The following is a 112016-nucleotide window of genomic DNA, read 5'->3' on the forward strand; positions in this document are numbered from 1 at the left end:
GCTCGAACGCCCGCCGGTACTCGATGTTGTCCTCGATGGTCAGTACGGTGTCGACGAACCGCTCGACGGCCTCCCGGCCGACGTCGGGGTCCTCGAGGAACTCCTCGACGCGGTTCGCGTGGCGCTCCAGCATCGCCGCCGCGTTCGGGCCGTCGCCGCCCGCGAACAGTCCGAACCAGCGGTTGTTGCTGAAGAAGTCGGCGTGGGCCTCCACGTGCGTGATGACCGCCTTCTGGTCGGCGAGTTCGTTGCTCACCTGGAGGAAGGCGTTCGACGGGTCGTCGTTGTTCACGATCTCGAAGGCCTTCCCGCCGAGGAACTGCGTCTGCTTGCGTTGCTTCTCGTACTTCATCCCCCACCGCCAGTGCGGGTAGCGGGTCTGGAAGCCGTCGTACGCGATGAGTTCGTTCATCTCGTCGTGGTCCACGACCCAGTACTGGACGTCGTAAGGGTCGAGGCCGAGCTTCCGGGCGAGCGCGTTGGCTTCCCGGGCCGGCTCGGCGAGTTCGCTGGCGGCCGTCTGTTTGCCTGGCTCAGGTCTCGTCATCGGTGTCCTCCTCGGTGCTCAGGATGGTCTCGATGGCGTCCATCACGTCCCCGGGCTCGGTGACCGTGGTGACGGCGACGCCGTCGCCCTCGCCGAAGGCGTCTCGGAGCTTCCCCGCGTGGGTGCCCGTCTGGACGCCGTCGGTGGGCTGGGTCTCGACGTACGCGTGGAGGTTCGCGTTGATCTCCCGCATCAGGGGGATGACGTTCTCCTCGGTGTCGTCGTGGCTGTTCTCGCCGTCGCCGGCCGCGAACACGTAGCGGTTCCACTCCGAGAACGGGTAGTCACCGAGGACCTCCTCGGCGAGTTCGTAGGCCGTCGAGATGCGGGTGCCGCCGCCGGAGCGGATGCCGAAGAAGTCGCCGCGTTCGACCTCCCACGCCTCGGCGTCGTGGGCGATGTAGACGAACTCGGCGTTGTCGTACTTCCCCGTGAGGTACCAGTCCAGCGGCGTGAACGTGCGCTCGACGAGTTCGCGTTTGGCCTCCCGCATCGACCCGGAGACGTCCCGGATGTTCACGACGACGACGTTGCGCTCGCGGCGCTCGACGATCTTCGGGTGGCGGAAGCGCTCGTCGTCCCGCCGCAGCGGCACCTTCCCGGCGCCGCCCCGCCGGATGCGGGTCTTCGTCGGTTCGGCGTCGAGTTCGGCTTCCAGTTCGTCGATGGACGCCCAGCGGTCGGTGTCGCCCGCGAGGGTGCGGGCCTGCTCTTTCAGCCACGCCCGCGAGACGGGGACGTGTTGCTCGCGCGCCCACTCGTAGACCTCGTCGACCCCCCAGCCCTCGACGCGCAGCGCCTCCGTGACGTACTCCTCGTCGAAGTCCATCGCGATCTTGCGCTTCAGCCCCTGCTTGTAGAGGTGCGCGAAGTCCAGCGTGCCCCGGGGGCCGCGCCGGGCGGTGTCGTTGAACGCGCCCTCCGTCTCCTCGACGACTTTCTTCCCCTTGGGGTCGAGGTCGAGGCCGAGGCGGTCGTCGAGTTCCTGCGCGAACTCCTCGGGGTCCATCTCGTAGTACTCGTGGTCGGCGCCCTCCTCGCCGGCCTCGTCGCCGTCCCCGTCGCCCTCCTCGGGGTCGCCGACCTGGTCGCCGGGCTCGACCTCGCCCTGACCGACGCCGCCCTGGTCGAGCTTGTCGTACTGGAACTCCGGGAGGTCGACGAGCTTGATGGGGACGCGGACCGAGTCCGGCCCGCTGCCGCCGAGGTCGCCGTACTGGATGAACTCCGCGAGGTCCTGCCGGCGCTGCTCGCCGACCTCGCGGAACCGCTCGAGGTCCTCTCTCAGCCCCATCCGTCGGCCACCTCCGCGACCACGGTACGGGACGCCAGTTCGGCGCTGGCCGGCGAGTAGTCGCGCTCCTCGACGAGGAACTCGATTGCGCGTTCCTTCACGGCGGCCGTCTCGGTGCCTTCCGGCGGGTCCGGCCACTGTGCGGGGTCGAAGTCCGGGTGGACGCGCTCGACGTCGTCCCAGTCGTTGCCCGCGAGCACGTCCCGCAGCACCGGCACCGTCGACAGGTCGACGTCGTGGGCGTGGAACTCGTCGTCGCGGTGCTCCCACGCGTGCCGCGTGACCGCCGTCATCACGGTGTCCTCGCGGAACTCGCGGACCGACTCGCCGGGCTCGTTCCCGAGGTAGTCGTCGTCGTCGAACCGCCCCAGCGTCTCCGTCTCGAAGAGCCGCATCGCGAGCGCGTCCGGCGCCTCCTGCTCGCCGCGGGCGTTCTCGACGGTGTCGTCGGTCGCCCACGCGTGGACGTTGTCGACGTACTCTTCGACCTCGGACTCGCTTGCGCCCTCCTCGGAGAGGATGGCCTCGAGGACGTCACTCTCCTGTCGCTCGTGGAGGTGTGCCTCCACGCCAGCCAGCCGATCTTCGAACTCTGCGCGCTCGGCGTCCGAGAACACCGGCGCAGTCCTGAGCCCGTCGACCATCGCGTCGAGGACGTCACCGGGCGTGACGACGCGCTCGACGGGGAGGCCGGGGTGGGTGCGGTCGGCGTCGTCGTGCAGGAGGTCCGCGAGCACGTCCCGCGTGTACGTCACGGGGATGCCGTTCGAGCCGTCGACGCCGCCGTCGAAGTCGAACTCGCTGGCCTCCCGCCGGTCCTCGCCGCTGCCGACGTACCCCCTGTCGAACAGCAGCGCCTTCTCGACGAGCGTGAGGTCCTCCGGGCGGTCCTCACCGTCGAGGCGCGTCACGACGCTGTACAGCGCCGCCGCCTCGATCGCGTGGGGTGCGAGCTCGCGCTCGGTGGGCCCGTCCTCGTCGCGGACCGACACCGCGACCGGCTCCCGGGTGCGCTCGGCCAGCACCTCCGGGTCGGTCGCCGTCCAGACCTCGTTGTCGCCCGTCAGCTCCCGGCGGAGCAGCTGGGCCTCGAGGCTGACGGAGGTGAGGTAGCCGAACTCGTGTTTGGACAGCCGGCGTTTGAGCGCCTTCAGGGGGTCGAAGCCCTGCCGGTCGTCGTGTTTGTTCAGGTGGGCCTCCAGGTCGAGGTTCGAGATGACGACCAGCTGGGTATCCAGGTCCATCCCGATGCCCTTGTCGAGTTTCACGCGTCGCTCGTCGGGGACGTTCAGCAGCTTCTGCAGCAGGTCGGCGTGCTGGCTGGCGTCCTCCACGACGGTCAGACAGCCGTTGCCCTGCGATAGCACGCCGTCGTAGCTGAACGCTTGCGGGTTCTTCCGGCCCTTGGAGTCGAGCTGGCCGAGCAGACCGGCGACCCAGGAGCCGACGAGGCGTTCTTTCGGGCTGCCGGCGTCCTCGGAGTGCAGCACGCCGACGCCCTGTCCGCGGTCGACGACGTAGTTCTTGACGCGCAGGTGCTCTGGGTCCGTGACGGCCGCGAACAGGTCCTCGACGCCCTCGCGGCGGTACTTCTCCTCGAGGTACTCGTAGGCCTCCCGGGAGAACGGCGGCAGGTCCGCGTCCGCACGGAGTTCGTCGGTCTCCTCGCGGTGCTCGTTCAGGTCCGCCAGCAGCTCCTTCCGCACGTCGGCGGGAAACACGGACAGCGGCGACGCCTGCACGGGGCTCTCGTACCAGTCGTCCTCCCGGTCGACGGGGTCCTCGCCGTACGTCAGGCCCGGCCCGCGCTCGGCGTCCGAGATGTTCCACTCGACGGTGTAGCGTCGGCCTTCCGGGGTCTTCGAGAACTCCCGGAGGCCGTTGACGAGACACCGCTTCAGCTCGGACTTGCCCGTCGCGGTGGGCCCGGCGAACCAGAGGATGGTCTCGGCCTTCCCCCGGCCCGCGGCGATGGCGCGCAGGTCGTCGACGAACGCGTTCAGCGTCGCCGTGTTCCCGAGGACGGCGTGTTCGCCGTCGTTGTGCGGGTCGTCGAAGAACCGGTAGCGCTGCAACTGCTCGCCGTTCTCTACGACCTCCCGGGTACCCTCGCTCTCGATGGCGGCGAGGAGGTAGCGGCTGGCGTGGGCGGCCGCCAGCGGCTCCTCGAACGCCCGGTCGACGTACTCGGCGAGGCTCATCGGCTCGTCGTAGGCGTCCCGCAGCGTGCGGTCCGCCCGCGCGACGTAGTCGCGGGTCACGACTCCAGTTCCGCCTTCGCCACCTCGGCGCCGGCGAACTCGAGGACCTCGCGGGCGCCGTCCTCGCTGTACCCGCGGTCCACGAGCGCCGCCACCCACTCGTTGTCCTGTTCCTCGTCGACGTCGGCGTTCGACACCAGCGCCGAGAAGTTGATGTTGTGCTTCTTGTCCTCCCAGAGCTTGCGCTCCAGCGCCCGGCGCAGCCGGTCGTTGTCCTGGGGGTCGAAGGGCTCGCCCTCGCGGGCGCGCCGGCTCACCCAGTTCGAGACCTCCTGGCGGAAATCGTCCTTGCGGTCCCGGGGGACGCCGAGTTGCTCCTCGACGGCGCGCAGGAACGTCTCGTCGGGCTCCTGCTCGCGGCCGGTGAGCTCGTCGGCGACGGTGTCGTCGTCGATGTACGCCATCACGTGGTCCATGTACTTCTCGCCCTGCCGCTGGATCTCGTCCAGGTCGTAGGCGAGGGCGTGGCGGACGTCCTCGATGGCGCGCTCCTTGTACTCCTCGCGGACGAGTTCGAGTACGCGCTGGTAGTCGTCGACGTTCTCCTCGAGGATGGAGCCGTGCTGGGGGAGGTTGTCCTCCAGCCGGTTGAAGACCGTCAGCGGCGACAGGAAGCCGCGCTCGCGGTCCATCGACTCCATGATGGCGGCGGCGATCTCGTCGCCGACGAAGCGCGGACTGACGCCCGCCATGCCCTCGCGGTCGCCCGCCGACTCCGCCTCCTCGCGGAGCTTCTCGGGGTCGACGTCCTCGACGTCGTCGAGTTCGCCGTTGTACGCCTTGGCCTTCTCCAGCAGGCCGACGTTGTCGGTATCGGGGTCGCGGATGCGCGTCAGCACGCCGAACAGGCCGGCCATCGTGAGCGTGTGGGGCTCGACGTGGATGTCCGGCACGTCGGCGTTCCCGAGCAGCTTCTCGTAGATCTGGGCCTCCTGCTCGTACTCGAGAACGTACGGGAAGTCCACGCGCTTCGTGCGGTCGTTGAACGCCTCCATCTTCTCGTCGGCGCGCTTGTCCCGGTACTCGGGCATGTTCGTGCGGCCGAGGATGACCTGGTCGATGTCGATTCGGGGGTTGTTCTTCGGCTTGATGGTCTGTTCCTGCGTGGCGTGCAGGAAGTCGTAGAGGAACTCCCGCTGGAGTTTCAGCAGCTCCTCGCCGGAGAAGATGCCGCGGTTGGCGTTGCAGAATGCGCCCGCGTAGTCGAACGCCCGTGGGTCGCTCTCGCCGTAGACGGCGAGCTTCGAGTAGTTGACGTCGCCGGTCAGTTCGGTCTCGTCCTGGTTCTTCTTGTCCTTGGGTTCGAACGTCTCGATGCAGTCCCGGCGGTTCTCGCTGGCGACGAGCCGCACGACCTCGACGTGGTTCTCGAGGACGGCCTGGAGGTCGTCGTCGTAGTGCGCGAGCAGCTCGTCCATGTAGAACTCGCTCTCGGGGTCGAGGCTCTGCTCGTTGCGCAGCGAGTACGGCGCGTCGAGGACCTCGTTCAGTTCGTCGATGACCTGCTGGCGTTGCTTCTGCGGCAGCAACACGAGCGGGTCCTGATGCATCGGGGAGACGACGGTGTCGTCGTTGGGGTCCTGGTCGTCGATGACCGAGCAGAGGTCCGTCCAGCGGAAGGTGTACAGTCGCCCTTCCTCCTGGGTGGTGTAGTCCTCGAAGTACCGCCGGACCTGCCGGTCGACGTCGGACTTCCCCGAGCCGACCGGCCCGAGGAGGAGGATGATGCGCTTCTCCGGGCCGAGTCCGCGAGCCCCGCTTTTGACCTTGTTGACGAACTCGTGGATGGACTCGTGGACTTCCCGGCCGAAGAAGGTGTTCGCACCCTCGCCGAGTGGGTCTTCGGATGCGAGGTGATACTCGACGACCCCGTCCTCGGTGGTTTTGCCGTAGTGGTCGAACATGTCCGCGAGCCGCTGGTGGGCGTTGCGGGCGACCCTGGGGTCGTCGTAGAGGGTATCCAGGTACCACTGGAAGCTCCGTTCGTCGCGGAGGTCCGATGGCACCGACGCCTCGTACTGCTCGCTGAGTCGGTCGAGGGTTTCCGTCATGTTGGTTGTGTGTGTCTCGATGCCACACCCGGGCGAGCTACCGGGTCATCTCGGAGGGACGACTGGGGACGGCCGCCGGGCGGTACACCGGCACTACTATAACTATGGTAATTGCTAACGTATAAGTTCGTCGCCCGTTGGCACACACCACGGACGGCCGAATCGCCCGCTCTCGACCCGTAATCCCGAACCCGTCCGGACATTTCCGGGTCTACCGAGCGGGCGGCGACGCGACCACGCCGACACCGCAGCCCGTGTAGTTCAAGTAAACGAACGCGACTCCGACCAGCCCCGCTGACGCCCGGCTGCCGCAGTGAACGACCATAAATACGGCCGGTCCAAAACCGACGGTATGGACCACGACTCGTATCTCCGGACGATCGGCCTGCCGGAGTTCGCGGACCGGGCCTCCGACGCCGCCCGCCGCGGCGCGTCGCTGGTGTCGCGGCCGCCACACGCCACGGTCACCCGGGAGACCGTCGAGGACCGCTACGTCTACCCCGTCCCCGAGCTCGGCGACGACGGCACCTGCGGCGTTGGCCTCGCCGACGATCCGTACAACCTCGCCCCCATCTGCGGGCTGGACTACGACCCCGAACGGCTCCGTGACCACCCCAACACCGCCCGGCTGGTCGCACTCCACGAGACCGTCGAGGGGCTCGCCGAGGAGACCGGCGCCGACTGGCTCGGCGTCTACCGGCGCGCCACCAACGCCGACGGCGAGGACGTCCTCGTCAAGGAAGCCTACGTCGGCGAACCGTCCCGCGCCGAGTTCCCGCTCACCGAATCGTTCGCCGAACGCTCGAACAACACGACCGTCGGGCTCAGCGGCGAAGCCGTGCTGGTCGACAGCGTCGACGACTACGACGGCCCCTACTACGAGTGCGACGGCAGCGTCGACAGCGAGTTCTGCTGTCCGGTGCTCGCCGGCGACGAGGTCGTCGGCATCGTCGACGCCGAAGCCCACGAACCCGAGTTCTTCACCGAAGACCGGGTGCTCGCCATCGCCGGCGCCTGCGCGGCGCTGGCTGACTCCGACCTCCTTACGCCACCGCGAGTCGACAGCTGACGCCGCCTCACCCCTCCTCTGAACACCCCTCATTTGTGTCTGACGGCAGCACGCTTAATATAGTGGAGTAAAATTACGATAATTAAGACCATGGACGACCTCACTGGATTCCAGCGGGACCTGCTCGTCGTCGCAGCCGGACTCGACGAGCCCAACGGACTGGACGTCAAAGACGAGCTCGAGACGTACTACACGGCCGACATCAACCACGGTCGGCTCTACCCCAACCTCGACACGCTCGTCGAGAAGGGCCTCCTCGAGAAGGCCAAGGCCGACGAGCGAACGAACCGCTACCTCCTCACGGACCGCGGCGAACGCGAACTCCGGTCCCGCCGCGAGTGGGAAGACCGCTACGTCGACGACGTCGGGAGAGACGACGACGACGACGAGGACGACGAGCGCACCGTCCTCGCGAACTGACGCGGGGCCGCCGCTGCCGCCGACTCAGCCACCGAACCGGACGGAAGATTCACCAGTGGGCCGCCCGAACCGGGTGGTATGCCAGCAGAGTCCCTCGCCGCACACATCCGCACGCTGGATGCCGGCGAGCTCCGTTCGGTCGTCCACTACGACGGCGACGACTACGACACCGTCTTCCAGGCCGACCGCGTTCGCGACGAGTTCGCAGAAGTGGAGTACGAGGAAGTCGCGAAACACCTCGTTCTGAAGGGCCTCGACGACGGCTTCGAACAGCCGGAGTTCGCGCGCTTCGGCCACCTCGACGCCACCGTCCGGTGGTTCCACGACGTCGTCGCCTTCCAGGTGCCGCTGGACGACTGGTCCGGCGTCATCGTCACCTTCGACAGGGACTCCATCGAGGACACCAGCGCGCTCGTCGACGAGCTGCTCGCGTTCGTCGACGAGCAGTTCCACGACGACGCCGCCGAGGAGGCGTCCGCCGACGACGTGGCCAGCGAGTTCAGCGAGGAGTTCGGTCAGTAGGACTGCCAGTCCGTCCGCCCCCGTCCGAGTCCCACCACGCGTACCTCTGTCCCGCCCTCGCTGCGTCTCGTCTGCACCATCGCGTCGTACAGCGGCGCCAGCCGGTCGAAGGCCTCCCGGTTGCTCGTGTCGAGCACGCCGAGCCCGAGCCAGCCGAGCCGCTCGACGTGCCCCGCGTACACGTGCAGGAACCGGAAGACGCGCCGCACGTCGGCGTACATCAGCATCGTCGACACCGTCGACACCGCGAACCGCGTTCGGGTGCCCTGCCGTTCGAGGTGCTTGAAGATGCCGCCGAGCCGGATCCCGATCTCCGTGACGTCGCCCGGCGACGGCACGTACTTCACGAGCTCCGAGTCCTCGGTGGTCTCGCCGCTCTGCCGGGTCACGCAGTCGACGATGCCGCCGCGGCCCGCCTCGACGGCGTCCCAGACGGCCGGCGAACGCCGCCGGATTCCCTTCACGGAGTCTCTCGTACCGACAACCACGGCGCCCTCCTCGCGGTCGCAGCCCGACTCCAGCAGCGACCGGGCGAGCTCGCGCTTGTGTGTGAGCGGCGGTCCCGCGACGAGGAGGTTCGTCCCCTCTGGCACAGTGTCCACGGGCAACTGGTCGCCGACGTCGTACTCCGTCACGCCTCCTCGTACTCGGGCCACTGGAAAAAGGATTCCTCCCTCCGGCGCCCGTGGGGTGACCTCTCGAAGCGTCGCTCCCGGAGCGTCACTCGCGCTCGGCCCGGATTTCGGCTGCCAGCCCCCGGGCCGCTTTCTGCACCGACTCGTCGCTGGACGTGGTGGGCTCCCAGCCCAGCGCGGACAGCTTCTCGATGGACAGCCGCATCTTCGGCACGTCCCCGGTCCAGCCGCGGTCGCCGCCCGTGTACTCGTACTCGGGGTCGACGCCGAGCTCCTCGGCGACGATGTCCGCGATGCGGTTGACCGACGTCGTGGTTCGCGTACCGAGGTTGTAGACGTTCAGGTCCTCCTCGGCGTGCTCGACGACGTGGGTCATCGCGTCCACGCAGTCCTCGACGTGCAGGTAGGACTTCTCCTGCCGGCCGTTCCCCAGTATTTCGAGGGTCTCCGGGTCGTCCAGCAGCTTCTCGATGAAGTCCGGGACGACGTTGCCGCGCTGGCGGGGACCGACGATGTTCGCGAACCGGTACACCCACGACTGGATGCCGTGGCTGTGCGCGTACGTCGAGACGATGCCCTCGTCGGCGAGCTTCGACGCGCCGTAGATGGAGATGGGTTCGAGGGGCGCGTAGTCCTCGGGCGTCGGCATCGGCGCCTCGCCGTACACCGTCGACGACGACGTGAACGCGAACTTGTCGACGCCGACCTCGTGCATGCGCTCGAGGACGTTGTACGTCATCTCGCCGTTCTCCTCGAACAGCTGCCGGGAGTCGTCGTAGTTCGTGTCGGTGTACGCCGCGAAGTGGAAGACGATGTCCACCTCCTCCGTGATGGCTTCGGCGACGTCGGCCTCCTCGGTGACGTCGAGTTGCCGGAACTCGACGCCGTCCGGGACCGCCTCTCGGCTCCCCTTCGAGAGGTCGTCGACCGCGAGCACGTCGTTGTCGTCGGCCAGCGCGGCCGCGAGGTGGCTGCCGACCAGCCCGGCCGCGCCCGTGACCACGACCCGTTTGTCCGATAGCTCCATACTCGACGCTCCGGGCGGCCGGCCAAGTGCGTTCTGGTTACCGGCCGGCGACCACGTCCTCGCTGTACGTCCAGAGGCGCGCTGCGAGGTCGTCGTCCCGGGCCTGCTCGCTCGGTGTGACCGGCTCGCAGTCCCGGTAGTACGCGCCGCCATCGACGGCGTCGACAGCGGCGAGGAACGTCGGCGTGACCGCAGCCGACGCCGCGGTGTCGACGCGGCCGAACGTGAGCGGGCGCGGGACAAGCGAGAACACGGTCATCGCGGCCCGGACCGGCAGTGAGCTGTGCCGCCAGAGGCCGCTGGCCGGGACGAACCCGGGGTGACACGCGACCGCCTCGGGGCCGTCCCAGCGACGGTCGAGTTCCCGGGCGAACAGGACGTTCGCGAGCTTCGACCGCCCGTACGCCGCGAAGCCGTCGTAGTCCTCGCTCGTGCGGAGCTCCTCGAACACGAGGTCGCCACGCCGGTGGACCTCGGAGGCGACGGTGACGACCCGGCCGTCGTCGGCGACGTGGTCGCGGAGCCGGGTCGTGAGCGCGAACGGCGCGAGGTGGTTGACGTGGAACGTCGCCTCAACGCCGGCGTCGGTCACCCAGCCCTCGTCGAAGTGGGTGCCGGCGTTGTTCACGAGCACGTCCAGTCCGTCGGTGTGCTCGCGGACCTCGTCGGCGAGGCCCGCGAGGGCGTCGAGGTCGGCGAAGTCGGCGCGCAGGAACAGCGGGTCGGCACCGACGGCCCGGAGTTCGTCGGCGACCGCTTCGCCTCTGTCGCGGTCACGGCCGTGGACGAGCACGCGAGCGCCGAGGCGGCCGAGCGCGAGCGCCACCTCCCGGCCGACGCCGCTCGTCGCACCCGTCACGAGCGCCGTGGTTCCCGTCAGGTCGCGGTGGTGCACGCTCGCTCCGTCTTCTGGTCGCATACACCGGGCTTCGACTCCCAGTCCCTCAATCCCCCGCTCCCGCGGCGGTGGCCGCCGCCCCTCACCTGACGACCGTGACGGGAACCGGCGCGTTCTGCACGACCTTCTTCGCGATGTTCCCGACGAACAGGCGCTCTCGGAGCGTGCTGCTGTGACTGCCTAGCACCACGACGTCGTGGTTCTCGGCGTGTTCGACGATGACGCTCGCGGGCTTCCCGAGCCCGACTTCCGCACCGACCTCGACGCCGTACTCGTCGGCGAGCTCCCGCGCCGGCCCGAACACCTCCTGGGCCTCCTCGGCGATCGCCTGTTCGACGTCCTCCTCGAGCGCGAGGCTGGACGCCGACCCCATCATTCCCGACGGCTCGCCGGCGACGTACAGCAAAGTGATGTCGTCCTGCCCGCCGTGTACGTCGAGCGCGTACTCCAGTGCTCGAGTCGCCAGTTCCGAACCGTCGACCGGCACCAGAACGCGTCGTGTCATACCCCTGCTAGAGACTGGCAGGGGATAACGTCTCGCCCTAGAACCCCCAGATGGGAACGAACCGGAAGGCGAGGTAGGCGCTGGCCGTGCCGACGACGGGCACGAGGTTCTGCATCGCGATGACTCGGACCGTCGTCCCCGGGTCGAAGAGGTCGCCAGCACTCGGGATGTCGGCGGCCTCCTCCTCGCCGATGTCGGGGACCGCCTCGTCGGGGTCGTCGGCCGCCAGGCCGCCGACGGAGACCTGGACGTCCTCTTCACCGGTCATCGCACCCTGCACGCTCACCGGCCGCGTCGCACGTCCCCAGCCGAGCCCGACGATGCTCACCGTCGCGATGACGACGAAGCTCGCGGGAATCCCGATGGCCGAGAGGAAGATGACCAGCGTCGCGCTCACCGACGCGACAACGATGGCCGCCGTCAGCGGCAGCTCCGTGATGTCGCTGCCCATCGTCTCGAGGGTGCGGCGCGCGATGGTGAACGACCCGACGCCGACCGCCGCACACCCCAGCAGGATGGCGGGGTTCATCTCCACGACGCCGCTGCCGACCAGCGGCGCGATGGCGTTCGCGATGTTCGACGTCCCCGAGGAGAACGCCATCAGGCAGCCGATGGTGATGACGGTGACGACGCCGAACAGCTCCCGGCGGTTCGTCGTCTCCTCGGGCCGCGGCACGGGCACCGCGCCCGACCGGTCGAACACCAGCAACGGCCCCCTGCTGCGCTCCATCGCCACCCGCCGGTGGAGGCGCGCGTAGAAGTACCGGCCGATGATGAGCGACACCCAGAACCCGATGACCGGCGCGACCACCCACCAGATGGCGATCTCGCCCATCACGGCGACGTCGAGTGCGTTCCGCGCGAGGCCGAGGCCGGCGATTGAGCCGACCGCCGTCATCGACGTCGACGCGGGGACGCCGGCGTAGTTCCCGACGAACAGCGCGAGCCCGATGAAGAACAGCACGCCGATGCTCGCCTCCAGCGTGAAGATGCCGGGCTGGCTGAGGAGGTCGGTGCCCAGCGTGTCCACGACCCGGCGGCCGAGCGTCCACGCCCCAATGAAGAAGAACAGCGTCATCAGGCCGGCTGCGGCCGGCTTCGACAGCGCCTTGGCGCCGACAGCCGGCCCGAAGGCCGGCCCGGTCGTCGAGCCGCCGACGTTGAAGCCGACGAACGCCGCGACGACGAGCCCGGCGCCGAGCAGGACGCTAACCACGGTCCGGCCCTCCGTGCGTCGGCGTTCCCCCAGTCACGACGCCACCTCGTCTCTCGACTCCGTTTCGTCGTCGTCGTCGCCGTCGTCGTCCGATTCGTCGGTGTCGTCCGTCGAGCTGCCTGCGGCTGCTGCTTCCGCGAGGCGTTCGTCCACGGTCTCTTTGACCGTCTCCTCGACGGTCTCTTCGACCGTCTCCTTGACGGACGTCTCGACCTGCTCCTCGACGGATTCCTTGACGGACTCCTCGACGGTCTCGGAGACGGTTTCGTCGACCTGCTTCTCGACGGACTCCTTGACGGATTCTTCGACGGTCTCGCCGACGGTTTCGTCGACAGTCTGCTCGACGGACTCGCTTACCGTCTCGTCCACCGTCTTCTCAACCGTATCCTCCACGGTCTGTTCGACGGTCTCGCCGACGGTTTCGTCGACTGTCTGCTCGACGGTCTCGCCCACCGTGTCCTCGACGGTCTCGCTGACCGTCTCGTCGACGGTCTGGCTGATCGTCTCGTCGACCGTCTTCTCCACCGTCTCGCCGACCGTCTGCTCGACTGCCTCGTCCATCGACTCCTCGACCGACTCGCTGACCGTCTCGTCGACGGCCCGGGTCATCCACTCGGGGTCGAAGCGCGCCATCTTCCACGCGATGTGAAGGATGTACGCCGCAAGCACTCCGAACCCGAACGCGACACCCGTCTGGGTCCCGACCTGCAGAATCAGGCCGACGGCCGCGAACAGCAACACCCCGTACGCGAGGTCGGTCAGACTGTCGACGCGACTCGGATTCACGATACCACCACCACACGAGCGTCGTGTGGAACTCTGTGCCAGCTACGGCGTGACGTACTCGGCGACAATGTTGTATCCAGATACCGTCCCGAGTGGGATAGTGATTCCGATGGGGTAGGGTGGGGTACGCGAACGCGGCCCACTCTGCGGCGCGCATCCGAAACGCGTACCCCGGCGGGCCGACTGCCGGGACGTATGCAGGGGGAACCCGAGGTCGCCGTGCTCCGGTACGGCCACCGGCCGGGCCGGGACGACCGCATGACGACACACGTCGGGCTGACGGCGCGCGCGCTCGGCGCCGACCGGGTGCTGTTCCCGGACAACGCCTCGCAGTCCGCCGAGACCGTCCGGGACATCACCGGCCGGTTCGGCGGGCCGTTCGACGTCGAACTCACCGAGGAACTGAACGCGACCGTCGAGAACTGGGACGGCGTGGTCGTCCACCTCACGATGTACGGCGAGCGCGTGCAGGACGTCGAGACCGAGGTCCGCGACGCCAACCGGGAGGAGCCGCTGCTGGTCGTCGTCGGCGGCGAGAAGGTGCCGGGGGACGTGTACGAGGCCGCCGACTGGAACGTCGGCGTGACGAACCAGCCCCACAGCGAGGTCGCGGGACTGGCGGTGTTCCTCGACCGGCTGTTCGACGGCCGCGAACTCGAACAGGACTACGAGAACGCGGAGCGCCGCGTGATTCCCGAGGAACTCGGCAAGCACGTCGTCGACGTCGGCGACGAGACGGACGGCGACGGCGAAAGAGCGGCTGCCGGCGACGGTGACGGACAGGCAGCGGGCGGCGACCCCGAGCCCGAGAACTGACTGGACGGCCGTCGGCAGTCCAGCGTACGGGCGTTCACGGCCTCGCAGCGCCCGCGAGCGCCCCCGGAGTGACAAGACTTAATGGCGCTCCGGCCGCCGTTTCCTACAATGGCTTTTGAGGACCTGCTGGACGACCCCGTGGTGCAGAAGTACCTCCACGAGCTGGTCGGACCGAAGGGGATGCCGGTCGCGGCCGCCCCGCCGGACGGCGAGGTGACGGACGAGGAACTCGCCGAGCGGCTCGGTCTGGAGCTCAACGACGTGCGGCGCGCGCTGTTCATCCTCTACGAGAACGACCTCGCGACCTACCGCCGGGTCCGCGACGAGGACTCGGGGTGGCTCACGTACCTCTGGACGTTCCAGTACGAGAACGTCCCCGAGAACCTCCGCGAGGAGATGGAGCGGCTGCTGGAGGCGCTCGTCGAGCGCCGCGAGTACGAGCTCCAGAACGAGTTCTACCTCTGTGAGGTGTGCTCGATCCGGTTCGAGTTCGGGGAGGCGATGGACCTCGGGTTCGAGTGTCCGGAGTGTGGCTCCGCCGTCGAAGCGATGGAGAACACCGACCTCGTGGACGCGATGGACGAACGCATCGAGGAACTGCGCTCGGAACTCGCCGTGGAGGCCTGATGGTCGTACTCGCATCCAAGGTGTACGTGGAGGGCGACGCCCGCGAGCGCGCTCTCGACGGCCTCCGGTCGCTGGTCGACAACGACGTCGGTGGCCTCGACGTCGAGTTCGAGGTCGGCGTCCGCCACGACGACTTCCCGACGGTGACGCTGGAGGGCCCCGACGAGGTGGCGGCGCGGAACGCGCTCGCCGAGACGTGGGGCGAGATCACGCCGGAGTTCGAGGCCGGCGAGACGTACGTCGGGACTCTCGAGTCCTGGGACGCCGACGGCTTCGTGCTGGACGCCGGCGAGGACGTGCGGATTCCCGCCGACGAGTTCGACCTCGGGCCGGGCAGCCCGAGCCAGATCCGGGAGCGATTCGGGCTCTTGCAGCACGTGCCGCTGACGTTCGTGTACGGCGGCGACGGCGAGTCGCCGTCGCTGGCCGACGAGGAACGCGACCGGCTCTACGACTGGACGCGGGGCTCCGGGCGACTGAACGTCAACAGCGCGACCCGCGGCGAAGTGCGGGCGACGGTGAACCGCGCCGGGCACGCCCGCGACATCGTCACCGTCGAACGCCTCGGTCTCCTCGAGCAGAGCGTCGTCTGCAAGGACTCCACCGACCCGCCGGGGCTGCTGTCCGCGGTCGGGAAGCACCTCCCGTCGGAGCTCCTCGCCGTCGTTCCATGAGCAACCGCTGGGTCGTCGCGCTCGCGGTCGCGGCGCTCGCGGTCACCGCCGGCTGTCTCGGAGCTGGTGGCGGCGGCGGGCCGTCGGACGAACAGCTCGCCGAGGACGCGACCTACGAGTGGGACCGCGACGCGGACGTCCGCGTGAACGTCACCGGCGGTCAGTACGCCGTCGTCGCGGACGTCGACAACCGGAGCGAGGTGAAGTTCGCGCAGCGCGGGGGCTTCGGCGGCCGGAACCCGCTGCAGATCTCGGCGGTGCAGTTCCGGTACCCGAACGGCACCACCGTCGACAGCGAGGACATCGAGGTGTCCACCCAGAACTCGCGGACGGTCGTGACGTTCCCCCAGGACAACGGGACGTTCGCGTACAAGGCGCCAGCGGGCAGCCGGCAGGTGTCCGTGCAGGTCGGCTTCGAGGGCTCTCACGAGCTCGTGCTCCCGGCGGGGATGCGCGTCTCCTTCCCGGTGCTCGGGTACGTCGAGCCCGCCGGGTTCGAGAAGTCCGTCGAGGACAACCGCGTGCACGCCAGCTGGGAGTCGATGGACGCCGGTACTATCGACGCACGGTACTACCTCGAGCGCGACCTCCTGCTGTTCGGTGGGGCGACCGGCGTGCTGGCGCTGGCAGCAGTCGGCGGCGTGATCTACTACCGGCTGCGAATCCGGCGGCTGGAGGACGAACGCGAGGAAGCCGGGCTGGACGTCGAGAAGTAGGGCGGAGCTTTTCTCGCGGGAGCCCCAAGCCCGGGGCACATGCAGGTGGCGCTGGTGACCGTCGGTGACGAACTGCTCGCTGGCGACACGGTGAACTCGAACGCCGCGTGGCTCGGCCAGCGGCTCGCGGAGCGCGGCGTCTCGGTCGGCCGCACGGTCGTCGTGCCGGACGACGTCGACGCCATCCGCGAGGAGGTGGGTCGGCTCTCGGAGCGATACGACGCCGTGCTCGTGACGGGCGGCGTCGGGCCGACCCACGACGACGTGACGATGGACGGCGTCGCGGCGGTGTTCGACCGGGGAATAGACGAGCACGAGGACGCCGTGGCGTACTTCCAGCGCCACGACACGTACGCGGCCGAGGATCTGACCGACGGGACGACACACCTCCCGGAGGGCGCGCGACTGCTGGAGAACCCGGAGGGCGTGGCGCCGGGGGCGGTCGTGGAGAACGTCTACGTGCTGCCGGGCGTCCCGGCGGAGATGAAGGGGATGTTCGAGACGGTCGCCGACGAGTTCGCCGGCGAGGGGACGTACGTGGAAGTGGTGTCCGTCGACGCGCCGGAGAGTTCACTCATCGACACCGTCGACGCGCTCCGGGACGCCTACGACGTGACCGTCGGCAGCTACCCGGGCGAGGAAGTGCGCGTGAAGATACAGCACCGGGACGCCGACACGACCCGGGAGGCCGCCGACTGGTTCCGGGAACGCGTACAGGAGAAGTGAGGCGACGACGGTCGTGTGGTCAGCGGAAGAGGTACGCCAGCCAGCCGACCGTCAGTGCGAGCCCCAGAATCGTGACGACCCAGCCCGTGAGGTTCGGTGGGAGCGACGAGCCTGCTTCGAGCAGCGTGAACATACGCGTTCGTTCCGAGGGCTCGGTCTTTAACGCTTGGTTCCGGCGGCGCCGCCAGCGGGTTCACGGGCCCGCGTCGTCGACGCACGACGGCGGACTGTGGGGGTAACCGGGCGGCTTTTCGGCCCGGCCGACGGAGTGTCGGGTATGCGTACTGTCGGCGTCGTCGTCAACCCCATCGCCGGGATGGGCGGCCGGGTCGGCCTGAAGGGAACGGACGGGAAAGTCGAGGAGGCCCGCGAGCGCGGCGCCGAGCCGCGCGCTCCGCAGCGGGCACGGGACGCGCTGGCGGCGCTGCACGGCCGCGCGCCCGACACCGAACTGCTGGCGTTCGGGGCGCCGATGGGCGCCGGCGTGGCGAGCGAGGCGGGCTTCGACCCGGTGGTCGTCGGCCAGCCGGCGAACGAGGACGAGACGACGGCCGCAGACACCCGCGCGGCGGTCGAGGCGTTCGTCGAACGAGGCGCCGACCTGATTCTGTTCGTCGGCGGGGACGGCACGGCGACGGACGTCACCGAGACGCTGGGCGAACTGGAGGCAGACGTGCCGGTGCTGGGGGTGCCGGCGGGCGTGAAAGTCTACTCGTCGGTGTTCGCTGTGCAGCCGGAGGCGGCGGGCCGGGTCGCGGCCACGTTCGAGGAGACCGAGTCTCGCGAGGTCAGCGACATCGACGAGGACGCCTACCGCGACGGCGAGGTCCGGACCCGGTTGCGGGGCGTCGTCGAGGTGCCGGTGGCCGAGGACCTCCAGTCCGCAAAGCAGGTCCACTCCGGCAGCACCGGTGCGCTCGCCGAGGGCGTCGCGGCGAGCGTCGAGGACGGCGTGACGTACGTCCTGGGGCCGGGAGGAACCGTCGGTCGCATCGCCGACGAACTCGGTGTGGACGGCTCGCCGCTGGGCGTCGACGTCTACCGGGACGGCGAACTCGTCGTGCGGGACGGCAGCGAGGACGAGATTCTGTCGGCGCTCGGCGACGAGAACGTCATCTACGTCTCCCCGATCGGCGGCCAGGGGTTCGTGTTCGGCCGGGGGAACCACCAGATATCGCCGGCGGTCATCGAGCGCAGCGAGGTCAGAGTCGTCGCGTCGCCGCGGAAACTCGACGAGACCGGTGTGTTGCGCGTCGACACCGGCGACGACGCGGTCGACGAGTCACTCCGCGGGTGGACGAAAGTGCGAGTCGGTCGCTTCGAAGAACGGATGGTGAAAGTCGTCTGACGCGGCCGCCTACTCGTCGTCTTTCATCGACTGCAGCTGGTCGATGAGTTCGTCGCTGTCGGCCTCGGAGTCGAAGGAGATCTCGCCGTCGTGGTCGTTCTCGTGGACGTTGACGGCGCCGTCTTCGTCGATGTCCGTGTCCTGGTCCCCCTGCTCGGACTCGTCGTAGCTACCAAAACCCATGATACCACTTAGAGGCGGCTCACGGAAAAACACGCCGGATTCAAGCGACCTTCCCCGTGTATAAGGACCAGAGGGAAAAACTAAGGTCTGTGGCTCCTTCGGGTGGGCCATGGAGACACGGAAGGTCCAGCGGCTCGGGCCGTCGACGCTCGCGATGACGCTGCCGGCGGAGTGGGCCCGCAAACAGGACGTCGAGAAGGGCGACGAGGTCACCGTCCGGGAGAGCGGGAAGGGGTCGCTGGCGGTCACCCCGGAGTCCGCCCGCGGCGAGGACACCGAGGCGACCATCCACGCACAGAACTTCGATGCTGACGCTGTCGAGCGTGCCATCGTCGGCCAGTACGTGCTCGGCCGGCGGGTCATCCACGTCGAGAGCGAGGACGCGCTGGAGTCCGCGCACATCAACGCCGTCTACAAGGCCGAGACACAGCTCATGGGCCTCGGCGTCGTCGAGGAGACCCCGAACCGGATCACCATCCGGTGCTCGGTCGACCCCGAGGACTTCGACCTCGACAACCTCCTCGAACGCCTCGAGAACACCGGCTCGACGATGCGCGGCGAGGCGGTGAAGGCGCTTGCTCACGGCAACCCCGACCTCGCACAGCGCGCGCTCAACCGCGAGCGGCAGGCGAACAAGATCTTCGTGCTCATCCTCCGGCTCATCTTCACCGCCTACCACGACCCGAGTCTGGCGCGCGCCGTCGGCCTCGACGAGGGGTTCCCGCTGGTCGGCTACCGGAGCGTCGCGAAGAACCTCGAGCTGGTCGCGGACAACGCCGAGGACATCGCGGACATCGTGATGGAGACCGACGGCCACACGCTGGACGTCGACCAGGCGACGATGCGCCGCATCCGCGAGTTCACCGACAAGGTCGACGACGTCACGGCGAACGCGGTCGCGGCCGCCGTCGACCGCGACTACGACGCGACCATCGAGGTCCGCGAGCAGTTCGCCGAGATCGAGGACCGCGAGGGCGAGATTCTCGACGACCTCCCGGAGATGGACAACGACGACCTGCTGGAGGTCCGGGAGGTGCTGGTGAGCCTCCAGCAGTCCGCCCAGTACTCGATGCGGAACGCCGAGATCGCCGCGAACCTCGCGCTGAACGAGCAGTCCGACCACACCACCATCAACTGAGGTCGGGCTGTTCGACCGTCTGCCGCCAGTACTTGTCGGTCAGGTACTTCTCGTGGACTGCCCGGTGACCGAGCAGTTTCGCGACCCGCCCGGCCGTCGCCCAGAGCGCTCGCTGGACGACTGACGGAGCGACCTGCAGGCGGGTCTCCGCGCTGACGGCCTCGCTGGACACGAGTGCGTGCAGCGCCCCGGGTTCGCCGTACTCGCCGTCGGCGCCGAACGCGCCCTCGTGGTCGAGCCCGGAGACGGTGTACTGCGTGTGGACGGTCTTCGCCCACGGCGGCTCGACGCGGAACGCCACGATGCCCGCTGTCTCGTTCGCGAAGTTGTGCGTGACGCCGGGGTCGACCGTGTGTGAGTCGCCCGGGGAGAGCGTCCGTTCGTCGCCGTCGACGGTGACCGTCAGCTCGCCGCGCAGCGACTCGAAGGTCTCGTCGCGGGTTCGGTGGACGTGCGGCGGGAGGACTGTCGCGTCCGGGGCGAGCCAGACCACCATCTCTGGCCGGTCGGCGTGGGGGTCGTCGAGCAGCACGGACCACAGTCCGCTGCCGGGCGCCGAGGCGAGGGCGTGCGGCGACGCCTCGAGGAGGTCGGCGGCGCGACTGTCGGGGTCCAGTTCCAGCGCGGGACCGTCTGTCGGCTCGCCGCCCTCGTCGAGCGGGCGGCCGGTCGTGTGGAGGGACACGCCCGACGACTACTTCGAGGACGGAAAAGCGTTCGTGGTCCGTCGGCTACGGCGCTTTCTCGACGGTCAGCGGGCGTCGGGCGGCCAGCGTGCACGGGAACGCCGGGTGTTCAGCGAAGTGCCAGACGACCATGTAGCGCCGCGACCCCGTTGTGCAGTCGACGTCGTCGGAGCCGAACCGCTCGGGCAGCGCCTCGAAGACCGTCCGGAGCGACGCGAACGAGTCGAAGACGACGGCGTTGCCGGTGGAGTCGGCGGCGCACCGCTGTACGACGTACTCGCCGTTCGGGCGGTGGACGCCGGCGGTCCGGGCGAACGCCTGGCGCTGTTCGAGCGCGTCCCCGACGGCGGCCCGCAGTTCGACGGCGGCGCTCCGGGAGAGCGCGACCGTCTGGTCGCCAACGGTCAGTTCGACGGTACTGTCGCCAGCCTCGTCGCTCGTCGCGGCAGCCGATACCTCGTCGCTACTGGAGAACGCGACCAGGAGCGGCGGAACTCCGTGGCATACCCGGACTGTGTTACCGCCTCGACAAAAGTGCTTGGCGGGTGTGTCGGTCGACCACGCGCCCCGGCGGCGCGCTGCCGTCAGGAGAGCAAGTCGTCGTCTTCGGTGGTCGTCGTCTCGTTGCCACCGTCGCTCGTAGTGGTGGTGGGTGTGTCGCTGGTCGTCGTCGTTTCGCTCGCCGTCGGCGAGTCGTCACTGTCCTCGCTGGTCGTGGTGGTGGCAGCCGTCGTGGTCGCGGTGGTCGTCTCCGTGTCGTCGCCGCCGTCGGCGGATTCGCTGTCGTCCCCGAAGATGTCCGTTTCGATGGTCTTCTCGTAAGTGAGGCCGTCCAGCGGGACGCGCACGGACTCGTCGGTGCCCGGCGGCTGTATCTCGGCGTAGAAGTCGATGGTGAGGTTCGTCACCTGGTCGTTCTCGAGGTGGCTCACCCACCAGTCGTCCAGCGCCTGCGTCCGGATGGTTGTCGGGAACGACACCGCCCGTGTCTCGCAGCCCGGGATGGTGACGGTCTCCTCGGTCTCGCCGTCGCCGACGTCGACGTCGTTCATCGTGATGTCGTAGCCGACACTGGAGATTGCGACCGGCTGGGCCTTCGGGTTGTGCACCCGGAACGTCAGGTCGATTGGCGTCTCCTGGCTCGTCGCCTCGCCCCAGGACGCGTCGCGCTCCTCGATTATCAGTACCGGGTCAGAGACCAGCGGCGCGTTCGCGTCGATGTCCTGGTCCTCGCTGGAGTTGAACTGCCCGAGGACGTCCGTGTCGATGGCGCGGTTCGCCGGCTGGAACGACACCGACCGGCCGAGCGTACTCGACGTCACGGTCGCGTCGACCGCCAGCTGCGAGGACTCGCCGCCGTTCACGTGCGTCACCCACCACGCCGGAATCTGGTCGTTCTGGAGGTCCGTGGTGAGGTTCACCGTCGAGTTCCCGGAATCGACGCCGACGCCGCGTTTCTCGCCCTCGGCGACGGTGACGTCGTTCATCGCCACCGAGTAGTTCACGCGGACGCCACCCAGACTGGCCCCTACCGGGTTCGGGTTGTTCACGGCGAGGACCGTCTCGATCTCCGTGACGGACTCGTTCACGTCGCCGAACTCGTTGTCGACACCCGCGACGGCCGGCACGCCGAGGAAGCCGGCCGCGAACGCCCCGCCGGCGACGACGACCAGCCCCAGCAGGACCGTCGCGGCGACCCGCAGCTTGCTCCCCAGCAACAGCCCACGCACGTTCATGTTCGGCCGGGGGCGCTTGCCGCGGGAAAGTCTGATGGCCGAGATCGCGGCGGGGTGGCGCCGCCGCCGAGTAGAACCAATTAAGGCCCGGCACCGGTAACGGCGAGGTATGACCACGCAGTCCGCCGACGAGACGGACATGGGCGTCGGTGTCGGCATCGCGTTCGGCCTGCTGACCGCCGCCGCGGCCGTCTACGCCTTCGTATCCCCGGGACAGTTCCAGACGGCAGTCGGGTTCGCCGCTGCCGTAACTCTCGCTGCGCTGTCGGTCGCCGCCATCCACATCTGGGGGTAGGCGGAAAACCGTTAAACCGACGAAGCCCCAAGTACGGACGATGAGCGAGGACTACACCGACGAGGAACGCCGCATCCTCGACTACCTCCGGGAGAGTGTCGACCGGGGCGAGCGGTACTTCCGCTCGAAGAACATCGCGGAACACCTCGGCCTCTCCTCCAAACAGGTCGGTGTGCGACTCCCAGAGCTCGCGGAGAAGACCGAGGACGTCGACATCGAGAAGTGGAGCCGTTCGAAGTCCACGACGTGGCGAGTCGAGCCCGCCTAGACCCCCGCAATCGGCGGCTTTTTGCTGGCGGCCTCGAAAAGGCCGGTATGACAGTTCGGGTCGAGCGCACGTTCGAGTTGACGGTGTCGCCCGAGGACGTCTGGGCGTTCATCTCCGACCCAGAGAAGCGCGCCGACGCGATCAGCGTCGTCGACAGCTACACGAGCGAGGGCGATACGACGACCTGGCACGTGGCGCTGCCGATTCCGGTGGTGCGCAGCACCATCGACGTGGAGACGCGAGACGTGACCGTCGAGGCGCCGACGTTCGTCAAGTTCGTGGGGAAGTCCGGCATCTTCAACGTCACCGGCGAGCACGAGATCCACGAGCTGGATGGTGGCGGGTCGACGCTCACGAACCGGTTCGTGGTCGACGGGAAGGTACCGGGCGTCGAGCAGTTCTTCAAGCGGAACCTCGACGACGAGCTCGACCGCCTCCAGCGGAAGCTCGAGGAGGACGGCGCGACGGGGGCCGACTGAGATGCGGCTCGCGCTCGCCCAGCTGGACGTTGAGGCGGGGGCGGTCGACGCGAATCTCGGCCGCGCCGAGGACGCCATCCGGGAGGCGGCAGGCCGGGACGCGGACCTCGTCGCGCTCCCGGAGCTGTTCGACGTGGGGTTCTTCGCGTTCGACGCCTACCAGCGGGTCGCGGAGGGCCTCGACGGCGAGAAGTTCGCGCGAATCCGGGACGTCGCCGCCGACGAGGACGTCGCCGTGCTCGCGGGCAGCATCGTCGAGGACCTCGCCGAGTCCGAGGGCGGTCCCGCCGACGAGGGGCTGGCGAACACGAGCGTGCTGTTCGACGCGGACGGCGACCGTCGGCTCGTCTACCGCAAACACCACCTGTTCGGGTACGAGTCCGCCGAGGCGGAGCTCCTGGTGCCCGGCGAGCGCGTGCCGACGACGGACCTGCTGGGGTTCACTGTCGCGGCGACGACGTGCTACGACCTCCGGTTCCCGGAGCTCTACCGCGACCTCGCCGAGGACGGCGTCGACCTCGTGCTCGTACCGTCGGCGTGGCCGTACCCGCGCGTGGAGCACTGGAAGCTGCTGCCGCGCGCTCGCGCCGTCGAGAACCTCACGTACGTCGCCGCGGTCAACGGCGCCGCTGACTTCGGCGACGACGCACTCGTGGGCCGGTCGACAGTCTACGACCCGTGGGGGACGACGCTCGCCAGCACTGGCGACCACCCCGACATCGTGTTCGCGGACCTCGACCCCGACCGGCCCGCGGCCGTCCGCGAGGAGTTCCCCGCGCTCCGCGACCGTCGCCGGCACTGACCCGGGAACTGACCCGGCAGGCCCCGCCGCAGATACGTGAATTTAAATACCATCGAGCATTACCGGTGATTGCCGGAAGCGACGCTTTTCTCGTCGTGACGGCAACAACGACGCTCCGCGCCCGCACCCACCGCCACCACCGCGCGGCCGCGACTCCGGGACCCGCGGCCGTGCACTCGGCGTCCACCTCCTCTCCACTCACCGCCACGTACTCGTCCACTGACCAGTCGAGCCCGAGCCACCGGCACGGCGAGGAAACTCTCCGTCAGCGGCTCTGGATGGCGTACGCGCGAGCTCGCCAACAAAAGAATCGGCAATCGAACCGGGTCGACCGCGCTCCGGTCGTCAGTCGTCCTCGGTCTTGATGTCCGCGGAGAGGCCCTGCGCCATCTGGATGTCCTTGGAGTTGTTCAGGGTCCACGCGGTGCGCTCGGTGACCGCCTCGATGACCTCGCGGGCGCTCGGGTAGCCGTTGCCGGACTTCTTCACGCCGCCGAACGGCAGCTGGACCTCCGCGCCGATGCACGGGAGGTTGCCGTAGGCGAGGCCGACCTCGGCGTTGTCACGGTAGTAGTTGATCTGGCGGTAGTCCTCGCTGATGACGGCGCCGGCGAGCCCGTAGGGGGTGTCGTTGTGGATCTCGACGGCGCGCTCGATGTCACCGGAGTACTCGATGAGCGCGACGTGCGGCCCGAAGACTTCCTCCTTGATGGAGCGCAGGTCCGGGCTGTAGTCGACCTCGTAGACGAAGGGCCCGACCCAGTTGCCGTCCTCGTGGCCCTCGGGAATCTCGTCGGCCTCGAACTCCGTGCGGTCGACGAGCACGTTCTTCGCCTCCTCGCGAGCGAGCTCGTTGTACTTCTGGATCTTCTCGACGTGCTCGGGCTCGATGGCCGGCCCCATGAACGTCCCCTCGTCGAGCGGGTCGCCGACCGCGACCTTCTCGGCGACCTCGACGTAGCGCTCCTTGAACTCGTCGTAGACGTCCTCGTGGACGATGAGGCGCTCGCTGGAGACGCAGCGCTGGCCCGTCGTCTTGAATGAGGACATCACGGCGGAGTGGACGGCGATGTCGAGGTCCGCCTCCTCCGTGACGACGATGCCGTTCTTCCCGCCCATCTCGCAGGCCGCGAGCTTGCCGGGGGACTCGGCGACCTTCTGGGCGACCTCCTGGCCGACCTCCGCGGAGCCCGTGAACAGCACGGTGTCGACGCGATCGTCGTCGACGATGCGGGCGCCGGCGTCGCCGAAGCCCTGCACCATGTTGAACACGCCGTCGGGGATGCCGGCGTCCTCGAACATCTCGGCGATGATCTGGCCGCACCACGGCGTCTGCTCGGCGGGCTTCCAGACGACGGTGTTGCCCTCGACCAGCGCGACAGCCATGTGCCAGAACGGGATGGCGACCGGGAAGTTCCACGGCGTGATGCAGCCGACGACGCCCCGCGGCTTGCGCCGCATGTAGGCGTCCTTGTCCGCAATCTCGGACGGTACCACGTCGCCCGACGGGTGGCGGGCGTCGCCCGCGGCCCACTCGACCATGTGCCAGGCCTCGGCGACGTCGGCCTTCCCCTCGGAGATCTCCTTCCCGCACTCCTTGGTGACGACCTCACCGAGCTCCTGGTGGCGGTCTTTCAGCTCGTGGTAGATGTCCCAGAGGTACTCCGCGCGCTCGATGCGGGACAGCGACTGCCACTCGTCCTCGACCGCGTCGGCGGCCGCGACGGCGTCGTCGACGTCGTCGGTGGTGCCGCGCCGGAACTCGCCGAGCGTCTCGCCGGTCGCCGGATTGGTGCTCTCGAAGGTGTCGGCGCCGTGGCCGTCGGTCCACTCGCCGTCGATGTAGTGCTGGTACGTCATCGGCAAGAACTGCGACGTACACGGTGAAAAAGATGGGCCTTCCGCGGGCGGCAGGGCGACGCCTCACCGTGGTACCTGCTAGCTCGGCCTCCGCTACGGGTCGCTGGCGACGGTGTCGATGCGGCCGTTGAGCGCCGCCGCGTCGAAGGCGTGGTCGGGCCGCAACTGGACGAACCCGAGGAAGTCCTGAGCGCGCAGCAGGGCGTCCGCCGGGCCGTTCACGTCGTGGGCGGCCTCGTCGACCTCGTAGTGTTCGAAGGCGGCTTCGACTGCCGTCTGGGCGCCGACGAGCGGTTCGAGCGCGGCGAGCGCGCACGCGAGGTCGTAGGCGCGAGCGTCCCCGATGGCCTCGCCGTCGACGTTCGTCGCGTCGATGAAGTAGAGGTCGCCGCCGGCCACGAGGACGTTCTCGGCGCGGAGGTCGCCGTGCGCCACGCCGCTGGCGTGCATCGTGGACAGCGAGTCGAACAGGGCCGGCGCGTGGCCGGCGACGGCTGCCTCGGGGAGTTCGTCCAGCGGCGTGAACTCCGGGAGGTAGTCGAGGACGAGCACGCCGAAGCCGTCGACCTCGAACGCCTCGACGGGCTCCGGGGCGTTCACGCCGAGCTCCCGGAGCTTTCGCGTCGCCTCGAGTTCGTGTTCGGCCATCTCCACGGGGCCGTCGAACGGCTCGAAGAAGCCCTCGGTGCCACTGGAGAACGCCCCGAGGTTCCGGGCGCCAGTGAACAGGGCGTGGACGAGCGCGTTCTGGCCGGTGATCACTTTCACGAACCAGCGGTCGTTGACGACGCAGGGCGTCGACAGCCAGTTGTCCGCGTCCAGGTAGGAGACCCGGATAGAGTCCTGGTCGTATCGCTCCCCGAGTTCGCGCGCGACGTCCTCAAGTGTCTCCCAGGGAACGGTGCCGCGGACCAGTTGGCGGATGCTCACACGCTGGATTCGTCGCCCCCGGTCAAAGGTCCGGCGGGAGTCGGGCGACAGTGCCAGCCACCGGCGGACCGGACCGCAGCGGCGAGTGCGGGGTTCCGGTGTGTTTATGCAGTCGGTGGCAAATTTTGTCCCATGGACTTCGACCTCCCCGACGAACACCGGATGATTCGGGACACCGTTCGGGAGTTCTGCGAGGAAGAGATCGAGCCGATCGCGTGGGACATCGAGGAGGAACACCGCTTCCCCGCGGAGGTCTTCGACGAGCTCGCCGACCTCGACATGATGGGCGTCCCCGTCAGCGAGGAGTACGGCGGCCTCGGCGGCGACCAGCTCATGTACGCGACCGTCACCGAGGAGCTCGGCCGCGTCTCTGGCTCCATCGGCCTCTCGTACGCCGCACACGTCTCGCTGGCGTCGAAACCCATCGAGCTGTTCGGCACCGAGGAGCAGAAAGAGGAGTGGCTCCGTCCGCTCGCCGAGGGTGACTACATGGGGGCGTGGGCGCTTACCGAGCCCGAAAGCGGCAGCGACGCCAGTGACATGGACACGATGGCCGTCAAGGAGGGCGACGAGTACGTCCTCGACGGCACCAAGCAGTTCATCACGAACGCTTCCGTCGCTGGGAGCGTCATCGTGAAGGCCGTCACCGACCCCGACGCGGGCTACGACGGCATCTCGACGTTCATCGTCGACCCCGAGAGCGACGACGGCTTCGAGGTCACCGCCGAGTGGGACAAGATGGGGCTGAACGCGTCCCCGACCTGCGAGATCAAGTTCGACGACTGCCGGATTCCCGAGGACCGCCTGCTCGGCGAGGAGGGCGACGGCTGGGAGCAGACGAAGAAGACCCTCGACGGCGGTCGCATCTCCATCGCGGCGCTCTCCACCGGGCTCGCGCAGGGCGCCTACGAGTCCGCGAAGTCCTACGCCACCGAACGCGAGCAGTTCGGCCAGCCCATCTCGCGGTTCGACGCCATCCGGAACAAGCTCGTGGACATGCACCGGAAGACCGAGCGCGCCCGCCTGCTCACCCACCGCGCCGCCTCGAAGTACGACGAGGGCGAGTCCGTCACCCGGGAGTCGGCGCTCGCGAAACTCGACGCCAGCGAGGCCGCCCGCGAGGTCGCCGAGGACGCCGTCCAGACGCTCGGCGGCTACGGCTACACCACCGACTTCGCGCCCCAGCGGTTCTTCCGCGACGCGAAGCTCATGGAGATCGGCGAGGGCACCTCCGAGATCCAGCACCTCGTCATCGGCCGCGAACTCGGGCTGTAGGTCTGCTCCCGGCCGCTACCGGACGGCCGTTCGGGCGACGGTGTCGGTAGTCGAGTCGGCTACAGTGCTGGTTTCATTCCTGCGACGGTTTATTGTCGTGCCCGGAGTGTGTCCCCACGTGAATCGACGGAAGCTGCTCGCCGTGCTCGGGTGCCTCACCGCGACGGCCGGGTGTCTGGCCAGTCCGCCGGAGGACCAATCCGAGTCCGCCGACAGATCGGTCCGCGAGCACATCGACGGCGAGGTCTCCCGTCCGGACTGCGAGCGGGAGTCCGAGTCCGTCGAGGTCGGGGTCGGTGAGGACACGCAGACGTTCGAGACTGCGGCGACGGTTCCGTACCCCGACCCGTTCTCCGGGGGCGCCCGGAGTGCTGTCGTCGAATACGTCGAGGCATTCGAGCACGCGTACGTGACCAAGGACGCTCTGTGTGACCGCCACAGCGCGGGGCACGTGTTCCGGGTCCTCTACGACGTACTGGAGCGCGAGACGTTCGACTGGGACGGAACCATCGACATCGTATTCTTGCTCCGGCGAGGCGCGGCCACCCACGGGAGCGACGGCGACGGGGGCGTCTGGGTGGCGGACGTAGTTGCAGAAGGCGTCGTGTACGCTGTCGACGAGACGGGCGTCGCCAGGGTGGCATATCCCGGCGTGACCGCGCGCGACGAGGGGTCGTACGAGTCCGGCGCCCCCGACCCGCTGGAGTCCGGCCGCCTGGTCGCGACGTTCGACTGACCCCGAAGGCACTCGAGCCCGGCTCCGGCTCCAAATCATCCGCCGGCTTAGACGGACGGCCAGACCGCGCTGTCAGTCCTCGCAGCGCTGGTGGAGAATCCGCTCGACGATGTCGCCGGTCGACAGCACTTCCGCCTCGTAGCGCTTCTCCCGGGGAGACGCGCGTTCGACGCGGCAGTCGACGCCGCGGTCGGCGAGCTCCGACTCGATGGCGGCCTCGTCGTGGTGCTGGTCGAACCCGAGCGCGATGACGTCGGGGTCCAGCTCCTCGATGGGCGCGAAGATGTCCTCGGGGTGGCCGACCCGGGCGTCGTCGACGGGGTCGAGGGCGGCGACCACGTCGCGGCGCTGACGGTTCGGCAACACCGGCGGGTCCTTGTGCGTCACGTTCTCGCGGCGCGCGACGATGACGTGCAGTTCGTCGCCCATCCCGGCCGCGTCCTCGAGGTAGTGGACGTGGCCGGGGTGAATCAGGTCGAAGGTGCCCTGCGCGACGACCCGCGTCATTCCCGTCTCAACTCCTCGTCGATGTCCGACTGCGTGAAGTCGAAGAACTCCTCGGCCTCCGGCAGGTCGACCTCGATCACGTCCAGCGTCGTGGGTTCGCCCTCGCTGTCGAAAGCCCGCCAGCAGTCCCGGCCGTAGGGGTGGCCGAGGATGACGTGCACCTGTCCCTTCCCGAACATCGCGCGGTCGGCGTCCGACGGCGCCAGCACGCCGTTCGGGTGCGAGTGGATGCTCCCGACGTTCCGCATGTCGTTTGGCACCTGCGACGACCCGAACGTCGCGCTCACGGGGTTGGTCTCCGTGCCCGGGATGACGAGCACGTCCGTGACGACGTACCCCTCGCTCTCGGGGACGTCGAGGTCGGACGCGGGCGTCGCCCGCAGCAGGCCGAGGTACTCGTCTGGGTGGGAGTCCTCGGCGGCCTCCCGCGCGAACTCGAGTGCGTCCTCGGCGATGCCGAGCACGGTCGGCCGACCACCGAACAACATACCCCGAAACTCCTCGCCCGCGAAAGTTGAGCGTTCCGACTCGCCGCCGGCCGCGCCGACCGCCAGCCGCTGCGAGGACGAACCTCGCAGGAGTTAAACCCGCTGGCGCCAATCTCTACACAAGATGACTGACGCCACCGCGGACGACGAGGCCGACCGGCCGACCGTCGTCCGCCTCGACCCCTCCTGTACGACCCAGGAGGTCGAAGCCGGCGAACACTACCACGCCACCGTCAACGGCGTGGTGGAGTACGGCGCGTTCGTCGACCTCTCCGAGCACGTCTCCGGGCTCGTCCACGAGTCGACGTACGACGGCGACCGCGACCTCGCCGTCGGCGAGGACGTCGTCGTCCACCTCGCAGAAGTCCGAGACAACGGCGACCTCAGCTTCGAGCTCGCCGACCTCGGCGACGAGGACGACTACGAGACCGAACAGCGCAGCCACGCCTACGACCGCACTGCCGCCGCGAGCGTCGGCGACCGGCTCGGCGACACCGTCCACCTCGAGGGCGAGGTCGTCCAGATCAAGCAGACGGGCGGCCCGACCGTCTTCCGCGTGCGCGACGAGACGAGCGCCGTCCCCTGTACGGCCTTCGAGGAGGCGGGCGTACGCGCCCACCCCGGCATCGAGGTCGGCGACATCGTCCACGTGAAAGGCGAAGCGGAGGAACGCGAGGGCACCTTCCAGGTCGAGGTGCAGACCCTCGAAGTGCTGGAGGGCGGTGACTCTGCGGACGTCGCCCGCCGGCTGGACGCCGCGTTCGCCGAGCAGGCCGACCCGGTCGAGGTCGACGCGCTCGTCGACTGGCCGGCGTTCGAACAGCTGCTGCCCGACCTGCAGTCGGTCGCCCGGACGCTCCGGCGCGCCGTCCTCGAGGGCCGCCCGATTCGGATGCGCCACCACGCCGACGGCGACGGCATGTGCGCCAGCCTCCCGGTCCAGTACGCGCTCCGCCAGTTCATCGAGGACACCCACCAGGACGACGACGCCGCCCGCCACCTCCTCAAGCGCCTCCCGAGCAAGGCGCCGTACTACGAGATGGAGGACGCCACCCGCGACCTCAACTTCGCCCTGGAGGACCGCGCCCGACACGGCCAGAAGCTCCCACTCCTCCTGATGCTGGACAACGGCAGCACCGAGGAGGACACGCCGGCGTACAGGACGCTGGACAACTACGACATCCCCATCGTCGTCGTCGACCACCACCACCCCGACCCCGAGGCGGTCGACCCGCTCGTCGACGAACACGTCAACCCCTACCTGCACGGCGAGGACTACCGCATCACCACCGGGATGCTCTGCGTCGAGCTCGCGCGCATGATCTACCCGGGACTCACCGAGGAACTCGAACACGTCCCCGCCGTCGCCGGCCTCTCGGACCGCTCGAAGGCCGACGCGATGACCGACTACCTCGACCTCGCGCGGGACGCCGGCTACGACGAGGACTTCCTCCAGCAGATGAGCGAGGCCCTCGACTACGAGGCGTACATGCTCCGCTACGACCACGGTACGCAGGTCATCGCCGACATTCTGAACGTCGACGGCGACGAGCAGCGCCACCGCGAGCTCGTGCCGTTCCTCGACCGGCTCGCCAGCGAAGCCGTCGAGGAGCAACTGGACGCCACCGAGAGCCACGTCGAACACGAGCGCGTCGCCAGCGGCGCGAACCTCTACCGCATCGACGTCGAGAACCACGCCCACCGCTTCACGTACCCCGCTCCCGGGAAGACGACGGGCGAGATCCACGACCGCAAGGTCGAGGAGACGGGCGAACCCGTCATCACTATCGGCTACGGTCCGGACTTCGCGGTCCTGCGCTCCGACGGCGTGCGCCTCGACATCCCGACGATGGTCGAGGACCTCAACGAGGAGCTGCCCGGCGCGGGCGTATCCGGCGGCGGCCACCTCGTCGTCGGCTCCATCCGGTTCGTCCCGGGGATGCGCGAGCGCGTCCTCGACGCGCTCATCGAGAAGATGGCCGAAGCCGAGCTCGACGACGACCTCCGCAGCGCCCCGCAGCGGTAGCCCGATTCTCGCGGACTCGGAACGACCCTCCGTCCGTTTTACTGCCGAGACTAGATGGGTACGTATGCCCCGACAGCTCTCGCGCCGAGGTGTGCTCGCCGCGGGCGGCGCGGCCGCCGTTGCACTCGCAGGCTGCACGTCGACTGGCAGCGACGACGACAACGGCGGATGGGACGCCACCGCACCCCTCTCCGTCGCGTCCGTCCGTCAGTACAGCGCGCCCGGGTGCTCGTGCTGCAGCAAGTACGCCGACTACCTCGCGGACGCCGTCGACGGCGACTTCTCCGAGGCGGTGCCCGAAGACGTCGAAGCCGTGAAGCGCGAGCACGGCGTTCCGGCGTCGCTCTCGAGCTGCCACACCGTCGTCCTCGACGAGTACCTCGTCGAGGGCCACGTCCCGACGGCGGCGATAGAGATGCTGCTCGACGACCGGCCGGACGTCGACGGCATCGCGGTCCCGGGGATGCCGTCTGGGACACCAGGAATGGGCGGCGACCGTCCGGAGTCGCTGGCCGTCTACGCGTTCGGCGGCGGCCGCACCGGCGACGTGTACGTCGAACTGTAGGCGCCAGTCCGCTCTCTCGTATCACCGCCCACTGTCGTTGCCGTCGCTCTCGAATGTGATTCTCGCCGCCGCCGCGACGCCCGTCAGTGCCGCCGCTCCGACTGCGCCGGCGAGCCCGACCGGGAGCCGCCACGCGCCGCCCCGCCAGTCGGCGCGGAACGCGCGCCGGTAGTGGTCGGCGACGGCGTCGTCGTCGACCACGAGAACGACCTCGCGGTTCTCCGTGGCGGCGTGTTCGTTCCAGTTCAGGCTGCCGACGACCGCGCGCTCGCCGTCCACGACCGCGCCCTTCACGTGGACTTTCTCGAAGCGCGACCGGGGTTCGACCAGCTTCGCCGAGAGGTCGAGGTCCTCCTCGGCGGCGATCCGGTTCAGTCGTTCGGTCGTGTTCCGGTTCTCGGCCTCGTTGTACCACCGCCCGGAGAGCAGGACGCGAACGCGGACGCCCCGCCGCGCGGCGTCGATGGTCCAGTTCGCGAACGCACTCGCCGGGCCGAGTCGCGGCTGCTCGACGACGAGGGAGTCGTCTGCGGACGCGACGAGCTCCCGGACGCCACGGCGGGCGTTGTCGGGCCCGACCAGCACCTCGACGCTGTCGGCGCGCGTCTCCACGGTCGGGAACCGCGTCGGGTAGTCCTCGGTCGCGGTCTCGCCGTCCACAGTCGTGAAGTCCGCCCGGACTGTCGCCCACGGTTTCGCGTCCGCCCATCCGGTGTCGGCGCGGAACACGGCTGCGAGGTGGTCGGCTACTCCCGGGTCGTCGACGGCGACCCCCCAGCCACGGTTGCCGTGGCCGCCGGTCCCCGAGGGTTTCCAGTTCTCCGAGAGGACCACGGCGCGGTCGTCGGCGACGGCGTACTTCGCGTGGTGGAAACTGTACCGCGCTCGCTCGCCGTCCAGCACGCGAACGTCGACGCCGGCGGCACGGAGGCGGTCGAGTCGTGCCGCCTCGGGGCTGGGTGCGCCGCCGGCGACGCCGCCCTCGACGAGGACGCGGACGTCGACGCCCTCGCCAGCCGCGGCTTCGAGTGCGGTCGTGACGCGCTCGGACGTGAACGTGTAGCCGGCGAGGTAGAGCCGGCTGTCCGCGGAGGCGACGACGTCCAGCGGCGGCCCGGCGTCGTCCGGGAGCGCGAACGCGGACACGGAGACGTTCCGCGCGGTGAACGGCGCGAAGTCGGTCGCGCCCAGCGGCGTCCACGACTCGCCGTCCCAGCGCTCGGCAGTCGGCGCGTCCTCGTAGGCCAGCGCGTCGACCGTTCGGTTCCCGGCCCGGAGTTCGACGCGCTCGCCGGCGTTCGACAGCGACAGCGAGCCGTTCAGCGCGACTACCGGGTGGGGTGTCCGGTTCCGGGCGACGTCTGGCCCCGTGGAGAGTGCCACAGTCCCGGAGAGCGTGCGCTCCGGGAGCCTCGCCTCGTCGTTCTCGTCGCTGACAGTCCAGCCAGTGGTGTCTGTCGGCTCCCGGAACTCCACGACCACGAACTCGCCGGCGTCGCCGTCGCTGGCCGGGTTCGGCGCCACGGCGACGACGGTCGCCGACGCGAGCAACGCGGCGACCGCGAGACGGACGAGCACGCCACGGGCTGGTCCCGCTCTCGCACTTGAACTTACGCGTGGCTGGCGGCTCTATCGTGTAGCGCAGAGAACTGGAGCGGAGAGGGTTACGCTGCTGCTTCGGTGGGTTCGTCGTCGAGCGCGTCGGCGGCCTTCACGGCCTCCTGCTCGACGATGTACGAGCGGTCGTCCTCGTACTCTGCGGCGGCCTCGAGGGCGGCCTCCGTGCCAATCTGGGTGAGTGCCCACGCGGCGGACGCACGCACGGTGTCCGAATCGTCCTCCTCGAGGAGGTCCGCGAGCGGCTCGACCGCTCGCGTGTCACCGATGAGGCCCAGCGAGCGCGCGGCCTGACTGCGGACGTCGTCGCGCTCGGCGACGAGCTGGTTCGCGACGAGCTGCGTCGACTCCTCGCTGCCGATTTCGCCGACCGCCTTCAGCGCCGTCGTGCGGAGGTTCGGGCTGCCCTCCTCGTCGACGTAGTCCTCGACGTGCTCGAGGCCGTCCTCGCTGCCGATCTTCCCGACGATCTCGATGGCCTTCGTGTTCCGGCGCGCGGCGCGCTGGCCCACCTCGTCGAGTGCCTCCTCCTTGGCGACGTGCAGCAGGGAGTCCAGGCAGTGGCGCTCCATGAAGTCCGAGTCGCCGAGGTGCTCCATGCACAGCAGAATCATCTCGACGTTCCCGCGCTTCTCCCACTCTTTCAGGGCGGTCCACTCCGGCGGGAAGTCCTTGTGCTTCTGCCCCATCACGTCGTAGTAGCCCTCGGCGCGGAGCTTCTGGCGGACGGAGAGGTCGCCCCACTCCTGAGCGTCCTCGACGCCCTCGCTCAGGCCGTCGGTCGCCTCGAGGAGCGCAGCGATGGTGTCGGCGTCCTCGTCGGCGTCCAGTCCGGCGGCCTCGATGGCGTCGACGACGGCGCCCAGGTCGCCTGCGAGGTCCTCCGTCGTCGGGTCGTCGGTGGCGTCGAAGTCCTCCTCGAGCACGTCGCCGGCCTCGTTGAGGAACGACGCGACCACGTCGACGAGGTCGGCCTCGCCCTGCTCGGTCCACCGGGTGCTCTCGATGGTCGACTGGTCGTCCTCGACGCTCTCGACGGCGTCGCTGGCGTACGGGCCGCGCTGCTCCTCGACGCCGTCCCGGAGCTCGTCGATGCGGGCGGTCAGTTGCTCCTCGCGGCTCTCCTCGTCCTCGTCTTCGGGTTCGGGGAGGTCGGCCGCCTCGACGTCGGCTTCGATGTCGTCGAGGTCGGCGTCCACGTCGTCGAGGTCGGCCTCGGTCTCCGCCGCGTCGAGGGCCGCCTCGGCGTCGTCCAGCCGGGACTCGAGCGTGTCCGGGTCGACGGCTGTGGTGTCCTCCGTCTCGCCGGCCTCCTCGGTCGTCTCCTCGGGTTCCTCGTCCCCGTCGCTCATGCAACCAAATTCCGCCAGCGCGCCTATGAGCGTTTCCCTTCGGACCGCCGCCACGCCCGCGCTACGCCGACCGCCAGTAGAACCGCGGGGAGAGCAAGAGATAGGCGACTGCCCACGCCAGCAGCGCCTTCGGGAACACCCGGGAGAAACTCGCCGGCACGGCCACCGCCGCCGCTTGCACGGCCCCCATCGCCAGCGCGTCCCGCGGCAGGAGGTCGGGGTACTCGACGGTCGACACCATCAACAGCGTGAGCACGGCCGCGGAACCGACGACCAGACCCGGGGCGTCGATACCGGCGAGCACGCCAGCCGCCAGCAGCGTCGCTGCGAGTGTCGTCTGCACGCCCTCCGTGTGGTCGTTGCCGGTATCGTAGGCCGTGTACAGCCCAAGCCGGACGACGCCGGCGGCGACGAACAGCGCACCGACGGCGACCGCAGCCAGCCCCGCCGTCGTCTCGAACCCCCAGGCGTCGCGGGCGACGACGACGACCACGAACGCCGGCGCGACGCTGAACGACGCCACGTCGGCCAGCGAGTCCAGGTGTTCGCCGGCCGGCGTCGACCCGAACTGGCGGGCGACGAGGCCGTCCAGCCCGTCGGCGATGGCCGCCAGCAACACGACGCGAGCGGCGAGCGCGACGTCGACGGTGACCGCGACGACCGCCACGAACCCGAGCGCCGCGTTCGCCGTCGTCACGGCGTCCGCCAGTCCCAACCGGCCGACGAAACGGGGCCCCATACGACTCGGCCAAGACGAGGGGCGTCCTTACGTGTTTACATCCGCCGTTCCCGGCGCCCGAAAACGGACCGCGCCAAATAAATGCGGCCCGCCCTGAGCCTGAGACATGAACCGTCGGGCCTTCCTCGCCGCTGGAAGTGCGCTGGCAGCCACATCGCTGGCGGGCTGTCTCGGACCGTCGCTGGCCGACTCCGACTACGACATCGGCATGGCGTCGAACGCCTTCTCGCCCCAGGAGGGCGTCGAAGGCGCCGACCAGCCGACGTACCCCGCGACCGTCGGCGAGACGGTCACGTGGGCGAACACCGACTCCCGTAAACACACTGTCACGGCCTACGAGAGCGGGCTCCCCGAGGGCGCTGGCTACTGGGCGTCCGGCGGCTTCGACTCCGAGCCCGAAGCCCGAGAGGCCTGGCGCAAGAACCTCCAGGGAGGGGGGAACATCGCGCCCGGCGAGACCTACGAGGTCACCTTCGAGGTCCCCGGCAAGCACTACTACTTCTGCATCCCCCACGAGGGCGCCGGCATGCGCGGGAAGATTCTCGTCGAGGAGTGACCGGGTCGCGTCGACGTCGCCGCTGTCGATAGCACCCGTCGGTAGTGCGGTCGCTGTCGACCGTCGAAATGTGAGAGAATCGAATCCGCGGTCCGCGGCGAAGGAGCGTTACTCGTCGTCGTCTTCGTCGAAGTCGACGGCCGTCTCCTCCTCCTCGTAGACTTCCTCGGGGTGGGCTTCGAGGGTCGCCTTCTCGACCTCGACACGGCGAAGCGGGTAGATCGTGTTCGCCTCGTCGTAGATAGCCGAGGACATCCGGCCCTCGATGATGGAGTCGATGAGCGCCTCGAACGTGCGCTCCTCGCCGGCCTCCTCCACGAGGTCGATCATCGTGCGGCGGATGGCCTGCTGCTGGCTCTGGTCGGCCTGCTTGGTCGTGTACGCGACCGGCTGGACGCGAACGCGGTAGTCGTCGGTCGTCAGCACCGTGACGGTGACTGCGATCTTCGACGAGCCGCGGCGCACGAGACTCCGCTGGTAGTCCCGCGTCAGCTCGGCCTGCACGAAGTCCGTCGACGCGGTGTCGCTCCCGACGTCGGAGACCTGGAAGGTCAGCTTGACGTTGTTCTCGCCGCCGTCGCGGATCTCGGACAGCACCGTCTGGATGGTTCGGTCGTATACCTGTTCGGGCTCCTCGGCGAGGGTCTCACCGAGCTCCGCCCGGTCGAACTCCTCCGGGGCGAGCACGGTGTACCACCGCTTCTCCTGGTCCTGCTTGGAAACTGAACGTTCGCTCATGATTGGTGTGTGGTGTGTCGGTCTGCTACTGCTGCTGCTGTTCGTGCTGTCTCTGCCACTTCCGCTGCGACGGTGAGGTTCACGACGTAGTCGTCGACCGTGGACTGGAGGCCGGCGGTGTCCTCGCGCTCGATGCGCGTCACGACTGCACTGCCGTCCGCCACCTCCGTGGTCATCTCCGTGGTGTTGTCCGGCTGGACGCAGGCCGCGACCAGCTCCGGGTCCGCGACCTCGGTGCGGACCGTCGCCGTCCGGGTCACAGTGCACCCCGAACGGCCTCGACGACGGCTGCTTCGCCGTCGCCGTCGTCGGTTTCGCTGGTCTCGGTCACTGCGAGGCGATGCGTCCCCGCGCTCTCGGGGAGCACGTCGCGGGCGTCCGCGTCGGTGGTGGCGAGCGCTGCGGCGCTGTCGCCGACCGCGAGCGCGGCCGGCTCGTCCGACCGGTAGTCCCGAACCAGTCGGGCGACGGTCGGGTGCGCGTCTGTCGCGTCTGCGACCACGACGCCGCGGTGGCGCGCCGGCTCGGCGACGCGGACTGTCGCGTGCGCGTCCCGAGCGTGGTCTCGCCACGCCGCCAGCGCGTCTGCTCGGTCCGCGGCACCGAGTGCGAGCGCGACACCGAGTCCGGGTGCGTCCCAGGCCAGCGCCGCGAGCACGTCCGCGTACCCCTCGACAGTCTCGAAGACTGCCTCGGAGGTCTCGTGCGGCCGCACGCCAGCGGCGACGGCGTCGGCCGCCCGAGCAGGCGCGTCACCGGTCGCATCGAGTGCGACAGTGGACGCCAGTCGGCGGCGTGCGCTCTCGTCGAGCTCGGGCGGCAACTCGAGTTCGGCGAGCGTCGCGCCCGCCGCCTGCTCGTCGCCCGAGAACGACGCGTGCACGAGCGTCGAGTGCGCCAGCCCCGCAGCGAGGTCCGCCGTCGGCACGGCGACGCCCGGCCGTCGGTCGAGCCCGGCCGCCTCCCGTACATCGCTTGCCGGCTCGGCGCCATCGGCGACCGCCCCCGCGAACGCCAGCACGGCGTCCGGGTCGGCGCCGACATCGCGAGCGAGCGCGAACGCCTCGTTCGCCACGTCCCCGGCGAGCGAAGCGTCCGCGTCCTCTACGTCGAGTCCCACGGTGACGTGGGACCCAGAAGCAGCGACGTCGTCGTCGTCGTCGGCGGCGGCGGTGAACGTGCTCGTGCCACGAGCCACCCGTACCTGAGACGGCACGGACCGCTCGTCGCACGCCCCGGCCAGCATCGCGGCAGCCGCGACGCTCCCGCCGGTCGGTGCCGCCGTCACGCGGACGAACTCCGCGCTCGACACCACCGACGCGGCGTCACCGGGCTCGCCCGCGACGCCATCGCTGCTACTGCGTCCCGTCGTCGCCATCGCGTTACTCCTCGAGGAGTTCTTTCGCCGTCTCGTGCGAGTACGCGAAGTCCTCGTCGAGCTCGTCCCCGCGGTAGTAGTCCGCGAGCCGGCGAATCTTCGACTGCGTGTTCTGCAGCGCGCGCTTGTTCTGGTGGTCCTGGCCGTTCTCCTCGACGTGCTGGTGCAGACGCACGGCCTTCTCCAGGAGGTTCCGGAAGTCCTCGGGGAGCTCGGGTTCGGCGTCGTGCTCCTCGAGAATCTCGGTGACCTTCTTCCCGGTCGCCAGCTTGACGTCCGGAATCGGCGTGCCCTGCACGCCCTCGTCGCGCAGCTTCAGGCCGATCTGGGACGGGTCGTGGCCCTGCTCGGCGAGCTCCACGACGCGCTCCTCGATGGCGTCCTCGTCTACGTCACTCCACTCCGGCGGTTCGTCTGCCGTCGGGCGGTCCGAACCGCTCGAACCGCGACGGCGCGTATGCATTCGTGCCATTGTCTACTGTCTGGATTGGAACAACACGAGACGCTGCCGACACCTGATGGTGCCGCGACACTACCGCAGTCCCAAGCCCGCCAAGCGACGGGCGAGTCGGATCTACGGCCGTGCGTTCCCTACCACCGTCCAGATGGGCCGACTGGTAAAACGTTTCCATCCAGCCCGCTCCCGAATCGCGGGGTTTATCAACGACCCCCGGCAACGATTTGTTGCGTTCGAGGGCTCGTAGATCAGTGGTAGATCATCCCCCTGGCACGGGGAAGGCCTCGGGTTCAAATCCCGACGAGTCCACTTCTCTCGACGTCACCCGCGAGCGACCAGAGTGTCGCTCGCGGTGACTAACTCGTAGTGGTGAGGAGGAATTTGAAGCCCTACCAGTCGCAGCCCGCGAGCGCAGCGAGCAGGAACGTCTGGTTCTGGGTTCAAATCCCGGCAGACCTCCGGTCTGCCGACCTTCGCGAAGCCTTCGGCTTCGCTCAGTCCCGACGAGTCCATCTTCTTTCACTCACTTCGTTCGTTCAGTCGATAGACTCGTCGACGTCTCGTTCGCTGCGCTCACGAGACTCCCGACGAGTCCATCTTTCTCGACCAGTCCAGCTTCCAGCCGCTCACCACGCTCGCGCAGCCGGCCGGCTCTTCGTCCTTCGCGAGGGTGTGATGCGTCGAAGCGACAGATTCGGCCCCCATCACTCTGGATACACCGTCAGGAACCGAACTGGTCGTCGATGGCCGACCGGGTGTCGGTGACGACGTGCTGTTCGGCCCGGACCATCGCCCGGAGCGCCTCGTCGGTGTAGTCGATGGAGACGCTCGGGAGGCCGGCGGAGAGCACACCGCCGAGGACGTCGGCGGGGTAGATATCGACGGTGAACGCGAACGCCCGCCGGTGACGCCAGAGGGGGTCGGTAAACGGGAAAGTATCCTCGACGAGGTGGTGGGCTTCGGCGCGGTCGAAGGCGCCCGTGACGGCGACCCAGAAGTCGTCGCCGGGGTGGTCGACGACCGGTTCCACGGCATCGCCGAGGGGTTCCAGCCGTCCGACGACGTCGTCCTCGACGGCCTGCCGGGTCGCAGCAGACGCAGCGGGGTCCAGTGATTCGAGGTAGCTGTCGGTCTCGACGAACTGCCGGCTTCGCGGGTCGACGCTAACGCGTTCGGGCCCGAGCTTTTCGCCGTGCGGCGACGAGCCGTCTGCATGGCAGCCGAGACCGACTACGACGAGTTGCCGCTGGTGTACTCGTGTTCCGGGTGTTCGAGCGCAGCGCAGATGGCCAACGACATCGCCGTGTCGCTGGACCGCAACCGAGTGGCAGAGATGTCCTGTATCGCGGGCGTCGGCGGGGACGTCGGGCCGCTCGTGGACACCGCGACCTCGGACCGCCCCGTGCTCGTCGTCGACGGCTGTCCGCTGGAGTGCGCGAAGGCGTGTCTCGCCGACCACGACGTCGAGCCCGACGAGCACGTGAATCTCGCGGCGGCGGGCGTCCCGAAGGAGTACCACACCGACTACGACGACGAGCAGGCCGACGAACTGCGGGCGGAGGTCGCGGCGCTCGCCGAGGACCTGACAGCAGCGTAACGCCCGGAGTCGGATTTTTGACCGTTCGCACCGAACCAGGTCCCGTGTCTCCCAGTCACCCGTCTCGCCGCTCGTACCTCGCCGGGGCCGCCGCCGTGGTCGCAGCCGGGCTCGCAGGCTGCGGTGGGTCGCCCGGAGCGAGCGACGAGCCGGACGACGGAGCCGACGAGGACGGCGCAGACGGAACGACTGCGGCCGATTCACCACCGGCCGAGACGACCGTCGACGACGACGAAGACGACGGGGACGGCAGCGACGACGGCGACGACCTCGACTTGCGGGAGGCGAACGTGGTCGGCGTGGCTGTCGAACCCGACGAGAGTGGCGACGCCGGCGTCCAGTTCGACGTCACGCTGCTGCACGACGACGACGGGGAAGACGGCTACGCGAACTGGTGGCAGGTGGAGACGGTCGACGGCGACCGGCTGGGCCGCCGGGACCTATCGCACGCGCACGGGACGCAGGAGTTCACGCGCTCGAAGACGGTCGACGTACCGGACGGCGTCTCGACGGTCGCGGTGCGCGGCCACGACCAGACGCACGGCTACGGCGGCCAGGCAGCGCTCGTCGACGTGGAGCGTGGCGACGTCGAGTTCGTCCAGCAGGGGCCACAGCGGCAGTCGATCGGCCACAGCGACTGACAGGACCGCTCGCTCCGACCGCCAGTGCCGTCAGTCGCCGGAGCCGTCGGTGAAGGCGCCCGTAGCGCGGTCATCGGCGGCGTCACCGGCCTCGGCACCGCTCCGGTGGTCGTCGCCTCGCTCGCGTGCGTCGAACTGGTCGACGGTCGCGGCCAGCGAGTCGGCGCGCTCCCGGAGTTCGTCGGCGCTGCGCGCGATCTCCGCGACAGACGCGGACTGCTCCTCGGCGGCCGCCGACACCTGCTCGGCGTCCTCCGTGACGTTCTGGCTGATGTCGGCGACCTCGTCGACGCGCCGAACGACGCTCTGCGTGGCTTCGGCCTGGTCGTCGGTGGCGTCCGCGATCTCCTGGATGCCGTGGTTGGCATCCTCGATGGCGTCGACGGTGTCCTCGATGGCGTCGGCGGCCTCGCGAACAGTCTCGACGCCGGTGTCGATGTGGTCGCTGGTCGCGCGGATGTCCGCGACCGTCTCGTCCGTCTCCGACTGGACGGTCGCGATCTCGGCCTCGATCTCGGCCGCCGCCTCCTTCGTCTCCTCGGCGAGGTCCTTGACCTCGTCGGCGACCACGGCGAACCCGTCGCCGTCCTCGTCGGCGCGGGCGGCCTCGATGTTCGCGTTCAGCGCGAGCATGTTCGTCTGCTCGGCGATGTCCGTGATGAAGTCGACAATCTCGCCGATGTCGGCCATGCGCTCCTGGAGTTCCAGAATCTGGTCGACGGCGTCCGCCGACAGCGACTCGATCTCCGCCATGTCCTCGATGGCCGACTCGGCGGCCTCACGGCCGCTCTCGCCGCGCTCGACGGCCTCCTCCGCCGTCTCCGCGACCGTCGTGGAGGACGCCGCGACCTCCTCGATGCTCGCGGACAGCTGGTCCATCTCGCCGGCGGCGTTCTCGAGGTCGTCGTGCTGCCTGATGGCGCCGTCGGCGATCTCCTGGATGCGCTCGCTGACCGTCTGGCTCGTGGTCTCGATCTCCTCGGCGCCGGTCGCCACCTCGAGGGTGGCGCTGGCGACCTCGTCGGCGAACGCCGCGACCTCGCCGACGGTCGCCTCGAGGCCGTCGAGCATCGCGTTGAACTCCGTAGCGACCTCCCGCATCGCGGCCTCCTCTGCGTCCTCGTCGAGGCGCTTCGTGAGGTCGCCGGCGGCGACCTCCTGCATCACCGCACTGTACTCGCCGGCGCGCTCCTGGAGGCGGCGGCTCGCCGCCTCGGCCTCCTCTTTCGCGCGTTCGGCTTCGGCTTGCGCGGACTCCGCCTCGGTGCGCAGCTCTTCGGCTTCCGCCCGCGCGGTCTCGGCCTCCTCGACGGCCTCTTCGGCTTCCTGGATGCGGTCCTGGAGCGAGACCCGCATGTCGTCGAAGCTCTCGTACAGCCGACCGATCTCGTCGGCCCGGGTCGTCGAGAGGTCGACGTCGAAGTCGCCGGCTTCGATGCGCTCGGCGCGGTCCCGCAGCTGCTTCAGCGGGTCGACCGTGCGTTTGCCGAGCACGACGCCGACGACCGACAGGGAGACGAGCGCGAGCAACACGAGCAGCCCGACCGTCTCCCCGACGGTGTCACTGACGCTGAACGCCTGTCTCGTGTCCAGACTCGTCACCGTCACCCAGTCCGTGTTCGGCACGGGCGCGAACGCATAGACACGACCGTCCAGGACGGTCGTGACCGGCGCCGCACTGCCGTTCGCGTCACGAATCGCTGCGAGGCTCCCCCCGTGGGTGTCGGCGTCGAACTCGCGGTCGATGTTCAGCACCGTCTCGTCGTCCGTGTTCAGGATGGTGGTCTGCTTCGTGGAGTTCGCGTCGGCGAGCCGGTCGACCTGGCTCTGGATGCGCGTGACGACGACGAGGTGCGACCCCTCGCGCTTCGGGACGGAGGACGCGAACGCCATCACGGGCTCGTCGTTGAGAACGGGCGAGCGGTACGACCGGCTGCTCGACCACACCTCGCTGTTGTTGCCGGGGCCCTCCGGCACCTCGGCGGTCGTCCACGGCGCGTCGAGTTCGGACAGCGACCGCCCCTCGAGTGGGAGCTCCGTGCTGGCCACGACCTCGCCGCGCGTGTCGTTGACGAGGTGCATGCTCACTACGTCCTCTGGCAGCAACTGGTCCTGCAGGAGGATGTACGCCGCCGCGCGCCGGTCGCTCTGCAGGGGCTCGCCCTGCGAGACGGAGCGTGTGTGGGTTCGCTGCTGTTGCACCCAGGACCCGATGGCGTCGCCCTCCAGCTGGCTGGTCTCGGCGAGCTGTTCGGTGGTCTGGCGTTCGACCGCCGCGGACGTCGCCTGGAACGTGAACGCGCCGGCGCCCGCGATGACGAGCAACACGGCGAGGAACGCGACGGCGAACTTCGCGGCGAACCGCCGACGCACGAACTCGGGAGCGATGCGGTCGAGGGCGCTCGCCAGACTGTCGAGGAGGCCGCCCGCCATCAGGCACCACCCGTGTCGGAGCGCTCCGACGGCACGTCGATGTCACCGGACGCGATCCGCTCGCGGGACGCCGACAGCGCGCCCCTGACGTCGTCGGGAATCGCGGGCTCCAGCGAGGTCCCGTAGACGACGCCGACGCCGTCGCTCTCGAGGCCGAGGGAGACCACCTCCCCCGCCGGAAGGTCGTCTGTGACGGTCGCCGTGGCTGCGTCGTAGACGGCGACGTTGACGCGCTTGACCATGCTCGCGAGCACGACGTCGGCGTACCGCGGGTTGCTGCGGGACTGGTCGGAGTCCACGCCGATGGCGTACCGGCCGCTGGCCTGTGCGGCCTGGAAGACGCCGACGCCGGCGCCACCAGCGGCGTGGTAGACGATGTCCGCGCCGTCGTCGTACATGCCGGCGGCGATGTCGCGGGCGCCCTGTACGTCGCCGAAGTTCCCGAGGTACTCCGTGAGGACCTCGACGTCCTCGTCGGCGTGTGCGACACCGGCTTCGAAACCGACCTCGAACTTGTGGATGAGCGGCATGTCGACGCCGCCCACGAAGCCAACTGTCGTCTCTTCGGGGTTCGTCGCACCCGCTCCGAGGTTCACGTCGCTGGACGTGAGCAGCCCGGCGAGGTGGCCGGCCTGGAACGACCCCTCGTGTTCGCGGAAGACGTAGCTGGCGACGTTGTCGGCGTCGACGACGGAGTCGACGATCATGAACTGCTGGTCGGGGTACTCCGGCGCCGTGGCGGACAGCCCCTCCGCCTGCAGGAACCCGACACAGCAGACGAGGTCGTAGTCGGGGTTCGTCGAGGCGGCGAGCTCCGCCTGCACCTCGGCGAACTCGGGGACGCTTTCCGGCTCGTGGTTCGTGTACTCGACGCCGTCGTCGAGCCGGGCGCGCTGGATGCCCCGGTTCGCGGCGTCGTTGAACGACCGGTCGTCCAGCCCGCCGAGCGCGTACACCATGCCGACAGTCGCCGCTGCGTCGTCCTCGTCGACGCCGGCCGTGGTCGTCTGCGGGCCGTCGCCGGTGTCGTCGTCTCCCCCTCCGTTCTCCCCGAGTACTCCGAGACGGCCCGTGCAGCCGGCGAGTGCGGTGGCTGCAACAGCACTGCTCCCGGCGAGGAGCCGTCTCCTGGTAGTCGTTTTGTCGTGCACGGTCGCTCTCCTGCGACGACACTGGCTCCGTACGCAAAAACTACCGCCCGTGCTTTTCGCGAATGATAACGGTAGCGGCGCTCTTTCGTTAGTCTAGTGAAATATCTGCGTGCAGTTGGCGGAGGAGACCACCGTGGGCCAGCTATCGGTGGGGCGAGTCAGTTCCCGTCGGACTTCACCGTGACGGTTCTCGTCAGATTTTGCGCCGAACTGGCGGTATTCAGGAGGGCGTCACGCCCCTGACTGGGCCGCCTGCACGAGCCGTCTCGCTGGAACTGCCGACTACCGCTTAAAAATGGGGTATGTATGTACGGGGTACTCCCAGTTTCCCGCAGCAGTGCCGTTACTTAAGCGTACGTGGCCCCGAGTCTCGGGTGATGACTCGCGACACTCGACTCGACCGTCGGACGATGCTGAAATCTACGGGCGCAGCGGTAGCAGCGACACTCCTCGCCGGCTGTTCCGGTGGCGGGGGCGGCGACGGCGGTGACGACGGTGGCGACGAGGGCGGCGACGAGACGACGGCCACCGAGGAGGACAGCGGGTCCGGCGACGGCGGGTCCGGCGGCGACAACACCGTCGCCGTCTCGCCGGACGGCGGCCTGAACTTCGCACCCGAGGAGCTCACTGTCTCCGTCGGTGACACGGTCACCTGGGACTTCCAGGCGCCCACGCACAACGTCGCTGCGTGGCCGGACATGCACGACAAGATCTCCATCCCGGACGGCGCCGAGGGCTTCGGCACCATGGAGAAAGGCGGCGACGCCTACGCTACCGTCGGGGAAGGCGAGACCTTCGAGCACACCTTCGAGACGGCGGGCGAGTACACGTACGTCTGCACGCCGCACGCCGCCTCCGGCATGGTCGCTACCATCGTCGTCGAAGAGTAACGCCGTCGAACAGCGCTGCTGTCCGGAACAATCCGCTGTTTTTCGGTGACGTCGAAGCGGAGAAGACGACCGGAGAGTGCCGGCGCCGTCAGGCGGGGCTGGGCGTCTGGACCGTCGAGATGTACGCCGTCAGGTCCGTCGTGGAGATGAGGCCGACGACGGTGTCGTCCTCGTCGTCGACGACGGGCATGTGGTGGAAGCCGTGTTCGACCATCGCGTCGGCGACGTCTTGGATGGAGTCGCCGACGGCTGCGGTGCGAACGTCCGTCGTCATGTAGCGCTCGACGGTCGTCTCGGCTTTCGGCTTGCTCCTGGCGACGATGTCGACGAAGTCTGTCGTCGTGAGGATACCCTCGAGGTGGTCGTCTTCGTCGACGACGACGAGCGAGCTGATGCCGTTCGAGAGCATTGTCTCGGCGGCGTCTTCGACGAGCGTGTCCTTCGTGGCCGTGAAGAGGTCGTCGGACATGAGCTGTCCGACGAAGATGTCGTCCATGTGTGTACGTCTCGCCGGTGGTTCCTTAAGCGTTGCCTGCCCCGCCCCCGGCGATATTCGCCGAAATAATCTCTGCCGACAGAATAATTATCAGATACTCGAAACATACTTGGTCGCCAGCATCGACTCTCCGATATGGACCACGACCGCCAGTTCGAGACGCTCGCCGTCGGCCACGGCGAAGACCCCAGTGAAACGCAACGAGGCGACGTGGTCTCCCCAATCCACCTCGCCTCCACGTTCGCCGTCCCCGAGCTCGACACGGACATGAGCCTCGAGGCGGTGGACCCCGACGAGGGTCAGTTCGTCTACTCTCGCCTCAACAATCCGACACGGCACGCACTGGAACGCCGCCTCGCTGCGCTCGAGGGCGGCGACCACGGCTTCGCGTTCGGCTCCGGCACTGCCGCAATCGCCACCGCCGTCTTCGCCGCCGTCGAACCCGGCGACCACGTCGTCGCCTTCGACGACCTCTACGCCGGCACCCGCCGCATGCTCGAGACGCTGTTCCGGGACAAACTCGGCGTGGACGTCTCCTTCGTCGACGCCACCGACCCGGACAACGTCGCCGACGCCGTGCGGCCCGAGACCACGTTCGTCTGGATGGAGACCCCCACGAACCCCCGGATGAAGCTCTGCGACATCGAGGCAATCGCGGACATCGCCGACGACGCCGGCGTCCTGTTCGGCGTCGACAACACCTTCCTCAGCCCGTACTTCCAGCAGCCCCTCGAACTCGGCGCGGACGTCGTCGCCCACTCCACGACCAAGTACCTCAACGGCCACAGCGACTCCGTCGGCGGCGCGCTCGTCACCAGCGACGACGACTTCGCCGACAGTGTCGAGTTCCTCCAGCAGGTCGGCCTCGGGAACGTGCTCGCGCCCTTCGACGCCTACCTCGTCCTGCGCGGGACGAAGACGCTGGCACCCCGGATGCGGGACCACGAGGCCAACGCGCTAGCCATCGCCGAGTATCTCGACGACCACGACCTCGTCACGGACGTCCACTACCCCGGCCTCGACACCCACCCCCAGCACGACCTCGCCGACGCCCAGCAGTCCGGCTACGGCGGCATCCTCTCGTTCGAGCTCGACGGCGACATCGACGACGCCAAGCGCTTCCTCGACGCCCTCGACGACCTCAACCTCGCCGTCAGCGTCGGCGGCGTCGAGTCCCTCGTCGAACTCCCCGCCGGCATGACTCACGAGCCGATTCCGAAGCCCGAGCGCGAGGCGATGGGCATCACGGACTCCCTGATCCGCGTCTCCGTCGGCATCGAAGCCATCGACGACCTCGTCGACGACCTCGACCGCGGGTTCGCCGCGATGCGTGGCGCCCCGGCTACCCAGTAGGGGCTACTGGTCGACGACGCGCTCCATCACGGTCGCCTCCGCCCGCCGCAGGTGTTCTGCTGCTGTGCTCGCCGAACACCCGAGCCTGTCGCCGACGTCCTCGGCTGACGCCTCTCGGGTCGCCCGGTAATACCCGAGGTCCACTGCCGCCTCGACGGCCTCGAACTGGCGGTCGGTGAGGCGACCACCCGCCTCGTCCCCGTGGCGGCCGTACGTCGTCACCGCCTCGACGGACACCGAGACGTCGTCCGCGACGGCCTCCACGACCGACTGGACGTGCTCCGGCGGGCCGACGAACGCGCCAGTGACGCTCCCGTCCGTGTGGAACACCAGAGGCGGGACGACCACCAGCCCCGGCTCCAGCAGGTCCGCAATCGTGTACCCGGGGGTGTACTCCTGCGTGTCCCGGACGTACACGTAGACGGCGTCGCCCGCTCCGGCAGAGACGTGGTAGTCAACCACAGACGCCACGTCGCCGAGCGCCGCCCGGTAGGCGTCGGCGTCCCCGACGAACCGCAACAGGAGCGTCGCACCGCCGCTCGGCGTCGGCCACGCGCTCAGCAGCTCGTACTCCGAGACAACGTCGGTCTCCACGGCGAACTGATGCATCGGGTGCCGGCCGTCTGGCGGCATGTCGAACCGTGCCCGCACGTACTTCATTCGGCGGTACGTCTGCGCCCGCTGCACTTCAACCCTCACCACGTGTGAGGCGGAACCGCGAGGGCCGCGCGGACCCAAATTTCCGGACGGATGCGACTGACATCGAAGGAGACGCCGACGGTACCCGAGGACGTCCCCCGCGACGCCGAGGCCGTGCTCGCCGACCACGCACTCGACTGGGAGCGCCACGAGCACGCGCCGGCCGCGGTCGTGCGCGCCGACGACGTGCAGGCGGTGCTGGCCGCCCTGCGGTGCGACGCGGGCTTCGACCACCTCGCCTGCGTCACCGCACAGGAGTACGAGGACCACTTCGAGAGCATCTACCACCTCCGGCAGTACGACGACCCGACGACCGAGGTCGGCGTGGTCGTCCCGACCAGCCGCGAGCGCCCGGTCTCCGAGAGCGCAGCTCCGGTGTTCCAGACCGCTGACTGGCACGAGCGGGAGGCCTACGACCTCGTCGGCGTCGAGTACGACGACCACCCGGACCTGCGGCGGATTCTCCTGCCCGAGACGTGGCAGGGCCACCCGCTGGGGCTGGACTACAACCAGGACAAGCCCCAGATTGTCACCTTCGAGGAGAACAAGAACCCCCTCGCGGGCCACGAGCGCGACGGCGAGGGTGGCGACACGATGTTCCTCAACGTCGGCCCCCACCACCCGGCGACCCACGGCGTCCTGCACCTCGAGGTCGCACTCGACGGCGAAGTGGTGCGACACGTCGACCCCGACATCGGCTACATCCACCGGTGCGAGGAACAGATGTGCCAGCAGGGCACCTACCGCCACCAGATCATGCCCTACCCGGACCGCTGGGACTGGTCGGGGGCCGGCCTCCTGAACGAGTGGGCGTACGCTCGCGCGGCCGAGGATCTCGCGGGCATCGAGGTCCCCGAGTACGCACGGGTGCTGCGCACCATGAGTGGCGAGCTCTCCAGGATGCTGGGCCACCTGCTGGCGGTCGGCACCTACGCGCTCGACGTCGTCGGCGAGTTCACGGCGACGTTCATGTACGCAATCGAGGACCGGGAGCGGGTCCAGGACCTCCTCGAGGACCTCACCGGCCAGCGGCTGATGTTCAACTACTTCCGCCTCGGCGGGGTCGTCTGGGACGTCCCGGAGCCCCGCGAGGAGTTCTTCGAGGACGTCCGGCGGCTCCTCGACGAACTCCCGGAGCGTCTCGACGAGTACCACTCGTTGCTCACTGACAACGAGATTCTGCAGGCGCGCACGCTCGACACCGGCGTCCTCGACGCCGAGACGGCCAAGAACTACGGCGTCACCGGGCCGCCGCTTCGGGGTTCAGGCGTCGACTACGACCTCCGGCGCGACGACCCGTACGGCTACTACGAGGAGCTGGACTGGGACGTCGTCACCGAGGACGGCGGCGACAACTACGCTCGACTGCTCGTCCGGATGCGGGAGGTCGAGCAGTCCGCGCGCATCGTCGAGCAGTGCGTCGGCCTGCTCGAGAACTGGCCGGAAGACGAGCGCGTCGTGCAAGCGAACGTCCCACGCACGCTCAAGCCCGACGCCGACACCGAGACCTACCGCGCTGTCGAATCCGCGAAGGGCGAACTCGGCATCTACATCCGCGCCGACGGAACCGAGACGCCCGCTCGCTTCAAGATTCGCGGGCCTTCGTTCTCGAACCTCTCTGCGCTCCCGGAGATGGCGACCGGCGAGTACGTCGCGGACCTGATTGCGACGCTCGGCAGCCTCGACCCCATCATGGGGGACGTCGACCGGTAGCCGGGACCGGCGACTCGGTTAGAGCGGGCCGGCATCGACGCTCGCGGCCGACCGACCGCCGCCGGTGGCCCGCAGGATGCTCCCGAGCAACAGGAGCACGCTCGCGGAGAAGAACACGCCCCCCAGCGGCGACGCCGGGTTCAGGAACGCCCAGTACGCCGGCGTCGCGGCCGCCCCGAAGAACACCGACAGCAGCCCGTAGAACGCCGGCGCGCAGCAACAGCACGCCGTCGCGCCGGTCGTGGCGACCATCCCGAGCGCGGACGTCGAGGAGTCCGCCTGCCGACCCGCCTGGTACTGCTGGGCCATCGTCCCGACGTTCAGCGCGACCAGTCCACCGAGCAGCCCGAACAGCAGCAGCGTGCCGACCGACACGAACCCGCCGACGGGCACCGACGGGAACACGAACTCGACGGCCGGCCACGCGACCAGCGGGTCCGCGACCGGCAGCACCATCACGAGCGGCTCGGTGGGCGCGCCGACGCCCGAGTCGGGGTTGAACGTCAGCGTACCCGTCGAGACGGCGAAGAAGGAGACGAACACCGCGCTGCCAGCGAACGCCGCGAGCTTCGGGCCGCGGTCGGCGCGCAGGCTCTGGACGACCGCCCACGCGTCCTGCCGGAGCACGTACACGACCGCCGCCACGACCGCCAGCACGAGCGCGTGGCCGGCCGGGTTGTAGACGCCGCCGTTCGGCATCGCCACCGGGTAGACGACCCACGCAGCCAGCAGGACGCCCAGCGCCGCGTACCGGGGCCGCTCGGGGTAGCGCTTCCGCGCGACGACGAGGCTCCCGACGGCCATCACCGCAGCCACCGCGAGGCTCAGCGGCGGGTAGATTGCCGTGGGTTCGGGGGCGGTGTCCGCGACCACCTGCAGCTCCACGACCCCAATCAGGCCGAACGCCGCCGTCGCGCTCGCGAGGAGGGCACCGACCGCTGCCCGCGTCCCCGTGACGTACCGTCGGCGGTACGCCGCTGCGACCCCGGCGGTGGCGAGCGTGCCGACAGCGAACAGCACCACGAGCAGCCAGTGCGGCGTGCCGGCGTGCGTCGTCCCGGAGTGAGCGGCCGCGACCCCCGGGAGGCCAGCGACGGCCGAGACGGCGCCGACGGCGGTCGCTGCGACTGTGGCGGCCACCCGCGTGACGGACGCTCGTCGAGTCATCGTTGCCGGCCGTACGGAGCACGCCTTCTTTCGGGTTCTGGTTCGCGGTGGCGCCGTCGGCGACCAGAATCCATTAAATCGGCCGCGCCCAACCGAGGGTATGGACCGCGACACGCGCGGCGTCCCGCGCCGCGAGTTCCTGAAGGCGGCCGTCGCCATCGGCGGCGCGAGCGCGCTGTCGGCGTGCCTCGACCGCGAGGACGAGGCGGTATCGGTGCCGTCGGGGACCGACGACCCGGCGTCGCTGCCGGAGCGCCAGCACGCGTGGAACGCGTACGCCGCCCGGGACGACGCAGGGAACGTTCTGCCGCCCCGCCACCACGTCCTCCTCCACCTCGACCTCGACGGCGGCGACCCGGGCGACGACGCCGACCGGGAGACCCTCGAGACGGCGCTGCGGTCGCTCGAGCGCGCCTACGAGTGGTCGAACGACGGCCTGCTGTTCACGCTCGGCTACTCGCCGGCGTACTTCGACGCGCTCGGCGGTCGCCCGCCTGAGGTCGACCTCCCCCGTCCCGAACCGCTGTCGGACATCGAGGACCCGGCGCTGGACGAGCCGGACGCGATTCTCCACCTCGCCAGCGACCACGCGTCGGTCGTCCTCGAGGCCGGACAGGCGATGCGTGGCGAGCGCGACACCGCCAACGACGAGCCCGTCGACGCGACGCTCACCGAGGTCTTCTCGGTCGCCGACCGCCGGACGGGGTTCGTCGGGGACGGGCTGCCCGCCGACAACCAGGACGTCGACGGCGTGCCTGACTCCGAGCCCGTCGACGAGGACGCCCCGCTCTACATGGGGTTCAAGTCGGACTTCGAGGCGAGTCAGGCCACCGAAGAACGGGTGACTATCGACGCCGGGCCGTTCGCCGGCGGGACGACCCAGCACGTCTCCCACATCGACCTCGGGCTCCGGCAGTGGTACGAGCAGGACGGCCGCGAGGAGCGCGAGGCGAAGATGTTCTGTCCGGCGCACGCGAGCGAGGACCGCATCGAGGGCACCGGCGAGAACCTCGGCTCCGACCCCGGACTCGACGATTCGCCGCCGCCCGAGGAGACGGCGCGCGACGACGGCATCGTCGGTCACGGCCAGAAGCTCCAGCGGGTGCGGGAAGACGGCCGCCCCATCATCCTCCGGCGGGACTTCGACTCGACGGACGGCGGCCGGGCCGGCCTCCACTTCCTCGCGCTCCAGCGCGACATCGCAGACTTCGTGCGGACCAGAGACGCCATGAACGCGGACGACATCTCCAGCGAGACGGCTGTGGGACGGCGCACGAACAACGGCATCCGGCAGTACCTCTCGGTCACCCACCGGGGGAACTACCTCCTGCCGCCGCGCGGCCGCCGCGCGCTCCCCACTCCGGAGGGCGAGGATGCGTAGGCGCCAGTACCTCGCTGGCCTCGGGGCGACCGGGCTCGCAGCGAGCGCGGGCTGTCTGGGCTTCCTCGAGACGGAGCCTGTGAGCCGGGAGCCGCCGCTGCTCGAGAACCGGCCCGAGGCGGCCTACGTCCCGACGCACTTCGAGGCCATGGAGATGGCCGGCACGGCCGAATCGGGGCGGTATCGAGTTGCGCTGTCCTACACCTTCCCCCACCGGTTCTGGCTCGTGCGGGGCGACGAGACCGAGCGCGTCGACGTCGAGGACGACGAGGACGCCCACGTGATGGTGTCCGTCTGGGACGCCGAGACCGGTGTCGCGCTGCCCGCGACGACACCTCGCGTGTCGTTCGAGCGGCCGGACGGCGAGACGCGCGAGGTCAGCCCGTGGCAGATGCTCTCCCAGCGGATGGGCGTCCACTACGGCGACAACGTCGAACTCGGGCCCGACGGCGAGTACGAGGCGACCGTGCAGGTGGCGCCGGGCGCGACCCGCCGGACCGACGGCGTCGAGGCACCCGACGGCCCCATCGAGCTGTCGGTGTCGTTCCCGTTCTCGCAGGGCCGGCTGGAGGACCTCGCGTTTACGGACGTCGCCGGCGACCGCGAGGGGTCGACGGGCGCGCTCGACCCGATGGGGACGCCGCCCGTCGCTGCGGGCCGGACGCCGCCGGCCCACTCGTTCCCGTTGGACGTTCGCGGCACGGAGACGGCCGCTGGCGCCGAGTTCGTCGCCGCGACCGCCGACGAGCGCGGCCAGTTCGCCACCGGCAGCGACGAGACGTACGTCGCGGTGTCGGCGCGCACCGCCCACAACCGCTTCCCGCTGGCGGCGGCGACGCTCGCGGTCGAAACCGGCGGCGAGACCCACCAGCTCGTGCCGACGCTCGACCCCGACCTCGGCTACCACTACGCCGCCACAGTTTCCGGCTTCTCGGCGGACGACGCGCTGACAGTGCGGCAGCAGGCGCCCAGCCAGCTCTCCCGCCACGAGGGATACGAGACGGCCTTCTTCGACGTCGACCCGCTGTCGTTCTGACTCCGGGAATGGGGTTGCGAGTGGCCTCGCGGCGGGCGCCGCGGCGGCGAGCACCGGGAGGCTCCCCCACCGTTACGTCCCTCGACGCCGTATCCCGATACATGTCTGCGACGAGCGCCGCGACCGGGGGGCGACGATGAGCGACGTCGCCCCGGCGGTCGTGCTCGACGGCGTGCGGAAGACCTACCAGCTGGGCGGCCAGCCGGTGCACGCGCTCCGGGACGTCTCACTGCGGCTGCCCCGGGGGTCGTACACCGCCGTGATGGGGCCCAGTGGGTCCGGGAAGTCGACGCTGATGAACCTCGTCGGCTGTCTGGACACGCCGACCGACGGCCGCGTGGTCGTCGACGGCACCGAGGTCGGCGGGCTCTCCGAGGAGGCCCGCACCGAGATCCGCGGCTCGAAGATCGGGTTCGTGTTCCAGACGTTCAACCTGATGCCGCGGCTCACCGCCGCCGAGAACGTCGCGCTCCCGATGCTCTTCCAGGGGGTGCCGGGTCGGCAGCGCGACCAGCGCGCAGCCGACCTCCTCGACCGCGTCGGGCTCGGCGACCGCACTGACCACCAGCCGAACGAGCTGTCGGGCGGGCAGCGCCAGCGGGTCGCGGTCGCTCGCGCGCTCGCTAACGACCCCGCGCTGTTGCTCGCCGACGAGCCGACCGGGAACCTCGACTCGGAGACCGGCCGCGCCATCATGGAGCTGTTCGCCGACCTCCACGAGGCCGGCAACACCGTCCTCGTGGTGACCCACGAGCGCCACATCGCCGAGCACGCCGACCGCATCGTCCACCTGCTGGACGGCGGCGTGGAGCGCGAAGAGCGGATTGCGGAGCCCCGCCGCCCGACGGCCGCCGGCGGGCAGAGCGCGGGCGGAAGCGGAGGCAGTAGCGAGCGCAGCGTCGGTAGTGGCGGTGGTGACGGGTCGTGAACCCCTTCGAGAGCTTCCGGATGAGCGTGCGCGCCATCCGCGGCCACCGGCTGCGGTCTGTGCTGACGACGCTCGGGGTCGCCATCGGCGTGGCGGCCGTCATCACGTTCGTCACGCTCGGCGCGAGCCTGCAGGCGGACGTCATCGGCGAGGTGTCGGGCGGCCAGTCGCCGTCGATGACCGTCTCGGCCGCCCCCGACCAGAACCAGCCCGGACCGGCCGGCGACGGACAGGCGGTGTTCACCGAGCACGACGTCGACCAGCTCCGCGAGGTCGAGGACGTCGACGCAGTCGTCCCGAGTGGGAGCGTCCCCGTGTCGGGGTTGGCAGCGGGCGGCCGGACCCTCGGGTACAACCAGCTCACGGCGACGACGCCCCCCTACTTCGAGTACGTGTCGAGAGCCGACTTCCAGTCCGGGGGGCCGTTCGAGCAGGGTGCACGCGAGGTCGTTGTCAACGAGCCCGCTGCACGCCTGTTCCCGGGGAACGTCTCCGTCGGCGACACCGTCACGGTCGTCCGGCAGGACGGATCCCGGGTGAACGCCACCGTCGCCGGCATCCTCGCGGCCAGCGAGGGCCCGTTCGGGAACACGCCGCTCCCGCAGGTGTTCGTCCCCACCGACCCGTTCTACGACAACAGCCTGAGCGCGCCGAGCAGCGACAGCCCGCAGCGGGTGTACCCGTCGCTGACGGTCGTCGCGACCAGCTTCGAGACCATCGAGGCGGTCCAGAGCGACGTGCGAGGCTACCTCGACGACGAGTCCGACGCCCGCACGCTGAAGCCGGAGAGCTACGAGCTCCGCGTGCAGACCGTCGAGGACCTCGTCGACCAGATACGCGACCTGCTGGACACCTTCACGGCGTTCGTCACCGGCGTGGCCGTCATCTCGCTGGTCGTCGGCTCCATCGGCATCGCGAACATCATGCTGGTGTCGGTCACCGAACGCACCCGCGAAATCGGCATCATGAAGGCCGTCGGCGCGCAGAACACCGACGTCCTCCAGCTGTTCCTCGTGGAGGCAGTGGTGCTGGGGGTTCTCGGGTCGCTGGCGGGCATCGTGCTCGGCGTGCTTGGCGCGTTCGCCGCGACGGAGTACGTCGGGCTGCCGATGACGTTCCCCGTGGAGTGGGGCGGCATCGCCGTGGCGGTCGGCATTCTGGTCGGCGTGGCGGCCGGCCTCTACCCGGCGTGGAGCGCCGCGAAGACCGACCCCATCGACGCGCTGCGCTACGAGTAGGGCCGTGCTACCCGTCGTCGTTGCAGTCTGTGGCCAGTCATTTCGCCTCGCCAACGTCTTGCGAAATCGTCGCAAGGGTTTTTCCGGCTCGGCTGCCAGAACCAGCCAATGCCAGGGGACGACGCCGAGACGGACGGGGGGCCCGTCGACGGCGGCGAGCAGCGCGAGCCGGGGGCCGAGAGTGAGCCCGACCGGTCGCTGGAGCCGGCAGTTCGGCGCGTGACCGACGACGACAGCGAAGGCGGAGCGGCCAGTGGCGAGGGAGCCGAGACCACGGACGAGACGCCGGGCGTGGACGCGACCGCCCTCGAGTCGGCAGTCGAGCGCGTCGGCGTCGGCGGCGACGCGGCCACCGGAGACGACGACCGAACGGGAGCCCCGGAGGCACGCGACCGGCCGAAGGCGTTCGCTGCCACCGAGCTCGAACCGGCGGTCGAGCGCGTCGAGTCGGACCCCGGCGCTACCGTCGGCGACTACACGTGGGTTGACTACCTCGACGAGTACGGCCCAGAGGGCGCCGCGGACAGCGTCCGGGAGCGGCGCGAGCGGGCACGCGCCCACCTCGCGCAACGCGAGGCGGAAGCCGAAGCCGAGCAGGACGACGACGACGCCGAGCCCGTCGAGGCCCGTCCGCCGTACCCGGACTGGGACGACCTCGGCGCGTCGCCGCCGAGGCCCGACTGGGCGAACATGGACGCCGACCCGACGCCGGACCTCGGGTTCGAGCCGAAAGCGCGGGACGCCGTCGTCGACGAGGCAGGACGGCGCGCGAAGCGCCTCCACGCGTTCTTCGACGAGTACACGAACCCGGAGACGACGCCGGTCCTGAAAGACGACTGGCTCTGGGAGCACTACAAGCGCGAGTACTACTACGTCGGCGAGAACGACTGGACGCGCCCCCGCGACGAAGACGGGGTCATCGAGCGGTTCGACCCGACGGCGGCGCTCGGGTTCGACCCCGAGACCATCGAGACGTGGCTCTCTATCAAGGAGACAGCCGCCGACGAGATGCTCGACCTCGAGGACGAACGCACCGTCAACGTCCGCGAGGACGTCGACGAGGACGCGTTCTTCTCGACGCTGGAGGGACACACGACGCTGGCGAACCGCTACGACCTCGAGAAGGCGGTGCCGATGGAGAAGAAGCGTCACTTCAGCGAGGTCGAGCGCTACTGGGTGAACAAGCCCGCGGCGTTCGTCGTCATCTTCCACAGCGACCGCGAGAACGAGGAGAAGTACTACGTCGTCGAGCCGTACCGCAACGAGATCGAGCGCGACCTCCAGGAGTTCCTGACGGGGAAGCTACGCACCGCCATCAAGTACGCCAGCGACGACGTGGCGGCGGCCGCCGACGCCGACCAGCGCCGGGCGGTCATCGAGCGCGAGACCCGGAAGCTGCTGGACCGCTACGACCTCTTCGAGGACCCCGACGCCGGCGACTCGTACGTCGACCAGTTGCTCGGCGCGCTCGGGCTCCGGGAACTCCACGGCGAGGACGAGGCGGACGACGGCCCGCACCTCGACGGCATCACCGCGCGCCCGGAGCCCGCCGTGCTCGCCGAGGACCCGGACGAGCTCACCGAGTACCAGGTGGAGACGCTGCTGTACACGCTCCAGCGGGACTTCGTCGGGTACGAGCGCATCGACCCCGTCAAACACGACATCAACGTCGAGGACATCTCCGTCGACGGCTGGAACTCGCCGGCGTTCGTCTACCACACGGACTACGAGAACCTCATCACGAACGTCCACCACGGCGAGGAGAGCCTCGACGACTTCGTCGTGAAGCTCGCGCAGCGCTCCGGGAAGGGCATCTCGAAGCGCCAGCCGCAGGTCGACGCGACGCTGCCGGACGGCTCGCGCGCCCAGCTCACCCTCGGGCAGGAAGTCAGCGACCACGGCACGAACTACACCATCCGCCAGTTCAAGGACGTGCCGTTCACGCCCATCGACCTCGTGAACTGGCAGACGTTCTCGCTGGACGAGATGGCGTTCCTCTGGCTGTGCATCGAGAACGACAAGTCCATCGTGTTCGCGGGCGGCACCGCGTCCGGGAAGACCACGAGCCTGAACGCCGTCTCGCTGTTCATCCCGAGCAACGCGAAGATCGTCTCCATCGAGGACACCCGGGAGGTCGAGCTGCCGCAGCGCAACTGGATCGCCTCCGTCACCCGGCCGAGCTTCGGAGAGGACGAATCCGGGGACATCGACGAGTTCGACCTGCTGGAGGCCGCGCTCCGCCAGCGCCCCGACTACATCGTGATGGGGGAGGTGCGCGGCGAGGAGGGCCGCACCCTCTTCCAGGTCATGTCGACGGGCCACACGACGTACACGACGTTCCACGCCGACAACGTCGGCGAGGTCCTCAAGCGGTTCACGACCGAACCCATCAGCGTCTCGAAGACGCTGTTCACCGCCCTCGACCTGGTCTCCATCCAGTCCCAGACCCGGGTCGCCGGCAAGAAGGTCCGCCGCAACCGCTCCATCACCGAGATCAACCGCTACGACCCGGAGAACGACGAGATCAACGTCAACGACGTGTTCCAGTGGGAGCCCGAGGGTGACGAGTACCGACAGACCGCGGACTCCTCGACGCTGGAGGAGATCCGCTTCGACCGCGGGTGGACCCAGATGGAGCTGGACCGCCACCTCCAGGAGCGCCGCGTGCTGCTGGCCTACCTCATCACGGAGGACCTCAACGAGTACGCGCAGGTCGCAGCGACCGCGCAGGCGTACATCAACGACCCGGAGACGATTCTCGGGCTCGTCGCGAACGACCAGCTCGAGGAGGCGCTGGAAGACCTCCGGGGGATGGAGAGCGTGCTCATCGACGTCGACCCGGACAAGGAGGAGATGGTGCCGCGGCCGGACCCCAGTGAGTCGGTGCTCGCGGAGGCCGAGGCCGTCGTCGCCGAGTCGCGCGAGGAGGGCGGCGTGCTCGCCGAGCACGAGGACACCGAACCCGACTCGCTGGCTGCAGCGCTGGCGCCCGAACACGCCGCCGAAACCGACGTCGTCGCCGACACCCGGGGACTGGACGCCGACGACCTCGAGGGTGCGATCGAGCGGGTGACGGACAGCGACCTCGACGACCTCCGCACGGCACCCGACTCGTCGGAGAGGTTCGGCGACTTCGAGCCCGACGACGACGACGCCGACAGCGCGGGCGAGGCGGCCGACGGCGGCCAGCCCGCGGCCGACAGCGCCGGGGACAGCCACTCGGTCGACGAGACCAGCGGCGGCGCCGCCAGCCCGACCGAGGTCACTGACGGCGACCGTCCGTCCGAAGTGGCCGACGGCGAGCAGAGCGACGCGGGCGACGAGGACGGTGACCAGCCCGTCGACCCACGGGACCTCGTCGACGACCGTACCGAACCCACCGACGAGCGCGGCGGGGGCGAGGGTGACGGTGACGCCCTCGGGCCGGATGGAGCGGAGGCCGACGGCGAATGAGTACTGGCTCCCGCAGCTTCGGACAGGGCGCGGACGCGCTCGCCGACGCCTTCTACCCGCTGTACCTGCGGGTGTTCGACGAGCGCAGCGACTTCGTCGCCGACATGGAGACGAAACTCGCGGAAGCCCGGATGGACGACCCCGTGGAGCTGTTCGTGTCGCGGGCGCTCGGCGTCGGTGCGCTGGTCGGCGGCCTGCTGTGGGTACTCGGGCTCGGCCTCGGGTACGTTCTGTTCTACCTCGGACTCGTCGGGACGGAGTCACTCATCGGCGTCCCCGTCCCGAACGAGACGCTGCTGGCGATCATTCGCGCCCTGAAAGTCCCCGCGCTGGTCGTCACCACCGGGCTCGTGTTCGGGTTCATGGGGTTCACGCTCGGTTTCGGCGGCATCATCGCGGTCCCCTACATGCGGTCGAGCAGCCGGGAGCGCGAGATCAACATGCTGCTGGCGGACTCCGTCTCGTTCATGTACGCCCTCTCCATCGGCGGCATGAACCAGCTCGAGATTCTGGAGTCGATGGCGAAGGCCGACGACACGTACGGCGAGGTCGCCATGGAGTTCCGGGCCATCGTCCAGGAGACCGAGTACTTCGACACCGACTACCGGACGGCGGTCCGGAACCGCGCGATGGAGACGCCGAGCGACGAACTCAGCCAGTTCCTGACGGACATGCTCTCCATCATCAACTCCGGCGGGGACATGACGGAGTTCCTCGCGGACAAGAAGGACAAACACATGCGGACCGCCAAACAGGAACAGGAGCTCACCCTCGAGACCCTCGAGCTGTTCGGCGAGATGTACATGACGCTGTCGCTGTTCCCGCTGTTGCTCATCATCATCCTCGTCATCATGAGCATGCTCGGGCAGGCCCAGATGTTCCTGCTGTACGCGACCGTCTACGTCCTCACGCCCATCATCGGCGTGGGATTCCTCGTGCTCGTCGCGACGGTCAAACAGGACGAGCCGGGCGACGGCTACCTCGCGCTCGGCGACGACGGCGAAGTGACAAACCGGGAGCCCGGCCTGCGCGACCTCGGGCTCGTCGAGCGGTTCGTCGGCGAGCACGGCATCTTCGACCGCATCCGGAGCCGCGAGGGCACCCACGAGACGCTGCGGTTGCTCACGCACCCGGCCGGCTTCTTCCGCGACCAGCCGCTGTTCACGCTCGCGTTCACCGTCCCGGTCACGCTCGTCGTCATCACGTTCGCGGTGCTCGGTGGCGTCGCGCCGACGACCTACGACGGCCTCGTCGCCCAGCCGATCTGGGGGACGTTCGTCTACGTCTACGTGCCGCTGTACGCCGTCGGCGTGCCGCTGGCGGTGTTCCGCGAGTGGAACGTCCGCTCCCGGCACCGCATCACGAACAAGCTCTCTGACAACCTCCGGAAGCTCTCCTCGGCGAACGACACCGGCATGACGCTGCTGGAGTCCGTGAAGACGGTCGCCGACACCACCAGCGGGAAGCTCGGCGAGGAGTTCGAGGTGATGTACGCGAAGGTGAACTACGGCACGAGCCTGCGGCGCGCGCTCGTCGAGTTCAACAACAAGTACCACCTCCCCCGGCTGGCTCGGACGGTCAAACTCGTCGCGAAAGCACAGGAGGCCTCCAGCCAGATTACGGCCGTGCTCACGACGGCCGCACAGGCCAGCGAGAACCAGGACGACATCCAGCGCGAACGCCGGTCGCGGGCGCGCATGCAGGTCGTCATCATCCTGATGACGTACCTGACGCTGCTGGCAGTGATGATCATCCTCGAGGTGAAGTTCCTCGGGACGATGGCGGGCCTGTCGGCGTCCGGTGGCGGCGGTGAGGCGGCGCAGGCCGGCGCAGAGCAGATGGACTTCGGCGGCGACATCGACACCGACGTGCTCGGCCTGCTGTTCTTCCACGCCGTCACGATTCAGGGGCTCGTCTCCGGGTTCATCGCGGGCTACATCCGGGACGCGTCGCTGCTGGCGGGCGTGAAGTTCGCAGTCGTGTTGCCGACCATCGCGCTCGTCGCGTTCTCGTTCACGTGATTCCCATGCGAGGCCAGACAACGATGGACTTCGCGGTCGGCGTCAGCGTCTTCCTGGTGACGGCCGCGTTCGCGTTCGCGTTCGTGCCCGGCATCATCGCACCGTTCGCCGACCCGGGGACCGCCGACCCGGTGACCGCGAACCGGATCGCCGACGACCTCGCGGCGGACCGCCTGACCGCGGCCGGCGACGAGTACGTGCTGGACGCCGACCGGACCGCCGACTTCTTCGGCGACCCGGACCCGGTCGGGGCGCTCGCAGTCCCGCAGTTCCGGACCGTGAACGTGACCGTCGAGAACGCCAGCGGCAACACCTCCAGCCCGGTGACCGTCGGCGGCGAGCGCGCAGCCGCCGGCCCGGAGACGCCGTCGAACGCCGACGTGACGACGGCGTGGCGGCCCGTCACCGTCCACGACCGGCGCCTCGAACTGATTGTGAGGGTGTGGTAGCGGATGCGCGCACAGGCTCACACCCTCGAAGGCGTCGCCGCCGCAATCGTCGTCGTGGCGGCCGTGGCGTTCACGCTCCAGGGGACGGCAGTGACGCCGCTGACGGCGAGTACAGCCAGCCAGCACATCGAGACACAGCACGAACGAGCGGCCGCAAGCGTCCTCGAAACGTCGCGCGGCGACGGTACGCTCTCCGGGACGCTCCGGCACTGGAACGCCTCTGGCGGCGAGTTCGCGAACGCCAGCGAGGAGGGCTACTACGTGGGTGCACCGCCGAACACGAGGTTCGGGGACGCGCTCAGGGAGACGTTCGGCGACCGCGCGGTCGCGTACAACGTCAACGTCTACTACGTCACCGACGACGGGGAGCGCCGCCAGCGCCGCGTCGTCTACACGGGCGAACCGAGCGCCGACTCCGTCGCCGCCACGCGCACGGTCACCGTCTACGACCACCAGCAGGTCGTGGCCGCCGACGGCGACCCGGTCGGCACCACGGTCGAGAACGGGACGTACCTCGGACCCGACTCCCCGGGTACGGTGTACGGCGTCTACGTGGTGGAGGTGGTCGCGTGGCGGACGTGAGCCGCGGCGTCTCCACGGCGCTGGGATACGTGCTCAACCTGGGCGTGGCGACGCTGCTGATCACGATTCTCCTGCTGTCCGCCGGGACGCTCGTCGACGACCAGCGCCAGCGCGCCGCCCAGACCGAACTGGAGGTCGTCGGCGAGCGCGTGAACGCCGACCTCGCGGCGGCCGACCGGCTCGCCCGCACGAACGACCCGACGACGGTCCGCATCGAGGCCGACGTGCCGCGCCGGGTCGCGGGCAGCCCATACGACGTCGCCGTCAACGAGAGCGGCAGCGACGAACTCGTGCTCGTCGCCGAGCAGACGGACGTGGACGTGACAATCCCGTTCGACACGACGACCGAGGTGGCTGCCTCGACCGTCGACAGCGGCGACCTCGCGGTCGTCTACGACCCGGGCAACGACACGCTGGTGGTGACCGACGGTGACTAGCCCCGGCGACAGCCCGTCAGTCCGAGGTGACGACTACGACGAGGACGACGCCGACGCTCCCGGAATCGGCGCGGGCCGCGGGATCAGTGACGTCGTCGGATTCGTGCTCGTGTTCGGCCTCGTCGTGACGGCCGTCGGCGTCGTCACGGTCGGCGGCTTCCAGGTGCTCGACGACGCCCGCGACAGCCAGCAGGCCACCAACGCCGAACAGGCCCTAGACGTCCTCGACGGCAACGTCGAAGACCTCGCCGTCCGCGGCGCGCCGCGCCGCAGCACCGAGATACTGCTGTCCGACGCCGAACTCACGTTCGGCGAGCCGGTGACGTTCAACGTCACCGCCGGCGGCACAGACTACTACGCGACGAACGTCACTCCGCTCGTGTACGAGGTCGAGGGTGGCGCCGAACTCGTGTACGTCAACGGCGCCGTCATCCGGCAGTACGACCAGGGTGCGTACCTCTCGAACGAACCCCGGATGTCGGGCGGTGACCGGACGTTCGTGCCGTTCGTCATCACGCAGGCCAGCTCCGGTGGCGTGTCGGCCACGAACTCCAGACGGGTTCTGGTCCGCACGGTCGTGGACGGCCGGGACGTCCGCATCTTCGACGACCCCGACACGCGACTGAACGTCACGACGCCCCGAGCCACTGCCTGGCAGCGCTACCTCGAAGGCGAACTCGGCGTCGACTGCACTGGCCCCGCGGACGGCCTCGACGGGCGAGTGTCCTGTCCGCTGCCCGGCGACGAGGTGTACGTCCAGGCGGTCGCCGTCGACGTCTCCGTCTAGGAGAGCGTGACGTTCACCGAGTTCTCGGTGACGTGCAGGAACGTGAGCACGCGGCCGCTCGACGAGTTGTACTCGACGTCCACCGTCGACGCGTCGAGATCGGTGCTGGCGGACTTCCCCGGCGGACTGTTCTTCCCCTTCGACGTCACCTCGAGGTCGACGTTGGGCCCCATCTCCGCGAGGTACGTGTTCACCACGTGGCCGACGGAGTCGTTCGACAGCGGCGACGTCCCGTCCTGGTAGGTCAGGTTCGTTTCACCAGCGAGGTCGAAGTACAGCGACGGCGTCTTCTCGTCTGCGCCGTCGCACTCGTAGGTGAACGACGACGACGAGTTCTGTCCCTCGGTCCACGCCGTGTCGTTTTGCCACTCGTGGACCGTGCCGCCGTCCTCGTACGTGGCGAGGACTGTCGGACCGTCGCCCTTGCAGGGGTTGCCGCCGTCCAGTTCCACCTCGAAGCGGTCCGTCCCGCCGTCGTCGGCGATCAGCGCCCAGTGCAGGTCGTTGAACGACGACGCCTTGTCCGGGTACATCGCGAACGCCAGGTTCTCGATGGGTTCGTCGTCGCCGAGACCGCGGAGTTCGATTGGCGTCTCCCGCAGCGTGTAGCTCCCGCCGTCACCGCGCGCGACCAGCTCCAGTTCGACCTGATTCGTCGACTCGTTCACCGTTACGTTGCCCGTCGAGCGTTCCCGGAAGAACTGCTCCCAGCCCCGGTAGTAGTCGGAGTCCACCCGGACGACGACAGTGCCCCCGGACAGCGGATTCGACCGGTTCTCGGTCGGGAACTTCGACACGTCGACCTCGTCGGTCGTCACCCGCGCTCGCGGCGCTCCAGCGAACGTCGACGCCTCCCCACCGACGCGAATCACGGGCAGCGTCAGTGTCGCGCCCTGGTAGTTGAACTCCGGCGGCGACAGCATCTCGGAGCCAGCGCCGCGCGTCCGCCAGACGCCGCCGCCCTGGAACGCCACCGTCGTCTCCCCGCGCTCGTACAGCAACGCGCCCATCGTCGTGTTCACGATGGGGTCGCCGACCTCGCTGCCGTTCTCGTCGAGCCGCACCACCGAGATGCGGCCGGCGTCGGGGTCGACGCGGTACTGGCCGTTCCGCGAGTTCGACAGCGATACCGACTGGCTGTCGGTCTGTCCGAGCGCCACTACCGCAGCCCGGCTGTCCAGCTGGCTGAGGGACTGCTCGACGCGCTGCGTGTTCGTCGCCTCCTGTGCGCTGTCGAGCGCGGGTCCCGCGAGCGCGACGATGGCCGTCACTCCGAGAGCGGTGATGCCCAGCAGCAACACTAGGCCGATGGTCTCGGCCTGCCCCCGACCCCCGCGTGTCATGGCGCCCCGTAGCCACCCCGCGTGCAAGAAGTTGGCGGGCAACCGGAAGCGAACTGACAGGAACGGCCGAAAGAACCCGGAAGCGGCCACAGCGGCGCCGAACGAGCGGCGAGTGAACGGCCGTGCCGGGTCACTTCTCACACGCGACACTCACTCGTCGCTGCGCGGGCGTGACGGGACTGAGCGAACGCTACGCGTTCGCGAAGGTCGTCACGGCCGCGAGTGAACGCCGTGAACGAGCGGGCGTGACGGGACTCGAACCCGCGATCTAGAGGTTAGGAACCTCTCGCCGTGTCCGCTTGGCCACACGCCCTCCTGCGAGGAGGGATGGTGTGGCGGAGAAAAACGGTTACGCTAGTTGGCGGCGGTGTCGTCGGCGTCCGTACTGGAGCTCGTCGTGGTGTCCGTGTCGACGTCCGTGGCGTCCACGTCGGAGTCCTCGGCGTCCGAAGTCGGGTCGGAGCCGTCTTTCATCTCCTGGAGCTCCTGCTCGACTTCCTCGCGGCCTTTCTGGAACTCGCCGATTGCCTCGCCGCTCGAGCGGGCGAGCTTCGGGATCTTGTTCGCACCGAACAGGAGGACGGCAATGAGCAGGATGACTGCCCACTCCATGCCGCCCGGCAGCCCGCCGACGAACAGTGGGGTACTGGTGAACATCGCTATCTTGGGGTAGCCTTCTCGCAATTATAGGCTTTATGCTCCTTCCAGCGATGGTGAAACGACTGCTATCTGGGTTCTCGCGGGCGATACAGCCGCCGTTTGTGTAATTGACACACAGTCGACCAATGCCGGTGGTTCCAGGTCTGGGCACGCGTGGCGTCCCCGCCGTCGAGTGACCCGCGGACTTTTCCGCCCCTGAACCCAATCCTGTGGCGGTATGACCGACACGAAACAGTCGAACTCGACGCGCGAGTACGCCCCCGACCGGGAGCACTCGTTCCCCGACGGCCGCCTGAACGACGTCCTCGAGTACGTGCTGAACGACGAGGAGGTGACCGCGTACCTCGAGGCGCAGAACGTCAACCCCGTCAAGCGCAAGGGGTACAACGACCACGGCGCGAAGCACATCGAGATCGTGCGGAATCGCGCGCTACGGCTGTACGAGCTGCTGAAGCGCGGCGGCGTCGAGTTCGACGGCGCCGCCGACCAGGGTCTCGACGAGGCCGACGAGTCGGTCATCGTCGCGCTCGCTGCGACCCTCCACGACATCGGCCACGTGGTCCACCGTGACGAGCACGCCTACTACTCGATTCCGCTGGCCGCCGACATCCTCGACCGCATCCTGCCGGAGTTCTACGACACGGCCGACGCCGTCCGCGTCAAGGGCGAGGTGCTGCACGCGATTCTCTGCCACCACACCGAGGAGGACCCGCTGACGACGGAGGCCGGCGTCATCCGGGTCGCAGACGGCCTCGACATGGAGCACGGCCGGTCGCGGCTGCCCTACGAGCGCGGCGGCCGCGGCATCAACACGCTGTCCAGTCAGGCAATCAAGCGGGTCACGCTTCAGGAGGGCGACGAGGCGCCGGTGCTCGTCGAGATCGAGATGCGCAACGCCGCCGGCGTCTACCAGGTGGACAACCTCCTGAAGGAGAAACTCCACCGCTCGGGCATCGAGGACGACGTGCGCATCGTCGCGCTGAACTCCACGGGCGAGGGTGACGCACTGGTCGAACGCATCGAACTGTAGCTGGCCGTACCGGGCGTTACGCCGAGACCGACGCCTCGGGGCCGCGCTGCCAGACGTAGACCAGCGACGCGACGGGCGGTCCGGCGAGGATGCCGAGCAAACCGACGATGGGAATCTCGAGCATGCCGGGCCCGACGAGCGCGGTCACGACGATCGAGACGGGTGCGAGCAGCGCGTACGACCACGCCAGTTCGACGCGGGTTCCGTGTTCGGCGAGCGTCTCGCTGTCTAACTGGAACAGTACGGCGAGCGTGGTCGTCATCACGGTGACGCCGATGAAAAACGACCCACCGGGAATGCCCCCGGGGACGAGGTCGAAACTGTACGAGAGCGCCGGGGCAGCGCCCCAGAGGGCGCCCGCCAGCAGTATCAGTCGGCGGTAGCCGACATCGTGGAGGGAGGGCTGGGCGGACTCTGTCGCCATACGGTGTCTGGCTACCGGGGCAGCATAAGCGCAGCGACACCGTCCGCGAGGTCTACGCCGTCGCTTCCTGCTCGGGGAGGTCGCTCTCGTCTTCGAAGCCGTCCTCGAAGACGAACGTCCCGTCGCGCTGGACGACTTCTCCGTCGACCTCGATGAACGAGTCCTCGCTCATGTCGGTGATGAGGTCCACGTGGATGCCGGAGTCGTTGCGCTCGCGGTCCTCGCCGACGTTCTCCTCGTAAGCGCGGCCCAGCGCCATGTGGACGGTGTCGCCCATCTTCTCGTCGAACAGCATGTTGTACGTGAACTGGTCGATGCCGCGGTTCATGCCGATGCCCAGCTCGCCCAGCCGTCGGGCGCCCTCGTCGGTCTCCAGAATCTCGTCGAGAGCTTCTTCGTGCTGGCTCGCCGAGTAGTCGACGACCTCGCCGTCCTCGAACGTGAGCCGGGCGTCCAGAATCTCCTCGCCGCGCCACATCCGCGGCAGGTCGAAGTGGACGGTTCCCTCCACGCTGTCGGGGACGGGCGCCGTGAACACCTCCCCACCGGGCATGTTGGCGTCGTCGGCGTCGTTCTCGGGAATCATGCCGTCGACGGACATCGTCAGGTCGGTGTCCTCGCCGGAGACGACGCGCACTTCGCTCGCGCCGTCGAGAATCTCGACCATCTGGGCCTGGAACGCGCGCTGCTCGTCCCAGTCGCGGTCGACGGCCCGGTAGACGAAGTCCTCGTAGGCCTCGGTGCTCATCTCGGCCTTCTGGGCGTTTCCGGCGGCCGGATACTGGGTACCGACCCAGCGCGTCTCCGCGAGTTGCTCCTGGATCTCCGTGTTCGCGCGGCGCGCCGCCGTCTGGTTCTCCGGCGGGACGTCGCTCGTCTCGGCGACGTTCTCCGAGCCCCGGATGCCGATGTAGGCGTCCGTCTCCTCGAGAGACGCCAGCCGGTGGTCCAGCAGCGTGTAGTCGTCCTCGTCCATCGCTCGCGAGTACGCCCGGCTCGCCCGGCTGTTGCGCCACGTCAGCGACGGCCGGGCCCCGATCTCCCCGAGCTTCTCGTACACCGCGACCACGAGGTCCTCGGCCACGGCCGGGGCGCTGACCTGTACCATGTCCCCGGGTTCGACTTCGACGCAGTCTTCGACGAGAATCTCGGCGTGCCGCCGCACTCTGTCGTCCATACATCCACCCGACTGCGCGCCGACTAAGCCCTGTGGGTAGCGGTCATCCGGCAAGCCAGGTCGCAGTTCGATTCTTTCAAACACCCCGGTGTAGTATTTCGGTTCGTAACAGTGGCCGAGTCAGGAAGCCCTCTCGCCCTGCTCCGGAACACCGAGTTCGCCGCCCTCGCCGGGACGGCGTTCGCGCGAGCGCAAGCCTACTCCACCATCCTCATCGCGCTCGCGCTGTACGCCGACGCCTTCGGCACCACCGGGGTCGTCGAGGGGCTCTGGGTCACGGGGTTCGCCGTCGTGCAGGCGTTCATCGTCCTGCCGCTGGGCCGCGCCGTCGACACCGGCAACGCCAAACGCTGGCTGCTCGCCGGCCTCGCCATCAACGTCGCCGTCTTCGTCGCGTTCGTGTTCGTCTCCAGCCCCGTCCACGTCCTGCTCGTGCGCGTCGTGCAGGGACTCGGCGCCAGCATCCTCTGGATCACGGGGTCGACGGTCGTCGGCGAAATCGCCACGAAGGGCGCCCGAGGCCGGTGGCTCGGTGTCTACAATCAGGTGGGCGCCACGTCGTCGTTCCTCGGCGACCTCGTCGGCGGCTACCTCCTCTACGCCTACGGTTTCACCGAGACGTACGCCTTCCTCGCAGCCATCACTGTCGCCGCAACCGTTCTCGTGTTCGTCGCGCTCCGCGACAACCCCGGCGGGCAGGCCGACGAGGACGAACGAACGGGCGTCGAGACGCTCGTCGGCCTGCTGGACATCCCGATGGTGCGGGCACTCGTGGCGTTCCGCACGGCGTTCAGCGTCGGGAAGATGTCCATCATCATCTTCCTCCCTATCTACGCTCGCACCCAGTTCGGCGTCGGCGCGTTCGCCATCGGCGCCATCCACGGCGGCGGCAAGCTCGCGAAAGCCCTCCTCCAGGGGTACATGGGCGACCTCACCGACCGCGTCGGGAAGAAACACTACTTCGTGCTCGTCGGCGCGCTCCTCTACGGCGTCGGCATCGCGATGGTGCCGCTGGCGCCCCACGCCCAGCGCGCCTTCGAGGCCGTCACCGTCGCCGGTGTGGGGTTCGCGTACACCGTCACACCTGCCGTCGCCACCCTGTTCTCGGCGTACCTCGTGCTCGGCGTCGCCGACTCCATCCGGCTGCCCGCGAGTATGGCGCTGTTCGTCTCCGAGGGCGAACGCATCGACTCACCCGCCTCGGCGATGAGCCTGCGCTCCATCTCCTGGAAGGTGGGTCAGGTCGCCGGCCCGCTCTCGGTCGGCCTCATCAAGGACGTGTTCGGGCCGACGACGGCGTTCCTCACCGCAGCCGCGTTCATCGCCGCCTCGGCCGGCGTGTTCGTCGTCGTCAGGGCTCGCACCCAGATGCCCGACGCGAGGGCCGCGCCGAGCGACTGACCGACAGGCGCAGTCCGCTCACTGCTCCCAGTCGAAGCCGTCTGTCCGTGCCTCCTCGACAGATGGCCCGTCGGCCGGCTCGGGCCCGTCCCCGCCGCCCAGCCCGCCAGCGCCGCCCTCGTCACTGACTGCGCCGGCGTCGACCTCGAACTGGTCGACCCGATCGCGCAGCGCCGCGGCGCGGTCCGAGAGCGTCCGCGTCTGCTCGGCGACCTCCGACAGCGTCTCCGCCTGCTCGCCGGCCGCCTCGGCCGCCTGTCCCGCCTCCTCGGCGGTCTCCTCGCCGAGGCGCACCACGTCGTCGACGGCCGCCGAGACGTCAGTCACCGACGACGCCTGGTCGTCCATCGCTCGCGAGATCTCCTGGACGCCGGTGTCGGCCTCCTCGATTCGCGCCACGATGTCCGACAGCGTGTCCTCGGTCGCCTCTACCGTCTCGACGCCGTCGCCCACCCGGTCCCGGATAGCGTCCATCGCGGTGACGCTCTCGTCGGTCTGCTCGCGCACCTCCGCGACGAGTGCCTCGATCTCCTCGGCGGACTCCTTGGTCTCGTCGGCGAGGTCCTTGACCTCGTCGGCGACCACGGCGAAGCCGTCGCCGCTCTGGTCGGCACGCGCGGCCTCGATGTTCGCGTTCAGCGCCAGCATGTTCGTCTGCTCGGCGATGTCCGTGATGACGTCGACGATATCCTCGATCTCCGCCATCCGGGACTCCAGTTCGCCGACGGCCTCGGCCGTCCGCTCGGTCTCCGTCTCGATGTCCCGGAGCTCCGCGACGGCCTTGCTGGCCGCCTCCCGGCCGTCGTCGCCCAGCGCCGCCGCGCTCTGGGAGGTCTCGGCCACCTCGTCGGCGCTGGCCGCGACCTCCTCGATGGTCGCCGACATCTCGTCGGTCTCCCCCGCCACGCCCTCCAGTTCGTCGCGCTGCTCGTCCGTCCGCTCGCTGATGCGGCCGACGGCGTCCGAGACCTCGCGGCCCGTCTGTTCGACCGTCTCGGCGCGCGCCGACGCCTCGTCGCTCGCCGCCGCCACCTCGTCGGCGAACGACACCACTTCGGCGACGGTCGACTCCATGTCCGCAGCCATCTCGTTGAACGACGCCGCCACGTCCGCCATCGCCGCCTGGTCGACGTCCTCGTCGAGGCGCACCGTCAGGTCGCCGCCGGCGTACGCGGCCATCGTCTCCGAGAACTCGGCTGCCGTCTCCTCCAGCTGGCGCGCCTGCTGCTCGGACTCCTGGCGCGCCGCCTCTGCGCGCTCGCGGGCCGCCTCGGCCTCCGACTGCGCCTCCTCGGCGTCCGAGCGCGCCGCCTCCGCAGCCTCCTGCTGAGCCTCGGCCTCCCGGATGCGCTCCTGGACGGTGTCCCGCAGACTCGCGAACGACGCGAACAGCCGCCCGAGCTCGTCCTCGCGACCGACCTGCAGGTCCGTGTCGTACTCCCCGCGCTCCAGCGCCTCCGCCTTCCGCTCGAGGACGTTCAGCGCACTCACGGTCCCCCGGCCGAGCGTCAGCCCGATGAACCCGAGTCCCGCCAGCGCCACCCCCAGCATCAACAGGACGTTCTCGCTGACGGTCGACTGCAGCGCGTACGCCTCGCTCGTCGGCACGTGCAACGCCACCACCCACGGCGTCCCCTCGACGGGAGCGTACGCGACGACGTGGTCGGACTCCATCTCCTTCGCCACCGAACCCGCAGACACGAACCCGGGCTCCGTCGCACCCACGACAGACGAACTCCCGTTCGCCACGTACGGCCCGAGTGTCGCAACCTGACTGCCGTCTGCAAGGACCGCGCCTTCACCGCCGACCAGCTGTGTGAAACTGCCTTCGGTCGGCTTCCGGAAGTTCGTCGTCACCGCTGTCATGCTCGTCGTCATCACCACCGCCGCCCGTCGGCCCAAATCCGTCTCGATGTGCGCCACGTACGCCACCCGCGTCGCCCCGTCTTTGACGTACGGCTTCGAGACGAACACCCCGTTCGATCCGTACACGACGCCCTGCTCGCTCCACGGCGTCTCATCGGCGTTCAACCGCTCGCCCTGCAGCTTGTCGTCGGTGCTCGCGACGACCTCCTGGTTCGCGAAGTTCACGTAGTGGAGGTTCCGGACGTCTGCCGGCAGACTGTCCAGCTCTCCCTCGAGGAACTCCCGCACCTCCGCGTACTTCCCGCTCTCGAGGATGCCGTACTGCGCGAGCATCCGGGCGTTGTTCGTTCGCTCTTCACGCCACTCGGTGACCGACGTCGAACTCAACTCGGCCGCCGTCGTGAACTCGGCTTCCGAACTCTGCCTGAGCTGGCTCGACGTGTCGGTGTACGTCACTGCCCCGACAGCGCCGATACAGACCACCACTACCAGGAGCGCAGCCCCGAACTTCGCGAGGTAGCTGCGCCGCACGAACCCCGGCAGCAGGCGCCCCCCGACGCTGCTGACCAACGAGCGTAGCGACATTCGTCCCGAAACCGACAGTTCTCCCGTATAAAGATACTCCTGGCGCTCTCACGTGTGAAAACGACCGACACCCGGCCACGGCTGTCGAAACGTGAACCGACAGACCGCAGCGAGTGCGCCGGCCGGGAGTGAGCAGCCCGGCAGACTGCTCACGTCGGATGCCGCTCTGCGACATCCGAAATTTGAACCGATGCGAGACGTTCCTGCTCGCGACGCTTCGCGGGCTGCGACTCGCAGGGTTCAGAATCCCTGCGTATTTCGTCTCACTTCCTTTGGCAGAAATGCGCCGGCCGGGATTTGAACCCGGGCCATGAGCTTGGAAGGCTCAGGTCCTGCCACTAGACCACCGGCGCTCACTTCCTTCGCGCCGCGCATCGGCGACCTCCGGCCGCCTCAACACCGGCGCGCTTCGCTTCGCTCGCGCCCCGTGGCTCGCAAACCCTGCGGGTTTGCTCACCACCGGCGCTCACCCAGTGCTTTCCTGCCGTCGTTTATGGGCGTTTCCCTTCGGACGAACGTTCAAGTGCGAGATCGGGACCACCACCCCTGTGGCCTGACAGTCGCCGTCGCGCGGCCGAGCGAAACCGGCGGACGCGCCGCGCGACGGCACGCAGAGCGTCCGCCTGTTCGCCCTCAGTCCGTCTCGGGAGTGACGACTGCGTAACAGTTGCCGCTGGAGACGAACGACTCCACGACCGCGAAGTCGCTGTCGGCGAGATCCGCGTCGAACTCTTCGGGGTCGTAGACGTGGTAGAACCGGGGGACGGTCTCGCCGCCCGGGAGTGTCCAGTCGACGGTCGTGTCGAACCCCTCGCGTTCGTCGAAGCGGTCGTGCTCCGTGCTCCAGACCGAGACGACGGCAGCGCCGCCCGGGTCGAGCACGCGCGCCAGTTCGTCGAGGCTCGCGACTCTCGCCGCCCTGTCGGGGAGGTGGTGGAGCGTCGCGACGTACACCGCGAGGTCCACGGCGTCCGCCCGGAGCGGGACGCGGGCGGCGTCGCCGGCAACCAGCGCCGCCGCGAAGTCGCGCTCGACCGACCGGCTCCGGGCTTCCCGCAGGAGGCCGGTGCTGGCGTCGACGCAGACCACCTGGTCCGCGCACTCTGCCAGCACCTCGGCGTGTCGGCCGTTCCCGCAGCCGAGGTCGAGAGCTACCTCCGCGGTCCGGCCGTCGAGGAACGCCTCGACCTCCGGCCACGGGTACTCGCGGGTCTGTGCGAAGTGGCCCGCGATACGGTCGTAGGTGTGGTGGACGTCCGTCATCCGATGAGGAGGAAGGTCGCGTACGCGATCGTCAACATGATCGTCGCGTGCTTCGCCCCCGCCTTCACGGTGCCTTCGCCCATCTGTCCGGCGACCAGCCCCGAGCAGACGGCCTGCACGAGACTCGTGTGGAAGAACACCGTGCTGTAGTCGGCCTTGTCCTCCTCGGTGAGCTGGCCGGCCTGCGAGAACGGCCCGGAGTCGACGGCTTCGGCGCCCTCCACGGCCGGCGTCACGGACTGGGTCGGGATGTTCGGGATGAAGATGAGGTCCAGTGCCACGACGATGGCGATGAACACGAAAAAGGAGACGTAGATGACGACGAGGTAGGTCAGCAGCTCGTTGCGACGGTCGCGCGCCAGCCGCCGGGTCGCTTTCGCTTCGTCGGCGGCAATCCGGAGGACGGGGCCGAGATTGCCGCTGGCGGACATCGCGTTCGTGGTCAGCGTCACGACCCGCGAGACCGCCGGCGTGTCGACGCGGTCGCGGAACCGCTCGAACGCGTTCTCGATACGCGCCCCCCACTGGACGTCGGCCCACGTGCGCTCCAGTTCCTGTGTGAGCGCGCCGAGTTTGCCATCGACGGTCCGGCCGAAGCTCTCGACGGCAGCCATACCGGCCTCGTTCGTGGACGCGAACCGGTCGAGGAAGTCGGGGACGCCGGCCTCGATGGCGTTTCGGCGCCGCCGGGAGACCTCGTAGGCGAGCGAGAACGTGCCGAGCACGAACAGCGCGACGTGCACGAACGCGTCGTCGTAGGCAGTCACGTCGAACACGCGCGAAGTCAGCGGCGCCCACCACTGGACGCCGAGGTAGAGCAGGGCCAGCGGCACTGTCCCCCAGAAGAGGACCGTCGGGGTCTCGAGCACGACCGTCAGCGGGTTGCGGAGCCGGTAGAGAACGGGGCGCAGTCGCTCGTACGTGGCGAACCGCTCGCGGTTCGCGGCTCGCGTGGCGTCGACGCTCGTGCCCCCGTCGGGTGTGGCGTCCAGCGCGGGCCGGGGAATGGACTGGAACCGGAGCCCCTCGTCGATGTCACCGGCGTCGTCGTCCGAGCCGCCCGTGGCGGCGTCGGTGATGGCGTCGAGGTAGACGACGAACCCCACCGTCGCCGCCGGGATGAGGAAGAACGCCGTGAGCCGGAGGAAGTCAAGGGTCCCGCCGAGCGTCAGGCCGATGACGACGAGGATGGTGATGAGGAACAGCGGCCCGGCGACGAGCACGGTGACGTAGGCCTCGGCGAGCGTCGCGAGCAACTCGAGAAACTGCTCCTGGTTGGCTTCGGCTTCCTCCTCGTAGTACTCGTACTCCTTCTTGAGAAACGAGGGGAGCTCTTGACCGGACTGCAGGACGCTGCCGAGGTTCTCGGTGAACTCGGCGAGGTCGTCGCTCGGGGTGCGTTCGGAGAGCCGCTGGAGGGCTTCGATGATGTCCGCGCCGTAGAGGTCGACGTCCTTGACCGCAATCGCCATCTCCCGGGCGGCGTCCCCGTAGACGGCCTGGTTGCGCGCGAGGATGCGGAGGACGTCGGTCAGCGTCATGCCACTGCGTGAGAGCGCGTACATGAAGGCGACGGTGCGCTCCATCGAGGTGTCGATGCGGCGCGCGCGCTCGCCGGCCTCGTAGCTCGGGAGCAGCCACCGGACCTTGTAGGTGGCGTAGGCGGCGACGACGCCGAGCGTGGCGCCGGAGAGCAGGAACGCGACGAACAGCTCTGGGACGGAGAACGCCGCGACGCTGTCGACGAACAGGCCCTGAGTGATTGCGGGGAACTGCTGGCGGATGCCCTCGCCGGCGTTGCCGAGGAAGACGAGGACGCCGGCGACGAGGTAGACGCCGAGGAGGCTCGCGGCGAACGCGGCGATGGACGCGAACAGGTACGTCCGGGCGGCGTACAGCCGGTAGGTCTGGGCGACGTGCGCGCCCCGGAGGGCGGCGACCTGGTCGGGGTTGGCGGTCTGGCGGTCCCGCGCGAACGCACCGAAGCCGGCGATGGCGGCGCGGGAGAGCGCGCGGTCGACCGGGTCGACGACCACGGCCAGCAGCACCACGAACACGAGCACGAAGACGGCCACCAGCGGGAGGTAGACCAGAACCATGTTACTCGGCGACGCCGGGCGCGTCGACGGTGACGTCGTCCTCGAGGGCCTCCGTGACGCGGTCGACGACGCGCTCGGGCTGTGCGTAGTACTCGTTGACGAGTGCGGTGAACCGCCGGTAGTCGGTGACGTCCTGTTCGACGAGGTACTGGAGCACGCGCTTGCGGTTCTTGAGCTCCCGGAGGAGGTCGCTGCGGGACCAGCCGCGCTCGTCCTGAATCTCGTCGAGGACGTTCGAGTCGCGCTGCTCGAAGGTGTCGCTGGTGGGGTTCCACTCGAACGCCGTGGAGTAGTCGAGGTCGCCGGTGCGCTGGTCGATGCCCTCGATCTCGGCGATGACGCGGTTGCGCCGGACGCGCTCGTCGCCGACGTGCGTGAGCGTCTGCACGCAGAGGATGTCGAGGCTCTGAATCATCGCCCGCGGGACGTTGATGGGGTCGTTCTCGAGGCGGTTGATGACCGTCTGCACGCTGTCGGCGTGCATCGTCGAGTACGTGGTGTGGCCGGTGTTCATCGCCTGAAACAGCGTCATCGCTTCCTCGCCGCGCACCTCGCCGACGACGATGTACTCGGGGCGGTGGCGGAGCGCGGACCGCAGCAGGTCGTACATCGTGATGTCGTCGCCGTCACCGCCGCCGCCGGATTCGCGGGTGACCGAGGACAGCCAGTTGTCGTGGTAGAGCGTGAGCTCGCGGGTGTCCTCGATGGTGAGCACCTTCGAGCGCGGCGGCACGAACATGGACACGGCGTTCATCGACGTGGTCTTCCCGGAGGCCGTGCCGCCGGCGAAGATGAGGCTCTTGTTGGACTCGATGGCGAGCCACAGGTACGCCATCTGGTCGAGGTCGAACGTGTTGTAGTCGACGAGCGTCGCGGGCGTGAACGGCTCCTCGCTGTACTTCCGGATGGTGAACGCCGACCCGCGCGGGGTGACCTCCTCGCCGAGCGCGAGTTCGGCCCGGGAGCCGTCCGGCAGCGTCGTCTCCGTGACGGGGTCGCCGATGGAGATGTGGCGGCCGGACTGCTGGGCGAGCCGGACGACGAAGCCGTCGAGCTCCTGTTTGTCGTAGCTGACGTTCGTCTCGATGTCCGTGTACTCGGTGTGGTAGACGAACAGCGGGAGGCCGTACCCGTCGCAGGAGATGTCCTCGATGTGGGGGTCCTGCATCAGGGGGTCGAGCTTCTCGAACCCCTCGAAGGCGCGGTGGAGGTAGTAGAACAGCCGGTAGAAGGCGTTCGGGTCGATTTCGACGCCGTACTCGGAGAGGAGCCGCTGCATCTGGGTCTTCAGGACCGCCTCGCGGTCCTCGGGGTCGTAGGCGGCGTCGTAGATGAGCGCGTTCCGGATGTCGTCGTACAGCGTGTCCAGTAGCTCGCGCTCGAAGTCGTCGAGGTGTGGTTCGACGACGTGGTAGCGGTGTTCGTCGGTCTCTGCGTCGAAGCCGACGAAGACGAAGGCGTAGGGTGCGTTCACCCAGTAGCGGTCGACTTCCTCGAAGCCGTCGAGGCCGTCGAAGGAGACCAGCGGGCCGTGGGCCTGCGGGTCGTACTCGGGAACGTCGACGGCCGACCCGCGCAGCACCTCGACGACGCGTCTGGCCTGCTGCCGGAGGTCGTCGAGGCTGCCGCCGTCGAGTCCCGCGAGGAAGTCTTCGGCCATCGGTGCTACTGAACCCTTCGCCCGCGTGACCTTAAAAACTGTCCGGCCCGATGGCGTGACGGCGTCCTCGACCCCCCGGACTGCAACTGGGGTCCCGGTCAGACGACGAGGTTCCCGAGGCGGTCGCCGGCGTCGAGCCGGCGGACGTTCTCGCGGACGACTGCGGCGATGTGGTCGGGATAGTCGCGAGTTGCCGCTGCGGCGTGCGGCGTCACGACGACGTCCTCGAAGTCCCAGAGCGGCGAGTCCTCGGGGAGCGGCTCCGTCTCGAAGACGTCGAGTGCGGCGCCGGCGAGGTCGTCGTTCCGGAGCGCGTCGACGAGTGCGTCCTGGTCGACGACCGGGCCGCGGGCGACGTTCAGGAGGACGGCGTCGTCCCGCATCGCGGCGAGCTCGTCGGCGCCGATCATCCCCTCGGTGTCGTCGGTGAGCGGGACGGCGAGCGCGACGAACTTCGACTCCGAGATGGCCTCGTGGAGGTCGCCCGTCGGGTAGACGGTGTCGACGTGGTCGACGGGCGTCGGCGTGCGCTTGACACCGGTGACGTCCATTCCGAGGGCGTCGGCGCGCGCCGCGATGCCCTGCCCGAGCGTCCCGAGGCCGACGACGCAGACCGAGGAGCCGTCGACGGTGAAGGCGTCCTCGCGGTCGGCCCACGCCCACTCGTTGCGTTCCTGGTTCGAGCGGTACTCGTGGAGCCGCCGCGCGAACGACAGCATGTAGCCAGCGACGGTTTCGCCGACGCTCGCGCCGTGGAGGCCCGTGCTGTTCGTCACGTGGATGTCCCGCTCGGCGTACTCGTCCAGCGGGAACTTGTCGACTCCCGCCTGCACGGAGTGGACCCACCGCAGGCCGGCGTCGAGGAAGGCGTCCTCGTGGGCGAACGTGACCAGTGCGTCCACGTCGGAGACGCCTGCCGTGTCGACGACAGAGACCTCCGCGTCGACGTCGTCGAAGTCGTCGAGCAGTACCTCGGGCGGGAACACGGCCTCGACGGAGTCGTGGATGCCGAGTCTGAGTGTCATGTCAGGTCGGGGGTTCCGCGGCGACCCCCTACAGTCTATCGGCACCGGCGATTGCGGTTCAGGAGGCGACGGCGTACGAGACGGCGAACAGCAGGATGGCGAGCGTGGCAGCGTTCACGAGCGTGAACTCCAGCGAGCCGACGAAGTCCAGGCCCCACGTGATGGTGAGCGCGAAGATGGTCGAGAGTACGGCGTTCAGTGCGAGCACGACGCGCGTGTCACCGCTCGACCGTTCGGCGCCGGCGCCGAAGCCGTCCGGGTCGGAGTCGTCCATGTCTGGACGGGTGTGAGTCCGCCACTTAGCTCTTGGCGCTGCGAGGTGCCAGACGATAAGACCCCGGGGTGCGAGCGTCCGGACATGCGCGAGGTCGAACGGACGCGGCGGGTCGGCGGGACGCCCGCGGAGGTGCAGCGACTGCTCTCGCCCACCACCATCGTGGACTGGGAGGGGAGCTTCGACGTGTTCGACGTGCAGGACGCGGGCTCAGTGGCGGAGACAGCCGAAACGGCGGGCGACGACGGGACTGTCGTCACCGCCGGCGGGACGGGGGTGAAACTCCGGTTGCTGTTCACGGAGCTGGCGGACGGGTACCGCTACGAGCAACTCGGAAACGGCGGCCCCTTCGACGAGATGACGACGCGGCTCACCGTCGAACCGCAGGACGAGGGAGCGCTGGTGACCGCGCGGTCGGTCGTCGAACTGGGAACGCGGGTGCCGTTTGCCGACCGGATAGCGGCCTGGAAGCGCGGTGGCGAACTCGACCGGCTGCTGGCTAGCATCGACGCAGAGACGTGACGCGCCCTCGAAACTAAGTTCCTCGACCCCCAAGCGTGGGTATGGGACTCATTGACGCGGTATCGTCTGCGTTCGAACCGGACACGGAGAGTGCCGAGCAGCCCGAAAGCGGCGAGCAGTCGGCTGGCGCGTACTGGTGTGACGACTGCGGCGTCCGCGTGCGAGACGTCGACGTCGAGGACGAGGGGCTGTCGATGGACGCCGACGACACTCCGGAGTGTCCGGACTGCGGCGAGGCGATGCGGTTCGAGCGCTCGCACGCCGACGGCTGCGCCTGCTGACAGCGCTCACCCCGCGCCGTCGCTCGGCGTCGGCTCCGCCAGCACCGCCTCGGCCTCGTTCTCGGTGGGGAACGGTCCGGCGTCAAGTTCGTCTGCGCGCTCCCACTCCTCGTCCGTGACCAGCGCGTCCGCCAGCCGCTCGCGGAGCTCGTCCTCGTCAAAGTCTGTCCCGATGACGACGTACTCGGTGAGCCGGTCGCCGTGCTCGTCGTCCCACTCGAGGTCCGGGCGGTTCGACCGGTAGAGGTCCTGTTGCACCTCGGGCAGCGACGCGATCCACGGTCCGCGTGCAGTCACGCGCACGGACGGGCCGGCCTGCGCGACAGTCTGGCGGAACTCCGAGCCCGCCACCCACGTCGTGCCCTTCGAGCGCACCACACCGTCCGGAAGGCTCCGGAGGACGCTCGCGAAGCGCTCCGGGTGGAACGGTCGACGCCGACGGAAGGTGAACGACGACACGCCGTACACCTCGTCGGGGTGGTGGTGGTCGTGGTGGCTCCCGTCGGCATCGTGGTCGTCGCCCGCGCCGTGGGCGTGGCCGGCGTCTCCGAGCGCGCGCTTCCAGCCCGGGAGGTCGCCGAGTTCGGTCTCGTCGAAGGACTCCAGTCCGAACAGCCAGTCCGGGTCGACCGCCGAAAACTCCGTGCGGCGGGTCTCGGCGTCGGGCTGGAGCGCGGCGACCAGTTCCGCCGCCGTCTCCAGCTCCGCTTCCGTGCAGAGGTCGGCCTTGTTCAGGAGGACGGCGTTCGACACCTCGATCTGCTCGACGAGCAGGTCCGAGAGCGGCCGGTCCTCCTCGTCGTTGTCACCGGCCTCGACGCGCCGCTCGGGCGTTCCGTCGCCGCCGAAGGTGTCCACGAGCAGGCGCGCGTCCACGACCGTCACGAGTGCGTTCACGCGGTAGCGGGCGGCGGCACGCGACTCGGCTGTGAACAGCCGCGCGACCGGCGCCGGCTCCGAGATGCCGGAGGACTCGACGACGAGGTGGTCGAACTCCCGGTCGTTCGCCAGCCGCACCACTGCGGCCTCCAGGTCGTCCTGGAGCTCACAGCAGATGCAGCCGTTCGACAGCTCTGTCACACCGCCGGTCACGTCGGTGTCCGAGCCCTCGGCGACGAGCTCGGCGTCCACGTTGACGTCGCCCATGTCGTTGACGAGCACGGCGACGTCGCGGTCGCCGGCGTTCCGCAGGACGTGGTTCAACAGCGTGGTCTTCCCCGCGCCGAGGCTGCCGGACAGCACCGTCACGGGAATACGGTCGCTCATACGCCCCGATACGCGCCTGACACCTTCAGGTTCCCGCTCCCAGCACCCCGCCGGGCCGGACGACACCTTTTCCCGTGCGAGCGCGTAGCACCGGCTATGTCAGTCGCCGAGCGCATCGAACGCTACCGGGCCACCCTCGAGGAGTGGCTCCGGGGGCTCTACCACGGCATGATCACGCACCCGGCCTACGAGAAGATCGAGAAGGAAGCCGAGGACACGGAGGACGTGTTCATGCTCGCGTGCTTCCCGGACGCCTTCGGCATCCCGTCGCCCGTCTCCTACTACACCGCCGAGTTGCTGCCGTACCTCGAAGACGAGTTCGAGGCGTGGGAGCGCCGGCTCTGGGACCGCGACTCGTACGTCGAACGCAAGGGCCAGCAGTACCACTTCTGATGGCGGGAACTGTCCCCACGAGCGGCAGTCGGCGGGTGGTCGCGTAGATGGAGCCGTTCGTGTTCGTCGGCGGGAAGGGCGGCGTCGGCAAGACGACCATCTCGTGTGCGTACGGCCTGAAGTGCGCGAACGAGGGTGTGGAGACGCTGGTCGTGTCCACGGACCCGGCGCACTCCGTCTCCGACGTCTTCGACCAGCAGTTCTCGGACACCCCCGAGCCCGTCGAGGGCGTCGACGGCCTGTCGGCGCTCGAGATCGACCCCGACGAAGAGGTCACCGCGCACCTCGACGACATCCGGAACCGGCTCTCGGACCAGGTGTCGGCGGCGATGGTCAACGAGATCAACCAGCAACTGGAGATGGCCCACCAGACGCCGGGCGCCTACGAGTCCGCGCTGTTCGACCGGTTCGTCGACGTGATGCGGTCGAGTGACCCCTACGACCGGGTCGTCTTCGACACGGCGCCGACCGGCTCGACGCTCCGTCTGCTCGCGCTCCCGGAGTTCATGGAGGACTGGGTACAGCGGTTGATGCACAAGCGCGAGCAGAGCATCGACCTCTTCGAGAAGGCCGCTATCGGCAACAGCGAACCGCGGCGCGTGATGGAGGGCGACCCCGTGCTCGAGCGGCTCCGGGAGCGCAAGGAGTTCTTCGAGTTCGCGGGCGGCGCGCTCCGGAACGACGCCGCGTTCTTCCTCGTCTTGAACCCGGACACGCTGTCGTTGAACGAGACCGAGCGCGCCATCGCGGACCTGGAGGGCGAGGACCTCGGCGTCCGGGGCCTCGTCGCGAACAAGCTGACGCCGACGCCCGACGAGGACGAGGACGGCCGGGGGGCCCGCTATCTGCGGGACCGCGTCGAGACGGAGCGCGAGCGTCTCGACCGCGTCCGGGAGACGTTCGACCCGCCGCTGGTCGCCGAGATCGAGTTCCGCACTCGGGAGGTCCAGGGAGACCTGCTCGCGGACGTCGCGGACGAACTGGACGTGGCCGTCGGCGCGGAGCAACCGACGTTCGTCTGAGCGCGCGCGCAGCCCGCGACCCCCGTTAAGCTACTCTTTACTACCCCGTAACGTCCCGTAACGGCGGTCGGAACCCCACGACGGGTACTCGTTACGACACTCTGTGTCTGGAAGGAAGGCCGCGATTTGCGAGGATTTCACTTGGACACAAACACATAAATAATAGTCTGTGAATGACTCGCACGAGGTGGGACTGTCATGACGCAAGTAATCTGGATCGTGGCCGCGGTACTCACCACGTTCACAGTGGGATACGTCGGGTACTCCAAGTACCTCTCCCGCTTCGTGGACCTCGACGACTCGCGTGAGACCCCGGCACACAAGTACGAAGACGGCCAGGAGTACGTACCGGCAAAGAAACCAGTGCTGCTCGGGCACCACTTCTCGAGCATCGCGGGCGGCGCACCCATCGTCGGCCCCATCACGGCAGGCGCCATCTGGGGCTGGGTACCAGCCCTCCTGTGGGTCGCCATCGGCAACCCCCTGATGGGCGCCGTCCACGACTTCATCTCGCTGTCCGGGTCGATGCGACACGAGGGGAAGTCCATCGGCTACATCATCGGCGAGTACGTCGGCGAGCGCGGGAAGGACATGCTGCTGTGGTTCGCCTTCCTCACCATCATCCTCGTGGTGGCGGTGTTCGCGCTCGTCGTCGGCATCGTGCTGAACGCGTTCCCGTCGGCGGCGACCGCGAGCCTGGTGTACATCGGGCTCGCGTTCCTGTTCGGCATCTACCTGTACCAGCTCGACGGTCCGTTCATCCCGGGGACGATCCTGTTCGTCGCCGGCGTGTTCGCGGGCGTCTGGCTCGGCATCCAGTACCCGGTTGCGCTGTTCCCCGCCGTCGAGACGGGCGCGTACCCCGAGGGGACCATCATCCTCTTCGAGTTCCTCGGCAACGGCGCGTGGCTCCCGGGCGCCGTCGTGGACCCCGCCGCGATTCTCACGCCGAACGTCGCCGGCTGGGTACCGGTCATCCTCATCTACGCGACGCTCGCGAGCGCACTCCCGGTCTGGGTGCTGCTCCAGCCGCGTGACTACCTGTCGTCGTTCCTGCTGTACTCGGGCGTCGGGGGCGCGCTGCTGGCCATCATCGCCGGTACGTTCATCACGACGCCGTCGCAGCCTCTCGTCATCGACTCCTCCATCGGAGCCTACATGGGCTTCTGGGGGAGCGAACTGGCGGTCGACACGCGCGGCATCACGCCGCTGTTCCCCCTGCTGTTCGTCACCATCGCCTGCGGGACCATCAGTGGGTTCCATTCGCTGGTGTCCTCCGGCACCACGGCGAAACAGCTGAACAAGGAGAGCGACGCCCGCCTCATCGGCTACGGCGGCATGCTCGGCGAAGGCCTGCTCGCCTCGGTCGCCATCTCGACGCTCGCCGTCGCCGGCTCGACCACGGCAGCCGCGGGTGGCGGCATCGGTGGCGCACTCCCGAACTTCGCGACGGGTGGCGGCATCATCCTCACTAGCCTCGGCATCCCGACGAGCTTCGGCGCGCCGTTCATGGCGCTGGTGCTCGTGAGCTTCCTGCTCACGTCCACTGACACGGCCGCTCGCCTCGGCCGCTACATGATGGAGGAGATTGTCGGTACCACCGGCAGCGGCACCACGACCGGGCTCTCCGCCGACCCCGAGTCGTTCGCGAAGGGCCGGTACACGAACCCGGCCATCCAGTCGCTCATCGCGTACGCGCTCGTCATCTCCGGCGAGTGGGTGACGCTGTGGGCCCTGTTCGGTGGCGCAAACCAGCTGCTGGCGGCGCTCGCGCTGCTGGCCGGCACCATCTGGCTCGCCAACTGGGACGAGTCCAACCAGCTCGTCTCCACCGGCGTCCCGATGGCCATCATGGTGACCATCACCGTGCTCGGGCTGTCCTGGGTCGCGCTCTGGGACAACCTCTACCAGAAGCTCATCGAGGGCGGCGTGACGGCGCTCGGCGGCCAGATCTCGGCCGTCGTCCAGATGGCACTCGCGTTCGTGCTCATCTACCTCGCGCTGTCGCTGGTGCGCATCGGGTACGGCAACATCTCGAGCGTTCGCAGCGGTCGCGAGCCGGCAGCCGAACCGGGCGACGACTGAGCGACTGAGTGACGAACGCGTCGGTCGACGCAGTCTCCGTTTTCCCCTCCTCCACGCGACCCGCCCGGACAGCGCCGGGACCGGTCAGGTCCAGAAGCGCTTGGCGAGCCGCGAGAAGAAGCCGTCGTCCGGGGTGTCGACGTCCCCCCAGAGCGCGAACGCCTGCAGGACGTCGGCCTCCTGACTGGCGACACCGTCCTCGTCGTCGGGCGCGACCACGACGAGGTTCACCTCGTAGCAGCCGTAGTAGCCGTACTTCAGGAGCGTGCGGTCGCGGAACCCGGAGACGAACGACCGGACGGCGTCCGAGATGGTGTCGGCGACGAGCACGAACGTGAAGTTCGTCTCGTAGTGCTCCTCGTTGGCGTCCACCCAGTCCTCGGCGAGGTCGTGGCCGAGGTCGACGAGTCGCTCCAGGTCCGCGACTGTCGGTTCGCCGGCGCGCCGCGCGAACAGGTGCTCGCGGGTCTCGTGGTCGGCGTAGTTGAGCGCGGGGTGCAGGAACTGCTTCTGGTTCTCGATGCGGAGTTCGCCGTACATCGGGAACGAGTGTCCGCGGACCGCGTAGTCCCGTTCGAGGTCGTAGCTGAACATCAGCCGGTCGCTCACGCGGTCGAGGTACTCGTCGTCCGCCCAGACCGGCACCGCCTCCCGGATCTCCTCGGGGAGTTCGTCGATTCGGGGTTCCGCCGGCTCACTCTCGGTCATCTGTCGCCGCCTTCGGTGGTCTCGTCTTCGGTTCCCTGTGCGTCCCCGGGCTCGTACGGGACGGCGTCGTCGGCGACCGGCGGCGCGCCGACCGCGAGCAGTTCGACCGTCTCGTCGGCGTCCTCGGGGTTGTGCGCCCGGTGGGGGCTCTCCGGGTCGGCGGCGAACACGCTCCCCTCGGGGACCGTGAGTTCGCCGTCGGGCGTCTCGACGTGCAGCGTCCCGGAGAGCACGTAGAACGCCTCCTGCTGTTGCTCGTGGTAGTGGTACGCCAGCGGCACCTGTTCGCCGGGTGCCGCTCGGAACACGTTCAGCGCGAACTGGTCCAGTTCGGCCGGGCCGGTCAGCCCGCGGTACTCGCAGGGCCGGTTCTCGGCCGGCTCGACCGTCTCCGGGTCGACGACGCGGTAGCCCATGTGTAGTGATACCACAGGTGGGATAAAAGCCCGTCGCGTCCGGCAGCCCTCACCGGTCGCCGACACTGCGGTCGCCCGCCACGTCGTCCCCGTCGTCGAGCCCGGACTGCATCCCGGCGTGCACGAACCGACCGAGGATGTGGCCGATGCGGGTCTCGGCTGTCCACATCGCCACCTCGTCGAACGGCTCGTGTCCGTCGTCGTCGGTGGGAACGGACAGCAGGACGGTGTCGTCGTCGACGAGCAGCGTGCGGCCCGCGTAGCCGTCGTCGCCCGAGGCACTCGAGACCACGACGCCGAGGCCGTCGACGTCGCCGAAGCGTTCCGCGAGTGACTGGTCGTCCGTCACGACGGTCACCGGGACGCCAGCCGCCGCGCGCTCGGTCAGCGCCTCGGCGAGGTCGTCGCGCAGCGTCGCTGCGTCGGTACCGACGAGAATCACGCGGTCGTCGGCCTCGGTGACGAGGCCGACGGCGCGGTCCTGAATCGGCTCGTGGCCCCGCAGCGTCGCGACGTCCCCGGCGTCCGTCGTGTCGCCGCGGTCGCCCGAAACGGTCTCGAGGTTGTCGAACGCGCGCTCGGCCTGCGCCTCCACGCGCTCGCGGAGCTGCGCCCGGGCGCGCTCCAGCGACACCGGCCGGTAGGTCTTCGGCGAGGACTCCACGACCTCCAGGAGGCCGCGGGCCGCGAGGTCGTCGGCGGCGCCGTAGACCTGCGACCGCGGGACGTCGGAGGTGCTCGCGACGTCCTGCGCGGACCCGCTGCCGAGCCGGTGCAGCGCCACGAACACCCGGGCCTCGTAGTTCGAGAGCCCGAGTTCCCGCAGCGCCTCGACTGCCTCGTGTGCGCTCATCGTCGGTGACGCCTCCGAGTCGGCGGCCCGCACTAATGAGCGTTGGCGTCCCACCCGGCTCGCCGCGCAAGGACGAATATATTGTACTATCCTACAAACAGCTAAGTAGGTGTAGATGCGACCGTCCGGCAATGTCTGATGGACTCGCCGACCGGTACGCGTCGGCGCTCACGCGGTACAGCCGGCCCGTGCTCGTGGTGCTGCTGGTCGCCACGCTGGTGATGGGCGCCAGCGCGGGCGGCGTCGACGGCGGCCTCTCCATCGCGTCGTTCGGCAGCGACTCCGAGGAGGCACAGAAGCTCGACTACGTCCGCGAGAACTTCGACACCGGCGACCGCAACACGACGTCGATGCAGGTAGTCGTCAGGAGCGACGACGACAGCGGCGAGAACGTCCTCTCGAAGGCGTCGCTGCTGGAGACACTGCGGTTCCAGCGCGCGCTCCGCGACGACGACGCCATCGAAGGCACGCTCGTTGCCGGCCAGCCGACCGTCGGCGTCGGGAACCTCGTCGCGACGGCCGCCGTCCACGCCGACCACGACGGGGAGGGACCGCCCCCGCAGCCGACGCTCGAGGAGCAGATCGCACAGCTTGAGTCGATGAGCGACAGCGAGGTCGAACAGACCGTCGCAGCAGTGCTCGACCCGGACCGCGAGACGCCGGGCGGTGCCGACCCCTACCGGCTGCTCTCGACCGACTACGAGCCCGGCAGCACGACGGCCGCTGCGCGGGTCGTGTTCGTCGTACAGGCGACCGACGGCGCCGACGAGCTGTCCGACACCGTCGTAGACGCCCAGCTCGCGACCCGTGACGTCGCCGAGGACACCATCCAGACCGGGGACGCGTTCGTGTTCGGCGCCGGCATCGTCGACGAGGAAGCGACGACCGCGACCGGCGAGAGCTTCGCGCTCATCACGCCCGTCGCGCTCCTGCTGATTCTCGGCATCCTCGGGGTCGCCTACCGGGACGTCGTGGACGTCACGCTCGCGCTCGCCGGCACGCTCGTCACGCTCGTCTGGATGGGCGGCTTCATGGGGTGGGCGGGCATCGGCGTCACCCAGATTCTCATCGCGGTGCCGTTCCTCCTCGTCGGGCTGTCCATCGACTACGCGCTGCACGTCGTGATGCGGTCCCGGGAGGCCCGTGCCGCCGACTCGTCGCTGTCGGCCCGGGACGCGATGCGCGTCGGGCTCGGCGGCGTCACCGTCGCGCTCGCCGCGACCACGTTCACGACGGCCGTCGGGTTCCTCTCGAACACCGTCAGTCCCATCCAGTCCATCAGCGAGTTCGGGCTGGTCAGCGCCGTCGGCATCGTCTCGGCGTTCGTCGTGTTCGCCGGCCTGCTGCCGGCCGCAAAACTCGAGGTCGACGGCCTGCTGGAGCGGTTCGGAGCCGACCGCCGGAAGGCCGCGTTCGGCTCCAGCGGGGCCGCCGAGCGCATCGTGGGCGTCGGCACGTCGCTCGCTCGGACGGCGCCGGTCGCCGTCGTCGTCCTCGCGCTCGTCGTCAGCGCCGGCGGCGGGTACGCCGCCACGGACATCGACACGTCCATCGACCAGGTGGACTTCCTCCCCCGGGACTCCCCCGAGTGGATGGACGCCCTGCCCGGGCCGTTCGCGCCCAGCGACTACGAGATTCGCGAGGGCGCGGTGTTCCTCAACGACAACTTCGCGCAGTCCAGAGACCGGACGACAGTCCACGTGCTCGTCGAGGGCCCGGTCACCGACCCCGGCACGCTCGACCGGATTGCCGCCGGCGACGCCGCCGTCGCGAACACGTCCTCGGCGGTGACGCTGGCGAACGGTCGGCCGGACCTCGACAGCCCGGTGACCGCGATTCGCGCGACTGCGGCCGAGAACGACACGTTCGCCGCGCTCGTCGCGCGCAACGACCCCGACGGCGACGGCGTCCCCGACGAGAACCTCGCGGCGGTCTACGACGGCCTCTACGACGCCGCCCCCGACCGCGCCGGCGCCGTTCTCGCGCGGACCGACGGCGGCCGGTACCGGGCGCTGGACACGCGAGTCACCGTCTCCGCCAGCAGCGACACCGCGACCATCACCAGCGAGATGCGGTCGGTCGCCGACACCGTCCGCGGGGACTCCGCGCTCACCGTGACCGCGACCGGGCCACCCATCGTCGACGACGTCGTCCAGTCGGCGCTGCTGCGGACCCTCGTCGAGACGTTCCTCATCACGCTCGGCGTCATCCTCGCGTTCCTCACGGCGCTGTTCTACCGGCGGTATCGGGCGCCCGCCCTCGGTGCCGTGACGATGGTGCCGGTGGTCGCCGCGCTCGGCTGGATTCTCGGCGCGATGTACCTGCTGGGCATCCCGTTCACGACGGAGACCGCGGTCATCGCGAGCATCGCCATCGGGCTCGGCGTCGACTACGCCATCCACGTCAGCGAGCGGTTCCTCGACGAGCTCGACGACGCCGCCAACCCCTACGCCGCGCTCGACGCCACCGTCACGGGGACGGGCGGCGCGTTGCTCGCGAGCGCCGCCTCGACCGCTGCCGGGTTCGGTGTGCTGGTGCTCGCGCTCGTCCCGTCCCTGCGGCGGTTCGGCGCCGTGACCAGCACCGCTATCGCCTTCGCCTTCGTCGCGAGCGTGCTCGTGTTGCCGAGCCTGCTCGCGCTCTGGCACGAGTACGGGAGTCCACCGGAGTCAGTGACAGCCGAGCCCTGAGGGCCGGCCTGCGCGCTCTCCGCCGCGACGCTGCAGACGGTGACGGACCCTGTCGTCGGCAGACCTAAGCGGCTGGGCGTGTGAGTAGTGCACATGGAAGAGGACAGCCCGACCGAGGCCTGCGGCCGGTGCTCGATGACGACAGTCGTCGACGCGGCCGTGGACGAGGACCCCGAGCGCGACCCGTTCGGCGACGACCGCATCGAGGTGGACGAAGACGCGATGACTCGCGTGAACCCCGTCGCGTGGACGCGCCGCGTCACGGGTCGCCTGAACCGCGCGGTCGAGTCGTTCGTCTACGGCCGGTGACCCACCACGGGCGTTACGTTCATTTCCCCGTCTACCCAACTGGTCCGTAGGGAATGCGCCGGGATTACTTCGAACTGGACGTGTCGAATGTCGAATGGGTCGACGGCAGCGACAGCCCCGAGAAGCCGAACGTCGTCATCGAGTTCACGGGCGCGACCGCGGACCTCCGGGACCGTCTCAGCGACTCGACCGGCGACCTACTGGACGCCGAGGAGACGGACGCAGCGTTCCGGCTGACCGACGACGCCGACGACCCGGACGCCAGCGGCGTCGTCTCGGTCACGAACCGCCTCACGGGCGACTTCCTCCTCGAACTGAACGTCGACGCCGACGACGTCCTCCAGTTCGTCCGGGCCGCTCGCCGCTACGGCGAGTCCACCGACGACGGCGAGGGCCGCTACCGCGTCGAGATCCGGGTCGACGGCGACGAACTCGTCGTCTACGAGAAAGCTACCTTCCTCGTGTACAGCAGTGACGGCGACCTCTTGCGCGGGCAGAGTCTCATCCCGAGCGGCGTCGAACTCTGAACCACAGATAGGGATAGCTAAGTGCGCGGGTCCGCTGCCGTCGCGCATGGACGACGCCGACGAGCTCTTCGGGACGGCAGGCATCAGGGGGGACGCGGTCGAGACCGTCGACCCCGAACTGGCGCTCGCTGTCGGGACCGCCGCCGCCAGCGACGCGCGCCTCGGCGACGACGACGACGAATCCAGTAGCGGCGGCGACGGTGTCGCCGACCGGGAGTTCGTCGTGTCGCGGGACGGCCGGGAGACGGGGCCGGCGCTCGCGTCGGCGATGACGGCGGGCCTCGAATCCGCCGGTGCGCGCGTGCTGCGAGCGGGCGTGTTGCCGACGCCGGCGCTGGCGTACGCGAGCCAGGGGCGACGCGGCGTCCAGGTGACCGCGAGCCACAACCCCCCGGAGGACAACGGCATCAAGCTGTTCGTGGACGGCGAGGAGTACGACCGGGACGCCGAGCGAGCCGTCGAGGCGGGCGTGGCGGCGGACACCGAGTACGCCACGTGGGACGAGTGGGGCAGCGAGGAGTCCGTCGACGTCCTCCCGGATTACCGGGAGGCCGTCGCGTCGTTCGCCGGCGAGCACGGCGCACCGCTGGCCGGCATCACGGTCGCCGTCGACTGCGGGAACGGCGTCGCGGCGCTGGCGACGCCACAGGTCCTGCGGGAGCTGGGCGCGCACGTGGTGACGCTGAACGCGAACGTCGACGGCCACTTCCCGGGGCGCCCGAGCAAGCCGACGCCGGAGACCGTCTCGGACCTCCGGGAGTTCGTCGCGTCCGGCGACGCCGCGTTCGGCATCGCGCACGACGGCGACGCCGACCGCATCGTCGTCGTCGACGGCGACGGCGAGGTCGTCCACGAGGACACGGTTCTCGCCATTCTCGCAGAGCACTACACGGAGACCAGCGACGCCGACGACCCCGTGGTCGTGACGACGCCGAACGCCAGCGGCCGCATCGACGAGCGCGTCGAGGCGGCGGGCGGTCGCGTCGAGCGCGTCCGGCTCGGCGCGCTCCACGAGGGCGTCGCTGCGGCCCGCTCGAACGGCGGCGAGGTCGTGTTCGCAGCGGAACCCTGGAAGCACGTCCACACGGCGTTCGGCGGCTGGATCGACGGCGTCGCGTCGGCCGCCGTGCTCTCGCGGCTGGTCGCCGACGCGGGCGGCCTCGCGCCGCTCCGGGAGCCCGTGACCGAACGCCCGTACCGGAAGGTCAGCGTCGAGTGCCCCGACGACGACAAGCCCGCCGTGATGGCAGCGATGGCGGACGACCTGCCGTCGGCGTTCCCCGATGCCAGCGACGTCGACACCCAGTACGGCGTCCGGCTGACCTTCCCCGACGCGTCGTGGGTGCTCGTGCGGCCGTCCGGTACCGAGCCGTACGTCCGCGTGTACGCCGAGAGTGACGACGTCGACGAGCTCGTCGAGTCAGCTGCGGACGTGGTCCGCCAGGCCGTCGAGGACGCCTGACTGACCGCGACGCACTGCTCCGCTCGAACTGTGGTTACGGGCAGAGGGTCCGTGTAACGACGCATTTATGAATATTCGTGCCGCGCTTCAATCTATGTCAGAGTTCGACCGGCGGACGTTTCTGAAAACGACCGCGGGCCTCGGCGTCGTGGGCCTCGGCGGAATCGCAGGCTGTACAGGGGGCCCGTCGGGAGACGGCGACGAGGACACGACGACGGAGAGTACCACGGAGGACACGGGTGGCGGCGACGAGGACACGACTACCGAGTCCGACGGCGGCGACGAGGGCGACGTGACGAACGTCGGGATGGTGTACGCCACTGGCGGTCTCGGCGACGGTTCGTTCAACGACCAGGCCCAGCAGGGCCTCCTCGCGGCGGCCGACGACTTCAACGTCGAGTACCAGGAGACCCAGCCCGACGAGGCGGCGCAGTTCGGTAACTTCCAGCAGCAGCTGGCCGGTTCCACGGACCCCGACTACGACCTCGTGTCCTGTATCGGGTTCCTCCAGCAGGACTCACTCTCCCAGACGGCGCCCCAGTACCCCGACCAGGACTTCCAGATCGTCGACCAGACCGTCGACGAGCCGAACGTCGCGAGCTACACGTTCCGCGAGCACGAGGGGTCGTTCCTCGCGGGCGTGCTCGCCACCGAGCTCTCCTCGATGGACTTCAGCGCCGCGGAGAGCTCCACGGCATCGGACTCGACGAACCTCGGGTTCGTCGGCGGCATCGAGAGCGCGCTCATCAAGAAGTTCGAGGCCGGGTTCAAGGCCGGCGTGAAGTACACCAACGAGAACTTCGACGTCTCGACGTCCTACACCGGCAGCTTCAACGACCCGACGGCGGGCCAGGAGGCCGCGCTCTCGATGTACTCCTCCGGCGCGGACATCGTCTACCACGCCTCCGGGAACACCGGCACCGGCGTCTTCCAGGCGGCACAGGAGAAGGGCCGGTTCGCCATCGGCGTCGACCGCGACCAGTCCGTGACGAAAGAGAGTTACGCCGACGTCATCCTCGCCAGCATGGTCAAGCGCGTCGACACCGCCGTCTACAACGCCATCGAGGCGAAGGTCAACGGCGAGTACCCCGGCGGGAGCCAGGAGACGCTGGGCCTCCCCGAGGAGGGTGTCGCGCTGGTGTACGGCCAGCAGCTCGGCTCCGAGGTGCCCGACGATGTCCAGAGCACGGTCGCCGACGCACGCCAGGGCATCATCGACGGGGACATCGAGGTCCCGACCGATCCGTCGAACGTATAGCGCGGCTTCTCCACTCTCACAGCTCCCCTGCTCGAAATGACAGATACGGACGCGGCAGTCCGGCTCGAATCGATAACCAAACGCTTCCCGGGAGTCGTCGCCAACGACGACGTCGACCTGACTGTCGAGCGCGGCACCGTCCACGCGCTGCTCGGCGAGAACGGCGCCGGGAAGACGACGCTGATGAACGTCCTCTACGGGCTCTACCAGCCCACGTCGGGCCGCATCGAGGTCGACGGCGAGACGCGCACGTTCGACTCGCCCCGAGACGCCATCGATGCGGGCGTCGGCATGATCCACCAGCACTTCATGCTGGTCGACACGATGACGGTCGCGGAGAACATCGCGCTCGGGAACGAACCCCGGAAGTACGGCGGGCTCGCCGTCGACCAGGACGCGACCCGCGAGGGGGTCGTGGAACTCAGCGAGCGCTACGGGTTCGACGTCGACCCCGACCAGCTCATCGAGGAGACGAGCGTCGGCGTCCAGCAGCGCGTCGAGATTCTGAAGGCGCTGTACCGTGGCGCGGACGTGCTCATCCTCGACGAGCCGACGGCCGTGCTCACGCCACAGGAGGTCGAGGACCTGTTCGCGGTGCTCGAAGAGCTCACCGACCAGGGGAAGACGATCATCTTCATCACGCACAAGCTCGGCGAAGCGATGCACGCCGCCGACGACATCACGGTGCTCCGTGACGGCAAGCACGTCGGCAGCGTCGCCGCCGACGAGACCTCCCGCGAGGAGCTCGCGGAGCTGATGGTCGGTCGGGAGGTCGTCCTCGAGATCGAGAAGCCGGACGTCGACGTCGGCGAGGAGGTGCTGTCCGTCGACTCCCTCAGCGTCACCGACGACCGGGACGTCGAGGCCGTCTCGGACCTCTCGTTCTCGGTCCGCGAGGGCGAAGTGTTCGGCATCGCGGGCGTCGACGGGAACGGCCAGTCCGAGCTCGTCGAGGCGATCACCGGGCTCCGGAACCCCGAATCCGGGTCTGTCGCCTTCGACGGGGAGTCCATCACGTGGGACTCCCGCCGCGAACGCATCGACGCCGGGATGGCGTACGTCCCAGAGGACCGCCAGGAGCGCGGGCTCGTGATGGAGTTCGACCTCGTGGAGAACGGCATCCTCGGCAGCCAGCACGCCGACCCGTTCGCGTCTGGCGGCCGCATCGACTGGGGCGAGTCCCGGGTGCACGCCGAGCGCGTCGTCGAGGAGTACGACGTCCGACCGCCGGACGCCGACGCCGACGCAGTGTCGCTGTCCGGCGGCAACCAGCAGAAGTTCGTCGTCGGCCGCGAGCTGGAGCGCGACCCCCGGCTGGTCGTCGCCACGCACCCGACGCGGGGCGTCGACGTCGGCAGCCAGGAGTTCATCCACGACCGGCTGCTGGACCTGCGGGCCGACGGCCGCGGTGTGTTGCTCGTGTCCTCGAAGCTCGACGAGGTCCGCGGGCTCTCCGACCGCCTCGCCGTGATGCACGACGGGGACGTGATGGCGGTCGTCGACCCCGACGAGGTCACGGAGGAACAGCTCGGGCTCCTGATGGCGGGCGAGCGCCCCGAGGAGATTCCGCACGCCGACAGCGCCGCGCCCGAGGGGGTGGAGCCGTGAGCGCGTCCGACCGAGCGCGCTCGGCGTTCGAGCGAATCGTCACGGCGTCGGGCGTCGAACGCCTCCTCATCAGCGTCTCCGCGCTCGTGCTCTCGATTCTCATCGGGGGCGTCATCGTGCTCGCCGCCGGCCGGATGGCGGACTGCGGGACCGCGGCCTACCGGCTGGCGCTCCCCGGCAGCTTCGTCACGCAGTTCACGGGCGGCAGCGCGGTCGTCGCGATGGGGTTCTGTTACGACCCGATAGCGGTGTACGACCTGCTGTTCCTCGGCGCGTTCGGCGACGTGCTGGGCGACCCGACGAACGGCCAGTTCGCCACGACGCTCGCCGAGACCACCGTGCTCGCGTTCGCGGGCGTGGCGGTCGCCGTGGCGTTCCGCGCCGGCGTGTTCAACATCGGGGCGCAGGGCCAGCTCGTCGTCGGCGCGCTCACCACCGCCGTCACGCTGCTGTTCGTCGCGCCGCTGTTCGGTGGACTCGGCGTGCTCGGCACCGTCGTCGTGCTCCCGCTGGGCCTCCTGCTCGGTGCGCTCGGCGGCGGCCTCTACGGCGCGCTCCCCGGCGCGCTGAAGGCGTACGCCGACGCCAACGAGGTCATCACCACCATCATGTTGAACTTCGTCGCCACGTCGGTCGCGCTCTGGCTCGTCAACGACTCGAGCCGGTTCAAAGACCCCGACAGTTTCTCCAACCAGACCGTGCCGCTGCCGGAGTTCTCGCAGTTCCCGTCCGTCTTCTTCCGTGCCCGCGACGACTTCTCGGTCGTCGCGCTCGCCGTCGGCGTCCTCACGCTCGTCGGCGTCTGGTACCTGCTCACGCGGACGTCGTTCGGCTACGACCTCCGCACGAGCGGCATCCAGCCCGACGCCGCCGAGTACGGTGGCGTCGACGCCGACCGCACCGTCGTCGCCAGCATGGCGCTGTCCGGCGCACTCGCGGGCATCGGCGGCGCCGTCTACGTGCTGATGATGCTCGGGAACTTCCAGACCGGCGTGCCGACGTACGGCTTCGACGGCATCACGGTCTCCATTCTCGCGGGCAACAACCCACTGGGCGTCGGGTTCGCGGCGCTGCTGTTCGGCGTGCTGAAGTCCGGCAGCATCGTCGTCCAGGTCGGCAGCGACGTGCCGCCGGAGCTTGTGGGCGTGCTCCGCGGGCTCATCATCCTGTTCGTCGCGATGCCGGAGTTCTTCCGGATGGCCGGGCGGCGCTTCGACTCGCTGCTGCCGGAGCGCGAGGAGCCACAGGGTGCCGTCGCGACCGACGGAGGTGTCAGCGATGAGTAGCGCGACCGAGACTGCGTCCCGCAGCCTCTCGCGGACGTACGACTACCTGTTCGTGGGCCGCAGCCGCCTCCAGCAGGTCGTCGTCGCCGCCGGCCTCGTCGCACTCCTGGGGCTGGTCGGCGCCGCCGTCTTCTTCCCGGAGACGGCAGCGGCGGACCTCGTCGCCGTGCTCACGGATAGTTCGACGCTCGCGGCCACGCTCCGGCTGTCGGTTCCCATCGCGTTCGCCGCGCTCGGCGGCATCTTCGCCGAGAAGTCCGGCGTCATCAACATCGGCCTCGAGGGCCTGCTCATCATCGCCGCGTTCACCGGCATCTACGCGACCGACGTCACGGGAAGCGTCTGGTTCGGGCTGTTCGGTGGCGTCGTCGCGTCGACGCTGCTCGCGGCCCTGTTCGCCGTCGTCTGCATCGAGTTCAAGGCCGACCAGATTATCGCGGGGCTGGCGGTGTGGCTCATCGCGCTCGGGCTCGCGCCGTTCGCGTCCACCGTCGTCTACGGCGGCAAGACGTCCGCCAGCGTCGCCACCCTCCCGACAGTCACCGACATGGGGCTTCCGTTCGTCTCCGCCTTCGTCACGACCGAACTCGGGTTCGTCGTCGACCTCCCCGTCTTCGGGGTGCTCGACCTGCAGTCGTCGCTGGTCGGGCTGCCCTTCTTCGGCGCGCTGTTCGACGCGGGCCCCGCCGTCTACCTGATGTTCGTCGCAGTCGCGCTGTCGTGGTACACGCTGAACCGCACGGCGTTCGGCCGCTGGGTGCGCGCCAGCGGGGAGAACCCGAAGGCGCTGGACACTGCGGGTGTGAACGTTCACCGCGTCCGGTACGCCGCCGTGTTGCTGTCCGGCGTGCTCGCGGGAGTCGGTGGCGCCGCGCTCGCGCTCGGCATCGGCCAGTTCACGGGCAGCGGCCCGACGATGGTCAACGGCAAGGGGTTCATCGCCATCGTCGCGTACCTCTTCGGGAACTACAACCCGATCGGGGCGTTCTTCTCGACGATTCTGTTCGCGGGCCTCGACGCCACCCAGTTGACCCTGCAGGCCCGGGACGTCTTCCAGGTGCCGCGGCCTCTCGTCCGCACGATTCCGTACGTAGCGGTCATCGTCGTGCTGGCGCTGTTCGGCCGCACGCGACTGCCGAGCGCGGCCGGCGACTCCTACGACTCCGGCGAGGGCGAGTGACAGCGAGGAGGACGGCGGCTTTTTGGCGGCGCGGCCGATAGCTGGCTGCATGGACGACTCGGAGCTGCTCGCAGCCGCTCGCGACGCCACTGAGAACGCCTACGTGCCGTACTCGGAGTACGAGGTCGGCGCCGCGCTGCTGACCGCCAGCGGCGAGGTGTACACGGGCTGCAACGTGGAGAACGCCAACTACTCGAACAGCCTGCACGCCGAGGAGGTCGCCGTCGGGAAGGCGGTCAGCGCGGGCGACACCGAGTTCGAGGTGCTGGTCGTGACGTCGAGCGAGCGGGACGCGGTGACGCCGTGCGGGATGTGTCGACAGACGCTCGCGGAGTTCGGGGAGGACGACCTGCCGGTGCTCTGCGACGGTGGCGAGGACGGGTTCGTGCGATACACGCTCGGCGAGCTCGTGCCGGACACCATCTCGCCCGCGACACTGGGCAAGTAGTTCACACCCACGACACCCATCAACTGTCACTGCAACAACTATATCTAGCCGGCGTTCCTGGCTGGACTATGAGCCGCATCTCGGAGGTGTCCCTCTCGCCTCTCCTCATCCCCTTCGAGGACACCTTCGAGCGGGAGCCCGGGACGGTCTGGACGCTCGAGGAGCAACACCACACCACGGACGACGCCAGCAACACCCCGTCGACGCGACCACGCTACCCCCACTTCAAGACCCTTCTCCGTAAGCGCCACCACAGAACACTCCGGACGAGCAGGGTGGAACTGCAGTGACAGGGAGTACGCGCAGTACAGGTGACGGGAACGACCGACGGACCGAGCGGCGACGCGAACGGAGGCGGTATTCGACGTGAGAGAGACCAGCCCACTCGACCGTTCGATGGACGCGCTCGCCGCCAGCACCCGCCGTCAGCTCCTGGCGACCCTCCACGACTCCGCGCCACCGGTCGGAATCGCCGTCGCGGAGGTCGTCGAAGAGTCCGCGCAGTCAAATGAACTCCACCACGTCCACATCCCGAAACTCGAACGCTACGGGTACGTGGAAGTCACACACGGCGAGGAACTGCTCTACCGGGGGCCCCGCTTCGACGAGGTCGCCGACGTGATGCGCGTGGTCGAGGCGAACGCGTCCAAACTACCGGGAGGGTGGCCGTAGCGTCGCCAGCGCCGCACCGCCGGCTGGCGAACGACAAGACACTTTGCGGGTGCACACCGAAGCAGGGGGCATGCCTGGAACCAGCGAGGACCCGAACGAGGAGGTCCAGTACCACATCGAAGTCTCCGAGGGGGACGTCGCCGACGCGGTCCTCCTCCCCGGGAACCCCGAGCGCCTCGACAAAATCACGCCGCTGTGGGACGACCACGAAGAGCGGGCCTACCACCGCGAGTACCGCACGGCGACCGGCACCTACGAGGGCACCCCCATCTCCGTTACGTCGACGGGCATCGGGTCGCCGTCGGCAGCCATCGCCGTCGAGGAACTTGCACGCGTCGGCGCGGACACCTTCATCCGCGTCGGTTCCTGTGGCGCGCTCCAGCCCGAGATGGAGCCCGGCGACCTCGTCATCACGCGCGGTGCCGTCCGCCAGGAGGGCACCAGCAACGAGTACGTCCGCGAGGACTACCCTGCCGTCGCCGACCACGAGGTCGTCGCCGCGCTCGTCGCCGCCGCCGAACGCCTCGGCCACGACTACCACGTCGGCCTCACGATGAGCGCCGACTCCTTCTACGCCGGCCAGGGGCGCGACGGCTTCGACGGCTTCCGCGCGCCCGGCGCCGACGAGATGCTGGACGAACTCCGGGACGCCAACGTCAAGAACATCGAGATGGAGGCCGCCGCCATCTGCACGCTCGCGAACGTCTACGGCCTGCGAGCCGGCGCCATCTGTTCGGTGTTCGCCAACCGGGAGACCGGCGAGTTCCTCACCGAGGGCGAGTCCGTCGCCGCCGAGACCGCGAGCCTCGCGGTCCACCTGCTGGCGAAGATGGACCAAAAGAAGGCCGAAGCCGGCGTCGACCAGTGGCACGCAGGCCTCAGCCTCGACTGACCTGCTAACGAACCAGGTACCGGCGATGAGGACTACGCTACCGCGACGGTAGGCCGGCCTTACGCGAAACACATATACCGTCCCGAGTTAGCTTGGAAGACAAACATGTGCGACCTCCAGCACACGTTCCGAGCCCTCCAGCACCCACGGCGCCGCCACGCATTCGACTGCGTTCGCACCCACCAGTCGCTGGCGCTCGCCGACCTCGCCGAGCTCGTCCTCGAACGGGAGACCGGGACCCCTGCCAGTGAACACGACCCCGAGACGGTCCGGGACGTCTACTTCTCGCTGTACCACCGCCACGTCCCGGTGCTCCGCGAGGCGTCGCTCGTCGAGTACGAACAGGACGCCGACGTGGTCGGCGTCCGCGACGAGGCCACGCAGTCGCTGTCCGCGGCCCGCGACACCGTCGACTCGCTGCTGTCGGCGTAACCGAAGCTCGGAGTCACGGCGACCGGCCGGCCCCGACGATAGGGAGAGAATAACGTTCGGGCCGGGCCACGTCGCTCCGGGACGATGAACTTCGACGAGTTCACCGGCGCAGTACAGCACCGACTCGAACTCTCCGGGACGGGGGAAGCGGTGCGAGCGACCCGCGCGGCGCTGACCGCGCTCGGCAGCCGTATCCCGGAGGGTGACGCCACCGACCTCGCGAGCGCGCTCCCGATGGAGATCGACTGGTACCTCACGGGCGCAGTCCACGACCATGGTCAGCACTTCGACTGGCAGACGTTCCTCGACCGCGTCGCCGAGACCGAGGGCGTCGACCGCAGCGACGCCGCGTACCACGCACAGGTCGTCGTCGACCTCGTCGCCGACCTCGTCCCGGAGGCGGACGTCCGCCAGCTCCGCGACCAGCTCCCTGCCGACGAGGACTGGGAGCACCTGTTCGGCGTCCTCGACGCCGGCGGCTGGGAAGAACACGACCGCTAGCTACAGAAACGAGTTTCTCGCCGACTTACAGCGCGTCCCAGGCCTGCATCGCGCGCTGCCACGACGTCAGCTTCGCGATCCACCGCGCCGCCGCGCCCTTCTTCAGGACCTTCGCCGGCAGGCTGTTGAACGTCCGCACCGGCGCCGAGACGCCGCTCATCTCCACGTCGTGAGCGATGGCCGTCTCGCCGACCGAGACGAGCGTCCCCTGATCGTCGTACGTCCACGTCTCCAGTGGCCGACCGTCCATCGCACGCTTCACGTTCTCCGCGGCGACGTCGGCGGCCTGCCAGGCGGCCTGCGCCGTCGGCGGCGCCGCCTCGTCGGTGCCCTGCGAGATCATCGAACAGTCGCCGACTGCGAACACGCGCTCGTCGTTGGTCTGGAGCGTGGACTCCGCCTGCAGGCGGTTGTGTTCGGCGTCGATGTCGACCTCGGCGAGTTCGCTCGGGCCCGTCACACCGCCCGTCCAGAGGAAGACGTCGTAGTCGATGCTGTCCCGCTCGTCGAACTCCAGGCTGTCCTCGGTCGCCGCCGTAATCGGGTCGTCGGTGAGGATGTTCACGTCGGCGTCCTCCAGCCGGTGGCGGAGCGCGCCCTGAATCTCGCTGTCGCCCGGCGGGAAGATCTCCGGCAGGGCCTCCACGAGCGTCACGTCGATGGGGGCGTTGTGGCGGTCCCGGAACTCCGCAATTTCGCCCGCGCTCTGGATGCCGGACAGCCCGGCGCCACCGACGACGACCTGGGCGGGGTCCTCGCGGGTCGCGTCACGGGCGGCTTCCTTGACCTGCTCGTGGATCTCGAGGGCGTCGTCGAGGCTCTTCAGCGTGAGCGGGTGCTCGGCCATCCCATCGATGCCGTACGTCGCTGTCTCCGACCCGATGCCGACGACGAGGTAGTCGTAGTCGACGTCCTCGCCGTCCGCTAGCTCGACTACGCGGTCGTCGGTGTCGATGTCTTCGACGCTGTCGTGGACGAACTCCGTGCTGCGGGACTTGATGTCGTCGACCGGAATCGTGATCTTGTCTCGGACGCCGGGGTCCCGGATGACCCGGTGGGCTTCGTGGAGGACGAGGTGATAGTCCGTCTCGGAGACCCAGACGAGTTCCGCGTCCGGCCCGAGCTCCGCCTCGAGTTTCGAGACCGCCCCTGCACCGGCGTACCCTGCACCGAGAACGACGACTCGCGTTGTCATGGAGACGACTCGGGGGCCCGTTGATACAAAGCCTGCGATAGCGACTCAGTGCGCCGGCTCTCCGGACGGCGCCTCCATCGAGTCGATCTTCAGAATCAGGATGCCCTTCGTGTCGTCTTTCCCGTCGACGGTCCCGGCGACCCGCAGCTTCGACAGCGGCGTCGGCCCGACGACGACCTCGTCGCCCTCGTGGAAGTCACGCACCGACCCCCGCAGGTGGACTTCGGCCCGGCACAGCTCCGGGTGGTGGACGCTGGTCAGATTGATCTCCTTGACGTTCACCTCGGTGACGTCTTCGCCCTCGTGGGTCACGGGCACTTCCGCCGCCGAGTCGAGCTGCTGGATGTCCAGCGCCTCGTAGGCGTCGACGGTCGGCTTGTAGCCCCCCTTCGGGCCGGGGACGCCTTCCACCAGCTGGAGGGCTTTCAGGCTCTGCATCTGGTTCCTGATGGTGCCCGGGTTCCGGTCGACCTCCTCGGCGATCGCCTCGCCTTTCACAGCCGTCTCCTCCTGCGTGTACCGGTCTACGAGCGCCCGCAGGACGGTCTTCTGGCTGGAGGTCAGTTCAATCGATGACATGCCGTGAGGTTCGCCGCAGACGCACTTCAAACCCCCGATGGTCGGGGTGGGGTCGCCCGGACAGTCCCGCCCCGGCAGGCGACTACTGGCCTTCCAGTGGGTCGTACTCCGAGCCGACGACCGGCAGGTCCAGTTCCTCGCCGTACCGGTACCCCTGCACGAGCAGCCCCGACGCGAGGAAAAGCGCTAATAGCCCCCAAGAGACCTCGCTTGGCGTCGTTTCGGTGACGTCGACACCACCAGTCAGAGCACGCTGCCAGAGGGGAACCACCACCGAGAGCAGTCCCGCCCCGACCGAACTGACCGTCGCCGTGACCAGCAGCGTGTAGAGTCGCGACGCCAGAGCAGCGCCGACGAGTCCGGCGACGAGGGTGAGCAGGAGCACCTCCTGGTTCTGGAAGACAGGAACCGCGGACAGCTGTTCGAGGAACCGCTCGATGCCGCCCGGCGACCGGGGTACCGTCTCGAAGCGGGTGACTGCGTTCGTGAGTTCGCGCCCGGCGAGCACGAAGAACACCGCGAGGCCCGTGCTCAGGAATCCGAGAAGCACGACAGCCAGCCAGCTCACCAGCGGCACCACCACTCTGCCGAGCACCGCGCCGACGACCACTCCACCGGCTGTCAGGGCTAACCTGTCGGGGCTACCTGCTGCGTTCGTGGCGGCCATCCAGCCGGCGACACCGCCGGCGCTACCACCTGCGAGGTACCCGACCCACGCGAGCAGCCGGTCGCTGAGTCCATAGCCGTCGTACGCGAACGCGACCCCGATGCCAGTGGCCAGTCCGAGAACGACGTAGGACTGTACCGACCCACCAATCATGCCCTCGATGCTGTACCGAAGTAACATAAATTCTGCTATGCGTCGGGCCGACCGGCGAGAGGGTCGCGGAGGCCGTCGGTCTCGGCAGGTCTCGAGGCGTACCGTTCGTGTCTGGAATCGGAGTCGAAGCCGAGTGCGAGACCGGGCCGATGATTCCGGTACTCATATCTCCGTGGTGAGACACGCTTCGGACATGGACGGCAAACGCGTGCTGGTCACTGGCGGCGCCGGGTTCATCGGCTCGAACCTCGCGAACCACCTGGCCGCCGACAACGACGTCGTGGCCCTGGACGACTGCTACCTCGGGACGCCCGAGAACCTGGACGAAGCGGTCGAGTTCGTGGAGGCCGACGTGCTCGACGACGACCTGCCGACCGAGGGCGTCGACGTGGTCTACCACCTCGCCGCGCTCTCCAGCCGGCAGATGCTCGAAGACAACCCCCGACGGGGCGCTCGCGTGAACATCGAGGGGTTCGTGAACGTCGTCGAACAGGCCCGCGAGGACGGCTGTGACACGGTCGTCTACGCGTCGACCTCCTCGGCGTACGGCAGCCGCACCGAACCCACGCCCGAGGACGTCGACATGGAGGCCTCCACCGGGTACGACGCGTCGATGCTCGGCCGGGAGCGCTACGGCGAGTACTACAACGACTTCTACGACGACCTCACGCTCGCCGGGATGCGCTTCTTCTCCGTCTACCAGGGCTACGCCGGCAGCGAGGAACACAAAGGCGAGTTCGCGAACACGCTCTCCCAGTTCACCGAACAGATCGCGAACGGCGAGGCGCCCGTGCTCTGGGGCGACGGCAGCCAGACCCGGGACTTCACGCACGTCTCCGACGTGGTCGCCGGACTCGAACTCGCCGCGGAGAACGAGCTCGCCGGCGTCTACAACCTCGGCACGGGCGACGCCTACTCGTTCAACGAGATGGTCGAGCTGATCAACGACGCCCTCGGCACCAGCGTCGAACCCGAGTACGAGCCGATTCCGCTGAAGAACTACGTCCACGACACCTGCGCCGACTACAGCCGCTTCCACGAAGCCACCGGCTGGGAGCCCGAGGTGTCCTTCGAGGAGGGCGTCGAGCTGGTCTGCGAACCGTATCTCGACGAGCAGTAGGCTGCTCCGGGCGGTTCAGCGGTAGGTGAACGATATGTCGATGAGTTTCGTGACGGCTAGCGTCGACGCGACAAGCGTCCCGCCCATCGCCAGCCCCAGGCCACCGCCGGCCGCGAACATATACCTGTACCCCGGCGGCGCGTTCACGAAGAGGTGGGCTGCTACCGGGACGACCAGCGCTATCGGGGCGACGTGCACGAACAGTTTCCGGGGCGTCAGACGCCGCAGGTCGCCGTAACTCCGACCGTGGGACACCTGGAGGGTGAGGACGAACCACGTGAACCAGACCGCGGCGTCTCGCGTGATGTGTTGTACCTCTCGGAGGGCGGACATACCACCGAGTCTGCACTCTTCGCACAAAAATTGTGGTGCCGTAGCTGCCGGGCTGGCGGCGTGCCGTCGCCGCCGCGACGAACCGGTGGAGCCTAAACCGTGGTTGGTGTACGTTCGACCGTGACTCGAACTGTCTACGTCGTCGGAGCACCGATGGACTACGGCGCCGACCGACGGGGCGTCGACATGGGGTCGTCGGCCATCCGGTACGCCGACCTCTCGGACGAACTCGCCGCCGCCGGCGTCGAGACCGTGGACGGCGGCGACCTCCTCGTCCCCCGAGCCGAGGAGCGCGACCCCGGCGACGAGTCCGCGAAGTTCCTCCCCGAGATCGAGGACGTCTGCACGCGGCTCGCCGACGAAGTCGCGGACGCCATCGACAGCGACAACACCCCGCTCGTGCTCGGCGGCGACCACGCCGTCGCCATCGGCTCGCTCGTCGGCTGCTCGCGCGACGCCGACATCGGCGCCGTCTGGTTCGACGCCCACGGCGACTTCAACACCCCCGAGACCTCCCCTAGCGGCAACATCCACGGCATGCCGCTGGCCGCCGCCCTCGGCGAAGGTCGCTTCGAGACCGAGGAGTGGGCCAACGCCAGCGGCCTCCGCGAAGAGAACATCGCCTACGTCGGCCTCCGCACCCTCGACGACACCGAGAAGGATGCCATCCGTGCCAGCGACATGACCGCCTACACGATGAGCGACATCGACGAACGCGGCGTCATCCCCGTCGTCGAAGACGCCCTCGACGTCGCCACCGCCGGCGTCGACGGCATCCACGTCTCTCTGGACCTCGACTGGCTCGACCCCGACGAAGCCCCCGGCGTCGGCACGCCCGTCCGCGGCGGCGCCACTTACCGCGAGGCCCACGCCGCCCTCGAAACCGTCGCCGAACGCGACCGCGAGGCGGACATCCTCCGCAGCATGGACGTCGTCGAAGTCAACCCCATCCTCGACGAATCCAACCGCACCGCCGAAATCGCCGCCGAACTCGCGGCGAGCGCGCTCGGCAAGCGCATCCTCTAAGGTACCTTTTGCGCTGCGCTCGGGCGGCTTCGCCGCCCTCGCGCAGTGAACCGGCGACCTACCGGGTCCTTCGGACCGCTCGGTCGCCGGATGCTACTCGGATAGAACGTGGAGACGGGCGCTATTCGTCTTCGGCCTCGTCGTCTGCGTCGTCGGTCTCCGTGGGGCTGTAGACGTCGACGCCAGCGACCTCGTCGCCCGACTCGACTTGCATGATTTTGACGCCCTTCGTGTTCCGGCCGACCGTCGAAATCTCGTCGACGGGCATCCGGATGATCTGACCGGCTTCGCTCATCACGACGAGGTTGTCGTCCGCGGCGACGGTGTCGATGGAGACGACGTCGCCGTTGCGGTCCTCGGTCTTGATGTCGACGAGCCCGAAGCCGTACCGGGACTGCGGCCGGTATTCGGTGAGGTGAGTGCGCTTCCCGTAGCCGTTCTCGGTGACCGTCAGCAGCGCGCGGTCGTCGTCCTCGCTGGCGGCGACCAGCCCGGCGACGGCGTCGCCGTCACGGAGCTTGACCCCGTTGACGCCCTTCGTCGCGCGGCCCGTCGACCGGACCTCGGCCTCGTCGAACCGGATGGTCATCCCGTGCTCGGTGCCGATGACGAGGTCCATCGAGCCGTCGGTCACCTCGACGTCGACGAGCTCGTCGTCGTCCCCCAGGCTGATGCCGATGATGCCCGTCGAGAGCACGCTCTCGTACTCCGTGGCCGGCGTCCGCTTCGCGGTGCCGTTCCGGGTCACCATCGTGAGGTACTCCTCGTCCTCGAAGTCGTCCGTGTTCACGATGGCCGTGACCTCCTCGCCGTCGTCGAGGTCGAGGAGGTTCACCGCCGACGTCCCCCGGGCAGTCCGGGACATCTCCGGAATCTGGTAGGTCTTGAGCTGGTAGACCTGGCCCTGGTTCGTGAAGCACAGGAGGTAGTCGTGGGTGCTCGCCGTGAACACCGTCGACACCCTGTCCCCGTCCTTCAGGTCGGTGCCGATGATGCCCTTGCCGCCCCGGTGCTGGGGGTCGAAGGTCTCCGCCGGCACGCGCTTGATGTAGTCGTCCTCGGTGAGCACGACCACGACGTCCTCCTCGGGGATGAGGTCCTCGTCGTCGACGGTCCCCGTGTCCTCGATGAACGACGTCCGGCGCTCGTCGGCGTACTCCGATTTGATCTCCTGGAGCTCGTCTTTGATGACGTCCAGCAGCTCCTGCTCGCTGCCCAGAATCTCCTCGAGGCGCTCGATGCGCGCCGTTACGTCGTCGTACTCGGACTCGATCTCGGCGGCCTCCATCGACGTCAGGCTGCCCAGCTGCATCCGGACGATGTGGTCGGCCTGCTCCTGGGAGAAGTCGAACGCCGACTTGAGGACTTCCTTGGCGTCGTCGCGGTCCTCGGCGTCCTGAATCAGGTCGACGACCTCGTCGGCGTTCTCCAGCGCCTTCAGGCGACCCTCGAGGATGTGCGCGCGGTCCTCGGCCTCCGCGAGGTCGTGCTCGCTGCGGCGGCGCACGACTGCCTTGCGGTGGCTGACGTACTCCGCGAGCATCTCCTTCAGCGTCAGGACCTTCGGCTCGCCGTCGACGAGCGCGAGGTTGATGACGCTGAACGTCTTCTCGAGGTGGCTCTCCAGCAGCCGGTTCTCGACGACGTCGGTGTTGGCCTTCTGCTTGAGGTCGATGACGACGCGGACGCCGTTCCGGTCGGACTCGTCGCGGAGGTCCGTGATGCCCTCCAGCTTGCCGTCCTTGACGTCCTCGGCGATGCGCTCGACGAGCTTCGACTTGTTCTGCTGGTAGGGCAGCTCCGTGATGACGATGCTGTCCTTGCGGCCGTCGCTCTCGACGTGGTACTCGGCGCGCATCCGGACGCGCCCCCGGCCCGTCTGGTAGGCCTGCTTGACGTCCGAGCGCCCGACGATGTTCGCTGCCGTCGGGAAGTCCGGCCCCTTCACGTGGTCCATCAGGTCAAGGACCGTGCAGTCGGGGTTGTCGATGAGGTGGACGGTCGCGTCGATGACCTCGCCGAGGTTGTGCGGCGGGACGTTCGTCGACATCCCGACTGCGATGCCCGACGAGCCGTTCACCAGCAGGTTCGGGAACGCCGACGGCAGCACCGTCGGCTCGGTCAGGCGGTCGTCGTAGTTCGCCTGGAAGTCGACCGTGTCTTTCTCGATGTCGGTCAGCAGCTCCTCGGCGATGGGCGCCATCCGGGCCTCCGTGTACCGCATCGCCGCCGCCGGGTCGCCGTCGACGCTGCCGAAGTTCCCCTGGCCGTCGACCAGCGGGTACCGCATCGAGAAGTCCTGGGCCATCCGGACGAGCGCGTCGTAGATGGGGGAGTCGCCGTGCGGGTGATAGTCCCCCATCGTGTCCCCGACGATGTTCGAGGACTTCCGGTGGCTCGACCCGCTGGTCACGCCGGACTCGTGCATCGCGTAGAGGATGCGCCGGTGGACGGGTTTGAGGCCGTCGCGGACGTCCGGGAGCGCGCGACCCGCGATGACGCTCATCGCGTAGTCGATGTACGACTGCTCCATCTCCTCGTCCACGCGCACGTTCTTCACTCGGTCCGCCACGTCGTCGGGTACGTCAGGTGATTCCGAACTCATGTCAGATGTCCACCCACTCGGCGTCGCCGGCGTGGTCCTGGATGAACTGCTTTCGCGGCCCGACGGCGTCCCCCATCAGCACGGAGAACATCTTGTCGGCCGCCGCCGCGTCCTCGACGGTGATGCGCTTGAGGATGCGGCTCCCGGGGTCCATCGTCGTGTCCCAGAGCTGCTGGGGGTTCATCTCGCCGAGGCCCTTGAACCGCTGGACCTGCGTCGGGTTGCCGTTGCACTTCTCCTCGATGATGCGCTCCCGGTCCTCTTCGGTCATCGCGTCGTACGTGTTGCCGCGGTACCGGATGCGGTACAGCGGCGGCTGGGCGGCGTAGACGTTGCCGGCCTCCAGCAGCGGCTTCATGTGCCGGTAGAAGAACGTCAACAGCAGCGTCCGGATGTGGGCGCCGTCGACGTCGGCGTCCGTCATCATGATGATCTTCTCGTAGCGCAGTTCGTCGATGTCGAACTCGTCGCCGATGCCGGTGCCCAGCGCCGTGATGATGTGCCGGAGCTCGTCGTGTTCGAGAATCCGGTCGAGGCGGTGCTTCTCGACGTTCAGAATCTTCCCGCCCAGCGGCAGGATGGCCTGGAACTCGGGGTTGCGGCCCTGCTTGGCGGAGCCGCCCGCGGAGTCGCCCTCGACGACGAACAGCTCGGCGTCCTCGGGGTCCTTGCTCTGGCAGTCAGCGAGCTTCCCCGGCAGGCTCGTGGAACCCAGTGCCGACTTCCGGCGCGTGAGCTCCTCGGCTTTCTTCGCGGCCTTCCGGGCCTTCGCGGCCTCGACGGCCTTGCGGACGACCGCCCGGGCCGTGTCCGGGTTCTCCTCGAAGTACGTGCCGAGGCCGTCGTTGACGGTTCGCTCGACGATACCCCGGACCTCGCTGTTCCCGAGCTTTGTCTTCGTCTGCCCCTCGAACTGGGGGTCGGGGTGCTTGATGGAGATGACGGCGGTCAGGCCCTCGCGGATGTCCTCGCCCTTGAGGTTCTCGCCGTCGAGCTCCGACAGCAGGTCGTTGTCGTTCGCGTAGTCGTTGACGGTGCGCGTCAGCGCCGTCTTGAACCCCGTGAGGTGGGTGCCGCCCTCCCGGGTATTGATGTTGTTCGCGAAGGCGTGCGTCGAGGACTGGACGTCCTCGGAGGCCTGCATCGCGATCTCGACGTGAATCTCCTCCTCTTCGGCCTCGAAGTAGATGACGTCGTCGTGGAGCGCGTTCCGGGTCTCGTTGAGGTACTCGACGAACTCCCGGATGCCCCCCTCGTACTCGAAGGAGGACTCCTGGACCTCGTCGCCGCGCTCGTCGGTGAGCGTGATCTCGACGCCGGAGTTCAGGAACGCGAGCTCGCGGAGCCGGTTCTCCAGCGTGGAGAAGTCGTACTCGGTCGTCTCGAAGATGTCGGTGTCCGGCCGGAACCGGATGAGCGTCCCCGTCTCGTCGCTGTCCCCGATGTGCTCGAGGTCCGTGACGGGCTCGCCGTGCTCGAACTTCTCCCGGTACCGGTCGCCGTTCCGTGAGACCTCGACGGCGAGGCGCTCCGAGAGAGCGTTCACGACGGAGACGCCGACGCCGTGCAGTCCGCCGGAGACCTGGTAGGACTTCGCGTCGAACTTCCCGCCGGCGTGCAGGACGGTGAGGATGACCTCGACGGCCGGCCGGTCGTACTCCTCGTGGGTGTCGACCGGGATGCCCCGGCCGTCGTCCTCGACGCTCACCGAGCCGTCCTCGTGCAGCGTCACGTCGATCGTATCACAGTACCCGGCCAGCGCCTCGTCGATGGAGTTGTCCACGACCTCGTAGACGAGATGATGGAGGCCACGAGTGTCCGTGGACCCGATGTACATCGCCGGCCGCTTCTGGACGGCTTCGAGGCCCTCCAGAACCTGAATCTGGCCAGCGCTGTACTCACTTTGGTCAGACATGAACGTTGCACCACGGTAGACGCCCCGGTGGTAAAAAAGGCTCGCACGCGTGCGTGCGTGCGTGCTGCGCCGGCAGAGTGATTAGCCGGCGCCGCGACCCGCCGCTGTGCGCCTGTTCACGACACCACGGGACCGCGTCCGCGCGCTGACGGCGCTCGTTGTTCTCACTGGCGCCGTCGCCGCCGCGACGCTGCTGCTCGCTCGCGCACTCCCCGACCTCGGCGACCCGCGAGCGGTCCGCGAGTGGGTGCGGTCGTTCGGAACACTCGCGCCGGTGGCGTTCGTCGCCCTGCAGGCGACACAGGTGGTGGTCGCTCCGGTTCCCGGGCAGGTGCTGGGGTTCGCCGGCGGCTACCTGTTCGGCGCGACGACCGGCACCGCGCTCAGTCTCGCGGGCGCAACCATCGGGAGCGTCGTCGTGTTCGTGGCCGCGCGACGCCTCGGTCGGCCGTTCGTCGAGGACGTGCTCGACCCGGAAGTGCTGTCGACGTTCGACGACCTCGTCGCCCGCGGCGGCCCGCTCGTCCTGTTCCTGGTGTTCCTGCTCCCCGGGCTGCCGGACGACGCGATCTGCCTGCTCGCGGGCCTCACCACCATCCCCATCTGGCAGTTGACCGTCGTGAGTCTCGTCGGCCGCCTCCCGGGGTACTTCCTCACGGCGTACGCGGGCGACCGGGCGGCAGCGTCCTCGTTCACCGAGACGGCCGTACTGCTCGCGGCACTCACTCTCGTAGCAGGCGTCGCGTACGTGTGGCGCGACGCGGTGGTCGCGCGACTGGAGTGACTCCCGACGGCGACGCCCTGCCGGCGCCGTCGCTCCCGCTGTCTGGGCTCCGCGCTGGGGCCAGCCGTCGTACGGTCTCGTCGTCGTAACTGAACGCGCCCAGGAACCCGTCCGCTCGGGGCCGAACGAGGCGCTGACGCCAGCCCACCACTCCACTTTCACCCCGGTACCGCTGGGGTTTTACCCGCCGGCCCTGAATCACTGCGTACTGAATGACGTCGTTCCAGTCGACGCTCGCCGACGAAGAGGAGGGCATCGCGGAGGAGCTCGCCGCGAGCCAGCGCGAAATCTCCGTCGCCGAGTTCTTCGAGAAGAACAAGCACATGCTCGGCTTCGACTCCGGAGCCCGAGGGCTCGTCACAGCCGTCAAGGAGGCTGTGGACAACGCCCTCGACGCCACGGAGGAAGCCGGTATCCTCCCGGACATCTACGTCGAAATCTCGGAAGGACGGGACTACTACACGCTCGTCGTCGAGGACAACGGGCCGGGCATCACCAAAGCACAGATTCCGAAAATCTTCGGGAAGCTGCTGTACGGCTCGCGGTTCCACGCCCGTGAACAGAGCCGCGGCCAGCAGGGCATCGGTATCTCCGCCGCCGTCCTCTACTCGCAGCTGACCTCCGGGAAGCCGGTGCGCATCGAGAGCCGCACCCAGGAGTCCGCCACGTCGAACTTCTACGAGCTCATCATCGACACGGACACCAACGAACCCGAGATCAGCACGGAGAAAGAGCTGTCCGCCGCCGAGAGCGACCTCCGGGGCACGCACGGCACGCGCATCGAGATGGACCTCGACGCGAACATGCGTGCCCGCGGCCAGCTCCACGACTACGTCAAGCACACGGCGGTCGTCAACCCCCACGCCCGCATCGAGCTCCAGGAGCCGGGCGGCGAGATCAAGGCCGAGCGCGCCGAGGGCGCCGGTCTGCCCGCCGAGACCGACGAGATCCGCCCGCACCCGCACGGCGTCGAACTCGGGACGCTCATCAAGATGCTGTCGGACACTGACTCGCACTCCGTCTCCGGGTTCCTGCAGGGCGAGTTCACGCGCGTCGGGAAGAAGACCGCCGACAGCATCGTGGACGCGTTCCGCGACCGGTACTTCGGCCGCGAGATGCGGTGGCGGCCGCCGGGCATCGACAGCGACACCGACCTCGAGGCGACGGTCGTCGGCGCCGTCTCGAACAAGGACGCGACACACACGAAGGTGTTCGCGCAGGCGGTCGTCGACGCCGTCGAGGACGCCGAGAGTGTGGCGTACTCGGAGCTCGAAACGCTGGTCGCCGACGCCGCTGTCGACGCGGAAGCCGACACCGGGACGTCGTTCGGCGACACCGTCCAGAAGCACGTCGTCGACGCCGTCTGGACCGCGCTCACCGAGGACCGCGCTGCGGACGTCTTCGTGCCCGTCGACGAGGCGACGACCGTCCAGAAGGACGACGCAACCGTCCGCGGGCTCGCCGAGCGCGTCGCCGCGAAGTTCGAGAGCGGCCCCGGGAAGGACCGCGTTACCCGCGAGGACCTCGAAGAGTACGTGTACCGCGCCGCCGAGAACACCGAGGAGTACGAGGACGCGACCGTCGGCGAGACCGCCCGGGAGAACGTCGCCGACGCGCTCTGGGAGCGCATGGCGACGGTGCCGGACGAACCGCCGCTCACCCGCGAACTCGCCGACGACCGCGACGCCGCGAGCAACCTCCTCGACGCGATGGCGTCGGTCAGCGTGATGGCGCCCCCGACCTCCTGTCTCTCGCCCATCGAGGCCGACCAGCTCGAGGCCGGGCTCCGCAAGGAGTTCGACGCCGAGTTCTACGCCGCCTCCACGCGGGACGCCGACGTCCACGGCGGCGACCCGTTCATCGTCGAAGCCGGTATCGCGTACGGCGGCGAGCTCGAGGCCGAGGGCGGCGTCGACCTGATGCGGTTCGCGAACCGCGTGCCGCTGGTCTACCAGCGCGGCGCCTGTGCGACGACCGACGTCCTGCGGAACATCGGCTGGCGGAACTACAACCTCGACCAGCCCGGCGGCTCCGGGCTGCCGCAGGGACCGGCGGTCATCATGGTGCACGTCGCGTCGACGAACGTCCCGTTCACGAGCGAGTCCAAGGACGCCGTCGCGCACGTCGAAGAGATCGAGGACGAGATCGAACTCGCCGTCCGCGAGGCGGCCCGCGACCTCAAGTCGTTCCTGAACAAGCGCCAGTCGATGCGCAAGCGCCAGCAGAAGCAGGACGTCATCATGGACATCCTGCCGACGATGGCCGAGAAGGTCTCGGAGATGACCGAGCGCGGCGACGTCGACGTCGACGACTCGCTGGCGCGCATCATGAACAACGTCCTCGTCGAGCGCGAACTCGGCGACGGCGGCGACGGGGAAGTGACGCTGCGCGTCGAGAACCACGGTAGCTCCAGCGCCGACGTGGACGTCACCGACATCGTCTCCGCCGAACCGAACGCCGTCAGCGACGGCGCGAACGTCGTGGAGATGGACGACGAGTACTTCGTGAAGTGGTCGGCCTCGGTGGCCGGCGGCGAGACCGAGGAACTCACCTACGAGGTGGACGCCGACGCCGACTTCGACCTGACCGTGCAGGGCGTCGAGGACGCCCGACTCACCGT

Annotated in this window: 110 protein-coding genes and 3 tRNA genes (2 of these 113 cut by a window edge); 60 read left to right on the forward strand and 53 right to left on the reverse strand. The window is 69.0% G+C overall.

All coding sequences use genetic code 11. The annotated features are described in order from the left end of the window. The 4 genes in view from LT971_RS12835 to LT971_RS12850 are tightly spaced (at most 56 nt apart) and all read right to left on the reverse strand, a layout consistent with a single transcriptional unit that may run on beyond the window. Positions 1-547 carry the beginning of a SpoVR family protein gene (locus LT971_RS12835; protein WP_237007337.1) on the reverse strand. It extends 1436 nt beyond the left edge of the window, so the window shows 547 of its 1983 coding nt (coding positions 1-547); the start codon lies at positions 545-547; the stop codon falls past the left edge of the window. Beyond that, positions 534-1841 carry a YeaH/YhbH family protein gene (locus LT971_RS12840; protein ID WP_237007338.1) on the reverse strand — a complete coding sequence of 436 codons (1308 nt, stop codon included), beginning with the start codon at positions 1839-1841 and terminating at the stop codon, positions 534-536. Before LT971_RS12840 ends, LT971_RS12835 begins: the two co-directional genes overlap by 14 nt. Beyond that, positions 1832-4042, reverse strand: coding sequence for a PrkA family serine protein kinase (locus LT971_RS12845; RefSeq protein ID WP_237007562.1), 2211 nt, complete (start codon positions 4040-4042; stop codon positions 1832-1834). The genes LT971_RS12840 and LT971_RS12845 overlap by 10 nt, the downstream gene beginning before the upstream one ends. A 56-nt stretch (positions 4043-4098) precedes the next feature. Then, on the reverse strand, positions 4099-6153 hold the full coding sequence (locus LT971_RS12850; RefSeq protein ID WP_237007339.1) for a PrkA family serine protein kinase: 2055 nt from the start codon (positions 6151-6153) through the stop codon (positions 4099-4101). Positions 6154-6505: 352 nt separating this feature from the next. Here LT971_RS12850 and LT971_RS12855 point away from each other — a divergent pair, with 352 nt between their 5' ends. The 3 genes from LT971_RS12855 to LT971_RS12865 all read left to right on the forward strand — a co-directional run bounded on the left by LT971_RS12855 (position 6506) and on the right by LT971_RS12865 (position 8164). Beyond that, on the forward strand, positions 6506-7222 hold the full coding sequence (locus tag LT971_RS12855; protein ID WP_237007340.1) for a GAF domain-containing protein: 717 nt from the start codon (positions 6506-6508) through the stop codon (positions 7220-7222). 90 nt (positions 7223-7312) lie between these two features. Then, positions 7313-7642 (forward strand): helix-turn-helix transcriptional regulator, encoded by a 330-nt coding sequence (locus LT971_RS12860; RefSeq protein ID WP_237007341.1) that lies wholly within the window; start codon positions 7313-7315, stop codon positions 7640-7642. Between the two features lie 78 nt (positions 7643-7720). Further along, the gene (locus LT971_RS12865; protein WP_237007342.1) at positions 7721-8164 is read left to right on the forward strand and encodes a DUF7522 family protein; all 444 of its coding nucleotides are present in this window, start codon (positions 7721-7723) and stop codon (positions 8162-8164) included. On the opposite strand, the gene LT971_RS12870 is transcribed toward LT971_RS12865, so the two are convergent. The 6 genes from LT971_RS12870 to LT971_RS12895 all read right to left on the reverse strand — a co-directional run bounded on the left by LT971_RS12870 (position 8158) and on the right by LT971_RS12895 (position 13231). Further along, positions 8158-8799 (reverse strand): DUF7504 family protein, encoded by a 642-nt coding sequence (locus LT971_RS12870; protein ID WP_237007343.1) that lies wholly within the window; start codon positions 8797-8799, stop codon positions 8158-8160. The genes LT971_RS12865 and LT971_RS12870 overlap by 7 nt on opposite strands. A gap of 85 nt (positions 8800-8884) precedes the next feature. Then, positions 8885-9826, reverse strand: a complete 942-nt coding sequence (locus LT971_RS12875) for an NAD-dependent epimerase/dehydratase family protein (RefSeq protein WP_237007344.1) — start codon at positions 9824-9826, stop codon at positions 8885-8887. 37 nt (positions 9827-9863) lie between these two features. Next, entirely contained in the window at positions 9864-10745 is an 882-nt protein-coding gene (locus LT971_RS12880) for an SDR family NAD(P)-dependent oxidoreductase (protein WP_237007345.1), read from the reverse strand. Between the two features lie 61 nt (positions 10746-10806). Continuing rightward, the gene (locus LT971_RS12885; protein WP_237007346.1) at positions 10807-11229 is read right to left on the reverse strand and encodes a universal stress protein; all 423 of its coding nucleotides are present in this window, start codon (positions 11227-11229) and stop codon (positions 10807-10809) included. 37 nt (positions 11230-11266) lie between these two features. Next, entirely contained in the window at positions 11267-12445 is a 1179-nt protein-coding gene (locus LT971_RS12890) for an inorganic phosphate transporter (protein ID WP_237007347.1), read from the reverse strand. Positions 12446-12478: 33 nt separating this feature from the next. Continuing rightward, complete coding sequence (locus tag LT971_RS12895; protein WP_237007348.1) at positions 12479-13231, reverse strand: hypothetical protein; 753 nt, start codon at positions 13229-13231, stop codon at positions 12479-12481. Positions 13232-13426: 195 nt separating this feature from the next. Between LT971_RS12895 and LT971_RS12900 the strand changes: the two genes are divergently transcribed. The 6 genes from LT971_RS12900 to LT971_RS12925 all read left to right on the forward strand — a co-directional run bounded on the left by LT971_RS12900 (position 13427) and on the right by LT971_RS12925 (position 18138). Next, positions 13427-14047, forward strand: a complete 621-nt coding sequence (locus LT971_RS12900; RefSeq protein WP_237007349.1) for a tRNA (cytidine(56)-2'-O)-methyltransferase — start codon at positions 13427-13429, stop codon at positions 14045-14047. Positions 14048-14155: 108 nt separating this feature from the next. Beyond that, positions 14156-14674 carry a transcription factor gene (locus LT971_RS12905; protein WP_237007350.1) on the forward strand — a complete coding sequence of 173 codons (519 nt, stop codon included), beginning with the start codon at positions 14156-14158 and terminating at the stop codon, positions 14672-14674. Then, positions 14674-15348 carry a DUF2110 family protein gene (locus LT971_RS12910; RefSeq protein ID WP_237007351.1) on the forward strand — a complete coding sequence of 225 codons (675 nt, stop codon included), beginning with the start codon at positions 14674-14676 and terminating at the stop codon, positions 15346-15348. The genes LT971_RS12905 and LT971_RS12910 overlap by 1 nt, the downstream gene beginning before the upstream one ends. After that, the gene (locus tag LT971_RS12915) at positions 15345-16064 is read left to right on the forward strand and encodes a DUF5803 family protein (RefSeq protein ID WP_237007352.1); all 720 of its coding nucleotides are present in this window, start codon (positions 15345-15347) and stop codon (positions 16062-16064) included. Before LT971_RS12910 ends, LT971_RS12915 begins: the two co-directional genes overlap by 4 nt. A 39-nt stretch (positions 16065-16103) precedes the next feature. After that, entirely contained in the window at positions 16104-16790 is a 687-nt protein-coding gene (locus LT971_RS12920; protein ID WP_237007353.1) for a competence/damage-inducible protein A, read from the forward strand. A gap of 277 nt (positions 16791-17067) precedes the next feature. After that, positions 17068-18138, forward strand: a complete 1071-nt coding sequence (locus LT971_RS12925) for an ATP-NAD kinase family protein (RefSeq protein ID WP_237007354.1) — start codon at positions 17068-17070, stop codon at positions 18136-18138. Between the two features lie 9 nt (positions 18139-18147). On the opposite strand, the gene LT971_RS12930 is transcribed toward LT971_RS12925, so the two are convergent. Continuing rightward, positions 18148-18321, reverse strand: coding sequence for a DUF5786 family protein (locus LT971_RS12930; RefSeq protein ID WP_237007355.1), 174 nt, complete (start codon positions 18319-18321; stop codon positions 18148-18150). A gap of 109 nt (positions 18322-18430) precedes the next feature. On the opposite strand from LT971_RS12930, the gene LT971_RS12935 reads away from it, so the two are divergent. Next, entirely contained in the window at positions 18431-19459 is a 1029-nt protein-coding gene (locus tag LT971_RS12935) for a phosphate signaling complex PhoU family protein (RefSeq protein ID WP_237007356.1), read from the forward strand. Here the strand turns inward: LT971_RS12935 and LT971_RS12940 are convergent. Genes LT971_RS12940 through LT971_RS12945 form a run of 3 tightly spaced genes read right to left on the reverse strand, consistent with a single transcriptional unit; the run spans position 19452 to position 21881 of the window. After that, positions 19452-20144, reverse strand: a complete 693-nt coding sequence (locus tag LT971_RS12940; RefSeq protein ID WP_237007357.1) for a cupin domain-containing protein — start codon at positions 20142-20144, stop codon at positions 19452-19454. The genes LT971_RS12935 and LT971_RS12940 overlap by 8 nt on opposite strands. A 46-nt stretch (positions 20145-20190) precedes the next feature. Next, on the reverse strand, positions 20191-20733 hold the full coding sequence (locus tag LT971_RS16575; RefSeq protein WP_425293284.1) for a DUF7528 family protein: 543 nt from the start codon (positions 20731-20733) through the stop codon (positions 20191-20193). Beyond that, on the reverse strand, positions 20730-21881 hold the full coding sequence (locus tag LT971_RS12945; protein ID WP_237007358.1) for an LEA/WHy family protein: 1152 nt from the start codon (positions 21879-21881) through the stop codon (positions 20730-20732). Before LT971_RS12945 ends, LT971_RS16575 begins: the two co-directional genes overlap by 4 nt. A gap of 109 nt (positions 21882-21990) precedes the next feature. Between LT971_RS12945 and LT971_RS12950 the strand changes: the two genes are divergently transcribed. The 4 genes from LT971_RS12950 to LT971_RS12965 are packed head-to-tail and all read left to right on the forward strand — an operon-like array spanning position 21991 to position 23725. Beyond that, positions 21991-22176 (forward strand): DUF7525 family protein, encoded by a 186-nt coding sequence (locus LT971_RS12950; RefSeq protein ID WP_237007359.1) that lies wholly within the window; start codon positions 21991-21993, stop codon positions 22174-22176. A 40-nt stretch (positions 22177-22216) separates the two neighbouring features. Beyond that, a complete protein-coding gene (locus tag LT971_RS12955; protein WP_237007360.1) occupies positions 22217-22444 on the forward strand; it encodes a DUF7123 family protein in 228 nt (75 codons plus the stop codon). A 47-nt stretch (positions 22445-22491) separates the two neighbouring features. Further along, positions 22492-22923, forward strand: coding sequence for an SRPBCC family protein (locus tag LT971_RS12960; RefSeq protein WP_237007361.1), 432 nt, complete (start codon positions 22492-22494; stop codon positions 22921-22923). A 1-nt stretch (position 22924) separates the two neighbouring features. Next, positions 22925-23725, forward strand: coding sequence for a carbon-nitrogen family hydrolase (locus LT971_RS12965; protein ID WP_237007362.1), 801 nt, complete (start codon positions 22925-22927; stop codon positions 23723-23725). A gap of 345 nt (positions 23726-24070) precedes the next feature. Here the strand turns inward: LT971_RS12965 and LT971_RS12970 are convergent, their stop codons facing one another. After that, entirely contained in the window at positions 24071-25585 is a 1515-nt protein-coding gene (locus LT971_RS12970) for an aldehyde dehydrogenase family protein (protein WP_237007363.1), read from the reverse strand. Between the two features lie 93 nt (positions 25586-25678). Continuing rightward, the gene (locus tag LT971_RS12975) at positions 25679-26515 is read right to left on the reverse strand and encodes an RIO1 family regulatory kinase/ATPase domain-containing protein (protein ID WP_237007364.1); all 837 of its coding nucleotides are present in this window, start codon (positions 26513-26515) and stop codon (positions 25679-25681) included. Positions 26516-26647: 132 nt separating this feature from the next. Here LT971_RS12975 and LT971_RS12980 point away from each other — a divergent pair, with 132 nt between their 5' ends. Then, positions 26648-27790, forward strand: coding sequence for an acyl-CoA dehydrogenase family protein (locus LT971_RS12980; protein ID WP_237007365.1), 1143 nt, complete (start codon positions 26648-26650; stop codon positions 27788-27790). Positions 27791-27908: 118 nt separating this feature from the next. Then, a complete protein-coding gene (locus LT971_RS12985) occupies positions 27909-28526 on the forward strand; it encodes a hypothetical protein (RefSeq protein ID WP_237007366.1) in 618 nt (205 codons plus the stop codon). Between the two features lie 72 nt (positions 28527-28598). Here LT971_RS12985 and LT971_RS12990 read toward each other — a convergent pair whose 3' ends face one another. Beyond that, on the reverse strand, positions 28599-29033 hold the full coding sequence (locus tag LT971_RS12990) for an FAD synthase family protein (RefSeq protein ID WP_237007367.1): 435 nt from the start codon (positions 29031-29033) through the stop codon (positions 28599-28601). After that, positions 29030-29521 (reverse strand): JAB/MPN domain protein-containing protein, encoded by a 492-nt coding sequence (locus tag LT971_RS12995; RefSeq protein WP_237007368.1) that lies wholly within the window; start codon positions 29519-29521, stop codon positions 29030-29032. The genes LT971_RS12990 and LT971_RS12995 overlap by 4 nt, the downstream gene beginning before the upstream one ends. Before the next feature lie 124 nt (positions 29522-29645). Between LT971_RS12995 and han the strand changes: the two genes are divergently transcribed. Continuing rightward, a complete protein-coding gene (gene han, locus LT971_RS13000; RefSeq protein ID WP_237007369.1) occupies positions 29646-31547 on the forward strand; it encodes a Hef-associated nuclease in 1902 nt (633 codons plus the stop codon). A 64-nt stretch (positions 31548-31611) separates the two neighbouring features. Further along, a complete protein-coding gene (locus tag LT971_RS13005; RefSeq protein WP_237007370.1) occupies positions 31612-32112 on the forward strand; it encodes a DUF411 domain-containing protein in 501 nt (166 codons plus the stop codon). Between the two features lie 21 nt (positions 32113-32133). Here LT971_RS13005 and LT971_RS13010 read toward each other — a convergent pair whose 3' ends face one another. The 3 genes from LT971_RS13010 to LT971_RS13020 all read right to left on the reverse strand — a co-directional run bounded on the left by LT971_RS13010 (position 32134) and on the right by LT971_RS13020 (position 35820). Then, on the reverse strand, positions 32134-33690 hold the full coding sequence (locus LT971_RS13010; RefSeq protein WP_237007371.1) for a phospholipase D-like domain-containing protein: 1557 nt from the start codon (positions 33688-33690) through the stop codon (positions 32134-32136). Positions 33691-33776: 86 nt separating this feature from the next. After that, positions 33777-35081 (reverse strand): HEAT repeat domain-containing protein, encoded by a 1305-nt coding sequence (locus tag LT971_RS13015; RefSeq protein WP_237007372.1) that lies wholly within the window; start codon positions 35079-35081, stop codon positions 33777-33779. 61 nt (positions 35082-35142) lie between these two features. Then, positions 35143-35820, reverse strand: coding sequence for a protein sorting system archaetidylserine synthase (locus tag LT971_RS13020; RefSeq protein ID WP_237007373.1), 678 nt, complete (start codon positions 35818-35820; stop codon positions 35143-35145). A 106-nt stretch (positions 35821-35926) separates the two neighbouring features. Here LT971_RS13020 and LT971_RS13025 point away from each other — a divergent pair, with 106 nt between their 5' ends. Further along, positions 35927-36376 carry a cupredoxin domain-containing protein gene (locus LT971_RS13025; protein ID WP_237007374.1) on the forward strand — a complete coding sequence of 150 codons (450 nt, stop codon included), beginning with the start codon at positions 35927-35929 and terminating at the stop codon, positions 36374-36376. Positions 36377-36484: 108 nt separating this feature from the next. Here the strand turns inward: LT971_RS13025 and LT971_RS13030 are convergent, their stop codons facing one another. The 4 genes from LT971_RS13030 to LT971_RS13045 are packed head-to-tail and all read right to left on the reverse strand — an operon-like array spanning position 36485 to position 38964. Continuing rightward, positions 36485-37114, reverse strand: a complete 630-nt coding sequence (locus LT971_RS13030; RefSeq protein WP_237007375.1) for a 30S ribosomal protein S3ae — start codon at positions 37112-37114, stop codon at positions 36485-36487. Then, entirely contained in the window at positions 37111-37374 is a 264-nt protein-coding gene (locus tag LT971_RS13035; protein ID WP_237007376.1) for a KEOPS complex subunit Pcc1, read from the reverse strand. The genes LT971_RS13030 and LT971_RS13035 overlap by 4 nt, the downstream gene beginning before the upstream one ends. Beyond that, positions 37371-38492, reverse strand: coding sequence for a hypothetical protein (locus LT971_RS13040; protein WP_237007377.1), 1122 nt, complete (start codon positions 38490-38492; stop codon positions 37371-37373). The genes LT971_RS13035 and LT971_RS13040 overlap by 4 nt, the downstream gene beginning before the upstream one ends. Positions 38493-38496: 4 nt before the next feature. Continuing rightward, entirely contained in the window at positions 38497-38964 is a 468-nt protein-coding gene (locus LT971_RS13045; protein ID WP_237007378.1) for a 30S ribosomal protein S15, read from the reverse strand. 222 nt (positions 38965-39186) lie between these two features. Here LT971_RS13045 and LT971_RS13050 point away from each other — a divergent pair. Then, positions 39187-39258: transfer RNA gene (locus tag LT971_RS13050), tRNA-Ala, on the forward strand. A gap of 412 nt (positions 39259-39670) precedes the next feature. Here LT971_RS13050 and LT971_RS13055 read toward each other — a convergent pair. Beyond that, positions 39671-39979: a hypothetical protein gene (locus LT971_RS13055; protein ID WP_237007379.1), complete on the reverse strand. Its 309-nt coding sequence runs from the start codon at positions 39977-39979 to the stop codon at positions 39671-39673. A 183-nt stretch (positions 39980-40162) separates the two neighbouring features. On the opposite strand from LT971_RS13055, the gene LT971_RS13060 reads away from it, so the two are divergent. Continuing rightward, a complete protein-coding gene (locus LT971_RS13060; protein WP_237007381.1) occupies positions 40163-40546 on the forward strand; it encodes a putative zinc-binding protein in 384 nt (127 codons plus the stop codon). Between the two features lie 44 nt (positions 40547-40590). After that, the gene (locus LT971_RS16545) at positions 40591-41187 is read left to right on the forward strand and encodes a hypothetical protein (protein WP_237007382.1); all 597 of its coding nucleotides are present in this window, start codon (positions 40591-40593) and stop codon (positions 41185-41187) included. A 30-nt stretch (positions 41188-41217) separates the two neighbouring features. Here LT971_RS16545 and LT971_RS13070 read toward each other — a convergent pair whose 3' ends face one another. Further along, positions 41218-43620: a methyl-accepting chemotaxis protein gene (locus LT971_RS13070; protein WP_237007383.1), complete on the reverse strand. Its 2403-nt coding sequence runs from the start codon at positions 43618-43620 to the stop codon at positions 41218-41220. Next, a complete protein-coding gene (locus LT971_RS13075) occupies positions 43620-44771 on the reverse strand; it encodes a BMP family lipoprotein (protein ID WP_237007384.1) in 1152 nt (383 codons plus the stop codon). Before LT971_RS13075 ends, LT971_RS13070 begins: the two co-directional genes overlap by 1 nt. 377 nt (positions 44772-45148) lie before the next feature. Here LT971_RS13075 and LT971_RS13080 point away from each other — a divergent pair, with 377 nt between their 5' ends. Then, a complete protein-coding gene (locus tag LT971_RS13080; protein ID WP_237007385.1) occupies positions 45149-45661 on the forward strand; it encodes a plastocyanin/azurin family copper-binding protein in 513 nt (170 codons plus the stop codon). 88 nt (positions 45662-45749) lie between these two features. Here the strand turns inward: LT971_RS13080 and LT971_RS13085 are convergent, their stop codons facing one another. Beyond that, positions 45750-46157, reverse strand: a complete 408-nt coding sequence (locus LT971_RS13085) for a CBS domain-containing protein (protein WP_237007386.1) — start codon at positions 46155-46157, stop codon at positions 45750-45752. 135 nt (positions 46158-46292) lie between these two features. On the opposite strand from LT971_RS13085, the gene LT971_RS13090 reads away from it, so the two are divergent. Next, on the forward strand, positions 46293-47510 hold the full coding sequence (locus LT971_RS13090; RefSeq protein ID WP_237007387.1) for a trans-sulfuration enzyme family protein: 1218 nt from the start codon (positions 46293-46295) through the stop codon (positions 47508-47510). A 3-nt stretch (positions 47511-47513) separates the two neighbouring features. Here the strand turns inward: LT971_RS13090 and LT971_RS13095 are convergent, their stop codons facing one another. After that, positions 47514-48170: a helix-turn-helix domain-containing protein gene (locus LT971_RS13095; RefSeq protein WP_237007388.1), complete on the reverse strand. Its 657-nt coding sequence runs from the start codon at positions 48168-48170 to the stop codon at positions 47514-47516. A gap of 90 nt (positions 48171-48260) precedes the next feature. Here LT971_RS13095 and LT971_RS13100 point away from each other — a divergent pair, with 90 nt between their 5' ends. Beyond that, positions 48261-49922 carry an NADH-quinone oxidoreductase subunit D gene (locus LT971_RS13100; protein ID WP_237007389.1) on the forward strand — a complete coding sequence of 554 codons (1662 nt, stop codon included), beginning with the start codon at positions 48261-48263 and terminating at the stop codon, positions 49920-49922. A gap of 18 nt (positions 49923-49940) precedes the next feature. Here the strand turns inward: LT971_RS13100 and LT971_RS13105 are convergent, their stop codons facing one another. Continuing rightward, positions 49941-51089 carry a hypothetical protein gene (locus LT971_RS13105; RefSeq protein WP_237007390.1) on the reverse strand — a complete coding sequence of 383 codons (1149 nt, stop codon included), beginning with the start codon at positions 51087-51089 and terminating at the stop codon, positions 49941-49943. Positions 51090-51189: 100 nt separating this feature from the next. Between LT971_RS13105 and LT971_RS13110 the strand changes: the two genes are divergently transcribed. The 10 genes from LT971_RS13110 (at position 51190) to LT971_RS13155 (ending at position 63401) form a co-directional block, all read left to right on the forward strand. Next, positions 51190-52470 carry a DUF7405 family protein gene (locus tag LT971_RS13110; protein WP_237007391.1) on the forward strand — a complete coding sequence of 427 codons (1281 nt, stop codon included), beginning with the start codon at positions 51190-51192 and terminating at the stop codon, positions 52468-52470. Beyond that, positions 52463-53506 carry a DUF7350 domain-containing protein gene (locus LT971_RS13115; protein WP_237007392.1) on the forward strand — a complete coding sequence of 348 codons (1044 nt, stop codon included), beginning with the start codon at positions 52463-52465 and terminating at the stop codon, positions 53504-53506. The genes LT971_RS13110 and LT971_RS13115 overlap by 8 nt, the downstream gene beginning before the upstream one ends. 136 nt (positions 53507-53642) lie before the next feature. After that, the gene (locus LT971_RS13120; protein WP_237007393.1) at positions 53643-54434 is read left to right on the forward strand and encodes an ABC transporter ATP-binding protein; all 792 of its coding nucleotides are present in this window, start codon (positions 53643-53645) and stop codon (positions 54432-54434) included. Next, entirely contained in the window at positions 54431-55672 is a 1242-nt protein-coding gene (locus LT971_RS13125) for an ABC transporter permease (RefSeq protein WP_237007394.1), read from the forward strand. Before LT971_RS13120 ends, LT971_RS13125 begins: the two co-directional genes overlap by 4 nt. 108 nt (positions 55673-55780) lie before the next feature. Beyond that, positions 55781-59125: a type II/IV secretion system ATPase subunit gene (locus LT971_RS13130; protein ID WP_425293281.1), complete on the forward strand. Its 3345-nt coding sequence runs from the start codon at positions 55781-55783 to the stop codon at positions 59123-59125. Beyond that, a complete protein-coding gene (locus LT971_RS13135) occupies positions 59122-61146 on the forward strand; it encodes a type II secretion system F family protein (RefSeq protein ID WP_237007395.1) in 2025 nt (674 codons plus the stop codon). Before LT971_RS13130 ends, LT971_RS13135 begins: the two co-directional genes overlap by 4 nt. Before the next feature lie 5 nt (positions 61147-61151). Beyond that, positions 61152-61595 (forward strand): DUF7287 family protein, encoded by a 444-nt coding sequence (locus LT971_RS13140; RefSeq protein WP_280337925.1) that lies wholly within the window; start codon positions 61152-61154, stop codon positions 61593-61595. 3 nt (positions 61596-61598) lie between these two features. Beyond that, positions 61599-62177, forward strand: a complete 579-nt coding sequence (locus tag LT971_RS13145; protein ID WP_237007397.1) for a DUF7288 family protein — start codon at positions 61599-61601, stop codon at positions 62175-62177. Then, positions 62165-62614: a DUF7266 family protein gene (locus tag LT971_RS13150; protein ID WP_237007398.1), complete on the forward strand. Its 450-nt coding sequence runs from the start codon at positions 62165-62167 to the stop codon at positions 62612-62614. Before LT971_RS13145 ends, LT971_RS13150 begins: the two co-directional genes overlap by 13 nt. Continuing rightward, positions 62607-63401, forward strand: a complete 795-nt coding sequence (locus LT971_RS13155) for a DUF7289 family protein (RefSeq protein ID WP_237007399.1) — start codon at positions 62607-62609, stop codon at positions 63399-63401. The genes LT971_RS13150 and LT971_RS13155 overlap by 8 nt, the downstream gene beginning before the upstream one ends. Here LT971_RS13155 and LT971_RS13160 read toward each other — a convergent pair. The 3 genes from LT971_RS13160 to LT971_RS13170 form a co-directional block, all read right to left on the reverse strand. Continuing rightward, on the reverse strand, positions 63398-64744 hold the full coding sequence (locus tag LT971_RS13160; RefSeq protein WP_237007400.1) for a DUF7289 family protein: 1347 nt from the start codon (positions 64742-64744) through the stop codon (positions 63398-63400). The genes LT971_RS13155 and LT971_RS13160 overlap by 4 nt on opposite strands. A 240-nt stretch (positions 64745-64984) precedes the next feature. Continuing rightward, positions 64985-65057: transfer RNA gene (locus LT971_RS13165), tRNA-Arg, on the reverse strand. Positions 65058-65098: 41 nt separating this feature from the next. Then, positions 65099-65401: a twin-arginine translocase TatA/TatE family subunit gene (locus LT971_RS13170; RefSeq protein ID WP_237007401.1), complete on the reverse strand. Its 303-nt coding sequence runs from the start codon at positions 65399-65401 to the stop codon at positions 65099-65101. Positions 65402-65621: 220 nt separating this feature from the next. On the opposite strand from LT971_RS13170, the gene LT971_RS13175 reads away from it, so the two are divergent. After that, entirely contained in the window at positions 65622-66434 is an 813-nt protein-coding gene (locus LT971_RS13175) for an HD domain-containing protein (protein ID WP_237007402.1), read from the forward strand. A gap of 16 nt (positions 66435-66450) precedes the next feature. Here LT971_RS13175 and LT971_RS13180 read toward each other — a convergent pair whose 3' ends face one another. After that, entirely contained in the window at positions 66451-66858 is a 408-nt protein-coding gene (locus LT971_RS13180) for a hypothetical protein (protein WP_237007403.1), read from the reverse strand. Positions 66859-66910: 52 nt separating this feature from the next. Next, positions 66911-68035 carry an aminopeptidase gene (locus tag LT971_RS13185; protein WP_237007404.1) on the reverse strand — a complete coding sequence of 375 codons (1125 nt, stop codon included), beginning with the start codon at positions 68033-68035 and terminating at the stop codon, positions 66911-66913. Positions 68036-68146: 111 nt separating this feature from the next. Between LT971_RS13185 and LT971_RS13190 the strand changes: the two genes are divergently transcribed. Next, positions 68147-69436 carry an MFS transporter gene (locus LT971_RS13190; RefSeq protein WP_237007405.1) on the forward strand — a complete coding sequence of 430 codons (1290 nt, stop codon included), beginning with the start codon at positions 68147-68149 and terminating at the stop codon, positions 69434-69436. 18 nt (positions 69437-69454) lie between these two features. Here the strand turns inward: LT971_RS13190 and LT971_RS13195 are convergent, their stop codons facing one another. The 7 genes from LT971_RS13195 to LT971_RS13225 all read right to left on the reverse strand — a co-directional run bounded on the left by LT971_RS13195 (position 69455) and on the right by LT971_RS13225 (position 78208). Beyond that, a complete protein-coding gene (locus LT971_RS13195) occupies positions 69455-71887 on the reverse strand; it encodes a methyl-accepting chemotaxis protein (protein ID WP_237007406.1) in 2433 nt (810 codons plus the stop codon). Between the two features lie 282 nt (positions 71888-72169). Continuing rightward, positions 72170-72240: transfer RNA gene (locus LT971_RS13200), tRNA-Gly, on the reverse strand. Positions 72241-72520: 280 nt separating this feature from the next. After that, positions 72521-73150 carry a class I SAM-dependent methyltransferase gene (locus LT971_RS13205; protein WP_237007407.1) on the reverse strand — a complete coding sequence of 210 codons (630 nt, stop codon included), beginning with the start codon at positions 73148-73150 and terminating at the stop codon, positions 72521-72523. Continuing rightward, the gene (locus LT971_RS13210; RefSeq protein ID WP_237007408.1) at positions 73147-75249 is read right to left on the reverse strand and encodes a type II secretion system F family protein; all 2103 of its coding nucleotides are present in this window, start codon (positions 75247-75249) and stop codon (positions 73147-73149) included. Before LT971_RS13210 ends, LT971_RS13205 begins: the two co-directional genes overlap by 4 nt. A 1-nt stretch (position 75250) precedes the next feature. After that, positions 75251-76909, reverse strand: coding sequence for a type II/IV secretion system ATPase subunit (locus tag LT971_RS13215; RefSeq protein ID WP_237007409.1), 1659 nt, complete (start codon positions 76907-76909; stop codon positions 75251-75253). A 98-nt stretch (positions 76910-77007) separates the two neighbouring features. After that, on the reverse strand, positions 77008-77934 hold the full coding sequence (gene ddh / locus LT971_RS13220) for a D-2-hydroxyacid dehydrogenase (protein ID WP_237007410.1): 927 nt from the start codon (positions 77932-77934) through the stop codon (positions 77008-77010). 58 nt (positions 77935-77992) lie between these two features. Continuing rightward, positions 77993-78208 (reverse strand): DUF8107 family protein, encoded by a 216-nt coding sequence (locus tag LT971_RS13225; protein ID WP_237007411.1) that lies wholly within the window; start codon positions 78206-78208, stop codon positions 77993-77995. A gap of 84 nt (positions 78209-78292) precedes the next feature. Here LT971_RS13225 and LT971_RS13230 point away from each other — a divergent pair, with 84 nt between their 5' ends. Beyond that, positions 78293-78730: an SRPBCC family protein gene (locus LT971_RS13230; RefSeq protein ID WP_237007412.1), complete on the forward strand. Its 438-nt coding sequence runs from the start codon at positions 78293-78295 to the stop codon at positions 78728-78730. 41 nt (positions 78731-78771) lie between these two features. Further along, positions 78772-79011 (forward strand): hypothetical protein, encoded by a 240-nt coding sequence (locus LT971_RS13235; RefSeq protein WP_237007413.1) that lies wholly within the window; start codon positions 78772-78774, stop codon positions 79009-79011. Positions 79012-79017: 6 nt separating this feature from the next. Here the strand turns inward: LT971_RS13235 and LT971_RS13240 are convergent, their stop codons facing one another. Then, a complete protein-coding gene (locus LT971_RS13240; protein ID WP_237007414.1) occupies positions 79018-80277 on the reverse strand; it encodes a CobW family GTP-binding protein in 1260 nt (419 codons plus the stop codon). 96 nt (positions 80278-80373) lie between these two features. Between LT971_RS13240 and LT971_RS13245 the strand changes: the two genes are divergently transcribed. The 3 genes from LT971_RS13245 to LT971_RS13255 all read left to right on the forward strand — a co-directional run bounded on the left by LT971_RS13245 (position 80374) and on the right by LT971_RS13255 (position 83777). Next, positions 80374-80670: a DUF7990 family protein gene (locus LT971_RS13245; protein WP_237007415.1), complete on the forward strand. Its 297-nt coding sequence runs from the start codon at positions 80374-80376 to the stop codon at positions 80668-80670. A gap of 47 nt (positions 80671-80717) precedes the next feature. Beyond that, positions 80718-81692: an ArsA family ATPase gene (locus LT971_RS13250; RefSeq protein WP_237007416.1), complete on the forward strand. Its 975-nt coding sequence runs from the start codon at positions 80718-80720 to the stop codon at positions 81690-81692. 198 nt (positions 81693-81890) lie between these two features. Then, positions 81891-83777, forward strand: coding sequence for a carbon starvation CstA family protein (locus LT971_RS13255; RefSeq protein WP_237007417.1), 1887 nt, complete (start codon positions 81891-81893; stop codon positions 83775-83777). An 84-nt stretch (positions 83778-83861) separates the two neighbouring features. Here the strand turns inward: LT971_RS13255 and LT971_RS13260 are convergent, their stop codons facing one another. Genes LT971_RS13260 through LT971_RS13270 form a run of 3 tightly spaced genes read right to left on the reverse strand, consistent with a single transcriptional unit; the run spans position 83862 to position 85754 of the window. Beyond that, positions 83862-84485 (reverse strand): DUF8052 family protein, encoded by a 624-nt coding sequence (locus LT971_RS13260; RefSeq protein WP_237007418.1) that lies wholly within the window; start codon positions 84483-84485, stop codon positions 83862-83864. Further along, positions 84482-84901: a cupin domain-containing protein gene (locus LT971_RS13265; protein WP_237007419.1), complete on the reverse strand. Its 420-nt coding sequence runs from the start codon at positions 84899-84901 to the stop codon at positions 84482-84484. The genes LT971_RS13260 and LT971_RS13265 overlap by 4 nt, the downstream gene beginning before the upstream one ends. A gap of 49 nt (positions 84902-84950) precedes the next feature. Beyond that, positions 84951-85754, reverse strand: a complete 804-nt coding sequence (locus tag LT971_RS13270; protein WP_237007420.1) for a TrmB family transcriptional regulator — start codon at positions 85752-85754, stop codon at positions 84951-84953. A 131-nt stretch (positions 85755-85885) separates the two neighbouring features. Here LT971_RS13270 and LT971_RS13275 point away from each other — a divergent pair, with 131 nt between their 5' ends. From LT971_RS13275 to LT971_RS13340, 14 genes are all read left to right on the forward strand, one after another. Then, positions 85886-88444 carry an efflux RND transporter permease subunit gene (locus LT971_RS13275; RefSeq protein WP_237007421.1) on the forward strand — a complete coding sequence of 853 codons (2559 nt, stop codon included), beginning with the start codon at positions 85886-85888 and terminating at the stop codon, positions 88442-88444. Positions 88445-88537: 93 nt separating this feature from the next. Beyond that, positions 88538-88753, forward strand: a complete 216-nt coding sequence (locus LT971_RS13280; RefSeq protein WP_237007422.1) for a DUF8007 family protein — start codon at positions 88538-88540, stop codon at positions 88751-88753. A gap of 53 nt (positions 88754-88806) precedes the next feature. Further along, positions 88807-89280 carry a DUF5793 family protein gene (locus LT971_RS13285; RefSeq protein WP_237007423.1) on the forward strand — a complete coding sequence of 158 codons (474 nt, stop codon included), beginning with the start codon at positions 88807-88809 and terminating at the stop codon, positions 89278-89280. A 46-nt stretch (positions 89281-89326) separates the two neighbouring features. Continuing rightward, positions 89327-90742 carry a phosphohexomutase domain-containing protein gene (locus LT971_RS13290; RefSeq protein WP_237007424.1) on the forward strand — a complete coding sequence of 472 codons (1416 nt, stop codon included), beginning with the start codon at positions 89327-89329 and terminating at the stop codon, positions 90740-90742. Positions 90743-90836: 94 nt separating this feature from the next. Continuing rightward, positions 90837-92000 carry a BMP family lipoprotein gene (locus LT971_RS13295; RefSeq protein WP_237007425.1) on the forward strand — a complete coding sequence of 388 codons (1164 nt, stop codon included), beginning with the start codon at positions 90837-90839 and terminating at the stop codon, positions 91998-92000. A 36-nt stretch (positions 92001-92036) separates the two neighbouring features. After that, the gene (locus LT971_RS13300) at positions 92037-93608 is read left to right on the forward strand and encodes an ABC transporter ATP-binding protein (protein WP_237007426.1); all 1572 of its coding nucleotides are present in this window, start codon (positions 92037-92039) and stop codon (positions 93606-93608) included. After that, positions 93605-94894 carry an ABC transporter permease gene (locus tag LT971_RS13305; protein WP_237007427.1) on the forward strand — a complete coding sequence of 430 codons (1290 nt, stop codon included), beginning with the start codon at positions 93605-93607 and terminating at the stop codon, positions 94892-94894. The genes LT971_RS13300 and LT971_RS13305 overlap by 4 nt, the downstream gene beginning before the upstream one ends. Then, entirely contained in the window at positions 94887-96074 is a 1188-nt protein-coding gene (locus LT971_RS13310; protein ID WP_237007428.1) for an ABC transporter permease, read from the forward strand. The genes LT971_RS13305 and LT971_RS13310 overlap by 8 nt, the downstream gene beginning before the upstream one ends. A gap of 49 nt (positions 96075-96123) precedes the next feature. Then, entirely contained in the window at positions 96124-96522 is a 399-nt protein-coding gene (gene cdd, locus LT971_RS13315) for a cytidine deaminase (RefSeq protein WP_237007429.1), read from the forward strand. A gap of 68 nt (positions 96523-96590) precedes the next feature. Further along, the gene (locus tag LT971_RS13320) at positions 96591-96812 is read left to right on the forward strand and encodes a hypothetical protein (RefSeq protein ID WP_237007430.1); all 222 of its coding nucleotides are present in this window, start codon (positions 96591-96593) and stop codon (positions 96810-96812) included. Positions 96813-96888: 76 nt separating this feature from the next. Then, a complete protein-coding gene (locus LT971_RS13325) occupies positions 96889-97194 on the forward strand; it encodes a hypothetical protein (RefSeq protein WP_237007431.1) in 306 nt (101 codons plus the stop codon). Between the two features lie 70 nt (positions 97195-97264). Next, on the forward strand, positions 97265-98086 hold the full coding sequence (locus LT971_RS13330; RefSeq protein ID WP_237007432.1) for a nucleoside phosphorylase: 822 nt from the start codon (positions 97265-97267) through the stop codon (positions 98084-98086). Between the two features lie 105 nt (positions 98087-98191). Beyond that, positions 98192-98518: a DUF7344 domain-containing protein gene (locus tag LT971_RS13335; RefSeq protein WP_237007433.1), complete on the forward strand. Its 327-nt coding sequence runs from the start codon at positions 98192-98194 to the stop codon at positions 98516-98518. Positions 98519-98602: 84 nt separating this feature from the next. Further along, positions 98603-99019, forward strand: coding sequence for a DUF2267 domain-containing protein (locus LT971_RS13340; RefSeq protein ID WP_237007434.1), 417 nt, complete (start codon positions 98603-98605; stop codon positions 99017-99019). A 25-nt stretch (positions 99020-99044) separates the two neighbouring features. Here LT971_RS13340 and LT971_RS13345 read toward each other — a convergent pair whose 3' ends face one another. The 3 genes from LT971_RS13345 to LT971_RS13355 all read right to left on the reverse strand — a co-directional run bounded on the left by LT971_RS13345 (position 99045) and on the right by LT971_RS13355 (position 101640). Next, positions 99045-100214 carry an NAD(P)/FAD-dependent oxidoreductase gene (locus LT971_RS13345; protein ID WP_237007435.1) on the reverse strand — a complete coding sequence of 390 codons (1170 nt, stop codon included), beginning with the start codon at positions 100212-100214 and terminating at the stop codon, positions 99045-99047. Between the two features lie 45 nt (positions 100215-100259). Then, positions 100260-100793 (reverse strand): Rrf2 family transcriptional regulator, encoded by a 534-nt coding sequence (locus tag LT971_RS13350; RefSeq protein WP_237007436.1) that lies wholly within the window; start codon positions 100791-100793, stop codon positions 100260-100262. An 82-nt stretch (positions 100794-100875) separates the two neighbouring features. Further along, the gene (locus LT971_RS13355; RefSeq protein WP_237007437.1) at positions 100876-101640 is read right to left on the reverse strand and encodes a hypothetical protein; all 765 of its coding nucleotides are present in this window, start codon (positions 101638-101640) and stop codon (positions 100876-100878) included. A 166-nt stretch (positions 101641-101806) separates the two neighbouring features. Here LT971_RS13355 and LT971_RS13360 point away from each other — a divergent pair, with 166 nt between their 5' ends. Continuing rightward, the gene (locus LT971_RS13360) at positions 101807-102733 is read left to right on the forward strand and encodes an NAD-dependent epimerase/dehydratase family protein (RefSeq protein ID WP_237007438.1); all 927 of its coding nucleotides are present in this window, start codon (positions 101807-101809) and stop codon (positions 102731-102733) included. Between the two features lie 15 nt (positions 102734-102748). Here LT971_RS13360 and LT971_RS13365 read toward each other — a convergent pair whose 3' ends face one another. Continuing rightward, positions 102749-103066, reverse strand: coding sequence for a hypothetical protein (locus LT971_RS13365; RefSeq protein WP_237007439.1), 318 nt, complete (start codon positions 103064-103066; stop codon positions 102749-102751). A gap of 120 nt (positions 103067-103186) precedes the next feature. Between LT971_RS13365 and rocF the strand changes: the two genes are divergently transcribed. Further along, positions 103187-104092 (forward strand): arginase, encoded by a 906-nt coding sequence (gene rocF / locus LT971_RS13370; protein ID WP_237007440.1) that lies wholly within the window; start codon positions 103187-103189, stop codon positions 104090-104092. A gap of 121 nt (positions 104093-104213) precedes the next feature. Here the strand turns inward: rocF and gyrA are convergent, their stop codons facing one another. Beyond that, positions 104214-106697 (reverse strand): DNA gyrase subunit A, encoded by a 2484-nt coding sequence (gyrA, locus tag LT971_RS13375; RefSeq protein WP_237007441.1) that lies wholly within the window; start codon positions 106695-106697, stop codon positions 104214-104216. A gap of 1 nt (position 106698) precedes the next feature. Then, a complete protein-coding gene (gene gyrB, locus LT971_RS13380; protein WP_237007442.1) occupies positions 106699-108612 on the reverse strand; it encodes a DNA topoisomerase (ATP-hydrolyzing) subunit B in 1914 nt (637 codons plus the stop codon). 106 nt (positions 108613-108718) lie between these two features. Here gyrB and LT971_RS13385 point away from each other — a divergent pair, with 106 nt between their 5' ends. Both LT971_RS13385 and LT971_RS13390 read left to right on the forward strand, forming a co-directional pair. Further along, positions 108719-109396: a TVP38/TMEM64 family protein gene (locus tag LT971_RS13385; RefSeq protein WP_237007443.1), complete on the forward strand. Its 678-nt coding sequence runs from the start codon at positions 108719-108721 to the stop codon at positions 109394-109396. 212 nt (positions 109397-109608) lie between these two features. Next, positions 109609-112016 carry the 5' portion of a DNA topoisomerase VI subunit B gene (locus tag LT971_RS13390; protein ID WP_237007444.1) on the forward strand. 19 nt of this gene lie beyond the right edge of the window, so the window shows 2408 of its 2427 coding nt (coding positions 1-2408); its start codon is at positions 109609-109611; its stop codon lies beyond the right edge, outside the window.

Source organism: Halobacterium rubrum (assembly GCF_021729015.1).
Taxonomy (GTDB): Archaea; Halobacteriota; Halobacteria; order Halobacteriales; family Halobacteriaceae; genus Halobacterium; species Halobacterium rubrum.

Excerpts from the sequence above, each read along its gene's own strand:
- LT971_RS12955 (WP_237007360.1), top strand. The coding sequence starts at position 22,217 with ATGAGCGAGGACTACACCGACGAGGAACGCCGCATCCTCGACTACCTC.
- LT971_RS13080 (WP_237007385.1), top strand. The coding sequence starts at position 45,149 with ATGACTCGCGACACTCGACTCGACCGTCGGACGATGCTGAAATCTACG.
- LT971_RS13295 (WP_237007425.1), top strand. The coding sequence starts at position 90,837 with ATGTCAGAGTTCGACCGGCGGACGTTTCTGAAAACGACCGCGGGCCTC.
- LT971_RS13285 (WP_237007423.1), top strand. The coding sequence starts at position 88,807 with ATGCGCCGGGATTACTTCGAACTGGACGTGTCGAATGTCGAATGGGTC.
- LT971_RS13355 (WP_237007437.1), bottom strand. The coding sequence starts at position 101,640 with ATGTTACTTCGGTACAGCATCGAGGGCATGATTGGTGGGTCGGTACAG.
- LT971_RS13170 (WP_237007401.1), bottom strand. The coding sequence starts at position 65,401 with ATGTTCACCAGTACCCCACTGTTCGTCGGCGGGCTGCCGGGCGGCATG.
- LT971_RS13255 (WP_237007417.1), top strand. The coding sequence starts at position 81,891 with ATGACGCAAGTAATCTGGATCGTGGCCGCGGTACTCACCACGTTCACA.
- LT971_RS13095 (WP_237007388.1), bottom strand. The coding sequence starts at position 48,170 with ATGAAGTACGTGCGGGCACGGTTCGACATGCCGCCAGACGGCCGGCAC.
- LT971_RS12855 (WP_237007340.1), top strand. The coding sequence starts at position 6,506 with ATGGACCACGACTCGTATCTCCGGACGATCGGCCTGCCGGAGTTCGCG.
- LT971_RS12875 (WP_237007344.1), bottom strand. The coding sequence starts at position 9,826 with ATGGAGCTATCGGACAAACGGGTCGTGGTCACGGGCGCGGCCGGGCTG.
- LT971_RS12840 (WP_237007338.1), bottom strand. The coding sequence starts at position 1,841 with ATGGGGCTGAGAGAGGACCTCGAGCGGTTCCGCGAGGTCGGCGAGCAG.
- LT971_RS12900 (WP_237007349.1), top strand. The coding sequence starts at position 13,427 with ATGCAGGGGGAACCCGAGGTCGCCGTGCTCCGGTACGGCCACCGGCCG.
- LT971_RS12915 (WP_237007352.1), top strand. The coding sequence starts at position 15,345 with ATGAGCAACCGCTGGGTCGTCGCGCTCGCGGTCGCGGCGCTCGCGGTC.
- LT971_RS13265 (WP_237007419.1), bottom strand. The coding sequence starts at position 84,901 with ATGGGCTACCGCGTCGTCGACCCGGAGACGGTCGAGCCGGCCGAGAAC.
- LT971_RS13145 (WP_237007397.1), top strand. The coding sequence starts at position 61,599 with ATGCGCGCACAGGCTCACACCCTCGAAGGCGTCGCCGCCGCAATCGTC.
- LT971_RS13140 (WP_280337925.1), top strand. The coding sequence starts at position 61,152 with ATGCGAGGCCAGACAACGATGGACTTCGCGGTCGGCGTCAGCGTCTTC.
- LT971_RS13160 (WP_237007400.1), bottom strand. The coding sequence starts at position 64,744 with ATGACACGCGGGGGTCGGGGGCAGGCCGAGACCATCGGCCTAGTGTTG.
- LT971_RS12850 (WP_237007339.1), bottom strand. The coding sequence starts at position 6,153 with ATGACGGAAACCCTCGACCGACTCAGCGAGCAGTACGAGGCGTCGGTG.
- LT971_RS13205 (WP_237007407.1), bottom strand. The coding sequence starts at position 73,150 with ATGACGGACGTCCACCACACCTACGACCGTATCGCGGGCCACTTCGCA.
- LT971_RS13260 (WP_237007418.1), bottom strand. The coding sequence starts at position 84,485 with ATGACCGAGAGTGAGCCGGCGGAACCCCGAATCGACGAACTCCCCGAG.
- LT971_RS13345 (WP_237007435.1), bottom strand. The coding sequence starts at position 100,214 with ATGACAACGCGAGTCGTCGTTCTCGGTGCAGGGTACGCCGGTGCAGGG.
- LT971_RS13365 (WP_237007439.1), bottom strand. The coding sequence starts at position 103,066 with ATGTCCGCCCTCCGAGAGGTACAACACATCACGCGAGACGCCGCGGTC.
- cdd (WP_237007429.1), top strand. The coding sequence starts at position 96,124 with ATGGACGACTCGGAGCTGCTCGCAGCCGCTCGCGACGCCACTGAGAAC.
- LT971_RS13135 (WP_237007395.1), top strand. The coding sequence starts at position 59,122 with ATGAGTACTGGCTCCCGCAGCTTCGGACAGGGCGCGGACGCGCTCGCC.
- LT971_RS13340 (WP_237007434.1), top strand. The coding sequence starts at position 98,603 with ATGAACTTCGACGAGTTCACCGGCGCAGTACAGCACCGACTCGAACTC.
- LT971_RS13060 (WP_237007381.1), top strand. The coding sequence starts at position 40,163 with ATGGCAGCCGAGACCGACTACGACGAGTTGCCGCTGGTGTACTCGTGT.
- LT971_RS13005 (WP_237007370.1), top strand. The coding sequence starts at position 31,612 with ATGCCCCGACAGCTCTCGCGCCGAGGTGTGCTCGCCGCGGGCGGCGCG.
- LT971_RS12865 (WP_237007342.1), top strand. The coding sequence starts at position 7,721 with ATGCCAGCAGAGTCCCTCGCCGCACACATCCGCACGCTGGATGCCGGC.
- LT971_RS13290 (WP_237007424.1), top strand. The coding sequence starts at position 89,327 with ATGGACGACGCCGACGAGCTCTTCGGGACGGCAGGCATCAGGGGGGAC.
- LT971_RS13100 (WP_237007389.1), top strand. The coding sequence starts at position 48,261 with ATGCGACTGACATCGAAGGAGACGCCGACGGTACCCGAGGACGTCCCC.
- LT971_RS13045 (WP_237007378.1), bottom strand. The coding sequence starts at position 38,964 with ATGGCACGAATGCATACGCGCCGTCGCGGTTCGAGCGGTTCGGACCGC.
- LT971_RS13110 (WP_237007391.1), top strand. The coding sequence starts at position 51,190 with ATGGACCGCGACACGCGCGGCGTCCCGCGCCGCGAGTTCCTGAAGGCG.
- LT971_RS13015 (WP_237007372.1), bottom strand. The coding sequence starts at position 35,081 with ATGAGCGACGGGGACGAGGAACCCGAGGAGACGACCGAGGAGGCCGGC.
- LT971_RS12995 (WP_237007368.1), bottom strand. The coding sequence starts at position 29,521 with ATGTTGTTCGGTGGTCGGCCGACCGTGCTCGGCATCGCCGAGGACGCA.
- LT971_RS13270 (WP_237007420.1), bottom strand. The coding sequence starts at position 85,754 with ATGAGCGCACACGAGGCAGTCGAGGCGCTGCGGGAACTCGGGCTCTCG.
- LT971_RS13330 (WP_237007432.1), top strand. The coding sequence starts at position 97,265 with ATGCCTGGAACCAGCGAGGACCCGAACGAGGAGGTCCAGTACCACATC.
- LT971_RS12960 (WP_237007361.1), top strand. The coding sequence starts at position 22,492 with ATGACAGTTCGGGTCGAGCGCACGTTCGAGTTGACGGTGTCGCCCGAG.
- LT971_RS12910 (WP_237007351.1), top strand. The coding sequence starts at position 14,674 with ATGGTCGTACTCGCATCCAAGGTGTACGTGGAGGGCGACGCCCGCGAG.
- LT971_RS13120 (WP_237007393.1), top strand. The coding sequence starts at position 53,643 with ATGAGCGACGTCGCCCCGGCGGTCGTGCTCGACGGCGTGCGGAAGACC.
- LT971_RS13180 (WP_237007403.1), bottom strand. The coding sequence starts at position 66,858 with ATGGCGACAGAGTCCGCCCAGCCCTCCCTCCACGATGTCGGCTACCGC.
- LT971_RS13020 (WP_237007373.1), bottom strand. The coding sequence starts at position 35,820 with ATGGGGCCCCGTTTCGTCGGCCGGTTGGGACTGGCGGACGCCGTGACG.
- LT971_RS13030 (WP_237007375.1), bottom strand. The coding sequence starts at position 37,114 with ATGAGCGAACGTTCAGTTTCCAAGCAGGACCAGGAGAAGCGGTGGTAC.
- han (WP_237007369.1), top strand. The coding sequence starts at position 29,646 with ATGACTGACGCCACCGCGGACGACGAGGCCGACCGGCCGACCGTCGTC.
- LT971_RS13185 (WP_237007404.1), bottom strand. The coding sequence starts at position 68,035 with ATGGACGACAGAGTGCGGCGGCACGCCGAGATTCTCGTCGAAGACTGC.
- gyrB (WP_237007442.1), bottom strand. The coding sequence starts at position 108,612 with ATGTCTGACCAAAGTGAGTACAGCGCTGGCCAGATTCAGGTTCTGGAG.
- gyrA (WP_237007441.1), bottom strand. The coding sequence starts at position 106,697 with ATGAGTTCGGAATCACCTGACGTACCCGACGACGTGGCGGACCGAGTG.
- LT971_RS13215 (WP_237007409.1), bottom strand. The coding sequence starts at position 76,909 with ATGGCCGAAGACTTCCTCGCGGGACTCGACGGCGGCAGCCTCGACGAC.
- LT971_RS13025 (WP_237007374.1), top strand. The coding sequence starts at position 35,927 with ATGAACCGTCGGGCCTTCCTCGCCGCTGGAAGTGCGCTGGCAGCCACA.
- LT971_RS12950 (WP_237007359.1), top strand. The coding sequence starts at position 21,991 with ATGACCACGCAGTCCGCCGACGAGACGGACATGGGCGTCGGTGTCGGC.
- LT971_RS13115 (WP_237007392.1), top strand. The coding sequence starts at position 52,463 with ATGCGTAGGCGCCAGTACCTCGCTGGCCTCGGGGCGACCGGGCTCGCA.
- LT971_RS13130 (WP_425293281.1), top strand. The coding sequence starts at position 55,781 with ATGCCAGGGGACGACGCCGAGACGGACGGGGGGCCCGTCGACGGCGGC.
- LT971_RS13040 (WP_237007377.1), bottom strand. The coding sequence starts at position 38,492 with ATGGCGACGACGGGACGCAGTAGCAGCGATGGCGTCGCGGGCGAGCCC.
- LT971_RS13085 (WP_237007386.1), bottom strand. The coding sequence starts at position 46,157 with ATGGACGACATCTTCGTCGGACAGCTCATGTCCGACGACCTCTTCACG.
- LT971_RS12930 (WP_237007355.1), bottom strand. The coding sequence starts at position 18,321 with ATGGGTTTTGGTAGCTACGACGAGTCCGAGCAGGGGGACCAGGACACG.
- LT971_RS13070 (WP_237007383.1), bottom strand. The coding sequence starts at position 43,620 with ATGGCGGGCGGCCTCCTCGACAGTCTGGCGAGCGCCCTCGACCGCATC.
- LT971_RS12935 (WP_237007356.1), top strand. The coding sequence starts at position 18,431 with ATGGAGACACGGAAGGTCCAGCGGCTCGGGCCGTCGACGCTCGCGATG.
- LT971_RS13320 (WP_237007430.1), top strand. The coding sequence starts at position 96,591 with ATGAGCCGCATCTCGGAGGTGTCCCTCTCGCCTCTCCTCATCCCCTTC.
- LT971_RS13090 (WP_237007387.1), top strand. The coding sequence starts at position 46,293 with ATGGACCACGACCGCCAGTTCGAGACGCTCGCCGTCGGCCACGGCGAA.
- LT971_RS13280 (WP_237007422.1), top strand. The coding sequence starts at position 88,538 with ATGGAAGAGGACAGCCCGACCGAGGCCTGCGGCCGGTGCTCGATGACG.
- LT971_RS13230 (WP_237007412.1), top strand. The coding sequence starts at position 78,293 with ATGCGCGAGGTCGAACGGACGCGGCGGGTCGGCGGGACGCCCGCGGAG.
- LT971_RS13335 (WP_237007433.1), top strand. The coding sequence starts at position 98,192 with ATGTGCGACCTCCAGCACACGTTCCGAGCCCTCCAGCACCCACGGCGC.
- LT971_RS12925 (WP_237007354.1), top strand. The coding sequence starts at position 17,068 with ATGCGTACTGTCGGCGTCGTCGTCAACCCCATCGCCGGGATGGGCGGC.
- ddh (WP_237007410.1), bottom strand. The coding sequence starts at position 77,934 with ATGACACTCAGACTCGGCATCCACGACTCCGTCGAGGCCGTGTTCCCG.
- LT971_RS13275 (WP_237007421.1), top strand. The coding sequence starts at position 85,886 with ATGTCTGATGGACTCGCCGACCGGTACGCGTCGGCGCTCACGCGGTAC.
- LT971_RS12885 (WP_237007346.1), bottom strand. The coding sequence starts at position 11,229 with ATGACACGACGCGTTCTGGTGCCGGTCGACGGTTCGGAACTGGCGACT.
- LT971_RS13240 (WP_237007414.1), bottom strand. The coding sequence starts at position 80,277 with ATGAGCGACCGTATTCCCGTGACGGTGCTGTCCGGCAGCCTCGGCGCG.
- LT971_RS13360 (WP_237007438.1), top strand. The coding sequence starts at position 101,807 with ATGGACGGCAAACGCGTGCTGGTCACTGGCGGCGCCGGGTTCATCGGC.
- LT971_RS13105 (WP_237007390.1), bottom strand. The coding sequence starts at position 51,089 with ATGACTCGACGAGCGTCCGTCACGCGGGTGGCCGCCACAGTCGCAGCG.
- LT971_RS13195 (WP_237007406.1), bottom strand. The coding sequence starts at position 71,887 with ATGTCGCTACGCTCGTTGGTCAGCAGCGTCGGGGGGCGCCTGCTGCCG.
- LT971_RS12880 (WP_237007345.1), bottom strand. The coding sequence starts at position 10,745 with ATGCGACCAGAAGACGGAGCGAGCGTGCACCACCGCGACCTGACGGGA.
- LT971_RS12905 (WP_237007350.1), top strand. The coding sequence starts at position 14,156 with ATGGCTTTTGAGGACCTGCTGGACGACCCCGTGGTGCAGAAGTACCTC.
- LT971_RS12980 (WP_237007365.1), top strand. The coding sequence starts at position 26,648 with ATGGACTTCGACCTCCCCGACGAACACCGGATGATTCGGGACACCGTT.
- LT971_RS12920 (WP_237007353.1), top strand. The coding sequence starts at position 16,104 with ATGCAGGTGGCGCTGGTGACCGTCGGTGACGAACTGCTCGCTGGCGAC.
- LT971_RS12990 (WP_237007367.1), bottom strand. The coding sequence starts at position 29,033 with ATGACGCGGGTCGTCGCGCAGGGCACCTTCGACCTGATTCACCCCGGC.
- LT971_RS13225 (WP_237007411.1), bottom strand. The coding sequence starts at position 78,208 with ATGGACGACTCCGACCCGGACGGCTTCGGCGCCGGCGCCGAACGGTCG.
- LT971_RS13210 (WP_237007408.1), bottom strand. The coding sequence starts at position 75,249 with ATGGTTCTGGTCTACCTCCCGCTGGTGGCCGTCTTCGTGCTCGTGTTC.
- LT971_RS13350 (WP_237007436.1), bottom strand. The coding sequence starts at position 100,793 with ATGTCATCGATTGAACTGACCTCCAGCCAGAAGACCGTCCTGCGGGCG.
- LT971_RS12970 (WP_237007363.1), bottom strand. The coding sequence starts at position 25,585 with ATGACGTACCAGCACTACATCGACGGCGAGTGGACCGACGGCCACGGC.
- LT971_RS12845 (WP_237007562.1), bottom strand. The coding sequence starts at position 4,042 with ATGAGCCTCGCCGAGTACGTCGACCGGGCGTTCGAGGAGCCGCTGGCG.
- LT971_RS13310 (WP_237007428.1), top strand. The coding sequence starts at position 94,887 with ATGAGTAGCGCGACCGAGACTGCGTCCCGCAGCCTCTCGCGGACGTAC.
- LT971_RS12945 (WP_237007358.1), bottom strand. The coding sequence starts at position 21,881 with ATGAACGTGCGTGGGCTGTTGCTGGGGAGCAAGCTGCGGGTCGCCGCG.
- LT971_RS13300 (WP_237007426.1), top strand. The coding sequence starts at position 92,037 with ATGACAGATACGGACGCGGCAGTCCGGCTCGAATCGATAACCAAACGC.
- LT971_RS13250 (WP_237007416.1), top strand. The coding sequence starts at position 80,718 with ATGGAGCCGTTCGTGTTCGTCGGCGGGAAGGGCGGCGTCGGCAAGACG.
- LT971_RS13235 (WP_237007413.1), top strand. The coding sequence starts at position 78,772 with ATGGGACTCATTGACGCGGTATCGTCTGCGTTCGAACCGGACACGGAG.
- LT971_RS13175 (WP_237007402.1), top strand. The coding sequence starts at position 65,622 with ATGACCGACACGAAACAGTCGAACTCGACGCGCGAGTACGCCCCCGAC.
- LT971_RS13245 (WP_237007415.1), top strand. The coding sequence starts at position 80,374 with ATGTCAGTCGCCGAGCGCATCGAACGCTACCGGGCCACCCTCGAGGAG.
- LT971_RS12965 (WP_237007362.1), top strand. The coding sequence starts at position 22,925 with ATGCGGCTCGCGCTCGCCCAGCTGGACGTTGAGGCGGGGGCGGTCGAC.
- LT971_RS12860 (WP_237007341.1), top strand. The coding sequence starts at position 7,313 with ATGGACGACCTCACTGGATTCCAGCGGGACCTGCTCGTCGTCGCAGCC.